Genomic DNA, 115,343 nt, shown 5'->3' on the forward strand with positions numbered 1-115,343 from the left:
AGACAGCGCGGGCTGTCTCCCATTTGATTTATCCCAGCAGCAGTTTATGCAGGTCTTCCACGGTATCCGCGATGGCAGCGGCACCGGCGGATCGCAGTTCCTCGCGGGTGCCGTAGCCGTAGAAGGCGCCGATGCAGGGCAGGGCGTTTTTCTTCGCGCCGATGACATCGTGCTCACGGTCACCGACCATGACAACGCCGGTCTTATCGGTCAGGCCGATGGTGTCCAGCGCGTAGGCGATGACCTCGGCCTTGTCGGTGCGGGTCTCGTCCAAAGTCGCACCGCAGATAGCGGTAAAGTACTGCGCCAGATCAAAATGCTCCATGATGCGGCGGGCGTACTCCTCGGGCTTGCTGGTGGCCAGCACCAGCTGGCAGCCGCGGGCGTGCAGGTCGGCCAGCAGCGCGGGGATGCCGGGGTAGACCTCATTCTCAAACAGGCCCTTGTCTGGGAAATACTCCCGGAAGGCCGCCACGGCGCAGTCGGTGTCGGCATCGTTCAAGCCGCAGAGATTGTGGAACGAATCGATCAGCGGCGGGCCGAGGAAACGGCGCAGGGTGGCTTCGTCGGGCACGGGGATGCCGATCCTGCGGCAGCCGTACCGCACCGAGTTGAGGATGCCGGGGGCGGAGTCAGTCAGGGTGCCGTCGAGATCAAATAGAATTGTTTTGTACTGCATGGGCACCCCTTAGTTGAACTTGAACAGCTTCTGGGCAATGCGGTAGCCGCCGATGCTGAGCTTGCAGCCCAGCCAGCCAGGCAGGTTGCAGGCTTCGGCTACCGAGAGGCGGCAGCGGCGGCAAAGGCGCGGATCATGGGCTTTCAGGTCGGCCCACAGCTGCTTACGCTTTTCCATGGCTTCGGGGCTGCCGTCCAGTGTCAGGAAGATGCTGGAGATGGCCATCATCATCGAGAAATAGTTGAGCATATAGGCCCGCAGTTTGTCCTGGGTGACAGGCAGGGCGTAGACATCCACGGCCTCCATCATAATGCGGGTGACGCGCAGCTGCTGGTCGACGCGCTTGATCATGTTCTTCTCGTTGACACTCTGGTCATCGCGGCCGATGAAGTAGCGGTAGAGGTCCAGGTTGAGGTAGTAGATGGTCTCGACCTCGGGCAGCGGCTGGTAGACGAAGATGTTATCCACATAGAAGGTGTGCTTGGGCAGCACCATGCCGGACTTACGCAGCACCTCGGTGCGGTAGATGACGCTGTGCATCAGGATGTTCTTGTTCGGCGGAAAGTGACCGATCTCGCTCCACTTAAAGACGCGGCCCTCGGGCAGGATGCCTGTATAATCCACGATATTGCGTGTGTTATCAGCCACATGCTCGTACACATAGTTGGCCATGACCAGATCGACCGGCTTTTCGGCGGCAGCCTGGGCGCGCAGCACATCCATAACCTTGGCCAGGGCGTCATCGTCCAGCCAGTCGTCAGAATCGACCACCTTAAAGTACATGCCGGTGGCGTTGCGGATGCCCTGGTTGACACCCTCGCCGTGGCCGCCGTTCTCCTGATGGATCACGCGGACGATGGTGGGGTACTTTTCGGCGTAGGCATCGGCGATCTTGCCGGTGTCATCCTTGGAGCCGTCATCCACCAAGATGATTTCGGCTTCCTCGCCGGCGGGCAGCAGTGTCTCGATGCAGTGGTCCATATAAGCGGCCGAATTGTAGCACGGCACGGTAAAGGTGATAAGTTTCATAAATAGTCTCCCCTTGTGTGGTTTGCCTGGGAGCAGTGCAGGCTTTTGTGCACCGCTGCGGCAAACTGCCGCGCCAGGTCATAAAAGGACAGTATATATCATACGCTCTTTAGGCCCAAAATGCAAGCGGAACGACAAAAAGCGCCCGGTGCCGAACATTTGCATGTCGGCACCGGGCGGCTGCTTGCTGGGAGGTCTTTTCTTACACCGCGGCCTTGGGGGAGACCGTGTTTTAAGAGGCTGCCTTACAATCCGTCATTATAACGGTTATAACGGTGGACGCCAGACGGCATCACGTCGTTATACATTTCCTCCGGCAGGCCGTACGGCGGGGCAGGCTCCAGAAAACCATACATCCACTCGGCTAACGTGTGCAGCTTCAACATACAACCCATCTCCTTTCCGATATTGGCGGGTCTTTTTGGGGGGCGATGCCGCTGCTGCGGGCTGTTCGCCTTGGCGGTATCGCTTTTCTTTTTCTGTCTTTATTATATGCGATAAGTCCGTCTTTTGCAAGTTGCATTTTGTACAAACTTACAAAAGTTATTTGTATATTTTAAACTATTTCGGCATGTTGTATATTTTTGGGTTGCATCTGTACGCATCACGCGGACAGTTCCTCCCATGCTTCCTGCATGGTATCGGCCGAGAAAAGGAACTCGCCGTACTCAGAATAGACCTCGATGTGGCCTGCTACGTAACGAAACTGCTGCGTCATGATGTGTACCGCCTTTCCTGTTTGGTTGAGCTTTGTTATGCTTCCATTATACAGGATGGCAAGTACCATAATTTGGACTTTAAGGCTCGGCAGCCCATTTCGTGATACGATAAAGCGGTCTTTTAGCCCAATTTTCGGCCCCGCGCAGCACCAGCAGCACCCAAAAGCAAAGCAAGAACCAGTAAAAGCTGTACAGCGGACAGACCAACCCGGCTACGTTGCCCCACAGGGCGCTGTAGTCCCACACGGCCAGGTGCAAAAGGTAGCGGCAGGCCAGGCCCACGCCCAGCTCTACCCCGCTGGCGGCTGCAGCGCCGCATAACGCCGCTGCCCCCAACGGCAGGCTGCGCCGCCGGGCCAATTGCTGCAAAAGGCAAAGGCATGCCCCGCCTGCGGCAAACATTGTCCAATGGGTGGTGCCCCGCCAGGCAAGCTCGATGGCCTGATACCCGGCCCCGCCCAGGGCAAACAATATGATCGGCTCTAACATAAAAACACCCCTCCCGCCATAGTATGTGCGGAAGGGGTGCGTTGTAACCAATTTGTAATGTTTTACTTGGACAGTTTCTTCAGCAGGGCGCTGCGGGTATCCCACAGCTTTTGGCTGAGGTCAACGTAGTAGCGGTGCGGATTCTCGAAGCGCTTGACCTCGTCCCACAGGGTGTTGACCTGGGCCTTGCAGAACTTCTTGATGTCGTTCAGACTCGGGGACTGGTAGACGCGCTTGCCGTTCTCATAAATCGGGGTGGACAGGCAGCGGGCAGTGCAGTTGACGTAGGTGCACTCTTTCCAGGTCTCGATGGGGTCAAACAGGGTGATGCCGTGCTGGGTCTCGACCTGCTCGTCAGCCGTCGTGATGAGGTCGGCCATGGCCTTGCCGTCCTGGTCGTAGATACGCCAGACTTTCTTCAGGCAGGGAATGGTCATCTTCTCAGCAGATTCAGACAGCTTCATCTTGGGGGTGTAGCTGCCGTCGTCCTCTTTCACAGCGGCCAGCTTGTACACGCCGCCAAAGACAGGGTCGCTCTTGGCGGTGATCATGTTCTCGCCGATGCCGAAGCTGTCCACGCGGGCACCCTGCAGGATCAGATCGCGGACAATGTACTCATCCAGGCTGTTGGAGGCGCAGATGGTGCAGTCGGGGTAACCGGCCTCATCCAGCATCTTGCGGGCCTTCTTGGACAGGTAGGCAATATCGCCGCTGTCGATGCGGATGCCCTTGGGGCGCTTGCCCATGGGCTTGAGGACCTCGTCGAACACCTTGATGGCATCGGGCACACCGTGGCGCAGCACGTTGTAGGTATCCACCAGCAGCACGCAGGCGTCGGGGTACATCTCGGCGTATTTCTTGAAGGCATCGTACTCGGTGGGGAACATCTGCACCCAGCTGTGGGCCATGGTGCCGGAGGCCGGGATGCCGAAGTCGCGGGCGGCCATCACGCAGGAGGTGGAGCCGCAGCCACCGATGTAGGAGGCGCGGGCGCCGAAGTAGGCGGCGTCATAGCCCTGGGCACGGCGGGCGCCGAACTCCATGACCGGGCGGCCGGCGGCAGAACGCACGATGCGGTTGGCTTTGGTGGCGATCAGGCACTGGTGGTTGAAGGTGACCAGCAGCAGGGTCTCCAGCAGCTGGCACTCAATGGCCGGGCCTTCCACGGTAACGATAGGCTCCTGCGGGAAGATAGGCATGCCTTCCTCGATGGCCCAGATGTTGCAGTGCAGCTTGAAGTTGGCCAGGTAGTTCAGGAATTTCTCATTGAATGCGCCGGTGGTGCGCAGATAGTCGATGTCCTCCTGGGTGAATTTCAGGTGGTCCACGGCGTCGATGAACTGCTGCAGACCAGCCATAATGGCGTAGCCGCCGCCATCGGGCACGCGGCGGAAGAACATATCAAAGACGGCGATCTTGTCCACATACCCCTCATCCAGGTAGCCGGCCGACATGGTCAACTCGTAGAAATCTGTCATGGTCGTAAGGTTGCGCTTTACGTCTAACATGGATAACCCCTCCTGAGGTTTTTACTTATTTGTACGCTTTTTCGATGATTTTTCAATTGGCTTCAGCACGCCCAATGCTGCCAGAACGAACAGGAAGGCGTACACAGCCACGACGATCATCGTAAGCATAACAACAACTTTAAAATAGGTGCTGGAGAAGAACTCGCCCACGCGGGCGATGGTGTACAGCACCTGGTTGCGGGCCACATCGCTGCCGGCGATCAGGTCCGTCGTACCGATGACTTCGCCCTCAATGGTCAGCGTAACGGTGCCGACCACATCCCCCTGCCTGACGGGGGCCGCGATGCTTTTGGGCAGGTTGAAGGTCTGCTCGGTCAGAGCAGCGCCGCCCTCCTTGGGCAGCAGGGTCATCATATTGTCCGTGGGGTAAAGCATGACCGTATCGGACTGGGTGGCGTAATCCACCGGGATCTCGGTGATGGGCTGGGTGGGGTCCAGCGCCGCCGCGATGGTAAAGGAATCGAAGATGACGTCCATCAGCTGGGCGGTCTCGTACAGAGCCGGGCGGGCCTGATCGGGGTCGGCCTCATAGGGCACGTTGAGCACCACGCTGATGTAGCTGATGCCGTCCTGGGTGTGCCAGCCCGCGAAGTTCTGCCACTCGCCCAGGCTGCCGGTCTTGCCGCCGCGCACATAGCTGCGGTAGTAGGCGCTGCCTTCGTTCAGCATTTTGTCCGTGTTCTGGATCACATAGGTCCCGGGGGTAGTGTAGCGGTCGTTGGTGCCCATATCGTAGCTGGGGGTGGACACGACCGTGGCAAAGATGTCGTAGGATGTCAGTGCCCGCAGGATCAGGTAGGCATCGCGGGCAGTGGTGACGTTGTTGGTATCCAGACCGCAGGGGTCGGCAAAGGTAGTGCCGGTGCAGCCGATGCGGGCGGCTTCCTCGTTCATCATCGCCACAAAGTTATCAATGCTGCCGCCGCCCATATAGTCGGCCACAATGTAGGCAGCCTCGTTGGCGCTGGGCAGCATCATGGCGTACAGCAGGTTGCGCAGGGTCTGGGTCTCACCCTTACGGATGTCCGCCGTGGAGGCGTTGGTCGTCTTCTCCCAGATCAGGTCGTAGATATAACTGGGGGCTGTCACGCTGATGGTGTCCAGCTGGTCCTGATAGTTCTCCAGCAGCAGCAGGGTGGTCATCATCTTGGTCAGGCTGGCGGCCTGCAGCGGGGTCTCGCTGTTTTTCTCGTAGACCACGATATTGGTATCCAGGTTGACCACGTAGGCCGCAGGGGCCATGATGTCGGGCGCAATATCCGCCGCCGAGCCGTTGATCCCCTCAGCCGCCACCGGCAGCCCCAGCACGATCACCAGCACAAAGGCGCACAGCACCGCGCAGAATCTTTTCATAGGCATGGTTTCCTTTTGGTTGATATACGGTATTAGTATAGCAAATTGAAAGGGAAAATAAAAGGGTGTGAACTGGGATTTTTACAATCAGTTCATCGCACCGGCGGTGGCAAACAGGCGGTCCACCTCATCGGACAGGGCGCGGTGCTGCGGCATGGCGAGATTTGGGTCAACAGCCAGCAGGGCCTTGGCTTCCTCCTGGGCCACTTTCAGCGTGCGGGTATCCTGCACCAGGTCCGCCACCCGCAGCGTGGGCAGACCGTGCTGGGCCGAGCCGAAGAAATCACCGGGGCCGCGGTTTTCGAGATCATATTTTGCCACGGCAAAACCGTCTGACGTGTGGCACAGGAAGCGCAGCCGCTCTTTAACGGCGTCGTTCTCGTTGTCGGAAATCAGGATGCAGCAGGAATCCGCCGCTCCGCGCCCGACACGTCCGCGGAGCTGATGCAGCGCCGACAAACCGAACCGCTCGGCGTTTTCGATGACCATAACTGTAGCGTTGGGCACATCGACGCCGACCTCGATAACAGTGGTGGAGACCAGCACGTCCAGTTCCCCCGCCTTAAATTTCAGCATCACTTCGTCTTTTTCTTTGGGCTTCATCTTGCCGTGCAGCAGGCCGATGCGCCGGTTGGGCAGCAGCGGGCAGACGGTCTCGGTGTAATATTTTTTGACGGCCTGCATATCTGCGGCCATCTCGTTTTCCTCGATGGCCGGGCAGACCACGTAGGCCTGATGCCCCGCGGCAAGCTGCTTTTCAATAAAGCCGTACATGTCCCGCCGCTTTTTGCCGGTGATGAACCAGGTCTTGATGGGCTTGCGGCCGGGCGGCAGTTCGTCCAGCACCGAGATGTCCAAATCGCCGTACATCAGCAGGCCCAGCGTGCGCGGGATGGGCGTGGCGCTCATCACCAGCAGGTGGGGGCTTTGCGCCTTGCCTGCCAGCAGGCCGCGCTGCCGCACGCCGAAGCGGTGCTGCTCGTCCACGATGGCCAGGCCCAGGTTTTTGAACTCGACCGAATCGGTCAGCACCGCGTGGGTGCCTACCACCAGCCCGGCGCGGCCGTCGGCAATGGCTTCCAGCGCGACCTTTTTCTCTTTGGCTTTCATGCCGCCCACCAGCAGCGTGACGTTGACGCCGAAGGGTTCCAGCCGGTCGGCCAGTGTAGCGGCATGCTGCCGGGCCAAGATTTCGGTGGGGGCCAGCATGGCGCTCTGCCAGCCGTTTTGCGCGGCAAACCAGATGGCCGCCGCAGCCACCAGCGTTTTGCCGCTGCCGACATCACCCTGCAGCAGGCGGTTCATCGGCACCTCGCCGCACAGGTCGTGCACAATTTCCTCGGTAGAGCGCTTTTGTGCGCCGGTGGGCGCATAGGGCAGGCTGCCCCAGAACGGGGCAAGGTCCATCTCGTGCATTGGTGCGCTGGTCTTGCGCCGACCGTGGCTGCGCAGCAAAAAGATGCCGATCTGGAGCATGTACAGCTCTTCAAAGATCAGGCGGCGGCGCGCCCCGGCCAGGTCCTCGGCGCTTTGCGGGGCGTGGATACTGCGCACGGCCTGGGCCTTGGTGGGCATGCGGTAGCGGGTCAGCAGCTCCGGCGGCAGCGGGTCGGCCAGCTCGTCCACGTATTGCAGCGCCGCGTAGGCGCAGGCGGCTTGCCGTGCGGCGGGCAGGCCCTCGGTGCCGGGGTAGACGGCCACAAAGGGGCTGGCAGCCACTTGCGCCTCGGTGCGCACCAGCGGGTGCAGCAGTTCACGGCGGGTCATGGTGCCGCCGATGCGGCCCTCGAAGTAGTAGGTCTGGCCGATGATGAGTTTATCGGCCACGTAGGGCGTGTTGAACCAGGACAGCCCCAGTACGCCAGAGTCATCCGCGGCCAGCACCCGCACCAGCGCCCGCCCGCCCTTGATGCGGCGGACCGGTTCTTTTTGCAGCACGGTGGCGCGGACACAGCTGTCCACGTCGTAAGGTGCGCTGACTACGGTGTAGGGCTTGGTGTAGTCAATGTATTTGCGGGGGTAGCACAAAAGCAGATCCCGGATGGTGGTAACGCCGAGCTTTTCAAACTTTTTAGCAAACGCCGGGCCGACGCCCTTTAAATATTGGATAGAACTGTCGATCATCGCCATACGGGACCTCCTTTCTTCCCGCTTTCTTGAAAGAAAGCGGGGCAAAGAACTTTTAATCAAAATCGGATTTTTACTTTTTTTGCTCCATTCGCCTTTTCATTCACCTTTTCCTCACAACTTCCGATTTTCGAAACACAAGTTTATTTTTCTTCCATTTTGTCTAAAAGCAGATTGATTTTTTTGAGAATCAAGTATGTGCAGGAAATAATGAGAGAGATTAACAGTGTGACTGCTGTATAAAGTGGGTAAAAATAAGAGTTTATAAAGTCATCTCCACTAGGAATCAGTGACCCAACAAGTCCACCGAATAGAAGATTTCCATATAAGAAAACAAAAAAGCTGATACATCCAATCATGACTGCTTTAGATGATGGTTTCATATTGAAAATACTTCCTATTCCAGATAAAACACCCCATCGGGGTTATAACTCGTTCCGTCCGCAGTGATTTCAATGCCGTAGTGGTCGTAAACATTTCCCTCAGTATCCATATCGATCCAGCGGTTGTTCAAATCCTGCTCACTCATCATGCAATAGCCAACGCACGCCGGATCGTTAAAGTAAAATACATAACCCAGCTCCTGCTTCTGGTAGCCGACACAGATGACCCAGTGCCCCTCGGCCAAATAGGTGTCCGCATCATCGGAATTTTGGGTGTTGTAGCCATCCTCTGCCGCGGCCCATGCCTGAATGCAGAGCAGCACAGGGTGCCCCTGGTACAGAGCCGAAGCCAGTTCTGGCGTGGTTCGGTTCTCTTTTGCCGTGACGGTTACGCTGTTTTCCTCAAAAAAGCTGACAATGCTGCCTGGCGGGGTTCCGGCTTCCTCGTTGGTGCCAAGTTCTTCCTCATAGGCGGCAAGGTTCCAATCGGCCTGGTATGGGTCCAGCCAGTTCATCACCATCTGCACGCAGGTGGTCCCGCAGGTGTAGCCGCCATACTGGCGCAGGTTCGGCATGTCGATAAAGACATCGGCATCCTGGGTCTGCCCGTCATAGGGTGGCTGAACGGATGACTGTTCCGCAGCTGGCCCTGCGCAGTCGGATAACAGGAAACATGCGGCACAGGCAAAAGTGCCAAGTATCAAGATGCCGTATCGCTTTTCCATTCGGCTTGCTCCTTACTATTTGATACATAGGACCAACGATTTTCTGTGGATTGCTTTTTGAAAAATGAAAACCGCAGCAGTCGCCGCCGGTACTTAGGGGCAAGCAGCCCCTAAGCCGGGCCTCCCGCGCTATCGGAAGTAGCGGGGACCTTTTCGGTTCCTTTTGGGTCTCCAAAAGGAACACATAAAGGCAACACGCCGTTAAAGCGCGTGAAGTGCCGCAGGGTGGCACGGAACGGCAGCCGCAAGCAAAAATCAATAACAAAGATATACCAAAAAAGGCGAACTCGGTCTCATCCCAAATTCGCCTTTTTCCAATGTTATAACGTCAATTACTCCACACTGATCATGTAGTAGTAAACCGGCTGGCCGCCGCTGATATGGCTGACCTCGACACTGCTGCCGCACTTGGTGCGCACCATCTCGGTGGTCTTTTCGGCGTCCTCGTCGCTGACATCGCAGCCGGAGATCACGGTGATGAACTGGCTGTCCTTCTTCTTCATCGAACGGGCCAGACGATAGGTCATCTTGACGATGTCGGTGCCGGTGGCCACGATCTTGCCGTTCTCCAGCGCCATGATCTCACCCTTCTTGATGGGCTTGCCGTCAAACTCGCTGTCACGGGCGGCATAGGTAATCAGGCCGGTGCTCACATGGTCAGCAGCCTGCATCATGCCAACGGCGTTCTCCTCGGGCTTCAGCTCGGGGTCAAAGTTCAGCATGGCGGTCATGCCCTGGGGCACGGTGCGGGTGGGCAGCACGATGACCTTGCGGTCGGCCAGCTTCTGCGCCTGCTCGGACGCCATGATGATATTCTTGTTGTTGGGCAGGACCAGCACAGTCTTGGCCGGTACGCTCTGGATCGCCGCCAGGATGTCCTCGGTGGAGGGGTTCATCGTCTGGCCGCCGCTGACGACAGCGTCAACGCCCAGGTCGGCAAACACATTCTTCAGGCCCTCGCCGGCGGCCACAGCCACAAAGCCGTACTCGCGCTCGGGGTCAACGGCAGCGTAGGTGAACTCACTGTCCTTCTTTTCTTCGGCCTCGGCCTGCTTCTCCAAGCCCTTGGCCTGCTTCTGGCGGGCCAGGAACTGCTCGTGCATGTTCTCGATCTTGAAGTTGGTCAGGTAGCCATACTTGATAGCCTCGCTCAGCATCATACCGGGGTCGGAGGTATGCACATGGCAGTTGGCCACGTCGTCATCCTCGATGACCACAACGGAATCGCCGTTGGATTCCAGGAAAGCGCGCAGGCGGGTCACGCTGGCGCCGGGATCCTTATGCAGCAGGAACTGGGTGCAGTAACCGTTCTTGATGTCCTCAACCTTCATCAGGTCGTCGGTGAAGACGCCCTTGCCGGCAGCCTCGCTGGAGACCTTCGGCTTAGCGGCCACTTCGGCACCGGCAACGATCTCGCCGCCGTCAAAGACCTGCTTCATGCCCTCAAAGATGAACATGATGCCCTGACCGCCGGCATCCACGACGCCAGCCTTTTTCAGCACGGGCAGCAGGTTGGGGGTATCCTCCAGCGCAGCCTGACCGGCGGCGAGGGTGGCGTCCCACATGGCGGGGATCTCCATCTCGGTGCACTCGGCGGCCTTCTCGGCAGCCAGACGGGAGACGGTCAGAATGGTGCCCTCGGTGGGCTTCATAACGGCTTTGTAAGCAGCCTCAACACCCATCTTCAGGGCGTTGGCCAGGTCTTCGGCGCTGGCCTCATCCTTGCCCTTCAGGGCCTTGGAGAAGCCGCGGAACAGCAGGCTGGTGATAACGCCGGAGTTGCCGCGGGCGCCGCGCAGCATGGCGGAAGCAGCGGTCTTGCTGGCTTCGGCCACGGTGCAGGTGTCGGGCAGAGCCTCCAGCTCGCCGCGGGCGGCGCCGATGGTCATGCTCATGTTTGTGCCGGTGTCGCCATCGGGCACAGGGAAAACGTTCAGCTCGTCCACACGGACACGCTGGTTAGCAATGTTGTTGGCGCCGGAAAGAATGGCGTCGCGCAGGGTCTGGCCAGTAATCATGTTTTTATTACACCTCATGTTTTCTGTTAAACGCCCATCAGTCAGCGATAATGTCGTCGACAAACACGTCAATGCGTGCCACTTTCAGGCCGGTGGCATGTTCCACTTCGTCCTTTACGCGGTGGGTAATGCTTTGGGTGATGGTGGAAATGTTCAGACCATACCCAACTTTGATATGCAGTGCGATGACCAGACGGCCTTCCTCCTGCGTCACGGTAACGCCTTTGGGGGGCAGGCTGCCGGTGCGCAGGGCATTGCGCACCACGCTTTCGGCCGGGGCCTGGCCCATGGCTGCAATGCCGTAGCACTGCTTGGCGGCCTGTTCCACTAAGCCGGAGAAATAATCGTTGGTCAGAGAAATATGTCCGTAAGGATTGACCTTGGTGATCATCTGCGATCCTCCTTTGTGGGCTATACCACGTTAATCATTGTAATTATACACCTTTTTTACCCGCTTGAACAGTGGCTTTGCGATAAAATTGTGCCGTTACGCTTTTTTAACAAACGCTTCACAATTTTTGCTTTGCAAGCGTATATACTAAAAGTAAGACAATTCGGTTACTGATTTCCCATCACACAAGAAAAGGAGTGCCATTTTCGCATGAACCTTTTGTTTTTCCTTACTCCCAAACAGGATGTTTTGTACATTTACGAGGATTTCACCCTGCGTCAAACGCTGGAAAAATGGGCGAACCAACGCTTTGCCACCATCCCCGTGCTGAAACGCAACGGCGAGTATGTGGGCACCATCACCGAGGGGGACATTCTGTGGGGCATCAAGAACCTGCACGGCCTTGACCTGGAGGCCAGCGAGGACGTGCCCATCTCCAGTTTCCCCCGCCGCCGCGACTACAAGGCCGTCACCGTCACCACCGACATGCCCAGTCTGCTGCAGGCCGCCATCGACCAGAACTTTGTCCCGGTGGTAGACGACCGCAATGTCTTCATCGGCATGGTCCGCCGTACCGTAATTTTACGCGATGTTTATAATAAGTATGGTGCCAAGCTGGATAAGCCCCGCCAGAATACATATACCCACGCATAATTGTATGGTAAGCCGCCCGCAGGGGCGGCTTTTTTGCTGCTATTTTATAATAGCAAAAGCGCCTTACCCCTTGCGGGATAAGGCGCTTTGCTTAAAAGAGAAGTCGGCATCTACCTATTTTCACAGGCCGTCTCCAGCCAACTATCTTCGGCACGAGTGAGCTTAACTTCTGTGTTCGGAATGGGAACAGGTGGAACCTCACCGTCATCGACACCGACCGTCTCTTTTTTCTGAGGATGTACCCTCAAAACTGAATATCGAACTGCTTTAGCAAATAGAGTATCTCATAAAGATGGGGTCAAGCCCTCGACCTATTAGTACACACTAGCTGAACGGATCACTCCGCTTACACTCTGTGCCTATCAACCTTGTAGTCTTCAAGGGGTCTTACCTGATTGACTCAGTGGGATATCTTATCTTAAGGCCGGCTTCACGCTTAGATGCTTTCAGCGTTTATCCGATCCGAACATAGCTGCCCAGCTGTGCCACTGGCGTGACAACTGGTGCACCAGAGGTTCGTCCATCCCGGTCCTCTCGTACTAGGGACAGCGCCTCTCAAATATCCTGCGCCCACGACAGATAGGGACCGAACTGTCTCACGACGTTCTGAACCCAGCTCGCGTACCGCTTTAATTGGCGAACAGCCAAACCCTTGGGACCGAATTCAGCCCCAGGATGCGATGAGCCGACATCGAGGTGCCAAACCTCCCCGTCGATGTGGACTCTTGGGGGAGATCAGCCTGTTATCCCCAGGGTAACTTTTATCCGTTGAGCGATGGCATTTCCACTCACATACCACCGGATCACTAACTCCGACTTTCGTCTCTGCTCGACCCGTCAGTCTCGCAGTCAGGCTCGCTTTTGCGTTTGCACTCTCTAGCTTGGTTTCCGTCCAAGCTGAGCGAACCTTTGAACGCCTCCGCTACTTTTTAGGAGGCGACCGCCCCAGTCAAACTGCCCACCTGACAATGTCCCCCGCCTCGATTCAGAGGCGCAGGTTAGAATTCCAATGTCGCAAGGATGGTATCCCAACGTCCGCTCCAGAATCGCCAAAGCGACTCTTTCCCAGCGTCCCATCTATCCTGTGCATGCAACACCGAAACCCAATATCAGGCTACAGTAAAGCTCCATGGGGTCTTTCCGTCTTGTCGCGGGTAACCGGCATCTTCACCGGTACTACAATTTCGCCGGGCGGGCTGTTGAGACAGTGCCCAGATCATTACGCCTTTCATGCGGGTCAGAACTTACCTGACAAGGAATTTCGCTACCTTAGGACCGTTATAGTTACGGCCGCCGTTCACTGGGGCTTCAATTCAATGCTTGCACATCTCCTTTTAACCTTCCAGCACCGGGCAGGCGTCAGCTCGTATACGTCATCTTTCGATTTAGCACAAACCTGTGTTTTTGGTAAACAGTTGCCTGGGCCTATTCTCTGCGGCTCACTCTCGTGAGCACCCCTTATTCCGAAGTTACGGGGTCAACTTGCCGAGTTCCTTAACAACCCTTCTCCCGTTGGCCTTAGAATCTTCTTCCTACCTACCTGTGTCGGTTTGCGGTACGGGCACCTTAAACATACACACAGCTTTTCTCGCCTCTCTTCCAGCCGGACTTCGGTACTATATTTCCCTCGATCACTACCAGAACCAACACCTGGCTCCGACCTTCTGAAAGTGTCCCTGTGCTTAAGTCTTTCGGTGGGGACGGAATCTCTACCGTCTGTGCATCGGCTACGCCTTTCGGCCTTACCTTAGCTCCCGCCTAACTTGGAGCGGACGAACCTTCCTCCAAAAACCTGAGGTTTCCGGCCATGTGGATTCTCACCACATTCGCGCTACTCATTCCGGCATTCTCACTTCTGTAAACTCCACAGCCGCTTACGCTACTGTTTCTCCGCTTACACAACGCTCCCCTACCCCGCAACTTTCGTTGCAGCCTAAGCTTCGGTTTGTATCTTAGCCCCGTTAAATTTTCCGCGCAGAGACGCTCGACCAGTGAGCTATTACGCACTCTTTAAATGAGTGGCTGCTTCTGAGCCAACATCCTGGTTGTCTGCGTATTTCCACATCGTTTTCCACTTAGATACAATTTGGGACCTTAGCTGTAGATCTGGGCTGTTTCCCTTTTGACAATGAGATTTATCTCACACTGTCTGACTCCCATACATCAATACTCCGGCATTCTTAGTTTGATAGGCTTCGCTACCCTCTCGGGCGCTAGGCCATTCAGTGCTTTACCTCCGGGTATCTAATATGAGGCTAGCCCTAAAGCTATTTCGGGGAGAACCAGCTATCTCCGAGTTCGATTGGAATTTCTCCGCTACCCACAATTCATCCGCCGCCTTTTCAACGGAGGTCGGTTCGGCCCTCCATGAAATTTTACTTTCACTTCAGCCTGATCATGGGTAGGTCACCCGGTTTCGGGCCCATTGCATGCTACTGAACGCCCTATTCAGACTCGCTCTCGCTACGCCTCCACACCTTAAGTGCTTAAGCTCGCAACATACAATCGCTCGCCGGACCGTTCTACAAAAAGTACCATATCACACGTTGATGTGCTCTATGTGCTTGTAGGCACAAGGTTTCAGGTTCTCTTTCACTCCCCTCCCGGGGTCCTTTTCACCTTTCCTTCACAGTACTATACGCTATCGGTCACTGGGTAGTATTTAGGGTTGGAGGGTGGTCCCCCCATCTTCCGACCAGGTTTCACGTGTCTGGCCGTACTCTGGAACTCGCGCAGCTCTCGTCGCTTTCGCTTACGTGTCTCTCACACTCTTTGGATGGCCTTCCCATGCCATTCAGCTAGCAACTTAAGTCCTAAAAGCGGTCCATACCCCGGAAGGATTTCTCCTTCCGGTTTGCCCTCTTCCGCGTTCGCTCGCCACTACTAACGGAATCTCGTTTGATGTCTCTTCCTCGCCCTACTTAGATGTTTCAGTTCAGGCGGTTCCCCCCACACACCTATGGATTCAGTGTGCAGTACCGAAGTATGAGCTTCGGTGAGTTTCCTCATTCAGAAATCCCTGGATCAATGGATATTTGCTCCTCCCCAAGGCTTATCGCAGCTTATCACGTCTTTCATCGGCTCCCAGTGCCAAGGCATTCTCCTTGCGCCCTTTGTAGCTTGACCGTTGTTTCGCTTTCGCAAAACATATCTTTATTTCAGATTCTCCATTTGCCAACGAGATTTTACCATTTTACTGTCGCTTATTACTAAGCTTCAGTTCCGCTTGGTGAAATTATAGATTTTAATTTAAAATCAGGAATTTTACATAGCTAATAAAATCTCATTTCGCAGTTCTATATTCAGTTTTCAAGGTACATCGCATAAGGCTTTGGGTAACCCAGCGCACTGGATTACCAGTGGTGGGCTGAAATGGACTCGAACCATCGACCTCTCGGTTATCAGCCGAGTGCTCTAACCAGCTGAGCTATCAGCCCAAATGGTGGAGATAAAGGGATTCGAACCCTTGACCCCCTGCTTGCAAAGCAGGTGCTCTCCCAACTGAGCTATACCCCCGCGTTTTCACGTTTCGGGTTTCGCTGTGTCCCTTATGCTTTGAGGTTCCGTTTGCACGGCCCTCAAAATTGAACAATACTGAAACTTGCTTTCCTGTCCGTTCAGCCAAAGACCTGCTTTAGCTGAACGTCTGACTCCCTAGAAAGGAGGTGATCCAGCCGCACCTTCCGATACGGCTACCTTGTTACGACTTCACCCCAATCACCAGTTTTACCTTCGGCGGCGTCCTCCTTACGGTTAGACTACCGACTTCGGGTCCCCCCGGCTCTCATGGTGTGACGGGCGGTGTGTACAAGGCCCGGGAACGTATTCACCGCGGCATGCTGATCCGCGATTACTAGCAATTCCGACTTCATGCAGGCGAGTTGCAGCCTGCAATCTGAACTGAGACATTGTTTCTGAGTTTTGCTCCACCTCGCGGTCTTGCTTCTCTTTGTTAAACGCCATTGTAGTACGTGTGTAGCCCAGGTCATAAAGGGCATGATGATTTGACGTCATCCCCACCTTCCTCCGTTTTGTCAACGGCAGTCTCGCCAGAGTCCTCTTGCGTAGTAACTGGCAATAAGGGTTGCGCTCGTTGCGGGACTTAACCCAACATCTCACGACACGAGCTGACGACAACCATGCACCACCTGTCTCGATGTCCCGAAGGACTTCATGCATCTCTGCACTATGCATCGGATGTCAAGACCTGGTAAGGTTCTTCGCGTTGCTTCGAATTAAACCACATACTCCACTGCTTGTGCGGGCCCCCGTCAATTCCTTTGAGTTTCAACCTTGCGGTCGTACTCCCCAGGTGGATTACTTATTGTGTTAACTGCGGCACTGAAGGGGTCAATCCTCCAACACCTAGTAATCATCGTTTACGGCATGGACTACCAGGGTATCTAATCCTGTTTGCTACCCATGCTTTCGAGCCTCAGCGTCAGTTGGTGCCCAGTAGGTCGCCTTCGCCACTGGTGTTCCTCCCGATATCTACGCATTCCACCGCTACACCGGGAATTCCACCTACCTCTGCACTACTCAAGGCCAGCAGTTTTGAAAGCAATTCACGGGTTGAGCCCATGGATTTCACTTCCAACTTGCCGGTCCGCCTGCGCTCCCTTTACACCCAGTAATTCCGGACAACGCTTGCACCCTACGTTTTACCGCGGCTGCTGGCACGTAGTTAGCCGGTGCTTTCTTGTTAGGTACCGTCATTATCGTCCCTAACGACAGGAGTTTACAATCCGAAAACCTTCTTCCTCCACGCGGCGTCGCTGCATCAGGGTTTCCCCCATTGTGCAATATCCCCCACTGCTGCCTCCCGTAGGAGTCTGGGCCGTGTCTCAGTCCCAATGTGGCCGTTCAACCTCTCAGTCCGGCTACCAATCGTCGCCTTGGTGGGCCGTTACCTCACCAACTAGCTAATTGGACGCGAGTCCATCCTGAAGCGAATAAATCCTTTTCCCTCAGTATCATGCGATACCGTGGGCTTATGCGGTATTAGCAGTCGTTTCCAACTGTTGTCCCCCACTCCAGGGCAGGTTACTCACGCGTTACTCACCCGTTCGCCACTAAGCTAAGAAAAGCAAGCTCCTCTCAGCTCCGTTCGACTTGCATGTGTTAGGCGCGCCGCCAGCGTTCGTCCTGAGCCAGGATCAAACTCTTTATAAATGGTATTTAATCGCCATTCAAAAGCGTTAAATCTCTGTAATCACTCAGACACAATCGCTTGCGTCCTGTATGAATTACTTGTAAATTTGGAATTGATTATCGTGGGTTTCCAAACCCACGTTCAAGGTTCCACAAGTTTCAGTTTTGTTCAATTTTCAAGGTCCTGCTGCGCTCTCCTTACGGGGTGTCCCGCCGGACAGCTTGTATATAATACCATCGCCGTAAGCGTTTGTCAACACCTTTTTTCAGATTTTTTTACAAATTTCCCGCCCTGCGGGGAGTCGCCACTCTAGGGCAGCCTTAGTTCTGCAATTGTTTTCGTTCTTCCTCGGTCAGTTCCCGGTACTCGCCGGGGGCAAGGGCCTCATCCAATGCAACGCCGCCGATGGAAAGGCGGTGGAGGGTGTTGACGCCGGCATCGTAGACGCCGAACATGCGCTTGATCTGGTGGTAGACGCCCTGGTGCAGGGTGACGCGCACGGTGCAGGGGTCATCCTCGGCCGGTTCGGCCTCGGCGGGGGCCAGGTGTTCGCCGTCGGCCAGGGTGACGCCCGCCGCAAAGCCGCGGCGCATCTCCTCGGTCAGCGGAGTGTCCAGCGTAACCAAATACTGCTTGTCCACATGGTGGGCCGGGGCCAGGATGTCATGGGCCAGGGCACCGTCATCGGTCAGCAGTACAAAGCCGGTGCTGGTCTTATCCAGGCGGCCCGCCGGGAACAGCTCCCGCCGGGGGTAGTCCGCGGCCACCAGGTCCACCACAGTGGTATCCCGCTTGTCGCGGCTGGCGCTGACGACGCCCTCCGGCTTATTGAGCATGATATACACATACTTTTTATATTCGCCTGCCAACGGCGCGCCGTCCAGCGCGATCTGCGCGGCGGTCTCGTCCAACTGGGTATCCGCCTTGCGGCAGATCTTGCCCGCGACCATCACGCGCCCCTTGGTGATGGCCTTGCGGCTTTCGCTGCGGGTCATGCCGGTGCGCTCGGCCAGGTACTTATCCAGCCGCATCATGCCTGGTGCTCCTGGGTGATGGCCGCCGTTTTGCCGCGGGTCACCTTGATAAGATCAGCAGGGGCGCACTCCACCTGGGTGCCGATGCGGCCGCCGGAGACCATGATGGTGGGCTGGGCCAGACAGCTTTCATCGTAGACGGTGACGAACTGCTTTTTCATGCCCACAGGGCTGCAGCCGCCGCGGATATAACCGGTGACTTTATTGATGTCGGCCACGTGGATCATGGCCACGCTTTTGACGCCCGCGGCCTTGGCGGCCTTTTTCAGGTCCAGCTCGGCCAGCACGGGCACGACAAACACATAATAGTTATGGTCTGCCCCCTGGGTGACCAGCGTTTTAAAAACGCGGGCCGGGTCCTGGCCGGTCAGGCGGGCGACGTTGGCGCCGTCAACGGCCTGGCCTTCCTCGTGGGGGTATTCGTGGGCGGTATAGTTGACCTTGGCGCGCTCCAGCATGCGCATGGCGTTGGTTTTTGCTTCTTTTGCCATTTGAGATGACCTCTTTTATTATATAGTATAGGGTGCGGGCCGATGCAAGCATTGCGGGGTCGCGCAGCGATCAATGCCCCTGCGGGGCATTGAACCGCACGAGCGGACCAGCTTTGCTGGCTGGCGGCCTTCGTTTTGGCCGTCAAGCGGGCCCCTACAAAGGTTTGTGCTTTTCCCTTTATATAAGGCAACACCGCACAATTCCCGTCTAACGGCTTAAGCACCGCTCCGGCGGCTGCGGCACGGCATCTGCGTTGCCAAAATGCTCGATAAGACATCCAGTATTATCTGCGCTTTTGGCTTAGCAGCTGCCGCACCTCGCTCGCCGTATCGGCACTTAGAATTATGCGGTATTGCCTTAAGATATGTCCATTATACGTCCCCTGCAAAATTTTGGCAAGAGGGGTTGACTTTAGCGATTTAAAGTGTTAGACTGTCATCATTCGATAAAAAACACGAACGCCGGCGACGATTGCGCCAGGAATCCAAAAGTTTAAATGGGAGACACATTATGATCATCGTATTAAAACAGCACGCCCCGGCCGAGCAGGTCGACTCCTTCTGCCACGAGCTGGAGGATATGGGCTACCAGATCAACGATTCCGTGGGCAGCGATACCCACATCCTGGGCCTGATCGGCGACACCAAGTCCCTGGCCGAAAGCTGGGTGCTGGCCAACCCGGTGGTGGAGACCTGCCGCCGCGTGACCGAGCCGTACAAGAAAGCCAACCGCAAGTTCCACCCGGACGACACCATCGTGGACGTGGGCGGGCACAAGATCGGCGGCGGGTACTTTGCCGTGATGTCCGGTCCCTGCAGCGTGGAAAGCAAGGAGCAGATCACCTATGTAGCCCAGCGCGTACAGGCCGCGGGTGCCAGCATCCTGCGCGGCGGCGCGTTCAAGCCCCGCACCAGCCCGTACAGCTTTCAGGGTTTGCGTGCCGAGGGCCTGGAGCTTTTGCAGGAGGCCCGCGCTGTGACCGGCCAGCCCATCGTGACCGAGCTGATGAACAACGAGCACATCCACCTGTTTGAGGATGCCCACGTGGACATGATCCAGATCGGCGCACGCAATATGCAGAACTTTGAGCTGCTGAAAGCCGTGGGCCGCCTGAAGACCCCTGTGCTGCTGAAGCGCGGCCTGTCCTCCACCCTGGAGGAGCTGGTGATGAGCGCCGAGTACATCATGGCCGAGGGCAACCCCAACGTGGTGCTGTGCGAGCGCGGCATCCGCACCTTTGAGACCAGCATGCGCAACACGCTGGACATTTCCGCCGTGCCGATGCTGAAAAAGATGACCCATCTGCCTGTGGTCATCGACCCCAGCCACGCTGCCGGCATCGCCTTTATGGTGCCCGCGCTGGCCCAGGCTGCCGTGGCCGTGGGCGCGGACGGCCTGATGATCGAGACGCACAACAACCCGGCCAAGGCCAAGAGCGACGGCGCCCAGAGCCTGACGCCCGACCAGTTCGACGCCCTGATGAAGGTCATCAAGCCGGAGCTGGAATTCTTTGGGAAGAAGTTAAACTGATTATAGGTAAAAAGGCTCCCTCTGCGAGGGAGCTGGCTGCGCGAAGCGCAGACTGAGGGAGAGACAAGCAAATTAACTGCTACCAAATCTCAGGCTCTCTCCCCCACCCGCTTCGCGGGAGCCCCCTCCCAGAGGGGGCCATCCAGGAGGTGTCCCAGCGAGTGGGATGCCAGCTTATTTATAAAGTATATAAGGTCAGCAGCAGGGTCGGGAAAGCCCTGCTGCTTTTTTGCTGCCGATAGGGGTGCCGCAGCGCATGGATTTTGCGGCAGTCAAAGAACTACTTCCGGGTATTTCCGCCCGGTATATATACTGCGGAACTCCGGAAGTACCCTGGTGTTTCCAACTACTTCCGGAGTTATGGAAGTAGTTATAATTAACATATCTATGTAATTTATATAAGTACTTCCGTAGTTCCGCAGTTTTGATAAAGGGGTGGCTGTTTTTGCCAGAAACCACCGTCGCAAAAAAGATGCGCCCCGCCGGGCGTGGCGAAGCGCATGCTTATTGGCTTTATTGGCCCGGTTCGTCTTTGGCGGGCTTGGTGCTTTGGGGCGTGCTGATGCCGGTCTCCCGGGCCGTTTGGATCGCCGAGGCGGCAGCCTCTTTGGCGGTCTGGGCCGCAGACTGCGCGGCATTGGCAGCCGTTTCTTTTGCCGTCTGGGCGGCGGCGGCAGCTGTACCCACGGCGGTCTGCGCGGTCTCCTTAGCGGTCTGGGCCATCTCTTTGGCAGCGGTCCTGGCGGCAGCGGCCAGCTCGTTCAGGCGGCGGACGCCGGCGCGGGTGGAGGCCAGCGTCTCGGCGTAGGTAAGGCTCTTCATATCCGGGAAGGCCCGCAGCAAGCGGCGGGTGCCTATCTTATCCACGCTGATGTCACGCAGCTTGGCGCGCATTTCGTTGGCACGCAGCAGCATTTCCAGCTTCAACTCGGCGGCGTTCTCGCGGCCTTCCAGCTTGGCCAGGGCCAGCTGCAGCTTTTGCTCGTCTAAAATGGTATCGGCGGTCATGGCGCTGACGCCCAGCACCGTGGTCAGCTTGTCGCTGGTCACACGCAGGCGGGCGCGCACCTCGTCGATCTCCTTCAGCTTTTTGTTCAGACCGGTGGCGGCGGCTGCAGAGACGATGAGGTCGACCACAAACAGCGCCAGCACGGCGGCTTCGGCAGGCACCAGCACCTTCATGGACAGCGGGCTGCTGGCCTTGGCCAGCGCCGGGTGCACCACCTTGACCATGATGACACTGCCCAGGCCCCACAGCAGCGAGAACTGCGGGCAGATGTAGCCGCCGATGTTGAACTTCATGTTGGAGTAGTCCCACCAACGGATGTGGTAAATTTTGAACAGCGTCCAGCCGCCCACCAGCTCGATGGCGGTGGTGAGCACCATGCCCACAAAGAACACCGCCACGGTGCTGACGCTTTTCCCCTCGCCGGAGGGGGCCAGCGCGGCCACCGTCCAGTTCAGCACCACCATGCCGCAGCCGTAAATGGGGCAGATGGGGCCGCAGAGGAACCCGCGGTTGACGAGCCGCCGCTCCTTGATGGCGGCGTAGACGACCTCGACACCCCAGCCGATACAGCCGTAGAGGAAGAACCAATACAGCGTTTGTACGACAAATGAAAAGATTTCTGTCTGGGTCATTCGGCGTCCTCCTGCGGGGCGGGTGCTTCGGCGGCTTCCTCCTCTTCCTCGGCTTCCAGCTCTTTGGCCAGGGTCTTGGGCTCCACCCAGGTCACGGTGCTGTCGGGACCTTTGCGGGCGATCAACGCCTTGATGGGGATGCCCATCTCGGTAAACATACCCTCGTGTTCGGTGCGCAGGTTCCAATCCGGCTCGTTGGCGTGCAGGTCAAAGGTCTGCCAGGTGATCTCAAAGCCTGCCGCCGGGAAGTAATGCAAACTGTCCCGGAACAGGTCATCGTCGTCGGTCTTGAACCAGATCTCCGCGCCCTCATCCATCAGCTGGCGGTATTGCAGCAATTGGCGGGGATGGGTCAGGCGGTGCTTGTTGCTGCCCGCGTTTTTGCTCCACGGATTACAGAAGTTGATGTAGATGCGGTCCACCCGGTCGGCAGGGGTGAAGGCATTGCTCAGGCGCTCGATGTCGATGCTGGCGATCTTGACGTTATCAGGGGTCATGCCGCGCTCGGCATAGGCGGCCTCGACCTTGCGCTTGGCCAGGATCAGCACCTTGTCGGTGATGTCGATGCCCAGGTAGTTGATGTCCGGGTGCCGGGGGGCCAGCTGCGCCAGGAAACCGCCCTTGCCACAGCCCAGCTCCAGGTGCCAGGGCTGGTCGGGGCGGGCGTAGGTCTCGTGCCAGTGGCCGCCGTGGGTCAGCGGCTCGTGCACATGGAAGTCGCAGGCCAGCAGTTCGGGGCGGGCATAGGGTTTAAAACGCATTCTCATGGGAGTGTCTCCTGTTATAATAATGTAGAAAGTTTCTCGCGGACGACATCGGGCGTAAGGCCTGGTTGAGCCAGGCTGCCCTGGCAGAAGGCAGGCTTGCCGCCGCCCCGGCCTGCAAAGGCTTCGTTCAGTGCCCTGCCCAGGGCGCGGGCATCGGTGCCATCGGGGGCGGCCAGCGCGTAGGATAGGCCCTGCCCGCCGGGGGCGAGGGCGCAGGCGACCTGATTTGTGCCCGCGCAGACCGCCATGGCAATGCGGCGCAGGCCGTCGCCGTCGGCTCCCTCGGCCCACAGCACGGCGGGCCGGTCGGGCGCTGCAGCCTGCACGTAGGCATCCGCCAGGGCGTTTTGCAGCGCGGCAATGCGCTGCTTTAGGACAGCTTCGCCGTTCTGGCGGTTCTCCACCGACGGGGTCAGGCTGCCCGCGGGGGCAGAGAGCACGCGCCCCGCGGCCTCGGCGTCGGCACAGATGGCGGCCACGGCGTCATAGGCGCGCTGCCCGCAGGCCACAGCCAGCCGCATGCCGGTCTTGTAGTGCTGGGCAGAGATGATTTTGATCAGCCCCACCTCGCCGGTGCGGGCCAGATGGGTGCCGCAGCAGGCGCAGCAGTCGCCGCCGGCTTCCACCAGCCGCACGGGGCCGTCCAGCTCCTTTTTGCTGCGGTACTCGGTGGCGGCCAGGGTGGCGGCGTCGGGGATGTAGCAGTTCACGGGGGTGTCGGCCCGCACGGCGGCGTTGGCTTCGGCTTCGGCCCGGGCCAGCTGGGCGGCGGAAAGCGGGATGCTGGTGTCCATCCGCACGTAGGGGGTGCCGATGTGGAAGCCCACATTCTCGGCCCCGAACAGGCGGTGGAGGGTGCCGCTGAGGATATGCTCGCCGGTGTGCTGCTGCATGGCATCCAGGCGGCGGGGCCAATCGATGCGACCGGTCACAGCGGTGCCCGGCTCCAGCGGAGCGTCCGTGGTATGGGTGATGGTGGCGCCGTCGGTATGCACGTCGGTCACCTTCGCGGTGCCCAGCGTGCCCAGGTCACAGGGCTGGCCGCCGCCCTCAGGGAAGAAGGCAGTCCTGTCCAGCACGACCGCATAGCCGCCCTTGGCCGGGGTGCAGGAGAGCACGGCTGCAGCAAATTCCTGCACATAAGCGTCTGTTTCGTATAACTTTTGCGTCACAGAAAGGAGACTCCTTTCAAAAAAATCAGATTTTTCTTATTATAACACAAAACAGGTGTGGAAAAAACCTTTCATTTCCTATATAATAAGAAATATATGGGCTGAAATTTAGGAGGGCTCGCCCTCTGTAGGGGCGGATGCTTGCATCCGCCCGCGGGTCGATGCAAGCATCGCCCCCTACAAGTAGGTCACTTCCCTGTTGTGCCCATCATTTCCTACCAGGAGAACTTCAAACCTATGCAAAAACAAATCACCCCGGCGGCGCTGGCGTTATCGGCGCTGCTGCTTACCGCCTGCGCGGCGGCCCCGGTGGAAAGCGTTGCCACGGTGGAGACGGCCCCCGAGCCTGCTCCTCAGGTGCTTACCGCCTATGCCGCTGACGGGCTGGCCCCCGCCCTGCAGGCTTATGCCGATGCCCAGGGCGTGGCCCTGAACTGGACGGACGATGCCAGCACCGCCAGCCTGCTGGCGCTGGACCACCAGCCGGACGGCACCACCCTGGATGTGACCAGCGATCCCCTGCTGGCCGCAGCCGCCGCCCGCGCCAATATTACCGGGAGTGCCGCCTCCCTGCCCGCAGGCCGCAGCCTGTACGGTTACTGGGTCAGCGGCAGTCTGCTGAACAGCCTGCTGGGTGATGGCGCTGCCGAAGCCCTGCAGAATGCCAGCTGGGACGAGTGGAGCGACTTTGTGGAGACCCTGCAGGACTGGCTGGCCGAGCCGAAAGCCGCCACCGTCACCTTAAACGGCGCCGACCGCACCCTGCCGGAGGCCCGGCCCGAAGCCCTGACCGCCACCGGCGTATTTGCCCCGCCGCTGGACCGCACCAGCGGCTACACTGTGGCCGTGCTGGCGGCGGACGGCCAGTATACGGCCGACGCCCTGACCGGCCCGCTGAACGGCATCTACAGCGCCGTCTCGCTGGAATGGGACGCCATGGCCGACAGTGCCGAGGGCGGGTTGTTCCGCCGGGCCAGGCTGACCGACCTGCTGGCCGCCTACGGGGCCGACGCCTGCCAGGATTTGGTTTTGATCCCCTTCAAAACCAACCTGGAGGACAGCGATCTGACCACCGAGGAGTACAACCTCACCGGCCTGCTGGACTACCCCATCCTGGCCAATGCGGGCTGCTTCGCCCTTCAGGACACCGGCGATGCCGCCGCACTGAAATCCGCCGAGAGCGCCGTGCTCTGGCTGTACTCCAGCGGCGATGGCGAAAAAGCCCTGACCAACACGCTGGGCGTCATCACCCCGTGGAACACCGCGTCCGACACCACCACGCTGGGCGCGATGCAGGTGGAGCAGGTCAACACCGCCATCCTGCCGGGCATCGACCTGCCCACGGCGGCAGCGGCCCAGGCCCTTACGGCCAACGAGGAGGCCCTGCAGGGCGGCACACGCGGCAAGGCCGAGCGCACTGCCTTTACCCAGGCCGCTTTGGCAGCCCTGGGTGCAGAATAAAGAGTACATTAAAAACACTAGCGAAAGAGAAGAAGGATAGCAAATGGGTTTTGCACGTTGCAGCGGTATTCTTATGCCGCTTTCCAGCCTGCCGGGCGGTTATGGCATCGGCAGCATGGGCGCACCCGCCCGTAAGTTTGTGGATTTCCTGGCTGTCGCCGGGCAGACGATCTGGCAGATCCTGCCGGTCGGCCCCACCGGTTATGCCGACAGTCCCTACCAGAGCTGCTCCGCCTTTGCGGGCAACCCCTACTTTATTGATCTGGATCAGCTGGTCAAGGATGGCCTGCTGACCCGCCGGGATTTTGCCAAGATCCACTGGGGCGGCGACGCGGCCCACATCGACTACGGCACCCTGTACGAGAAGCGCTTCGACGTGCTGCGCAAGGCCTACGCCAACTTTTTAAAGCAGCGCCCCGTGCCCGGCTACGACACCCCCTACCCCGATGACTGGTACCGCTTCCAGTTTTTGAGCTGCGAGTGGCTGCCCGACTACTGCCTGTACATGGCCATCAAGCGGGACAACGGCATGGTGGATTGGCAGCAGTGGCCCGAGGCCCTGCGCCTGCGCGACCCCGCCGCCCTGGCTGCTTTTAAAGAGGAACACGCCGAGGAGGTCGGCTTCTGGGCGTTTGTCCAGTACGAGTTCGACCGCCAGTGGCGCGCCCTGCACGCCTATGCCAAGAGCAAAGGCGTATCCATCATGGGTGATATTCCCATCTACGTTGCCGCCGACTCCGCCGATGCCTGGGCGGGCCGCGAACTGTTTGAGACCGACGCCGACGGCAAGCCCCGCCGCGTGGCAGGCTGCCCGCCGGACTACTTTGCCGCCGACGGCCAGCTGTGGGGCAACCCCCTGTATGATTGGGACTACCACCGCCGCACCGGCTACGCCTGGTGGATCCGCCGCATCCGCCACGCCCTGTTCATCTACGACATCCTGCGCATCGACCACTTCCGCGGCTTCGACACCTACTGGGCTATCCCGGCTGGGGAAAGCACCGCCCGCAACGGCCGCTGGGAGAACGGCCCCGGCATGGACCTGTTCCGCACCCTGCACAACGCCCTGGGCGAGCTGCCCATCGTGGCCGAAGATCTGGGCGAGATGTTTGACTCGGTCCGCCAGCTGCTGGCCGACAGCGGTTTCCCCGGCATGAAGGTGCTGCAGTTTGCCTTTACCGGCGAGGACAGCGTCGACCTGCCCCACAACTACCCCCGCAACTGCGTGGCCTACCCCGGCACCCACGATAACAATACGCTGGCCGGCTGGTTTGGCGAGGAGCTGACCCCCGAATACCGCCAGCAGGCCCGTGAATACTTTGCCCTGAACAAGGCCGAAGGCGAACTGCGCGGCATGCTGCGCGGCGTGATGGCCAGCACCGCCGCCCTGGCCATCATCCCGATGGCCGACTGGCTGGAGGAGCCGTCTGCCTCCCGCATGAACACCCCCGGCGTGGCCCAGGGCAACTGGCAGTGGCGCGTGGATGAGAAGAAGCTCACCCCCGCCCTGGCCAGGGAGATCAAGGCCATGACCGTGCGGTACTTCCGCGCACCGGCCACCCGGAAATAATCGCATAACAGCCCCGCATGGTCCCCGCGTATCCAGCCAGGGACCGTGCGGGGTGTTTTCTATAACGCAGCATCTGCTTTTTTTGTGAACCTAAACAATGTTTTGCGCTGTGGTGCGCAAATTCTTTGTGCAAGGCAGAACTATCCAGCAATCGTATTTTGTGATACAATAGTTTGGTACTTGAAAGTTATTTTCCTAATAGGGATCTTTTGTTTTAAAAATGAGGAACTGACATGAAATTTGAGTATACCCTCGCTGAACTGTCCACCGCGATCACCGCGCTGGAGCAGGTCTACGGCAAGGTCAGTGTACTGGACCCCTACCTGGGCACCGTGCTGGACCCCGCCACCCTGCAGCCCACCGATAAAGCCGAGGAACTGACCGCGCTGGATGAGACCGGCCGCGGCGTGCAGCTGGCCCAGGCCGATGACGGCCCGGAGCTGGTGCTGTACCAGGGCATCCAGGCGGACGCCCGCCCCTGCGTGTTGGCTTTCCACTGCTGCATGCCCCACAATCTGCAATCCTCTGCCGGGGCCGAGAATTCCTTTAACCGCGTGCTGGCCCAGATGCAGGAGGAGCTGCGCCGCGATTACCTGACCGGCGTGTACAATGCCCGCTATCTGGACACCGAGTACCGCCGCTACGCCGAGCCCCAGGCCCAGGCCGGCAAGCCCGTGGGCGTGGTGATGGCCCGCGTGAACGAGTATTGGAGCCTGCGCCAGAACGAGTCCGCCAATGCGGCCGACTGCTGCCTGAACACGGCCGCCGGTATCCTGCAGCTGTCTGTCGGCACCGACGACAAGGCCGCCGTGCTGGCCCGTTTGGAAGACGGCCTGTTCGCCGTGGTAACGGTGGGTACCCCCGCCGCCCAGGTAGCCCGCAAACTGCAGGACGCGCTGGACAACTCCCGCCGGGAGTTCAGCATCAGCCTGTCCCGCCGCGGCAGCTTTACCGTGCAGCTGGCCAGCGCCGAATGGGGCGAGACCCCGGCCTGGGACATGATGTTCTCTCTGGCCCAGCAGCGCCTGTGATCTTTGCATAAAAACATCCCCCTTGTGTACATACTATGGTTGACCGACCACCACGTACACAAGGGGGATTTTGTTATGCAAACCGATAATGAAAAAATGCTCCAGGAGATCGTGCAGAACACCGAGATGGGCAAAAACACGTTGGACGAGCTGATGGGCCTGACCCACGACCAGCGGTTGAAAGACGAGATGATGCGCCAGAAGCGGGAGTATCGGCGCATCAACCAGGCGGCCCACACCGCACTGGATGCCATCGGGGCCGAGGCCCAGGGCCAGAGCGCTGCCGCCCGCATGAGCGTGAGCATGGGCATCCGCACCCGCACCATGATGGACAAGTCCACCCGCAACCTGGCCACCATGCTGGCCGAAGGCAGCGGCCAGGGCGTGCTGGACTGCAAACGGGCCGAAAAAGATTATCCCGCCGCCAGCCCCGGTGCGAGGAAGCTTTGCCAGGAACTGGGCGAATTCCAATCGTCGGCCGAGGAGACCTGGCGGGAGTTTGTTTGAAGTTTGTTTGGATCATGTGCTGCCACCCCGGCCCTGCCCACCCTGCGGCAGGGCCTTTTTATTACGGCATCCTGTCATTATAAAAGGGCGTCACCGCATGGTGGTGACGCCCGCAAGGCAGACCCTTAAAATAAAATCAAGAATTCAAACAAACAGCTCAATCACAAACACCAAAACGCAGCAAAGAACCGAAACCGGAAACAGCCCTGCTCCCAGCCAGGCGGCCACAATGCCCGCCGCCAGGGCCACTGCGCCGGAGATCGGCGTCTGGGTGGCGTGGATGATGGCCGGGAAGGTCATGACCGCCAGCGTCACGTAGGGCACGTAATACAAAAACGACTGGATGAACCGGTTGCGGATCGGCTTGCGGATCAGCGTCAAAGGCAGGATGCGGATGGTGTAGCTGACTAAGGCCATCACGGCAATGTAGATATAATTATTCATCGCTGCCGCCCTCCTCTGCCAGCTGGTCCTTCACCGGGAACAGCACCGCCGCAGCTGCCGAAATGACCACCGTCAGCAGGATCGTGCGGGTACCGTCAGACATGGCTGAAATCCCCGGCAGATAATTACAGGCAAGGCTCAGCGCGAAACTCAGCGCCACCAGCCCGGCAATGATGTGGTTCTTCCGCGCCGGTGGGATGATGATCGCCAAAAACATGCCGTACAGCGCCACGCTCAGCGCGCTGACCACCCGCAGCGGCAGTGCATTGCCCGCCATAATGCCCAGCGCCGTACCCACAGCCCATCCGGGCGCTGCCAGCAAAATCGCGCCGTAGGTGTAATAGGGGTTTAAATGGCCGGGCCGGGCGATGGTGATGCCGAACAGCTCGTCCGTTACGTCATACCCAATGACCAGCCGGTGCCAGAACGGCGTACCCGGCGCAAACCGCTGGGCCAGGGCACAGCTCATCAGCAGGTAGCGTGCGTTGGCGATCAGCGTGATGACCGCCACCTCCCAGTAAGTGGCCTTGGCCGCAATCAGCGTAAAGGCGGCGTACTCCCCTGCCGACGCGTTGTTCAGCAGGCTGGCCCAAAAGCCCTGCATCGGGGTAAAGCCCGCGTGCCGCGCGGCAATGCCCAGCGAGAACGCCACCGCGAAATATCCCAGTGCAATGGGGAACCCGTCCCGCATGCCGTCACAAAACACCCTGCGGCTGAACGCCCAGGGCTTGTTCTTTTCCTGTTCCATTTTTCAGTTTCCTTTTGCTGTTATTTCACACCGTCATCCATTATAGTACACCCCACCGCAAAAAGAAAGCACCCCGCCACATAAAAGCCGCCAAAATGCTTGACGCACCCCGCCGCCGGTATTATAATAAGAGAGCTGGGTTCGCCCCGGCATACACACCGAGGTGTTGCGCAGTTGGTAGCGCGCGTGGTTTGGGACCACGAGGCCGCAGGTTCGAGTCCTGTCACCTCGACCAGCAAAATGCCGTAGATTCGTTAGAATCTACGGCATTTTCTTTTTCAAGTACACTTTAGTACACACTTGCCCATTTTCTCTGCAAGCTGTGTACTAAATCATTATACGCATCAGGCCGCGCTTCTTTCAGCGCATCCGTAAGGTCTACATTTGACACTGCCCGTAAAAAGTCACTGCCGCCAACAGCAGCCCTCACAGGAGGCTCTGCGGCTTCGTAGTAGCGCACAGGATCTTGTTCCATATTTTCGTGGTCCGTAAACTCCTTTCTAAACCGTTCGCACCTCTTGACGCGCGGGGGCAATTATAGCATACTGGAAGGGAAAAGCAGCTAAGGCAACACCGCACAATTCCCGCTTTACAGCTTAAGCACCGCTGCTGCGGCTGCGAAGCACAATCTGCGTCGCAAAAATGCTCGATAATACATCCAGTATTATCTGCGCTTTTTGCTTAGCAGCTTGTACTTCTCGCTCGCCGCATCGGCACTTAGAATTGTACGGTATTGCCCTAAGCGGGGAAACAGCGGGTTGCTTTTCCTCTGCCCGCCTTTCCGCTATAATAAAAGCAACGGAGGTGACCCTGATGGAAACAAAAGATGTGATTTTACAGCTGCGCACCCAAAAAGGCTTGTCCCAGGACGAACTGGCCGAGCGCATCCTGGTGACCCGGCAGGCGGTATCCCGCTGGGAAAACGGAGAGACCGTGCCCAACACCGAAACGCTGAAGCTCCTATCCAAAGAGTTCGATGTATCGATCAACACGCTGCTGGGCACACCGCGGCAGCTGGTGTGCCAGTGTTGCGGCATGCCGTTGGAGGATGCCATCATCAGCCACAACAAGGATGGCTCCCCCAACGAGGACTACTGCAAATGGTGCTACGCCGACGGCACCTACACCTACAGCAGCATGGACGATTTGATCGACGCATGCGTCCGGCACATGACCAACGAACACTTCACCGAGGAACAGGCCCGCGCCTACATGCGGGACCTGCTGCCTACGCTGGACTACTGGAAACGCTACGACGAGCTGAGCGACAACGGTCAGTTTGAGGCGTTCAAGCGCCAGCTGATACAGGAGATCAACGACCTGCACGTGGAGGGCCTGCCCAAAGTGGAAAAGCTGAACGCGCTGGTGGGGCGGTATGTGAACCTGGCCTATCCGCTGCCCAGCGGTGCGGCGGTAAATTTTTTGAACGACCAGACAACCTATCTGGGCACCCAGCTGGAATCGGAGTTCGGCGGTGAGCGCTGCTTTGGCGTGCTGGCCGGGATGGATTTTATCCTGATCTCCACCTACGGTCCCGAGGGCGAAGCCCCGGAACTGGTGCTGTACAAGAAGCGTTAAGACGCCTGCGTGCCGCTTGATAAAATCACGAAAACATGAGGACTTTAAGCGATGAAAGAGAAAATCAAAGTGCTTTTTATCTGCCATGGAAGGACTTTGATAAATGCCTCAAATCAGAGATAAATGCGGCAAACTGGTGCTTCCTGCGGCAGAGCAAAAGCAATGATCATACTGTTCGTATACGTTTCGGACGATTAAAAAAGAAAAATGTACAAGTGCCCGGATGAAAAGCCGGGTCTTTTTATAGGTGGGTGCAAACTTTATAACGATAATACCGTTAAAAAGTATTGCCGCATATCGAGAGAATTAAGTTGACTTCTGCCCAGAGTAGAGCGTTAATGTCAGTACCATAAAACCCAAGGAGCTGATTGCTGTATGGCAGAGAAATTAAACATCAATGAAAAGTATATGCTGCGGATACTGGAGGCATCTGAGTATTACGGCATTGGAATCAAGAAAATGCGGCGAATCGCAGAAGACGGCGAGAACATCTTTGCTGTGAGGAATGATAACCGGTGGATGATCCATAGAGAGAAATTTAATGAGTATCTTGAGGAACACTATTTTTCCGGGAAGAAACCAGAGGAGGATATTCCGGTTAAGGTGTTCTGATATCAACCAAGAGGTAGGATAATATTTGTTTTTGATGTGAAGTTTACGGTCTAATCACAAAAATCTCCGAGGCAAGTGCTGCCCCGGAGAATCTTTTTCTTATACGTTGTACAGTTTCAGGAGTGCATCCAACAGGCGATATGCTTCAGCGCGATAATACTCGTTGTGTTTGGACTGCTTCACATGAAGTCCATCCAAGTTAATATTTGCAAGACCTGCTTTCAGAAAGTTTTCAGACTGCTTGCGGACGGTGTTCGCCGCATCGTGTCCAAGATGCATTTTTTCGTGAAATTCTGCACCTTTGACATCGGTGAGCAGAAGCAGTGCTGCGAGACCGTGCTTCGGTGAACGATCGATGAGGTGATGAACAAGGTCTGCAAACATCGCAGCAGTTTCTGCTTTGCTTTCACACTCCATCATAATATCCTCCGGGGACGGAACGCTTGCAAGGTCGAGGTCGTAGTCATCAGTCAGCTGGTCAATGGATACGGAATTTGGTACCGCGTAATGTCCGAGCTGTTCGTTCAGTGCCAAATCAAAGGAGCTACGAGCAGCTTTGGCAACGGACTCAGGAACTGCCATATACAGCACCTTGAAGTTTCTACCTGCAACATTGATGCTCTTGATGCAGTCAGGGTTTGTACAATGTGCCTTGGCAAAAGCGGCATCGTACATGGTTGGAACCAGAACCTCGCCCGGTTTCAGTGGTTCGTTGTTGTAATTGCGTGTGATTGAATTTACTCTGCTTGCCATGAAAAATACCTCCATTCGGTGTGGGGAATGGAGGTATCCATGACAAATCAGCGAAAAGGCAATAAAAATCCGTACCGCAGTCCGCATGGAGATATTCTCCATCCCAGATTGCAGCTCCTCTGCTCATCGATTCGCTGTTCGTATTCAGTTGTCCGTCAAGTGATATGAGCCATCTGTGATCAAATAGATGCGTCAAATGCCGGTTTTATATCATAGCTTTTTCACAAAAATTCAAATGTTACAATGAAAATAATTTTGCGAACGCTAAATAACATTGAATTTTGCAAAGGCTTATGATACAATACGTAGTGAGAACCTTGTGTATTTGTGATGCTTTCTCGGCCTTGCTACATATATAATTTTAAGAGGAATAGGTCGAAAAGTATTTAACGTGGAATTAGAGTGAAATTCGAGAAAAATTCGAGTTGGAGAGGAGAAATAGCGTTGACGGAACTTTGTTTTGCAGAATTTGCGAAGTGCATACAAGGCGCTATGCAGCCGCCCAATGATGATAAAGATGTCGTTGAACTTTTGTTGGGGTGGATTACGGATATGCCTAATGTTGTGGATAAAAGAGGAAATCCGGTTAATCTCGCGCCATCGTTGATTAGCGATCTCTTAAAGAGAAAAGTGGATGTGCCGAAGGCTATCAAGAGTTCCTGCTCAACTCGAAAAATAATTAAAGATGCTATAAAGCATTGTGCGGATAAGCTGATTCCGTATTTGAATCCTATAGTAAGCGATGACATGTTCGAGGCTATCGAAAAATGTGTTGATGCTGACAGCATCATTGCATCAAAAAAGAAAAAGGAACTGGCAGCTTTTTTCGAAGATGGGAAAGAAGCTGAGTTCCTTGGGACACTATTGATTTATGTAATTAACAGAGAGAATAGGCTGTCTAATACACCTGTTTTGAGCGAAGATATACCGCTATTGGCAGAAGTTGGCTATGAATGTCCAATATGTCACGTGCCACTCGTAGAATATATTAAAAGTACTCCCGTAAAAAAATATGAGGTAGTAAGTATTTTCCCCAATAATATAAGCCTTGATGGATCGGAGTTTGCTTCGATTCCAAGACCTAAGCGTATAGATGCTCCATCCAATAGAATTGCTTTGTGCAGAGATCATGCCGAAGAGTATGAAATTGAGCCTACAGTGGAAGAGTATACAACGCTATTCGAGATTAAAAAGCGCGCATCCGATACATATGCTCTTCGCATCGATATAAATGATTCAGCGCTCGAAGAAGAAATACAAGATGTTTTGTATGGACTGGCCGGAATAACGGACGATACGCAATTGAAAGAACTTCCGTTAGATGCTTTGCGGTTAGACCAAAAAATCCTTCCAGAGAATCATCTCCTGAAAAATGACGAGATGACACGGGTATTACGATATTACAATTATATTGATGAGCTGTTTTCTGCGATGAATCGTGATGGAACCGGAGACTTCGATTTGATTGCATCCGAAATAGAGACTACATATAAAAGATTAGATAATGGCCAGCTTTCACAGGATGAAGTTGTCAATGAGTTGGCTGAATGGATAAAAAATAAATCTGGAGTGGGAAATAAAAATATGCGGGCATGCCATATTGTGGTTGCATATTTTATACAGAATTGTGAGGTGTTTCATGAGATTTCCGAGTAAGGTAACACCGTATCAGGCAAGTATACTGGCCAAATTTCCTGTGGTCTTAAGTTGCTTGGAAAACGAAGATATGAGACCTGATATTCTCTACAAAAAAGTGAAATCCAAGATGACTGATATAGGTGAGTTTTTAGAAATATTGGATTGTCTTTATGCTTTAGGCAAGATTGAATTATATGAGGAAGGAGGTATGTTGCATTATGTTGGTTGAGATTATGTGTGATAAATTCAAAGATCACGGAAATCCACGCGGACGGATTGCACTGCATCCTGGGCTTAATACAGTTATGGGAAGCACAACGGGCTCTAATTCTATCGGTAAATCTACATTTCTTATGATTGTCGATTTTGTCTTTGGTGGGGACGATTATGTCGAAAAATTGACGGATGTGCAGACTGAGGTCGGCGAACACAGAATCTGCTTTGCATATAAATTCCTTGATGGCATGCATTATTTCTGGCGGTCAAACATCGATTATAAGAATGTTCAAAAATGTGATGAAGAGTATCATCCCCTGCCAGACGGATTAATGTCCATAAACCAGTTTCTGTCGTTTTTGCAGTCCCACTACGATATGGACTTGCCTGGTTTGACATTCAGAAATGCTATTGGTCGATCTATGCGTGTGTATAAGCGTGAAACACTCGATGAAGAACATCCGCTTCATCAAGCAAAACAGGAAAAGGCAGCCGCAGCAATTGAAGGCTTGCTGAAGTTGACGGATTTATACTCTGGTATTGAGGCACAGTCCAAAACTACAGCAGAGGCAAAGGATCAGCTTTCAACATTTAAGAAGGCTCAGAAATATAGATATATTCCGTCTGTGGGGAAACAAAAGGAATATGATGCAAACGAAGAACGAATTGCGGAGTTGAATGCACAGGCGGAAGAATTGGCAAAGAAGAGTTCAAATGGGCTTCTTGATCTGGATTCTATGCAGGCAGAAAAGCTTTCTGTTCTACAGGGGAAACTGTCAAACTTTAAGAGGCAAAGGTCGCGTTTGCGCTCCCAATTGAGAGCAATTCGTGTAGATAGGGATTTGGGAAAGAAAGGCTTCAAACGAAACTATGATGACTTGCTTAAATTTTTCCCGGATGTAGACCTTCAAAGAATAGAAGACATTGAGAGCTTTCATAAACAGTTGGCAGGAATATTAAAAAAAGAGTTTATCGAAACAGAACAAAATTTACAGGCAGCACTTGCTCTTGTAGAAGAGGAAATTACAAAAATTGAGGCGGAAATTTCGCAGATAGCCAGAGTAACCAATTTGTCAAAAGCGGTGCTGGAGCAGTATGCGGAAATCGACAAAGAATTAAAAACACTGCGTTCTGCAAATGAGAACTATGTTAAAACGACAGAACTTTCAAATACAGCAAAGGCATATGAGGCTGAATTGAATCGTTTAGTTGTAGAACAGATTGCAATTATGCAGCAGAAGATTAACTCTGAGATGTTTGACATTAACAATGAAATTTACGGCGGTAGAAAGACCGCCCCAACACTTACTATCACAGATGCTTCGCACTATACATTTTTTACTCCGCGTGATGGCGGAACGGGGGCACAGTATAAGGGACTGGTTGTATTTGATTTGGCGATGCTTACATTAACTAAATTGCCTGTTATTGCTCATGATTCCGTCATGCTAAAGCAGATTGAAGATGATGCGATTGAAAAGATATTGGGACTTTATGAAGGAACGGCAAAGCAAGTTTTTATAGCAATGGATAAAGAAGGCTCTTATACGAAACGATCGCAGGAAATCATGGAAAGCAGCAAGGTCTTACAGCTTAGTCCGGGTGAGGGTGCGTTGTTCGGACGCACTTGGAATGATATAGAGGAACAGCAGTAACTGGTGCAAATAGACAGGAGGCAGTTATGAGGTTCAGTTATAACAAACTTTTTAAATTATTGATTGATAGAAATATAAAGAAAAAAGAACTGTGTGAAATGGCAGAAATCAGTGCCACATCGATTGCGAAGCTCGGACATGGAGGAAATGTAAATTCCAAGGTTTTGCTTCAGATATGTAATGCATTGAATTGCGATGTCGGAGATATCATGGAATTTGTTCGAGATGATCCTGAAATAGGCACTGAGGAAAACGAAGAACGAAAATAAGAAAAGTGAGGCATATACAAATGGCGGACAAAACAAATGCCAACATTGGCTTTGAAAAACAGCTGTGGGATGCAACTTGTGTATTGTGGGGACATATCCCGGCAGCATAATACAGAAAGGTTAACAAACAATAGCAACAGAAAATAAAGACACAAATTTGCAAATGCAAAGAGTTTTGCCGCCGTATGCCAGAGCTTGTTCAACTTAGCTTTTAAATTGGCGAAGAAGACAATCTCATAGAAATTTGCGATGAACTAAATTGTTATGTGGTTGATATCACGAATCCTGTTAGAAGGTTGCAGAGGAAGAAATTGGAGAGATAGAAAGGATGACACCAACGATGAATAGAATTGATGGTGCCAAGCCAAGAGGAGCGGATGATTTAATAGCATCTGCAATCCGGCTTGTTTATTCATATATATGTAGTCGATATTCTAACAAGGATGTCGCAGAAATCTGTAATGAGTTAAGAATCATTGCAAAAATTAAAGATTTTGACTTTTATACAGATGAAAAAAACGAAAGCAGGTATACATATGCTCAGGTTCAGGAAAATCTTTCTAAAATTAACGAGAAGGAAACCATAAGAAAAAACAAGGGGGTTTATTACACACCAAACGATGTTGTACGGTTTATCTTAGTCAATAGCGTAAAATCTTTATTTGGAAAGCTTACTAAAGATAATATATCTGATATGGATTTGTGTAGCATTCCATATAAATCTTTTTGCTACAAAAAGACAGTTTTCGATCCAACTTGTGGTGCAGGAGAGTATTTGCTTGCCACTCTTGAAATGAAATTGGCGTTGCTGAAACAGAACAAACAAGTATTGTCAAATACTGATATTACAAAGATTGTTTCAACTATATATGGAAACGATGTTAATTGTGACTCAGTGACGATCACAAAATTAAGATTATTACTTGGTGTTGCGGAATTCTGCGGGATAGAATATTGCTATGGTTTGGGGAAGATTATGAATCGCCGATTTACAACATACGATTTTGTAGGAACCAAGGTACAGAAGCAGATTAAGCATCATATCATAGTAGGCAATCCTCCATATGTTGAGGATTCAAAAAGTGGTTTATCTCCAAATAAGCGATATGGAAATATTTATGCAAATGTGCTTATCAATGCCTCTGAACACTTGGAGAAGAACGGGGCAATGGGCTTTATCATTCCATTGTCATATACATCAACTCCGCGCATGAAACAGCTTCGAGAAGATTTGACTGCACTACTTCCAGAACAATATATTATGAGTTTTGCAGACAGACCAGACTGTTTGTTTGATTCTGTGCATCAGAAATTATGCATTTTTATTGGTAAGGACAAGCGTATACCGATAACCTTGTATACCGGAAATTATCAATATTGGTACAAGAATGAAAGGAAATTTCTTTTTCAAAATTTGCAGGTGATAAGAAATACTCACCAATGTGATGATTTTATCCCTAAATTGGGCAATCAGATGGATGTTGATATTTTTGAGAAGGTCACTAATCCTACAATTACTACACCTATTTATGAAGCTTCACGGAATGGAAATGAATCGGTATATTTGAATCGCCGAGAGGCATTTTGGATGAAGGCATATCGAACAAAAGTTGATGACCCAGAATATAAGGTGTTTAGTTTTGCAACCGCCAAAGAGGCTGATTTTTGTTATTGCATAATAAACTCATCGCTTTTTTGGTGGTATTGGATTTGTGTTTCAGATTGTTGGCACGTGAGCAAGACACTTAACAACTTCAGAATGCCTGTAATACAAAAAGTTGATAACGCTACCAATTTAGCAACAGCACTGATAGATAGACTTGAGGCAACCAAAGTATATGTAGGAACAAAACAAACTCAGTATGAATACAAACATCGCAATTGCCTGGAAGAAATTCATGCGATAGATGATTTTGTAAATGCCGCATATGGACTAACTAAATCTGAAAGTGAATATATAAAGTCATTTGCTATCAGATACAGAACAAGTGGAGGGGTTGATGCGGATGAAAGTAATTGATTTATTTGCAGGATGCGGAGGTTTGTCACTTGGCTTTAGGCAAGCAGGATGTGATGTTGAACAGGCGGTGGAATTTGATCCAGTTATAGCAAACACATATCAACTTAACCATCCTGAAGTCAAAATGATTGTTGATGATATTAAGAATATAGATACTTCTGGAAACTTTGAAGGTGCAGATGCTGATATCATCATTGGGGGACCGCCGTGCCAGGGATTTTCTATGGCTGGTGCAAGAATCAGACATGGATTCATTGATGATCCACGTAATTACCTTTTTAAGCACTATTTTAATGTGGTGAAGGAAGTTATGCCAAAGATATTTATTATGGAGAATGTAAAAGGTATAGCTACCATGCAAGATGGGAAAATATTTGAAGAAATTCAGAGAGTATTTCAAGACTCAGAAGCATTGGGTGGTAAGCCTTATCATATATACCATAGGATAATTAATGCTGCTGATTTTGGAGTTCCTCAGCGTAGAGAAAGAATGATAATTCTTGGCACGCTTATTGAAGATGTCGACATTGACGCATTGTGGGAAAAAACAAAGAATGATATTTTGCTTGAAATCCCAACCTATTTTGATGCTGTCACGGTATGGGATGCTATTGGAAATTTGCCAATGACAACCTCAGACGGAGTTATTCGGAACCCTATTCCTGAAACAGAGTATGAAAAATATCTTTCTTGTGAGACAGAAACAATAACAAATCACATCAAATCTAAGCACTCAAGGGTTGCCGTTGAAAGAATGAAACAAATAAAAAATGGTGAAAATTACACGGTTCTTAATGAACGAATTAATTCGATTCATAGCGGTTCGTATGGCAGACTATGTTGGGATGAGCAAGCTCCGACTATAACTACAAGATTTGATACTCCAGCTGGAGGAAGATTTATCCACCCTGATGAGAATAGGACATTAACGCCAAGAGAAGCAGCAAGGATTCAGAGCTTCCCGGACAGTTACACTTTTTATGGAGACAAGCGATCAATAAGTCGGCAGATTGGTAATGCTGTGCCGCCGAAGGTATCTTATTTCCTTGCCAGATTGGTTTTGAATATATTGACCACAGATAATATTGGAGAATAATTATATATGAAAAATTTACTGTTTACAGGTAATCCTGCTACAGGAAAAACTTTTCTTGCAAGAGCAGCGGCCTATTACCTGTGCCATGAAAAATTAAATATAAATAGTCTCCAATCGAAGAACATCTATGAGGATTTGGATAAGATTGAGACTTTCATAAACAGTAGCAAATGTGAATTTATTCAGGTTCATCCGAGCATGACATATGAAGATATCGTTTATGGTATCGACATAAAAGCCACAGGTTCAATGACTGTAGACTATGTGGAGAAACGAATAAAAAAACTATGTGATAGAGCAAGGCTGTCAGAAGAATATTATGCAGTGATATTTGATGATATTTCAAGGCTTGACGCAGGTGCATTATTGGGTAATCTTATCTATGCTATGGAATTCCGTAATGAATCTGTTCCACTTGCTGACGGCTCAAATTTATGCATTCCAAACAATGTTGTTCTAATATTCACAGAATGTAGAGAATTCCATTTTGGCCATTTAGATTATGCATTGCGTAGGAGAATGGATTATGTTGCCGAACTAAAAGCTGATAGAGGAATAATCGAAAGATATTATGATGCAGTTAATGCAAATGCGGGTAGGATTATTACAGATATCTTCGATAGTATAAGGGAATTTTTGTCCTCTAATGCGGCACCCGGAGTTCTTGATGTTGCCGAAAAATATATGCCAGGACATGGAATGTTTATGGTTGATCGCACAGGGACTTCCTATTTTGTGTTGGACAAGTTTAAACAGAAATTGGTGTATCAGATATTCCCTTTTCTGAACTATCTTTCTTCAATGGGGATTATTAGTGGCAATGTAGAGTCTTTTGAGCAAGCACTTTCCTCAAAATTGAATACAGGCGTATCAGGGCTGAATCGTATTTCAGACATACGGAAGGTTATGGTCAATTCGGGAGATAGGGTTGCCCCTTACTCTTTGGAGGATACAATCAACTATTATGAAAGAGAAATCATCCCGAATCACTGTTCTGATTATAAAGGTTTGTTAGAAAGTGTAATTGATGCAGTTATATTAAATGGGGTGTTTCCAAGTGATATAGCAACAGAATCTCTCTTGTTTAACATAGAGGTTGCATCTGTACCAAGCAAATCTGTGCCAGTAGCATATGCCTCTTATTTGGTAAAAGCGCAGGATGCTCCGAGCTACTATTATGAAACTGCTGTAAAAGGAAAAAATAGGCGTAATCCTCATGCATATTATTCTACTCGGCCGGGTAATGTGGGAAGATGGGCTGAACGGTCAGATGTTGCAGCATATGAGATTTCATATACAGATGGTTCACCGAGCGACACCTACCTTCCTTTGAATGGACTAAGACTACATACTTTTACGACAAATAATGTATGCAAAGATAATAACCCAGCAGAAATATATGGATCTTTATATCGACTCTTGCTGTACTATTTGAAGGTATATGAGATGAACGTATCACTGATAAAGGGACACGATGAGTCTTATATGGATTTAGATGAATTGATTTCATTGGAAATAAAGTATCTATCTTCCCTGCATGATACATTAAGAAATGTTAATGCAGCTTCACAAACAGAACGAGAAAAAGCACGCATTGATTATTTCGGCACAAGAATGAGACAATTGCGAACTCTGTGGACACAGCAAGGAAAAACAGTCAAAGTCGATAAGCAGAAATATGAAAATCTAATTTCGGGTTTGACACCCTTTAGCGTTGGGGCATATGAAGATATTTATAACATCACAAATGGTGAAGAAAAAGGCATAGAAATAAAAGGAGTGGTAAAAATGACTGACTTAAAGGATTATCAGCAGATTATGGAAAATATCGGGGTTCGTCAGATGATATTCCAGGGACCTCCTGGCACATCAAAAACCTTTGAGAGTAAAAGATTTGTGCTTAAACAGTTGAATCCGGATTCGGAAGTTTTAGCAAAACGTTTTGTGAGTCAGGAAGATATTTCTTCTGCACTTGATACTTATAAGTTATCAGAAGAAGACTATTCGAATCCGGAGAATTCAGAGAAATTGCTCACAGGTGGATGGGATTTAGTACAGTTTCATCCATCATACAGTTATGAAGACTTCATAAGAGGCATTGAGGTGAAGGCTGATGGAGGACTTCCATCGTATAACAGTGTGAATAGAATTCTTGGCAAGATTGCTGAATTTGCAAAACTTGCTGAAAAGAAAAAGCCAGATGTACCTCCGAAGTTTTATCTCGTTATTGATGAGATTAATAGAGCAAATATTGCTACAGTATTTGGGGAATTGATTTATGGTCTCGAATATCGTGACAGCAAAGTATCTACACCTTATGAGGTCGAGGACAAGGTAACTGATTCCGTGTCAAGAACTAAGGACATTGTTCTTGGAAAGAATCTATTTATTATTGGCACAATGAATACCGCTGATAAATCTATTGATTCAATTGATTACGCTATTCGTAGGCGTTTCCTTTTTGTTGATAGCCCTGCAGATCGTAATGTCGTTATCAGCTGCTATAAAAATGCTTCTGAAAATGATGATGAGAATTCTATTGAACTGTTGGTGTTTGATGCAGTACAAGCAATTTTTGATAATGAAAGCTACTTTAATGATGAGTATCAAAAAAGCGATGTTCGTCTTGGGCATACCTATTTTCTCAGAAAAAGAAAAGAAGGATACGAGGAGGATTTCGTTGAACGCTTCGTTTTTCAAATTATTCCTATTTTAAGGGAATACGTAAAAGATGGGATTTTAGATACCATTGAGGACTTGAAAGCTATTGAGCACACTCCTTCGGAAATTCGTGATGCTGCAGACCGTGGTGAAAGAGTTCGCTTTATCAGTGATAATATAATGTTGTATGCTAAAGAGTTTGGGAACATGACAAGGTCTGGAAAGTGCATTGACAATGAATATGTGGGGACTTTTATTGAAGAGGTGCGCACAAAAATAGGATATTAATAGGAAAGTGATGTTATGGTACGAGATGTAATAATTCATCAAGTAAATGATTGGTCTGTGCTAAATAGCAAAGATGAGGTATGGACAAAGGTAGATCTCTCCGCACCGGAGGTCAACTTTGGCATACATAGATTTCAGGGAAAACTATGGAGCAGTGGATATGTGGGAGTGGGAAGGTTGTATGATAAAAATGGGCATTATCTTCAGACAGGAGGAAAGGAACATATTATTGCTGTTACATCACAGTATGGAATGAATCCTTGGCAGATGCTTGAAACGGTAATGACGGATGATGAATATGATGACTATATTGCGGAAATGGATGCCGAGGGAAAGGCTCTGTTTCATGTGTTTTATGATCAGCCGTTGATTAAGCTATCTCAAGATACAGAACAAGACGGAGAATTATTATATGCCCTAAGCTTTATCACTTCATGCTATAGCCTTTGCAGAAAAGGCTTAAAGAAAACGATGTTCCATCAAGAAGAAAATTATGCTTCAAAGGTCCGAGGGAAAATTGAGATTAAGAAAAACATTCGTATGAATACTTGCAGAGGGAGAAGTGATCGTGTTTATTGCAAATATATTGACTTTACTGAAGATAATGTCGAAAACCGAATCCTCAAGGGAACTTTATTGAGATGTAAAGACATAATAGGCAGAAAATTTCCTCCGACTTCAGAAGTGTCAAAACGAATAGCATATTGTCAGAATGCATTTCGGCGTGTAAAGTTTGTTCAAATTAAAGCGAGCGATTTTAATGATGCGGATGCATCGGGGCTTTATATGTATTATAAGCCTCTTTTGCAACAAGCCCGGTGTATTTATGGGCAAAAATACTACGCTGTTAAGAACGAGGAAGGGCAATCAGTAGCCAAAAGCGTATTCACGATTCCATATATGATAAACATGGAATCGCTGTTTGAATTTTATGCAAGAATTGTCTTGAAGCGAACAATGAATACGGAAAAGTATTCATTGGATCGTTATTCTAAGAGACTTTATATACAGCGCGATGTTAATGAAATTGCGGAGGCAGAGCGTGGCATTCACCTAATGCCGTACTGCATTCCCGATATTATTATTCGAGATATTGAAAGCCAAAAACCGGTTGCTGTTATTGATGCGAAATACAAACCTAATACTCGAAGTGCGAGATCAGATACTCATCAACTGTTATCTTATGTCCTATTGACAGATGTTAAACGATGTGGTTTTGTCTTTCCGGGTGTCAACAGTTGTGCCAAGATTATGGATGCGACAGAAACTGTTTCACTTCCGTTAGCTGTTGATTCTTTGGACTACTATGAACTAATTTTAGGCAATGATCTTGACGGGGCTTCTGAAGCACTAAGACAAGTTCTTCCGTAAAACGGTTTGCTATGAGAATTCTCATGAGTACTTGCTGATGAACTTAAGACAGAATAACAGGAAAAGTATAAATATAAAAAAGCGGCAGCAGTACCGACCAAACTTAGGTCAGCACTGCTGCCGTTTTTTACTGTTTCTGATAAAAGTTACATTCGTAGCCGTCTGCCCGGAGCAGCAAGCCACTAATCCACGGAGGGGTTCTGCCCATCTGTTCACACACTGCAGATAGCGATACATCAGGACTGCATTCGATGATAAGTTCATCGTGGACATGACCGCAGATGAAGCAGTGCGAGAGGGTTTTCATTGCATAAGCGAGAATGTCCCTGCTGACCGCCTGAACGATGTTCTCCACAAATTTGGGACCGTAGCTTTCGATTCTCGTCCACTTGCCTGTGTTGATGCCCTCGTAGGTAACAGAGTCAGAACCGAACTGGTTTGTACCCATACGGGGTTTTACATACACAAGCCGTCTGCCGGACGGAAGGTCAATAAAAAGCATACCGCTTTTATAATAAATCCTGAAACCGTGTGACTGTACAGAGGTTTTATACATCACAGCTTTTTTGACCGCTGCATCAATATCCCACCATAGCTGTGTGATGTGAGGATTGGAAGAACGCCAGGCATTCACCAGTGGCTGCAGCTCGTCCTCAGAAAGTCCCATGTCCAAAGCACCCATTGCCTTTAATGCACCGACAGAGCCGCCGTAACCAAGCGCCAATTCTGCGATTTTGCCTTTTTGTCGGAGATGACCGTTGATGCCATTTTTCACGACAGGCACGCCAAACATCTGTGATGCCGATTCGCAGTAGATGTCTTTTCCTGCCTTGAATACATCAACGCGCCATTGCTCCCCGGCAAGGAAAGAAAGCACACGCGCCTCAATCGCACTGAAATCGGAAACGATGTACTTGTATCCCGGTTTGGGGATAAAAGCAGTGCGGATCAGCTCCGACAGTACATTTGGAATGTTATCATAGAGCATTTCCAATGCAGAAAAGTTGCCGTCACGGACAAGGTTTCGTGCTTCTTCCAGATCATCCATATGATTTTGCGGAAGATTCTGCAGCTGAATCAGCCTGCCTGCCCAGCGCCCGGAACGGTTGGCACCATAGAACTGGAACATGCCCCTTGCCCTGCCATCGGCGCAGACAGCGTTCTGCATGGCGGTGTATTTGCTGACGGAGGATTTGGCGAGCTGCTGTCGGTAGGATAGCACATCAGCGATACGGTCTTCGCTGTCGGAGATCAGCTCTTTTACAGCTTTCTTATCCAAAGATTCTGCCTGCACGCCGTTATCTGAAAGCCAGCCTTTCATCTGCACCACACTGTTGGGATTTTCAAGTCCTGTCTGCTCCTGCATTTTGCTGCGGAGATAAACCTTGGTCTGTGCATCTACTGCAATGGCCTGTTCTACAAAATGCATATCCAGCAAAATGCCCCGGTCGTTGATTTCCTGATCGAGATGATACTCGTCCCATACGAAATCTGGCACAGGAAATTTTGCCAGCTTTTCTTTGATGGCAAGCTCCACCTCAACATCGCACTTATTATATTTTTTGAACAGTGTCCATTTGTCGGGGTCATGCATCGGCAGATTCCGAGTGCGACCACCGTTCTTCTTAGTGGGACGGCATGGCTTACAGAAGTATTTGATAAGGTCAGAGCCTTCCTCCATCTTCTGTTCGTCAAGTTTCAGGACAGCACCAATACCCTTCAAGGATAATGGAAGCCCCATATAGGCACCCCAGATGCGGGAGCATTTCCACGAAGTCGGGTTAAGATAGTTTCCGACTGAGTCCTCCGCAATGCTGTAGCTGCTGAAATACTGAGGATAATTTCTCCTCAGCCAGTAAGACAGGCATACACGCTCGAACTGGCAGTTATATGCCCATTTGGTAACCGTATCATCGGTCAGTGCCTGCAAAATTTCATCGGGGACTTCTTCCCCGCAGGCAATATCCACGACCTGCACCTCGCCTTCATTTACCGCATAAGCGAACAGAAGAATCTCAAAATCCGAGCTTTCCGCATAGGGATATACACCCGATTTCTTCAAGTCTACACTGCTGTAGGTCTCAAGGTCGATACTCAGGGATTGTATTTTTTCTCTCATGATTGCCTCCAGTCTAATAGAATAAGGGCAGCAGCTTTTTTTGCTGCCGCCCCGTGTGGATTACTGCTTGTCAGATTTGTTTTTACGGAAGTTGGGGCAGAGCCAGTGGAAGAACCTCTTTGCAAGTCCGAAGAGCCATTTCCATACTGCAATCAGAGCGCAGCCCCAGAAAAACATCGTGATTCCAAGAAGTGTCCCCCGGATGGCTGCGTCAATCAGGGTGTTTACAAGTTCCATTGTCATAGGTTGTCACCTTACCTTTCTGATAGTGGACGGCAGGTTTCCATGCCGCCCGGATTGTCATAGTTGCGATTGCTATTAGTTGAGGAAATCCTCATCGTCCGCAGTTGCAAAGTCATCTTCTGCACGGGACTTGCCGCCGAGAGGAGTGCCGTCTGCAATCTTCTGGAGATTGTTCAGACCGCAGGCAATGCCCTTGTTGCCGTTGGAGTTGAATGCGTAGAGGTTGATAGAAGCACGACCCTTGACACCGGAGTACATCTCCGAACGGTCAATGATCTGGTTGCGGTCAGCATCTACGATGCCGGGAGCAGTAGCGGAGTTGGCGTTGATGAAGTAGCTGTTTCTGTAGACCTCATCATCGGGACGCTCTGCATCGCCGTCACGAAGCGGGGTCTTGAGGACAGAGAGAGCAGGCACGCTCTTGCCGTTACCCTTCAGCTTTGCCTGGCCTTCCTCATAGGCTGCCTGGATTGCCGCCTTGATTTTTTCGATGGTCTTGGTATCGGACTTCGGGATAATCAGCGAAACGCTGAACTTGGGGGTGCCGCCGTTAATCGACTTCGGGTCCCAGCAGTTAAGGTAGCTGAAGATGCAGATGCCGGTTACGACTTTAGTGGGGTTAGTGAAAGTTTTCATAATCGTGGTCTCCTTTACTCTTTGAAATCATTTTCTGCTGTATTTTTCATTGGCGGACGCTTGTCCGCCTTAGAAACTAAGGTTGGTTTGCCCGGCGGTTTATAAGTAAAACTGCTAAGCAGTTCCTCAAACTTCTTCTTACCGAGAAGCGAGGTCATTGCCGTAATGCCCAAGAGCTTTTTCTCGTATGGGTCATATCCGGCTTTTTGGACTGCCGATGCAACATCAGCGTCACTTACATATTTTCGATTGCTGCGGCCTTCGACCACCTTAAAGTGACCGTAGTCCGTACCGAGCAGAGCCTGGTTTAATGCATATTCCTTTACATCAGCCGCCCAAGAAATGAACTGGCCGATTCTCATAAGGATTGCATCGATTTCGTAATCCTCAAGTTCTGCAGGCATCGCAAAGTCGTATTTCGCAAGTTCCAGATTGTATTCGGCACGCTTGCGGCAGGTTGCTTTTGCCTTGCAGAACTGACAGTGACTTCCGGCTTTGAAATCTCCCTTGCCCTTTAAGGCAAGCTGTGCAGTAGGTGCAAGCACCTCATCTGCAAAACGGAGAAGTTCCGCCTTTGTCATTGTGTGGATAATCTTCCTTTTTGATGTCGCTGAGTTTGCTTGCCCCGTATTTGGTGATGAGAGCCTTGACCTGTTCGGTGTATCCTTCATGGGACTTTGCCGAGAATGCTTTTCGCACATCGGTGAATTCATAGGTCTTGGCTGGCGGTTCGGCTGCCGGTTCAGCAGGCTTGTCCGTCTTTACCGCCGGAGCAGCTGTAGTTTCTTCTGTAGGAGAAGAAAAGATGTCTTTCAGGGCATTTGCTGCCTTGATCATGTTCTCGCCGCAGGTAATCATGTCATCGAGTACCAACGACAGTTCGCTCATTTTACTCATGGTCATTACTCCTTGTCGTTTTCTGCTTTGGTTTTCAGTTTTTCTGCCAGCCTCTTGGCTACCACGCTGATGGTGATAAGAACATCAATGAGTTCATCATCAACTGCGTCCGGCTCAAGCGGCTGTGTGTTTTCTCGCATCGCATCCTGCATTTTGCAGCACCTCCATTTCCGAAAGGCTTATCCCTTTCTGACAGCTATGTATTTGGGAAAGCTGTTTTTCCGTTTTGTGAGTAGATTCCTGAAAAATATTTTTCGCTCTTCCCTCGACAGCAGATATGTATTGAAGTTCGCTGATTTTCCGATTTACAGAAAAAGTCCCGTTCACAGGCACACGACCTGCGGACGGGACTTCCTTTTATATAGGAAAAAATATAGCGGAAATTTTTATATAGACGTGGCTCACAAAACGGAAAAAGGCAGAATCGCAATACATAACTGCCAGAGGGAGAAGTCTATCCCTACTAATCGGAAAGGAGGGATGCTCCGGAGCAGATTGGAGGAATTCTTGATGAAATTCAATCCGCATGAATCGATCATCAGCTGCAACGCGATTCAAAAAGACAGTATCATATCTTTTCCACCAAGACCAATGCCGGAACGAGAAAAATTCCTATGACGGAGGAAGTGTATCAGATGTTCAGAGCCATTCTGGAGGACAGGCCAACCGATCTTCCTGAGAAAATGGTGGATGGATATATTGGATTCCTTTTCAGAGACAAAGACGGAATGCCGCTGGTGGCCATGCACTGGGAACACCGGTTCAACAGTATGGTAGGCCGATACAATAATATTTACCGGGTTCAGATGCCAAACATTACACCGCACGTTTGCAGGCATACCTACTGCAGCAATATGGCCCGTGCGGGGATGAATCCGAAAACGCTGCAGTATCTGATGGGTCATAGCGATATCAGCGTTACCATGAACACTTATACGCATCTTGGACTGGATGATGCAAAGGACGAGATGATTCGCCTGCAGGAGTTGGAAGATGCCCGCAAAGAAGTCGAAAAGACAACAGAGAAACCGAAAGCAGTGACTCAGAGTATGTTCCGAGCCGTCTAAAATAGAATAAGATATATCGCAAGCACACCTGGAGCAGTCCGGGTGTGCTTTTTTTAGGGATTGATGTCAGCGGCAGTTTGCCATATAATAATAGGAAACATTATTATCAAATCTTTTGCAGGAATCGCTTGTTTTAACCCGTTTATTTATTTAGCAAACAGAAAAAATCAATCGTTAGAACGTATGCACCCACTATTGGGGAGTGTGCATACATTTTAACGATTGCTCAGGCAGAAAAAGGGTATACGGACAGGCCGTATCCGACTACTACACGACTACGTTTGAGTGCTGTGAATTGCCGCATTCTGCCGCAATTTGCGATATAGTGTAGGAACAATAAAAATCACAATCGTTATAAGGTTCGCAAAACGTGCCTGTTTACGGCAGTTTGCGGCATTTCAGGAGGAAAATTTTATGCTTAGAGTGCTTTTTGTTTGCCACGGTAACATCTGCCGCAGCCCAATGGCCGAGTTTGTGATGAAGGACATGGCGGCGAAAGCCGGGCAGGCAGAACGATTTGAGATCGCGTCTGCGGCGACGAGCACCGAGGAGATCGGCAACCCGGTCTACCCGCCTGCACGGCGCAAGCTGGCCGAGCACGGCATAGGCTGCGCGGGAAAAACCGCCCGCCAGATGACGCAGCAGGACTACGAGCACTACGATCATCTCATCGCCATGGACCGCAGCAACCTGCGCAACATGCAGCGGTTTGTGGGCAGCGATCCAGCGGGAAAGGTGAGCCTGTTGATGGACCACACCGCCCGCCCCGGCGATGTGGCCGACCCGTGGTACACCGGCGATTTTGATGCCACCTGGCGGGATGTGACCGAAGGGTGCGCAGCGCTGCTGGAAGAATTAAAGAACAAAATATAACGCAAAGGGAGCTGCCCCGGCAGGGCAGCTCCCTTTACTATGTTTAGGCAACACCGCACAATTCCCGCCTTACGGCTTAAGCACCGCTTCGGCGGCTGCGGCACGGCATCAGCGTTGCCAAAATGCTCGATAATACACAAAGTATTATCTGCGCTTTTGGCTTAGCAGATGCCGCACCTCGCTCGCCGTATCGGCACTTAGAATTGTGCGGTATTGCCTTTATGAAAATCAGGAATCCGAATCCAGCTTCAGTACGGCGGTGAAGGCCTCGCTGGGCAGGGTCACGCTGCCCAGCTGGCGCATCTTCTTTTTGCCTTCCTTCTGCTTTTCCAGCAGCTTCTTCTTGCGGGTAATGTCGCCGCCGTAGCACTTGGCCAGCACGTCCTTGCGCATGGCCTTGACGGTCTCGCGGGCAATGACCTTGCCGCCCACGGCCGCCTGGATGGGGATCTCAAACAGCGCGCGGGGGATGTTCTCCTTCAGCTTCTCGCAGATGCGGCGGCCCTTGGCGTAGGCGTTGTCAGCGAAAACGATCATGGACAGCGCGTCCACCACCTCGCCGTTGAGCAAAAAGTCCAGACGAACCAGCTTACTCTCGTGCCAGTCCTCCCACTCATAGTCGTAGCTGGCGTAGCCGCGGCTGCGGGACTTGATGGCGTCAAAGAAGTCGTAGACGATCTCGCCCAAAGGTATCTGGTAATGCAGGTCCACGCGCGTTTCATCCATATACTTCATGTCAATGAGCACGCCGCGCTTGGCCTGGCAGAGGTCCATCAGCGGGCCGACGTAATCGTTGGGGGTGTAGATGTGGGCATTGACGAATGGCTCCTCAGACTTGACGATGCGGGTCGGGTCGGGGTAGGCCGAGGGGTTATCGATGACCTCTATCGTGCCGTCGGTCAGGGTCAGGCGGTACTGGACGCCCGGCGTCGTGGTGATAAGATCGAGGTCAAACTCACGCTCCAACCGCTCGGTGATGATCTCCATGTGCAGCAGGCCCAGGAAACCGCAGCGGAAGCCAAAGCCCAGGGCGGCACTGGTTTCCGGCTCAAAACTCAGCGATGCATCGTTGAGCTGCAGTTTTTCCAGTGCGTCCTTCAGGTCTGGGTAGTCGGCGCCGTCTGCCGGGTAGATGCCGCAGAACACCATCGGGGTGACGGTGCGGAAACCGGGCATCGGCTCCGGCGTGGGGTTATTGGCCAGCGTAACAGTATCGCCCACACGGGTATCCCGCACGGTCTTGATGCTGGCGGTCAGGTAGCCGACCTCGCCAGCCTCCAGCTTCTCACAGGGGCTCAGCTGAGTGGCACCCATGCGGCCGACTTCCACCAGCTGGAACTCCGCGCCGGTGCTCATCAGACGGATGGTATCGCCGGGCTTGACGGTGCCATCAAAGACGCGCACGTAGACGATAACGCCCTTGTAGCTGTCATAGATGGAATCGAAGATCAGTGCTTTCAGTGGCTTGTCGGGGTCGCCGGTGGGGCCGGGAATATCGCGGACCACACATTCCAGCACGTCCTTAACGCCGATGCCCAGCTTGGCCGAAACGCGGGGTGCTTCCATGCAGGGCAGACCGATGACGTCCTCAACCTCTTTTGCCACGGCGTCGGGGTCGGCGCTGGGCAGGTCGATCTTGTTCAGGATGGGCACCACTTCCAGGTCGTGGTCCAGCGCCAGGTAGCAGTTGGCCAGCGTCTGTGCCTCCACGCCCTGGCTGGCGTCCACCACCAGCACCGCGCCTTCGCAGGCGGCCAGGCTGCGGCTGACCTCGTACTGGAAGTCCACATGGCCCGGGGTGTCGATCAGGTTGAACTCATAGGTCTCGCCGTCGTCGGCCTTATAGCGCATAGTCACGGCGCGGGCCTTGATGGTGATGCCGCGCTCCTTTTCCAGCTCCATGTTGTCCAGCACCTGGTCCGTCATGGTGCGCTTGTCGACGCTGTCGGTCAACTCCAGCATGCGGTCAGACAAGGTGGATTTGCCGTGGTCAATGTGGGCAACAATGCAGAAATTTCGGATATTTTTGCGGGCCATCAGGTTTCCTCCAAATCGTTCCAGATCTTACAGACGGTGCCGTTTTCTTTATATACGCGGGGCACGCGGCGTGCCAGGCCGCATACGATCTCATAGTTGATGGTGTTGGTCTTTTTCGCGATGGTGTCGGCGGTATCCCCTGCACCGGAGCCAAATACCACCACTTCATCCCCCATTTTTACCTCCGGGATGTTGGTAACGTCCACCAGCGTTTGATCCATGCAGACACGGCCCACCACGGGGGCGGGACGGCCGTGGATGCACATAACGCCCTGGCCCTGCCCACCGGACAGGGCGCGGGGATAGCCGTCAGCATAGCCGACACAAACCGTTGCCACCCGCATGGGGTGGTCCGCCGTGAAGGTCCGGCCGTAGCTCACACATTGGCCGGGCTGCAGCTCTTTCACAAAAGTGACGATACAATGCAGAGAAAGGGCAGGCTGCAGCTCCGGGAAGTGGGCATCCTCGCTGGGGTCCAGCCCATACAGGATAATGCCTGCGCGGGTCATATCCCGCCGCCATTCCGGGTGGCGCAGCTGCGCGGCCGAATTGGCGCAGTGCACCGTGCCGGTGGCATAGCCATCCGCCTGCAGGCGGTCCACCACGCGGGTAAACAGGTCATACTGTTCCTCCGTATAGGCCAGGTCATCCGGTGCATCGCTGTCTGCCACGGCAAAATGCTGGAAGATGCCGCAGATCGTAAGGCCCGGCAAAGCATACAGCGCCTCGACCTCACGGATGGTCTCTTCGAAACCCGAGCGTACCGCAAAGCCGATGCGGCCCATACCGGTGTCGATTTTAATATGAACCTTTACCCGCACCCCGGCCTGCACAGCAGCGGCCGAAAGCGCCTGGGCGTACTCCGTAGAGAAGCAGGCGGTGGCAATATCATCCTCCGCCAGCGTTGCAGCGTGGGCAGGGTCTGCATAACCCAGGATCAGGATGGGTATCGTAATGCCATGGTGGCGCAGATGATGCCCCTCGCCCAAGCTGCTTACCGCAAAACCGGCAACGCCTGCCTGCTGTACCGCCTTGGCGGTGGCTACGTCACCGTGGCCGTAGGCATCGGCCTTGACAACGGCGCAGACCGGCCCGCCGACCGCCTGCCTGATGTATGCGAAATTGTGGCGCAGTGCATCCAGATCGATCTCAGCCCAGCAATGTTTTTCAAACTTCATATCCATTCACCCCTTTATAGCCTATTCTCCCTGTCCTACCCTTTAAAAATTTATTATATCACACTTTCCCTGGCTGTACAATGACAGAAAATCAGTTTTCCGCGTCGGAATCGGTCTCCGACCATTTGCCGTGGACGCGCTGCACGCCCACCACACGCAGTTTGGAGTGGAGGAAGTGCTGCTCGCGATACAGGCTGAAGTAGCTGGACATCATGTAGGAGACGGCACAGGCCAGGGCGAACAGCTCAATGTTCTGCCCGCCGAACACCTCGATGGCCAGGCAGATGGACGCCAGCGGGCTGTTGGTACAGCCGCAGAACAGTGCCACCATGCCCAGCGCCGCGCCCAGGCCGGGGGCCAGCCCCAGCAGCGGGGCCACCGCGCAGCCAAAGGTCGCGCCGGTGAAGAAGATGGGTACGATCTCGCCGCCCTTGAACCCGGCCCCCAGTGTGATGCTGGTGAACAGCATCTTGAGCAGGAAAGCATACGGCACCGCCTGCCCGGCGATGGCGGCTGCAATAACATTGGCGCCCGCGCCGTTGTAATCGGTGGTGCCCAGCAGGGTGGTCAGCGCGATGATAAGCGCACCGCCGACCACCACCCGCAGATAGGCATTGGGGAACAGCTTTTTATACAGCTTCGGCGCGGCGTGGATCACCTCACAGAAAGCAATGCTCAACGCGGCCAGCAGCAGGCCCAGCAGCAATACACGGATCAGGTTGCCCGGCGTAGGGGCGGCATAGTCGGCCACCGCAAAGGCGGTGGGGGCCAGCCCCATACCGCTGCTGATCCACACGCCGATCAGCGCCGAGATCAGGCAGGGCAGCAGCGCTGCGTACTGCATGGAGCCGACGTCGACGACTTCCAGCGTAAATACGGTAGCGGCCAGCGGCGTACCAAATACAGCGGAAAACGCCCCCGCCATGCCGCACATGGTCATCAGGCGGCAGTCCCGGGCCTCCAGCTGCAGTCTCCTGCCGATCTGCCCGGACAGTGAACCCCCCAGCAGCAAGGCAGCGCCCTCACGGCCGCTGGAACCGCCGAACAAATGGGTGATGACGGTAGTTACAAAGATGAGCGGGGCGGTACGAAGGGAAAGTGGCTTATGCTCCCGCACCGCGACAAAAATTTGGTTGGTGGAGCCGCCGCCATCAGGGTCAAAATGCTGGTACAGGAACACGATGACCAGGCCGCCCAGCGGCAGCAGATAGATCAACCGCGGGTCAGCCGTGCGCAGGGCGGTCACTTTGTTGAGCGCCAGCCCAAACATTGCGCCAAACGGCCCCACTACACAGCCCACCAGCGCAGCCAGGATCACCCATTTAAAACAGACATACAGGTACCCCAGGCTGCTGCGCAGATACCGCAAGATTTTTTTCATAGACGACCTCCCCAAGGCAACAAAATACACCCACTGATTATACTCCCGCCGGGGGAAAAAGACAACATCTGCCAAAACAGGACTGGCGTTGCCTGTGCGATGCCAGCCCTGTTTGACTTGTTTACAATATGCGTTGTTACGCCGTCACCGGCTGCTGATTGAAAATTTTCATCGATTGTTTGTAGCAGTGGATGAAGTAGATAATTTCGGCAAAGCCCGTCAACGCCCAGGAGCAGGGGTAGAGCAGATACAGCGCCGGAATGGTGTGGAAGCAGGCGAAGATCGTGTAGACCCACGCCACGCGGAAGACGCAGGACCCCATAATAACGATGATGGTCGGTACCACGGTTTTGCCAAGGCCCCGGGAGGCGGCGATGGTGCAGTCCATAAAGGCAGAGATGCAGTAGGCCAGGCCCATGACCATGATGCGCTTCATGCCGGCGTCGATGACGTCCGGCTCGGTGGTGAAAAGCGCGAGGAACTGCCGCCCGAAGAGCAGCAGCCCGCCGCCCAGCACCAGGCCCACACCGAAGCCGTAGGCCAGGCTGATGAAGTAACTTTTCTTCACGCGGTCGACCTTGCCCGCGCCGTAGTTCTGGCTCATGAAGCTGGCACAGGCCATGTAGAAGGCGGCCATAGCGTCGTAGATCATGGCGTCGGCATTGGCAGCGGCCGAGTTGCCCTTGACCATCAGCGAGTCAAAGGAGTTGACGCCCGCCTGGATGAACAGGTTGGCGATGGCAAAAACTGCGTTCTGGAACCCGGCAGGCACACCCAGCAGCAGGATGCGCTTGGTCATACCCAGGTCCAGCTTGATAGCGTGCAGGTCCAGTGCGTAGCAATCCTGCACTTTGGTCAGTGCGCGCAGAATCAGCCCGGCAGACACGCACTGGGAGATGGCACTGGCCAGCGCCACGCCCATGACGTTGAGCTGGCAGACGATAACGAAAAACAAGTTGAGGCCGATGTTCAGCGCACCGGCGATAGACAGGTAGACCAGCGGCTTTTTCGTGTCACCGATGGCACTGAACACCGCGTTGCCGAAGTTATACAGCGCCAGGGCGGGCATACCCAAAAAGTACACGCGCAGGTACAAAATAGCACCGGGCAGCAGGTCCGGCTTGGTGTTGAGCAGTTCCAGCAGCGCAGGCGACCCCAGCAGGCCGACAAACAGCAGAATGACACCCGCAATAAAGCTGATGATGAGTGCCGAATGGACGGTCTTTTTGACATCGCCCGGGTGCTTGGCGCCGTAAAAGCGGGCCACCAGCACATTGATGCCGTTGCTCAGGCCGATCAAAAAGCCGGTGAACAGCGTGACAAAGATACTGGTGGACCCCACCGCGCCCAGCGCCGTAGACCCAGCAAACCGCCCGACGACCGCCACGTCTGACATGTTGAACAGCACCTGCAGCAGGTTGGACAGGGCCAGCGGCAGGCTGACGAGGAGGATCTGCTTCGCCAGCGGTCCCTCGGTCAGGGTTTTTGCATTTTTCATGGTTCCGATTTCCTCAATTTTTCCTTACACAACACCCCCGCATTGGGGCGAACATTCCTGATTATAGCAAGTTTTTATGCCTTTGGAAAGAGGTTTTTGCCAGATTTTGGCGGTTTTTAAAAAACAGCAAAAAAAGAACCGCCCGGCGCAAAATCGGGCGGTCTTTTTATCTGCAAAATCAGGGAAAATCAGGCTTCTTCAGCCTGTTTTTCTTTTTGGGCCTTGATGACTTTCAGGCGGCTGAATTCTTCGCGTTCGCGCTCGCCCAGCACCTCGTCGATGGACTTGATGGTCTTTTGCATCTGGGGGATCTGGACGTTGCCCAGGGCGTTAGCACGCTTCTGGGTCTTTTGGATGGCCTCGGCCAGGCGGATGACGCTGGTCTCCACTTCGGTCAGCTCCACCGTCAGGGTCTTGACCTCGTTGAATTTGAGGTAGGCCACATCCAGCGTGCCGTTGGTGGACTCCAGATCATAATAAATGCCCAAAGGCGAGGTCGTCTGCAGCGAGAGGGTGGGCAGTTCCACGCCCATGACGCTGCGGGTGCTCAGCCGCAGGCCGTATTCTACGGGCACGCCGCCGGCGTACTCCCCCACCGAGCCCAGCATGATGTTGGCTTTCTGCAGGGCGTCATACGCCTCGGCGTAGGCAGCCGAGATGCGGTCCTGGATGCCTGCGGCGCGGTCGATGAGCTGCATCATTTCGCGCACAAGGATGTTGCGCTTGCGGTCCATCAGGTCATAGCCCTGCTCCGCCAGCGCCAGGCTGCGCTTGGTAGCCATCAGGTTTGATTTTGTGGGGAAAACCTGCTGTGCCATGGTAAACTCCTTTTATTGCTTTGCGTGCTTGGCAATGCGGGCCTTGGCAGGCTCGTAGTACTTGTCCAGCGTAGCATCATCGCAGCGGTCCAGCGCGGCGCGGGGCAGTGCAGCCAACAGCTCCCAGCCCAGGTCCAGCGTTTGCTCCATGGTGCGGTCGGTGTTGCCCTGGCCGATGAACTCCTGCTCAAAGGCACGGCCAAAGGCCATCAGCTGCTTGTCGGACTCGGAAAGTTCTTCCTCGCCGATAACGCTGGCCAAAGCCTTAGCATCCTGCACCTTAGCGTAGCAGGCAAACAGCTGGTTGGACAGGGTGACGTGATCCTCGCGGGTGTAACCGGCGCCGATGCCGTCCTTCATCAGACGGGACAGGCTGGGCAGCACGGAGACCGGCGGATACAGGCCGGTGGCGTCCATACCACGGTCCAGCACGATCTGGCCCTCGGTAATATAACCGGTCAGGTCGGGGATGGGGTGGGTGATGTCGTCGCCGGGCATGGTCAAAATGGGGATCTGGGTGACAGAACCCTTGCTGCCCTTGATGATACCGGCGCGCTCGTACAGGCTGGCCAGGTCAGAATACAGGTAGCCGGGGAAACCCTTACGGCCGGGGATCTCGCCCTTGGAGGAGGAGAACTCGCGCAGAGCCTCGCAATAGCTGGTCATATCGGTCAAGATGACCAGCACGTTCTTGTTCAGGTCAAAGGCCAGATACTCGGCCACCGTCAGGGCGGCGCGCGGGGTGATGATACGCTCGATGATGGGGTCGTTGGCCAGGTTCAGCAGCATGACCACGCGCTCCATCGCGCCGCAGCTCTCGAAAGACTCCCGAAAGTAGGCGGCAACGTCGTTTTTGACGCCCATAGCGGCAAAGACGATGGCGAAGTCCGAGCCATCGGCCACGCTGGCCTGACGGACGATCTGGACGGCCAGCTCGTTGTGCTTCATGCCGGAGCCGGAGAAGATGGGCAGCTTCTGGCCGCGGATCAGCGTGGCCAGGCAGTCGATGGAAGAAATGCCGGTGTGGATGTAGTTACGCGGATACACACGGCTGACGGGGTTGATAGGTGCGCCGTTGACATCGCGGCGGGCGGTGGGGTAAATGTCGCCCAGACCGTCGATGGGGCGGCCCAGGCCGTCCAGCACACGGCCGGGCAGCTCGGGGCTGAGGTCCATCATCATGGGATGGCCGGTCAGCACCGTGCGGTTGTTGACCAGGCTTAAGCCGCGGGTGCCCTCGAACACCTGGATGATGCAGCGGTCGCCTTCGACCTCAACCACACGGCCCACGCGGGTGGAGCCGTCATCCAGATGCAGCTCGGCCATTTCGTCATACTGCACGCCTTTTACGCCGTCCAGCACGACCAGACTGCCGTTGATTTGGGAAAGTCCGATATGTTCCAGAATCATGTTATTCCCTCCTCATCAGCCCTGGGCCACAGCGGCCAGTTTGGCATCGATGTCTTTCTGCATGGCGTCCAGCTTCGAGAAGTCGTCGTTGGGCACCTCATACTTCATTTTGACCAGCTCATCAAACAGGCCGGTGGCCAGCAGACGGCTGACCGGCACCTGCTTGGCGACCAGCGCTGCACACTTATCGTACAGGTACAGGATGGTCTCCATCATCTTCAGCTGCTTTTCCAGCGGCACGTAGGTATCCACGGCGTGGAAAGCGTTCTGCTGCAGGAAGCCGACGCGGATAACACGAGCGATCTCGATGGTCAATTTCTGGTCGTCGGGCAGCACGTCCGAGCCGATCAGCTTGACGATCTGCATCAGGTTATTTTCCTGCAGCAGCAGGTTGGCGACGCGCTCACGGCAGGACATAAAGTCATGGCCGACGTTATCGTAGTACCAGCTGCCCAGATCGCCCAGGTATTCACTGTAAGAATCGTTCCAGTTGATGGCCGGATAGTGGCGGGCGTAAGCCAGGGACTTATCCAGTGCCCAGAAGCAGCGGGTGAAACGCTTGGTGTTCTGGGTGACAGGCTCGGAGAAATCGTTGCCCTGGGGGCTGACAGCGCCGATGACGGAGACGGAACCTTCGGCACCGTTCAGCGTCTTGACATAACCGGCACGCTCGTAGAACTCTGCCAGACGGCTGGGCAGGTAGGCGGGGTAGCCTTCATCGGCGGGCATCTCCTCCAAACGGCCGCTGATCTCACGCAGAGCCTCGGCCCAACGGGAGGTGGAGTCAGCCATCATGGCGGTGTGGTAGCCCATGTCGCGGTAGTACTCGGCCAGCGTGATACCGGTGTAGATAGAAGCCTCACGGGCGGCAACAGGCATGTTGGACGTGTTGGCGATCAGCACGGTACGGTCCATCAGGCTCTTGCCGGTGCGGGGGTCCACCAGTTCGCTGAACTCCTGCAAGGCCTGGGTCATCTCGTTGCCGCGTTCGCCGCAGCCGACGTAGATGATGATGTCGGCATCGCACCACTTTGCGATCTGGTGCTGGGTCATGGTCTTGCCGGTACCGAAACCGCCGGGGATGGCAGCGGCGCCGCCCTTGGCCAGCGGGAACATAGTATCAATAACACGCTGACCGGTGATCAGCGGGCGGGGCGAGGTCATACGCTCGGCCGCCGGGCGCGGGGTACGGATAGGCCACTTCTGGCACAGGGTCAGGGTGTGTTCCCTGCCCTTGGCGTCGGTCAGCTTGACGATGGGGTCGTTGACGGTGTAGCTGCCGTTCTCGGCAGCCCAGGTCACGGTACCGCAAACCTCCGGCGGGACCATGCAGCGGTGCTGGATGGCCGGGGTCTCGGGGCAGGTGGCGTAGATCTGGCCGCCGGTCAGGGTATCCCCTGCTTTAACGTTGACGGTCACATCCCACTTGGCGGCGGTATCCAGAGAAGGCTCGTGTGCACCGCGCTCGATAAAGCTGCCCATATGGCTCTCGATGGCGGGCAGCGGGCGCTGGATGCCATCGTAGATATTGCGCAGGATGCCGGGGCCCAGCGTAACGGACAGCGGGCCGCCGGTGCTTTCGACAGGCTCGCCGGCTTTCAGGCCGCCGGTCTCCTCGTAAACCTGGATGGTGGTCTCTTTATCGTTCATGCGGATGACCTCGCCTACCAGGCGGGATTTGCCCACATAGACCATTTCCATCATAGCCAGGTCGGTTTTGCCCTTGATGGTAACAACGGGGCCGTTGATGCTGTAAATTTTATTTTCCATAGCTTTGCCCCTCAAATCGTGATCTCCAGCCCTGCGTTCTGCAGGAACCAGTCGTGCTGGGCGTCCAGGCGGGCTTCCAGCGTATCATCGGCAGCCAGGCCGGTGGCGGGGTTGGCAGCGCGCAGGCCGCCCAGGGTGATGGTGTCATCGGCAGTCAGGGCCACACCGGCGGGCAGCTTGCCTTGCAGCAGGGGCAGGTCGGCGGTGCGGGCGTACAGGGTGCCGCTCTCGCCCATGGTCTCGGCCAGGGCGGTAGCACTCTTGACCAGCCAGGCGGCATAGTCCTTGCCGGCGGCAAAGGCAGCCAGCTGGGTGCGGGCGGCGGCGAAGGTATCGGCCGCAATCTGCTGGCGCTGAGCGGCCAGCTTGGCGCGGGCCTGCATGCGGGCGGCGCTCAACTCACGGTTGGCGCGGGTGCGGGCACGCTCTGTCTCAAAGTGGAGCGTATGCTCGGCCTTGGCCTGCTGGGCCTGGCGTGCCTCGTCCAGCTGGCGGTCGATCTCGGCATCGGTCTCGGTGCGGATGGCGGCGCAGGCGGCTTCGCCCTCGGCGCGGATCGATTCCAGGAACCGCTCGGCGCGGGTATCTAATTCATTCATGGTCACACCTCTTAGATTTTAACACCGATGGCCTCGCGGATATAGCGGGTCAGGCGGTCCTTACCGGCAGCACCGCCGCCGGTGGAAGGCACAGTGATGAGCAGCGGCGTACCTTTGGCACGGGCGCTGTCCAACACCTCAGTGTAGGTCTCGGCGATCTTTTCGGTCACCAGCAGCACAGCGATGTCGGGCTGCTTGGCGGCGTTTTCCAGCGCCTGGCGCAGGTCGGCTTCGCTGCGGGCCACGGTGCCCTCGATACCGGCCAGACGCAGACCGTTCATGGCGTCAGAGTTATCGCTGATGAGAAAGAACCGCATGGCCTTACACCAGCTTGCTCAGGATCATGATGGAGATGACCAGGCCGTACAGGGCGATGGATTCACCCAGGGCCACGAAGATCAGGCTCTTACCGAAGGTCTTTTCGTTCTCGCTGTTGGCAGCGATAGCAGCGGGGGCAGCGGAAGCAACAGCCATGCCGCCGCCGATACCGGCCAGACCGGTTGCCAAAGCAGCAGCCACCAGGCCGATGCTCAGGGAGGAGTTGTGGTCGTTGTCGGTGTTGGTTTCGGTGGTCTCGGTAGTGGAAGCGGCGGCAGCGGCCTCGTCGGTGTTGTCAGCAGCCAGGACGCCGAAAGCGCCGCAGCAGGTCACAGCCACAACCAGCAGAATGGTAACGAACAGCTTGTTGAATTTGCTTTTCATAAGAATACCCTCCATGATTTTTATTTTGTGAAATTCCCTCTATATAGGGATCGATGCTCGCATCGACCCGCGGGCGGATGCAAGCACCCGCCCCTACAGACAAATGCGGATATTTACGCCTTTTTGATATTAAACGCGGTAAACTTGCGACCGCCGCCTTTGTAGCAACGGCTGAACATCTCGTAGAACTCCAGACGGATGCCCTGGATGGCGGAGAGCAGCGCTTCGAGGCAGATGACCACGAGGTTGCCCAGGATGACCACCAGTATATTGTTAGGCGTGCCGGCCAGCGTAAAGACGACCATCATCATGCTGGCATGCACGATGACAAACGCACCCACACGCAGGAAGGAGATCGTGTTGGACAGGTAACTCAGCACCGTCTCCAACAGTTCAAACACGCTTTGCATCAGGTAGTTGCCCATGCCGCCGACAGGTTTCCAGGGCTTGCCATCCACCATGGGGGCCAGCAGCTCAGCGAACAGCAGCAGGACCAGGCCCGCTACCATGCCGATGGCAGCCAACACCTGCGGCAGGAAGGTGAACGCGCCCATGTAAGCGCTGGCCAGATCCACACCGCACAGGTAGGTGATGACACCCACCAGACCGTTGGGGGAGAAGATGAACTCACCCCACTCCTTGTGGCGGGCGTGGGTGTACATGTTCAGTACCATGGCCGCCAGCACCAGGACAACGCCGATGTAAACGGCGACCATCAGGATGCCGGTGATGGAATCCATGACCGAAACGGGCTTGCCTGCCATGCCAATGGCGTGGTAGAGCGGGTCCAGGGCATCCTCATAGCCGAAGAAGGAACCATAGACCAGGCCGAAGATCGTACTGGAGATGCCGCAGGGGATCATCAGATGGAACAGGTCGTTGTGCTTGACCTTCCACATAAAGGTGCTGAACAGCGCCAGCACGATGCCCTGCCCGACATCACCAAACATCATGCCAAACAGCACGGTGAAGGTGAGCGCTACGAAGCCGGTGACATCTGTCTCGCCATAGGCGGGCAGACCGTACATCTCGACGAAAAACTCAAAAGGGCGGCTCCACCAGGGGTTCTTCAGTTTGGTGGGGGGCGTCATCTTACCGGCGGCCTCGGGGCCGTCCACGGTAACGCGCAGGTCTTTAACTGCCCGCGCCTTGCCGGCGATCTCCTCCACATCCGGCGCCGGGACCCAGCCGACGCAGAAGAAATGGGAACCTTTCACGGCAGCCATGCGGCGCAGGTCGTACATAGCGGCGTAGTAGCGCACCGTGTCGTACAGCATCTGCACCTTGGCTTCGTGGTCATGCCACAAAGCCGCGATGCGGGCGTTGACATCATCCACCGACTTTTTGACAACTTCCAGGTTCTCTTTAAAATGCTCGATGATCTCGGCAGGGGAACCGGCCGCACCGGGCACACGCACCGGCTCGAAATACAGCATCGAGAAGATGCCGTCGGTCTCCAGCGCTTTCTCGCGGGGGGTCAGGTAGATGCCCCAGTAGCCGGTCTTGGTCTGGGTGCACTCTACAAACAGGATATAGGGATCATCGGCGTAGTTGCTCATCAGCTTGTTGTAGCCTTCGGTGGGCAGGAAGCCGAACCGCACCTTGACGTGCTGGCAATCCAGGATCTCATCCACATTTACTTTCAGGTTCAGGAAGTGGCTGTACTGGGCGATGCCGTCCTCGCAGAGCTTCTGCTGGTCCAGCAGGCCCTGGCGCTCGGCACACAGGTCATCGATCTGCTCCAGCAGGTCGCTCAAATAGGCTTTGGCTTCCTCGTCCGGCGGGTCGGTGTGGCGCTGCTCTTTATGCAGTTCCATGCCAGCCTCTTTCGCCATAGTCTCGATCTGGTCGCGGGTGGCGGGATAGGGGTTTTCCTCGTTGAGGGCGGCGTATCCCAGCGAATCCGACATATAACGGGTGGCAGGTTCCAGGTCAAACCGGCCGTCCATACAGCAGGCATCCAGGAAATCGTTCAGCTGGGGCAGGGTGCCTTGTACCCGCACCAGCTTCATCTTTTCAACCAATCCGTTCACACTCCTTGTATTATAAAATAGTAGTTTTTAAAGTCCCTCTCCAAGGACTGTGCTACACTGTAAGGGATGCTGTAGATTGGTTATCAGCTCCTACCGCAAGACGGTTCTTGAAAGGCTCCAACCACAGCTCTTTACAGTATTGTTGATCAGTTAGATACCGCCAGACGGTTTATGTAGAACAAGGTTACAAGAGTAAAGTGTTCTGTGGAATCAGCATCAAATAAACACAGCGGAGGTATTCTCATGGTTTGCGTTGGAATTGACGTTGCAAAGGACAAGCACGATTGCTTCATCCTCAGTTCAGAGGGCGAAGTTCTAGCGGATGTATTCACCATCCAGAACAATGCAGAGGGCTTCAACACACTCTTGCAGACGATTAGTTGCTGTACCAACCCAAAGGATAAAATAAAAGTAGGACTTGAGGCTACCGGACACTACAGCTACAACATCCTCGGATTTCTGCTTGATAAAGGCCTGCCAACCTATGTCATCAATCCGCTGCACACCAACCTCTACCGGAAAAGCCTGAGCCTTCGCAAAACCAAGACTGACCGTGTCGATGCGCGAACCATTGCAGCTATGCTCTTGTCTGATGTGGACCTCAAGTCCTACACAGACACAGCATACCACAACGAGGAGTTAAAGTCACTCACAAGATACCGGTTTGACAAAGTCCGCGAGAGAGCGAAGCTGAAGCAGTCCGTTTCTCGGTTGGTCACAATTCTGTTCCCAGAGCTTGAAAAGTTGGTGCCGACATTGCACATGGCGTCAGTTTACGCACTTCTCAGCGAGTTTCCTGGCGCCAAACAGGTTGCCGAAGCGCACCTGACGCATTTGAAAGCCGTCTTACACGACGCCTCCAAAGGCCGCTACGGGCGAGACATGGCAGTAACACTTCGGGATGCCGCCAGATGTTCTGTCGGCTCTGTCATGCCGGCCAAGTCCCTAGAACTGCGGCATACGATTCGCCTGATCCGCGAACTGGATTCCGAAATTCAGGACATTGAAGCTGCCATCCAGACGATGATAGAGGAAATCGCTTCTCCCATTACTACCATTCCGGGCATCGGCGTTCGGATGGGCGCAATGATTCTGGCTGAGATTGGGGACTTCTCCCGGTTCGATTCACCGGACAAAATCCTTGCCTACGCCGGGATGTCGCCATCTACCTACCAATCTGGGCAGATGTCACTCACAGGCGCATATTCCCACATGGAAAAACGAGGTTCCCGATACCTGCGCTACGCTCTTTACAATGCCACGAAATACGTCTGCCATTGGGACCCAATCTTCTCTGCCTATCTTGCCAAGAAGCGGGCTGAGGGCAAGCACTACAATGTTGCGCTCTCCCATGCGGCCAAGAAGTTGGTTCGGTTGATTTATGCCTTAGAGAAGTCCAGGCTACCCTACAGCAGCGCTGCATAAGTCCTTTATTCTCATAGGCTCAAGCAGGCGTCCAACAGGGCGTCAGCTTTGTTATACTCTTTTTTGACCGCCTACATTTTCCTCACCTTTCCACTCATTTCGGCTTGACTTTTAATAGTTAGTCTTTCAATCGTGTTCGTCGTAGCCGATCAGCAGGGCTAGGACTTCTTCGGCGGGCAGCTTGTAATGCACGCCCTCGATGATGTGGTTCAGGTTCCACACCTCGCACTGGGCCAGCCAGATGTAGCACATCATGACCAGCGTGGGCTCGGTGGAGAACCGCAGCCACTTGCGGCACCAATCGGTGCGGTAGCGGAAGAAGCCTTCCTTCAGCACGGTGTAATCGTGGTGAGCCAACAGCGGGCCGTAACTGGTTTGGGCAAACCGCTGCTTGAAAGCAGGCAGATCCGGCGAGGCCAGCAGGTAGTCCCACTCGGCGGCCGTCAGGGCGCTGCAATCTCGGCGGCAGGCGTTGCGCACCGTGGTGGCAGGCGCCCCTACGCGGATGAGCCGCGCGGCGTTGGACACCGCCGAGGTATCGCACTCCAGCTCGATCAGCTCCCGCAGGCCGGGCTGCTCGCCCTGCTTGGCGGGCTTGGGTGCCATAGCGACCAGCGCCCGGTGGCGGTACTCCTGCATCAGAGGTTCCGCCTGGGCGGTCAGGCCGCGGTCCGGCTTAGCGTTGGCCAGCGGGGCCAGTACCTTAGCCCAGGGCGTACCCTGTACCGCAGCCAAAAGGCTTTGCAGATCGGTGGCTTTGGCCAGCGCGTACAGATCAATGCTGCAGCGCTGTTCCAAAAAGTCCGGCAGGCGGTACAGGTAATCGCCGGGGCGGCCTGCATCCAGGCACCGCAGGGCGGCGGTCAGCTCGTCGACCTCGCAGCAAAGCGTTAAGTACTGGTACACGCTGCTGCCTGCGCTGCGGTCATACCGGCACAGGCTGTCGAAGCGTTCGTACTGGCTTTGCCGCAGCAGGTTCTCCAGCTGGGCGCGGCGGGCGTAGGTGGGGTTTACCTCGGCCAGCGTGTTGGCGTACAGCGGCAGAGCTTTCAACTCGTTGGCCAGCTCTGTCATTGTATGGCAATCCGTTAAGCGGCGGTAATCCTCGGCGCGCAGGCGGCGGCCATACAGGGCGCGGGCCTTTGCCAGCACAGCATTGCTGGCTTTGCCGCTCGCGTGGTTCATTGTGCAGCCTCCTGGGCCAGGGCGCGGCGTACCAGTTCTGCCGTCCACTCGGCCTCATGCTGTTTGGCGGCGGCCGTCATGGCGGCGGCAGCCTGTTCACATTCTTTGTCTAAGGCGGCGCGGGCCTCGGCGTTGGCGGCGTCGGCTGCTTTGGCGGCAGCTTCGGCATCCGTCTGGGCTTTGGCGTCGCACTCGGCAGCGATCGCCTGCTTGCGGGCATCCAGGGCGGCCAGCCGCGCCGTGCGCTCGGCCTTGGCTTTCTCACTGGCCTTACGCTGGGCGGCGTCCATCTCCAGGATTGCCTGCATCAGATCGTTCACATCTTTCATCCCATGCACCTCATTTCTGGAATTGGGATTTTTCCGGGTTTCGTCCCGTATTATAGCACTTTCACCAAAGATGGCAAGTCTCTTTTGTGCAGTTTTATTAGTACAAATTTAACAATGTGTCTCTGCGTTTCACTTTTTCTTGATGCAGCGCAATCCTGCGCCAAACACCGTGCGCACCAGCGGGCCGGCAGCTGCCAGCTGCCACAGGAACGCAGCGGGGTAGTTCAGCATGGTGGTCTGCACCCAGATGGCCACAAAGTTGGCGTTGTGGCTGTCCTTGAACAGTAGCGTGGCGAAAAAGCTCATCAGCGGGCACATCATCCAGGCCGACAGGCAGGAGATGGCCATGATCAGAAACACCTGCTTATCCTTGCCGGGGGTGAACCAGCCCGTAGCAATGCGCATGGCTACGGGGCCCACCAGAAATGTATCCAGCAAAAAGGCAATTGCCCCCATGATGGGCAGTTCACTGAAAGCAGCCAGAAAGATAAAGTTCTGCATCCCGCCCACATCCAAAGCGATATTGTAGCAGACCATGCCATAGACCATGACACAGACCATCATGACGGTGTAGACGATTTCCTGTTTTTTCGTTTGCGGCATACTTGATTACTCCTCTATTATAAAAAGTAGATACGGTTTTTCCAAAAGCAAAACAGCCGCCGGGGTGTCGCTCAACTCGTTGCGACGCCCTGGCGGCTGTTGTCTCACTGCGTTGGAAAGTGAAGCAAGTATACCGCAAATGTACGCGCCGTGTAATACCCTTTTTCAGGATTCTGCGTTTTGTACAAAAGTTATCGCCGTCTGTTGACAAGTGGTTGGGCAGTTCCCTGCCTTCCGTTTATTTTTTGGTACAGCTTGTGTATTTTGTTTTTTGCGGCTTTACACTGCGCGGCCGCCGCGCTATAATGGGCAGCGTACCTGTTGTATATATAAAAGGGTAAGAGGGGTTATCCATGGCACACAAAGTATGGCATCACCACGGGCAGATGAGCGAAGCTTTCCGCACCGTGATGTTTCTTTCCGCATCCGGCGGCTTACAGGATGCCTACACCTATATCGGGCGCGGCAAAGTGTTTGCCAACGCCCAGACCGGCAACATTGTGCTGATGAGCCAGGCTGCCTTTGACGGGGACCTGGCGCGGGTGCTGCACTATCTGGTGCCGCTGCTCTCCTTTGCGCTGGGCGTAGCAGCGGCCGAGGCCATCCATATCCGCTACCGCGAGGCCAAGCGCCTGCACTGGCGGCAGCTGGTGCTGGTGGTGGAAATTCTGCTGCTGTTCGGGGTAGGGTTCCTGCCCAACACGCTGGATCTGGCCGCCAACGCGCTGGTTTCGTTTGCCTGTGCCATGCAGGTACAGGCCTTCCGCAAGGTGCACGGCTACCCGTTTGCCAGCACCATGTGCATCGGCAATATGCGCAGCGGCATGGAATCGCTGGTGGTGTACTTCCACCTGCACGACCGCAAGATCCTGTACAAGGCACTGCACTACTTCGGCGTGATTCTGCTGTTTGCCGTCGGGGCCGGGCTGGGTGCCCAGGCCGTAGCGGTGTTCGGCAACCGGACCATCTGGTTCAGCTGCGCACTACTGCTGGTAAGTCTCTGCTTCATGTTCATCCAGGATGAAAAAGAAGCCTTGAAAGAAAAAGCATAAAATCTGCGCATAAAACGGCCCCCGCCGGGATAGATTCCTGGCGGGGGCCGTTTGCTATACGGGCTTGTATGTACTACATCTTGTGGTCTGCGAAGATTGGATCATCCTGCCACAGCACCACATGACCGGCAGCGCGGGTGCGGTTCATATCAATGATGCGCTGATTGCTGGAGCCGCGGAACCGCAGGCTGATGTCGTACTTGTCCTGCACGAAGTCGCCGTCCACGAGCACATCTATATATTGTAGGAACTCGTCGGTCACCTCGCAGCGGCCGCAGCCGGGCCGCAAAATTTCCTGCTCAAAATGGTTGCCGGTATAGCACCATATTGTCTTGTTGGGGTACAGCGCCTTGACGTTTTTGACGAAGGGCAGCAGTTCCCGCTGGTTTTCCGGCTCGAACGGCTCGCCGCCCAGCAGCGACAGGCCGTTGATGTAGCCCGGAGCCAGGCTTTCTAAAATTTTGTTGCGGACCTCTTTGGTAAAAGGCTCGCCATAGTTAAAATCCCACGCCACAGCGTTAAAGCAATTGGGGCAGTGGCGGCGGCAGCCCGAAACAAACAGGCTGGTGCGCACCCCCTCGCCGTTGGCGATGTCACAGTATTTGATGGTTGCATAGTTCATGGGGCAAGGCTCTCCTTATAAACGGCACATGCAGTATCGTCTCAACATCTTGTGTTTTTGTGCCAGGGTGATTCAATATCTGCTAACAGTATACCAGCTTATGCCGCCCACTGCAAGCCCCGCCCTGACGCAGAGCACGCGATATTTCGCGCTGCATCGACTCAAATCCTGTCAATTGGCAACATCTCCCCAAAATAGCCAAAAAAACAAGCTTATTTTCTACGCGGTTGTAGCCGCGGCATTTTCATCGTTGGAACGTTCGAAATGCAATATTTTGTCGTGTCGAAATTTAGTACCACTATATATAGTGGTTTTCTCCCTTGACTTTTTTCCCCCGCTGCGATAAGATAGATTTGCTCGCCAAACGGAGTTTGTACGTTTGGAACTTGTATACAGTTTGTATATTTCAGATAGATCAGTGTTAGGAGTGTCAGCATGAAAATCATCAAACGCAACGGCAGTGAGGCCGTCTTCGACATTACAAAAATTATTGCAGCCATTACCAAGGCCAACCATGTCGTGCCGGAAAGCCAGCGTTTGACCAAAGAGCAGATCATCGAGATCAGCGACCATGTGCAGACCAGCTGCCTGTCCCGCGGCCACGCCATGAACGTGGAGGAGATCCAGGACCTGGTCGAGGACGAGATCATGCAGACCGGCGCCTTTGAGGTTGCCCGTAAATATATCACCTACCGCTATGTGCAGAGCCTGAAGCGCACCCACAACACGACGGACGACAAGATCCTCTCCCTCATCGAGTGCAATAACGAGGAAGTCAAGCAGGAGAACTCCAACAAGAACCCCACCGTCAACAGCGTGCAGCGCGACTACATGGCCGGCGAAGTCAGCAAGGACTTGACCATGCGTATGCTGCTGCCCCCGGAGATCGTCAAGGCCCATGAGGAAGGCATCATCCACTTCCACGATGCCGACTACTACGCCCAGCACATGCACAACTGCGACCTGGTCAATCTGGACGACATGCTGCAGAACGGCACCGTCATCAGCGGCACGCTGATTGAGAAGCCCCATTCCTTCTCCACCGCCTGCAACATTGCCACCCAGATCATCGCCCAGGTAGCGTCCAGCCAGTACGGCGGTCAGAGCATCAGCCTGACCCACCTGGCCCCCTTCGTGGACGTCAGCCGCAAGAAGATCCGCCGCGATGTCGAGGCCGAGATGCGCGATCTGGGTATCGATCCCGGCGAGGAGAAAATTTCTGAGATCGTGGAAAAGCGCCTGCGTGAGGAGATCAAGCGCGGCGTGCAGACCATCCAGTATCAGGTCGTCACCCTGATGACCACCAACGGCCAGGCTCCGTTCATCACCGTGTTCATGTACCTGAACGAGGCCGGCGACAACCAGCGCCTGAAGTCCGACCTGGCCATCGTCATTGAGGAAATGCTGCGCCAGCGTTACCAGGGCGTCAAGAACGAGGCCGGCGTCTGGATCACCCCCGCCTTCCCCAAGCTGATCTACGTGCTGGAGGATGACAATATCTACGAGGGCCAGCCCTACTACTACCTGACCAAGCTGGCTGCCAAGTGCACCGCCAAGCGCATGGTACCTGACTACATCAGCGAAAAGAAGATGCTGGAGTACAAGGTGGACAGAAACGGCGAGGGCCATTGCTTCACCTGCATGGGCTGCCGCAGCTTCCTGACCCCCTACGTGGACGAGAACGGCAAGCCCAAGTATTACGGCCGCTTCAACCAGGGCGTTGTCACCATCAACCTGGTGGATGTGGCCCTGTCCAGCGGCGGCGACTTTGATAAGTTCTGGAAGATCTTTGACGAGCGCCTGGAGCTGTGCCACAAGGCCCTGATGTGCCGCCACAACCGCCTGAAGGGCACCCTGAGCGACGCCGCCCCCATCCTGTGGCAGTACGGCGCCCTGGCCCGCCTGAAGAAGGGCGAACCCATCGACAAGCTGCTGTACGGCGGTTACTCCACCATCAGCCTGGGTTACGCAGGCCTGTATGAGTGCTGCAAATATATGACTGGCAAAAGCCACACCGACCCCGCCGCCAAGCCCTTTGCCCTGCACGTAATGCAGCACATGAACGATGCCTGCACCAAGTGGAAAGAGCAGCACAACATCGATTTCAGCCTGTACGGCACGCCGCTGGAGTCCACCACCTACAAGTTTGCCAAGTGCCTGCAGAAGCGCTTCGGCCTGGTGCCCGGTATCACCGACCGCAACTATATCACCAACTCCTACCACGTCCATGTGACCGAGCCGATCGACGCTTTCACCAAGCTGAAGTTCGAGAGCGAGTTCCAGCGCCTGTCCCCGGGCGGTGCCATCAGCTACGTGGAAGTGCCCAACATGCAGGATAACCTTGAGGCTGTCATCAAGGTGATGCAGTTCATCTACGAGAACATCATGTACGCCGAGCTGAACACCAAGAGCGACTACTGCCAGGTGTGCGGCTACGACGGCGAGATCAGCATCGTGCAGGAGGACGGCAAGCTGGTTTGGGAGTGCCCCAAGTGCCACAACCGCGACCAGAACAAGCTGAACGTTGCCCGCCGCACCTGCGGCTACATCGGCACCCAGTTCTGGAACCAGGGCCGCACCGCTGAGATCAAGGACCGCGTGCTGCATCTGTAATTTTCAAATTTATAAGCAAAACATAGGAAGGAGATTACAACAAATGAAAAACGGTGATGACCTTTATAACGCAGATCAAGCTGTACGCAATTTTTGCGACAGCCATCCTGGTGACTTGAGTGAAGCTGAACATGAAGAACTCCGTACTCTTCTTCAGGAGCGCGCAAGTGCCATGTCCGATGTTTTGGGTACTACAATTCATTCTGTTGGCGAAGATTAACTAGCATTCCCTGCATTATTGCATATTCTACTTTTTGAGTTCAAAAGAAGGAGCCGTTGTGTCATCTAACGCATGACACAACGGCTCTTTTGCAATATTCACAATTTTAGTTTCTTGCAGGTGTAGAAATAGTACGGGATCTCGAAGCAGAGCATGACGCACCAACCGAAGGCACAGGCATAGGCGATACCGGGCAGGCCGATGCGGGGGGCCAGCAGAGCAGCTCCGAGGGCGCGCAGGCCGGCCTGCAGGCAGGTGCCGATGAGGGTAGTGGTCATCTTGCCCATACCGCGGTAGAAGCCCTGGAAGCCATTGGTCAGCGCAGGCAGGGCGTAGAACAGCGCCATATAGCCTAGGTATTGGCTGCCCAGGGTCACGATCTCGGCGGCACCCTCCCCTGCCACAAACAGGCTGACGACAGGCGCACGCAGCAGCCAGGTCAGGCTGCCCACCAGCAGCCAGTAGCACAACTCCAACCGGATGCCCACGCGGAAGCCGGGGCGGATGCGCTCCTTTTGGTTGGCGCCGCGGTTCTGGGCAATGTAAGTGGTAATGGCGGTGGCAATACTTTGCTGCGGGGTAAAGGCGAAGTCATCCACACGGGTGACAGCGTTGAACGCGGCGATGGCCTGCACACCCAGCGCGTTGACCTGTCCCTGGATCAGCACCTTGCAGACAGGCTGTACCGCCTGCTGTAAGGCTGTGACAGCGCCATACTGCAAAATGCGCCCCAGCAGCGCCGGGCGGATGCGCCACTGGCTGTGCGCCGGGCAAAGCTGCGGCACATGGCGCATCATGTACCAAGCGGCCATGATGGCGCTGGCGGCCTCGGCCACCACGGTGGTGACGGCGCTGCAAACGATACCAAACCCCAGTCCGCCGATAAGCACGATGTCCAGCACGGCGTTGAGCACGGCGGAAAACGCCAGAAATTTGAGCGGCGTTTTGGAGTCACCCACACTTTTCAGGCCCGCCGCCAGCGCGTTATAGAAAAACGTAAACGGCGCGCCCAAAAACGTGATGCGCAGATAAATGCCGGTACTATGCAAAATTTCATCGGGCACCGCCAGGCTGTGCAAAATCAGCGGCGCGGCGGCCATGCCCAGCAGTGCCACGGCACAGCAGAGCACTGCGCCGAACAGCAGGGTCGTAGCCAACGTTTCCTTTAGGCGTTCCTCATTTTTCGCGCCGAAGGCCTCGCTCATCAGCACACCGGCGCCGATGCATAGCCCGCTGACGGCCAGGATGACCAGGTTCATCACCGGGCCGGCAATGCCCTCGGCCGCCAGGGCGTCCTGCCCGATGAAGCGGCCCGCGATGATGGAATCCACCGCATTATAGGCCAGCTGCAGCCAGTTGCCCAGCAGCAGCGGCACCGCATAAAAGAACAGGTGCCCCAGCGGGGCACCCTTTGTCATATCACGCATAGGCGTTATTGATCTTCCTCGGTCTCGGCCACAATATAGATGGGGCGGTGCTTGACTTCCAGGTAAGTCTTGGCCAGGTACTCGCCCACGATGCCGGTGCAGAACAGCTGTACACCGCTGCACAGCAGGATGATGCAGACCATGCTGGGCCAGCCGGAGGTTGGGTCACCAAACATCAGCGCACGGACAATTACAAAAATAATGCCGATGAACGCCAGGATGCAGAACAGCACGCCCACTCCGGCGGCGATGAGCAGCGGCGTGGTGGAGAAGCCGACGATGCCCTCGATGGAGTATTTAAAGAGTCCCCAGAAGTTCCACTTGGTGGTGCCGGCCACGCGCTCGATGTTCTCGTAATCGAACCACTTGGTTTTGAAGCCGACCCAGCTGAAAATACCCTTGCTGAAGCGGTTATACTCGGCCATGCTGAGTACGGCGTCGGTCATTTTGCGGCTCATCAGGCGGAAATCACGCGCGCCGTCGACAATTTCCGTGTCCGACATCTTGTTGATGATCTGGTAGAACTTGCGGGCGAACCAGCTGCGCAGCGGCGGCTCGCCCTTGCGGGTGGTGCGGCGGGTGGCGGCACAATCGTAGTCGCCGGTCAGCAGCGTATCCAGCATCTGGGGCAGCAGCGCAGGCGGGTCCTGCAAATCGGCATCCATAGTGGCAATGTAGTCACCCTTAGCGGCTTTCAGGCCCGCGTAGATGCCAGCCTCCTTGCCAAAATTGCGGCTGAACGAAACGTACCGCACGCGGTCATCCTGGGCGTGCAGCTCGCGGGCTACGCGCAGGGTACCATCGCGGGAGCCGTCATCCACAAAGATGAACTCGAAATCCGCGCCGTGGCTGGTTTTCATCTCGGCCGCCACACGGCTGGCCTCTTTATAAAACAGAGGCATCGCCTCTTCCTCATTATAACAAGGTACGATCAGACTGATGAGCATGGTTTGTGACCTGCTTTCGTGACAAATTTGTATCTTTTATTATATCGTACTTTTCTCCTTTTGTAAACAATGGAAATATAGGTCGATACCCCACGGGCCGATGCAAGCAGCGGCCCCTACAAAGCATAACAAAAAGGCAGGACCATTGCGTCCTGCCTTTGATTAAAGTTTCTTTGGTTCTTTCTTTTCAAAGAAAGAACAGAGTCTTAGCCTTTCACGGCGATGTTGACCAGCTTGCCCTTAACGTAGATCTCCTTGGCGATGGTCTTGCCGGCGATGGCTTCGGACACAGCGGGCTCAGCCTTGGCCTGGGCAATGGCATCGGCACTCTCGATGGCGGCGGGCACGTGGATACGGGCCTTGACCTTGCCGTTGACCTGGACAGCGATCTCGATGGTCTGCTCAGTGCACTTGGCCTCATCGTAGGTGGGCCATGCGTGGTAGGCCAGCTGCTCGGTGTGGCCCAGCTGCTGCCACAGTTCCTCGGTCATGTGGGGGGCAAACGGGTTCAGCAGTTCCAACAAAACCTCGTACTCGTCCTTGGTGGCGCCGCCCTTGTCACTGAGGGCGTTGACGTAGATCATCAGCTGGGCGATGGCGGTGTTGGCCTTCAGGGCGTCGATGTCCTCGCCGACCTTCTTGATGGTGCGGTTGGCCACAGCCTCCAGCTCGGGGCGGATGCCGTCGCCGTCCGCCAACTTCTCGCTCATGGACCAGATCTTATCCAAGAAACGCTTGCAACCCTTAATGGAGGAGGTGTTCCAAGGGGCGGCTTTCTCGAAGTCTCCGATGAACATCTCGTACAGGCGCAGGGTGTCGGCACCGTACTCGTTCACCACGTCATCGGGGTTGACAACGTTGCCCAGGGACTTGGACATCTTGACGATGGGATGCTCAGCCATCTCGCCGTACTTCTCGACCAGGGCCTTGCGGGCGCCCTTCTCGTCGCCGTAATCGGCCAGCAGGCGCTTGCGCTCGGCATCGGGCTGGTTCTCGAAGGCATGGGGGTTCAGGCCCAGGATCATGCCGTGGGAGGTGCGCTTCTGGTAGGGCTCCTTAGTGGGCACTACGCCGATGTCGTACAGGAATTTATGCCAGAAACGGCTGTACAGCAGGTGCAGGGTGGTGTGCTCCATGCCGCCGTTGTACCAATCCACGGGGCTCCAGTACTCCAGGGCCTCCTTGCTGGCGATAGCATCGTGGTTGTGGGGATCGCAGTAACGCAGGAAATACCAGCTGGAACCGGCCCACTGGGGCATAGTGTCGGTCTCGCGCTTGGCGGGGGCACCGCAGCAGGGGCAGGTGGTGTTGACCCACTCGGTGTGGCGGGCCAGCGGGCTTTCGCCGTTCTCGCCCGGCTCAAAGTCCTTGATCTCGGGCAAACGCAGGGGCAGCTCGCTCTCAGGCAGGGGCACCCAGCCGCACTTGTCGCAGTAGACCATGGGGATAGGCTCGCCCCAGTAACGCTGGCGGCTGAAGACCCAGTCACGCAGCTTGAAGTTGACCTGCTTGTGGCCCTTGCCGTTCTCTTCCAGCCAGGCGTACATCTTGTTCTTGGCATCCTCGACAGACAGGCCGTCCAGGAAGCCGGAGTTGACCAGCGTGCCGGTAGCAACATCGGTGAAAGCTTCCTTGTCCAGGTCGCTCTCGGTGGTGCCCTTAACGACCTCGATGATGGGCATGCCGAACTTCTTGGCAAACTCCCAGTCGCGGGTATCGTGGGCCGGGACAGCCATGATGGCGCCGGTGCCGTAGGTAGCCAGAACGTAGTCAGACACGAAGATAGGCACCTGCTTGCCGCTGACGGGGTTGATGGCCTGCACGCCCTCGATGACAACACCGGTCTTTTCCTTGTTCAGCTCGGTGCGCTCGAAGTCAGACTTGCGGGCAGCTTCCTCCTGATAAGCGGAGACAGCGTCGGCATTCTTGATGAGGCCGGCGTCGGTCCACTTTTTGATGAAGGCATGCTCGGGGCTGATGACCATGTAGGTGCAGCCGAAGAGCGTATCGGCGCGGGTGGTGTAGACGGTCAGGGTGTCGCCGGCGGTGGTGTCGAAGTTGATCTCGGCACCATGGCTGCGGCCGATCCAGTTACGCTGCTGGGTCTTGACGCGGTCGATGTAGTCCACATCGTCCAGGTCGTCGATCAAGCGGTCCGCGTAAGCGGTGATCTTGAGCATCCACTGGCTCTTGTTTTTCTGCACAACAGGGCTGCCGCAGCGCTCGCAAACGCCGTTGACGACTTCCTCGTTGGCCAGCACGACCTTGCAGCCGGTGCAGTAGTTGACGGTGGTCTCTTTCTTATAAGCCAGGCCCTTTTTGAAGAGCTGGATAAAGATCCACTGGGTCCACTTGTAGTACTCGGGGTCAGTGGTGTTGATCTCACGATCCCAATCGAAGGACAGGCCCAAGGCTTTCAGCTGGCTCTTGAAGCGGGCCACGTTCTGGGCGGTGACGATTTCGGGGTTGATGTGGTTCTTCAGGGCGTAGTTCTCGGTGGGCAGGCCGAAAGCGTCCCAGCCCATGGGGTACAGGACGTTGTAGCCGCACTGGCGCTTTTTGCGGGCTACGATGTCCAGTGCAGTGTAGCTGCGCGGATGGCCGACGTGCAGGCCAGCGGCCGAGGGATACGGGAACTCGACCAGGGCGTAGAATTTGGGCTTGGAATGGTCGATGTCAGCGTGGAAGGTATCTTCATCCTCCCAGACCTTCTGCCATTTGGCCTCAACGGTTTTGAAATCGTACTTCATACTCTATCTTTTCTCCCCACGTTGATAATTTAAATGGGTTTTTCTGTAAGGTTATTCGGCCGGGGTCTCGGCTTCTTCCGGCATCCACTCGCTGGCGGGCACGGGCTTGGCATCGGCCCACAGGTGCTCCAGGTCGTAGTAGTCATGGGCTTCCTGGGTAAAGACGTGAACGATGACGCTGCCGTAATCCAGCAGCACCCAGCGCTTGCCGTCGTGGCCCTCGGTGCGCAGCACCTGGACGCCCTCGCGGCCCAGCTGGAACTCGGCCTCATCGGCCAGGGCACCTACATGGGTGGTGGAGTTACCGGTGGCGATGACGAAATACTCGGTAACGGTGGTCAGGTCCTCAACCTCCAGGATATGGATGTTGAAAGCCTTTTTGGCGTCCAGCGCACGGGCCAGACGGATGGCAAGTTCTCTGCTTTCCATAGGTTCTCCTTTTATTTAGGCGGCCGGTTCACTGGTGGATTCGGATTCCGATGTCGCAGTCGCCGAATCATTTTCCATAACGTCCGTAACCTGGTTGGAACCGTCGCGGTTATTGTTCTTCTGGGCATCGTCGGCCTCGCTCATCAGACCGCCCATCACCTGGATGTTGGGGTCGGTGGCCGAGTAGCCGGACAGGTCAACGACGTTATCGCACAGGTTCAGCTGGCTGGCGTCCACAGGGCCGGTATTCTCTCGGAAATACTGGTTCAGCAGGTCGGCGTCCTCCTGCCGTGCCGGGTAAAGCAGCGCCTGGCCCTGATACTTCGGACCGCTGATGACCGGCATCTGGGCGATCATGATCTTGTTGGAATCGATCTTGAGCATGCTGACCGCGAAGCTGATGAGGGTGGAGGCGTTGAGGTCGGTCTCCATATAGTTCAGCACGGCGGGGGTCAGCCTAGCAACGTCCCAGATGTTGCCGATGCTCTTGAGCTTGCGGAACAGAGCGGCGTAGAACTGGCGCTGCATGTTCAGACGGCCGATGTCGCCGTCCGGGTAGACCTTACGGGCACGCAGCAGGAACTCCATAGCCGCGCCGTCCAACGTCTGGTAACCGGCGTGGATAACGCTGGCGCCCTGGCCGATGGCCGAGTAATCCACGTCCACAGGGACGTTGATCTCGACACCGCCGAACAGGTCGACAAGTTCAGTCAGCATTTCCAGGCGGATGGTGATATAACCATCGATGTGGATCTTGTACTGGTCGGCGACCAGCTCGCACAGGGCGGCCATATTGTTGTTGTTATCGCTGCCCTGGGTCTTGGCCACGCCGTTGATGCGGTAGTTGCCGGAGACGCTGGCGTCGGTGGTGACCATCGTGTCACGGGGGATCTGCAGCATCTTCAATTCGCCCGTTTCGTTGTTGAAATGGACGTACAGGATCATATCGGTCATGCCGTCGTTGACGTTGGAGTCGTTGGCGGCACCGGCGGACAGGTCGCCGGTGGAGGAACGATCCACGCCGGTGACAAGGACATTCAGCTCTTTATCCTGGAATTCCTTGGGGGTGTTGACCAGCTGGTTCAGCTTGATGCTGCCGCCCTTGGGGGCGATAGCGCCCATGATGAGCGCATACGCGCCGCCGAAGATCAGCACGATCACCAGCAGGGTGATGAGCAGGATCTTCCACCAGGTGCCTTTCTTTTTCTTCTTTTTGCCGCCGTTGCCCTTGCCGCTTTTTTTGCCGTGAGGCTTGGGGTCGGCGGGGGCACCGTCACGCGGGGGCTTGCGGCCGCCGCCGTTGGCGCGATGGGTGCGGGGGGCGGCTTCGTCCTTATGGTGGGCCTTGTGGGTGCGGGGCGTTTCTTCCATCTGGATGCCTCCGGCGGCGGGGTCTGCCTCGTCATAATTAAAGGCGGGGCGGCTGCCCTGCACCTTGTTCACATCCAGCTGCTGCACCTGCGCACGCGGGCGGCGGGTCTGGGCGGCACCATCACGGTGGATGGTGCGCTGCTGGGACGGCTGCGCGGGCCGGCTGGGGCGGCGGGTCTGGATCTCCCGCGTGGGGAACTGCACGGTGTTGCCGTACTTGCGTTCGGCTGCAGCGCGGTAGGCCATGGCCTGGCGCTGGGCGTGGGTCAGCTCACGAGGTGTCTCCTGCACGGAGGCCTGCTGGATCGGCTGCGGGGCTTCCTGCACCGGTTCCTGTACGGGGGCCTGCTGGCGGATCTGCCGGGCCTGCTGCTGGGTGCGCATGGGCTGCTGGATGATACGGCGGCGGGCGTTCTGGTTGGCCTGCTCCTGGGCGCGGCGGCGGGCAGCCTCGTACTGGGACTGGTCAAATCCGCCGGACGCGCTGCCGGTATTGAGCTTACGCGGTTCGCTCATTATGTTTCCTCCCTGTTTTTGGAGTTGGCGGGAACAGCCACAAAACAACATACCGCAGATACGGCAGCAGCACTTTGGCTTCCCTTACGGTTCTTGCAAATGCTCTTTTGCATACTCGTATGCGGCCATGCTTTCAGGGTCCAGCGTGCCGCCCTTTTCTTCTACAAAATCAATGCTGCGCTTCAAAGCGTCGCACAATGCCCGATCCAGGTCCTGCATTTCCAATTTGCGCAGGTCTTCCACGCCGGGCCAGTCACGCTCAGCGCTGGTCATATCGGCCAAATAGATGATCTTGTCCAGTTTGGTCATGTTCAGCTTGCCGGTAGTGTGGCAGCGGATGGCGGACAAGATCTCAGGATCGGTAACGCCCCATTGGGTCTCGGCCAGGATGGCCGCGGCGATGCCATGCCACACGGGCGATGGGCGCGCAGGGGCATTTTCTGCTATTATAGCATTATCGGCAAAAATCTGCAACAACTCCGATTTGGGTAGTTCTTTGGCAGAATCATGCAAAATTGCCGCCACAGCGGCTTTTTCCGAGTCTGCACCCCACTGTTTTGCCAGTTTTACCGCCATTTTTTTTACATTTTTGGTGTGTGTCCAGCGTTTTTCGCTCAGACGCGGCTTCACGATCTTCTTGGCTTCTTCGCAGGTCATGGTATCAAACCTCTTTTTCTGCGCTGTATAAATGGTTTTCCTGCACCACGCACAATGTTTCCGGCGGCAAAACCTCCGGCCATTGTTCCGGCGGGATCTTGCCGCTGCGGATGTCGCTGGAGGCACAGGGGTAAGCCTCGGCCCTGGCAAACAGCACCCTGCCGCCCTGGGCGGTCAGGTCGGCAGCGGCCGCCTGCAAAGCGGGTTCGTCCCCCGCTTCGCGGCTTTCCACCACCAGCGCGGCCATGGCCAGCATATCCTGCCAGCGGTACCACTGGGTAAAGGTCAGCAGCATGTCGCTGCCAACACAAAGGTACAGCTCTGCGCCGGGGTAGGCATCACGCAGCATTTCCAGCGTGTGTACCGTGTAGCTGCGCCCGCCCTGGGCGATCTCCCAATCGCTGACTTCCACCGCCGGGCTAAGCGCCGTAAAGCATTGGCACATGGCCAGCCGCACTTTGCCGGGGGTGGTGCTGGCCTTTTTGTGGGGCGGGATGCCCGCAGGCATCACGATGGCCTTATCCGGCCGCACCAGTTCCAGCGCGGCCCGCAGGTTGTTCATGTGGCCGTTGTGGGGCGGGTCAAACGTGCCGCCGTACAACAAAACCTTTTGCACCGTGCCCATTATTTTGCAAAAACAGCGTCGAAGGCGCTTTCTTTCTTCTTTTTCTTGAACAGCACGAACTTACGGCCGATGACCTGCACGCACTCGCAGTCCAGCGCTTCGCAGAGGGTGTCGGCGGCTTCGCGGGCGGAATACTCGCTGTTTTCCAGCACCTTGATTTTGATCAGTTCGCGGGCGGCGATGCAATCGGCCAGGCCCTGGATCAGGGTATCGTCGATCTCGCCCTTGCCGATCTGGAAAACGGGGTCAATGGTATTGGCGGCGCTGCGCAGGGCGGCGCGCTGTTTGCTGGTTAAAGCCATAATGGTCTCCTTTTTATAAATAGGTTACTGTAAAAACGCAGACATTCATTTTAAAAACACCGGAAGCTCCCGGGCCAATTTTTCCATGGCGCGGCCGCGGTGGCTGATAGCGTCCTTCTCGGCGTCGGTCAGTTCGGCATAGCTGCGGCAGGCGGTGTTCTCGGTGGTGGTGCCGTCGGGCAGGCCCACACGGGCGGGCACAAACAGCGGGTCGTAGCCAAAGCCGTTGGAGCCGGTCTCGGCGAAGCTGATGGAGCCGGGGCATTCCCCTGCCACTTCCAGTGCGCGGCCATCGGGCAGCATAAAACAGATGGCCGAGACAAACTTGGCGGCGCGCTGCCCTGCCGGGACGTCGGCCATCTCGTGCAGCAGCTTAGCGTTATTGGCGGCGTCATCGCCGTGGTGCCCGGCATAGCGGGCGCTGTACACACCGGGGGCACCGTGCAGGGCGTCGACACACAGGCCGGAGTCATCCGCCACGGTGGGCAGGCCGCTAGCCTTGCAGAACGCTTCGGCCTTGATGCGGGCATTCTCGGCAAAGGTAGTGCCGGTCTCCTCGGGGTCGAGGTCTATACATAAGTCACGCAGGCTCTTGACCTCGTGGCCCATCTGCTCCAAAATGCGGCGCAGTTCTTTCAGTTTGCCGGCGTTGTTGCTGGCGGCACATACGATCATGCCTGTTCCTCCCCGGAAGTTTCCTCTTTTTCTTCTTCCTCTTTCTGCAGTGCTTCCTCGGGCAGCAGGGTCTCCACGAAGGTCTGGGCGTCGAATTCCATCAGATCATCGATCTTTTCGCCCACACCGATAAAGCGGATGGGCAGACCCAGGTTCTCCCACACAGAGACCGCACAGCCGCCGCGGGGGGTGCCGTCCAGCTTGGTCAGCACGATACCGGTGGCACCGGCGGCGCGGCAGAACTCCTCGGCCTGACTGATGGCATTCTGGCCGGTGATGGCATCCAGCACCAGCAGCACTTCCAGGCTGGCTTCGGGGCTGGCCTTTTTGACGCTGCGGGAAATTTTGGCCAGCTCGTCCATCAGTCCCTTTTTGTTGTGCAGGCGGCCTGCGGTATCGGCAATGACCATGTCGTAGCCCTTGGCGGTGGCGCTCTTCACCGCGTCAAAGATGACGGCGGCGGGGTCGGCACCCTGACCGGCCTGCACCAGCGGCACACCGGCGCGGTCGGCCCACAGTTCCAGCTGCTCGCTGGCAGCGGCGCGGAAGGTATCGCCCGCGGCCAGCATCACACGCTTGCCTTTCTCCTTATACAGGTGGGCCAGCTTGGCGATGGTGGTGGTCTTGCCCACGCCGTTGACGCCGATGACCAAAATCACGGCAGGTTTACCGTCCAGCTCCATCTGGTAGCGGGGGGTCAATTCCTGGCAGATGATCTGGCGCAGTTCGTCCAATGCCTGCTGGCCGTTCTTGAGGTGCTTTTCCTCCACGGCATCCCGCAGCTCGTCCACCAGGCGCACAGCGCACATGGGACCGACATCGGCCAAAATCAGCTGTTCTTCCAGTGTGTCATACAGGTCGTCGTCGATCTGGGCGTGGGTCAACGTGTTGACAATGTTCTGGAAAAAGCCCGTGCGGGTCTTTTCCAGGCCGTACTTCATTTTCTGCTGCTCCTGGAACTCCTGCTCCGAGATGTTGCGCTTGAAAAAGTTGAAAAATCCCATGGGAAGCCTCCCTTATATATCAGGTAATGAGGTCTGCGCTGACCTTGTCCAGGTCAAGGCGCAGGATCTTGGAAACGCCGTCCTCCTGCATGGTGACGCCGTACAGCACGTCGGCGGCCTCCATCGTGCCGCGGCGGTGGGTGATGACGATGAACTGGGTGTGGTCGGTCATGCGGCGCAGATATTGCGCATAGCGGGCCACGTTGACGTCGTCCAGCGCAGCTTCGATCTCATCCAGGAAGCAGAAGGGCGCGGGATTGACGTTGAGGATGGCGAAGTAGATCGAGATGGCGACCAGCGCCTGCTCGCCGCCGGAAAGGGCGCTCAGGTTCTTGATGACCTTGCCCGGGGGCGATACTTCGATCTCGATGCCGGATTCCAGCACGTTGCTTTCGTCTGAGAGGTACAGGCGTGCGTGGCCGCCGCCGAACAGCTCTTTGAAAATCTGCTGGAAGTGGGTGTTGATCTGCTTGAAGCTCGTCGTAAACAGCTCTTCCATCTCGCTGCACAGCTCGGCGATCATACGGGTCAGCTCGCTCTTGGCCTTTTCCACGTCGGTGACCTGGGCTTTCAGGAAGTCGTAGCGTTCCTTTACCTCCTTATATTCCTCGATGGCGCCGACGTTGACGTTGCCCAAGCCGCGAATTTTGCCGCGCACCTCGGCCACGCTGCGGCGCAGCTCGGTCAGGGACTCAAACTCAACGCAGAGCTCCTTTGCCTCGCCGGCGGTGAGCTGGTACTCCTCCCACAGTTTGGTGTTGGTGTCGTTCAGCTCGTTTTCGGCGGCAGTGCGGCGTTCGGCCAGGCGGGCCATCTCGCCGCTCATCCGCTCGCGCTCATCGGTCAGGGCGCGGTTTTCCTGTCCTAAGCGGGCCACGGCGACTTCCTTTTCCATGCGGGCGGCGTTGGCCGTGCGGATGGTCTCCTCGGCGGCGGCGATCTTCTCTTTGTTCTCGCCGCGGGTGCGCTCGATCGCGGCGATCTTTAAGGCGTTGGCTTCGATCTTAGCCTTGGCGGCCTCGATGGCGGCGTTCAGCTCGCGGGCGCGGGCTTCGGCCTCGCCGGTGCGGCTTTGCAGGCCTTCCAAAGCGGCCTCATGCAGGCCGATGTCCTTCTCGTTGGCCAGGCGCTGCATCTGGTTTTCGCTCAATTCGTTGGTGATGCGCTCCCGCTCGGCGGTCAGACTGCCTGTGCTCTCGCCCAATTCGGCCAGTTCGGCATTGTAGGTGTTCAGCTCGGCCTCGGCCTTGCCCTGGGTGGCTTCGGCTTCGGCGCAGGCGGTCTCGTTCTGGGTCACGGCGGCCTGCTGGGCCTCAATTTCGGCGGTCAGACTGCGGGTATTTTCCTCATGCTGGGCTACGGCGGCGGTCAGTCGATCGAGCTCCAGCGAGGCGCGCAGCCGTTCGGAGGAAGCATTCATGCCCTCGGCCTCGGCGCCGGAGAGCTGGGCGGTAAGGTTATCCACCTCGGCCTTGCGGGCTTCCAGCTCTTTTTCAGCATCGGCACGCTTTTTCTCCAGCTTGACCAGACGGGTGCGCAGTTCATCCAGCTCCTGCTTGCGGCTGAACACACCCACGCTACGGGCGGTGGAGCCGCCGGTAAACGAACCGCCGGCGTTGATGACCTGGCCGTCCAACGTGACGATGCGGTTGCGGTAGCCCAGGTTTTTGGCCACAGTGGAGGCTTCGGACAGATCCTCGACCACGATGATGCGGCCGAGCAGGTTATCGATGATGTGCTGGTAGCGCGGGTCGCACTTAACCAGATCGGCGGCGACCTCGGCGGTGCCGGTGAGGCGGCCGGTGAAGCGGGAGCCTTGCACGGTATCCAGCGGCAGGAAGGTGGCGCGGCCTGCGCGCTCGTCCTTCAAAAAGCCGATGGCCGCACGGGCGCAGCCCTGGTCCTCGACCACGATGTTCTGCAAAGCAAAGCCGAGGGCCGTCTCGATGGCGGTCTCATAGCCTTTTTCGACGGTGAGGATGCCCGCCACAGGGCCGATGATGCCCCGCAGACGACGGCCCGCAGCGGCGCGCATGACGGCCTTGACGCTTTGCTGGTAGCCGTCCATGTTGCGCTCCAGGTCTTCCAGAATGTGGATGCGCTGGGAGGTGTTGGACCGCTCTTTGTCGGCCTTTTGCAGCGCGTCGGCAGCTTCAGCCTGCTGGCGGCGGCGGCTTTCCAGTTTCAGCTTTAGGCCCGCCTTGATGTTATCGTTGCGGGTGACGGCCTCCTCGGCATCCTTCAGGCGGCGCTCGGCGCGGCGCTTTTCTTCCTCGGCAGCGGCGGCGGAGTTTTCCAGCTCTACGGCCTGCTGCTTTGCTTCATCCAAACGCTGGGCGGCGGCTTCTTTTGCCGATTGGGCCGAGGCGGCGCGCACTTTCGCGGCAGTGGCGGTGTCCTGCAGGCGGGCAATAGCGGCGTCGATAACGTCCCGGCGCTGGCCGCTGGCGGCAGCTTTTTCTTCCAGCGCACGGAGTTCGGCGCGCAGTTCTGCCACGCGGGCGTCCAGCGCAGCGACCTCGCCGTGCAGTTTTTCGATGGCGGCTTTGTGGCCGGCGGCCTCGGTCTCGATGGACTGGCGGCCCTGCCCGGCGCGCTCCAACTCGCCGGTGGCTTCGTCGATGCGGAAGCGGCTGTGCTCGCTCTCGTTTTTCAAAACGGCGATCTCACTCTCACTGCCCGCGTTGGCCTCGGTCACGGCGCGGATGTCGGCGTTGGCCTGCTCGACCTGCAGGACAAGCTGCTGGGCTTCCTCCCGCAGGGCGGCGCTTTTTTCGTCGAACTCGTCCAACTGGCGGCTCAGGCGTTCGTAATCTGCCTGGGCGGCTTCAAACTTGCGCTGCTGGTCGCGCACGGTATCGTTGGCGCGGCGGATGGCATCGACCCAGAGAGTGACTTCCAGGCTCTTGCGGCGCTCGGAGAGTTCCAAAAACTGCTGGGCCTTTTCACTGTCCCGCTTCAGGGGGCCGACACGCTTTTCCAGTTCGCCCAAAATATCCCGCAGGCGTTCGAGGTTTCCCTCGGCGGCTTCGAGACGGCGTTCCGCCTCGTTTTTGCGGTAGCGGTACTTGGCGATGCCGGAGGCTTCCTCGAAAATTTCGCGGCGCTCGGCGGACTTGGCGCCGACGATCTCGGCAATGCGGCCCTGGCCGACGATGGCGTAACCGTCGCGGCCGATGCCGGTGTCCAGCAGCAGTTCGTAGACATCCTTCAAACGGACGTTCTGGCCGTTGATAGAGTACTCGCTCTCACCGCTGCGGTAGTAGCGGCGGCCGATGGTGACCTCGTCGGCATCCATGTCCAGGCCGTGGTCGCTGTTATCGATGGTCAGCGCGACCGAGGCAAAGCCCATGGCGCCGCGGCTTTGGGTGCCGCCGAAGATAACGTCCTCCATCTTGCCGGAGCCGCGCAGCTGCTTGGAGCTGGTCTCGCCCAAAACCCAGCGGATCGAGTCCGAAATATTCGATTTGCCGGAGCCGTTCGGCCCGACCACGCCGGTGATACCCTCGCCGATGGTGATCTTGGTCTTATCGGGGAAGGATTTGAAACCTTGGATTTCCAGTTCTTTCAGGCGCATGTATGGTTAAAACCTTTCGCGTAGGTTGGTTGAATTCGTATTTTACCGCAGTTTCTCCAATGCCAATTTAGCGGCGTGCTGCTCGGCGGCTTTTTTGCTGCGGCCGGGGGCTTCGGCCAGCTTTTCGCCGTTGCGCCATACGCAAACGGTAAACTTCTTGGCGTGGTCGGGGCCGCTCTCGCCGGTGACCTCATAGCGCAGCACGGCGCTGGGGTCCTGCTGGACCACCTCCTGCAGCTGGGTCTTGTAGTCTTCCTCGGCGGTCTTGCCCTCGGTGATAAAGGGCAGGATGAAGTTGCGGGCGGCCTCCATGCCGCCGTCCAGATACAGCGCAGCGATGACGGCCTCAAACGCATCGGACACCACGCTGGGGCGGTTGCGGCCGCCGCCCAGGTCCTCGCCGTGGCCCAGGCGCAGGTACTCGCCCAGGTGGATCTCCTGGGCAAACTGGAACAGCGCATCCTCACTGACGAGGCTGGCGCGCATGCGGGTCAGCTCGCCCTCGGGCCGGCCGGACTGGTGGAACAGGTAGTCCGCCACCACAACGGACAGCACGCTGTCGCCCAAAAACTCCAGGCGCTCGTTGTGGGTGGTGGCGACCTTGCTCTCGTTGGCAAAGCTGGTGTGGGTCAATGCAATGCGCAGCAGCGCGGGATTTTTAAAGGTATAATGCAGTACTTGCTGCAGTTCTTCCGGTTTTTTTGCCATCTGTCTCATGCCTTTCTTAAAACAACAGTACGATAGCGTTTACTCTTTTACAGGCTCGGCTTTCTCGGCTTCGGCCTTTTCGGCCACAGCGGCCAGGGCGGTCTGCATGGTGCCGCACAGGTCGTTGGCGACGCACAGCTTGGCCTGGCGGATGGCGTTTTTGATGCCTTTAGCGTGACTGGAACCGTGGGCCTTGATGACCGGCTTGGCAGCGCCCAGCAGCGGTGCACCGCCCACTTCCTCAGAGTCCATCATCCGTTTCAGCTCGCCCAGGCCGCCTTTGATGCCCAGGTAGCTGAGCTTGGTGATGAGGTTTTGCAGGAAAATTTTCTTCAGCATGCCCAGCAGCGTTTTGGCGACGCCCTCGGTCAGCTTGAGGACCACGTTGCCGACGAAACCGTCGCAGACGACGACGTCCACCTCGCCATCCATGATGTAGCGCGGCTCGATGTTGCCGGCGAAATGGATACAGGGGTTAGCTTTGAGCAGCTGGTGGGCCTCGCGGTAGATGGGCGTGCCCTTGGTCTCCTCGGCGCCGTTATTGACCAGCGCGACTTTGGGGGCGGTGCGGCCCATGACCTTCTCGGCGTAGACGCTGCCCATGGTGCCGAAGGCGTTCAGCATTTCGGAGCGGCACTCGACGTTGGCGCCGCAATCCAGCAGCAGAAAGTTCTGCTTCGCGCCGGGCATCGGGGTAGCCAGCGCCGGGCGCTTGACACCTTTGATCGTCCGCACGATCAGGCTGGTGCCCACATGCAGTGCACCGGTGGAACCGGCGCTGACAAAGGCGTCCGCCTCGTCGTTTTTCAGCATCGTCAGGCCCTTGACCAGGCTGGAATCCTTTTTGTGGCGCACAGCCTTGACGGGGTCGTCGTGCATGTCGATATTCTCGGTGCAGTTGATAATGGTGAATGGTGCCAGGTCAATCTTGTTCTGGGCGGCGCAATCCTTGATAGCGTCTTCTTCGCCCAGCAGCACCAGCTCCATGCTGTCGCCAAACTCGGCCGCAGCCTGAGAAGCGCCCTGCAAAACGCACAGCGGGGCGTTATCGCCGCCCATGGCATCTACTAAAATTTTCATTTGTATTCCTCCACCCATGCGTGCATGGCGTTTTGTGCGTTCTGCGAAAGAGCGGCGTAGCGCTCGCGCTTATCGCGGATGGTGTTGATTTCTTCGGTGCGGGGCAAGATGCCCATGTTCGCGCCCATGGGCTGGAAGTCCTTGTTGGGCGTGGTGATATAATCCAGCAGCGCACCACACATCGTGCTGGCGGGCGGCGGGGGCAGCTCACGGCCCTGCAGGCGGGCCAAGATCTGGCGGGCAGCCAGCAAGCCGCTGGCGGCGCTTTCCATATAGCCCTCAAAGCCGGTGATCTGGCCCGCAAAAAACACGTTGGGGTGTTCTTTCAGAAATTGCTGCCCGGTCAGCACGCTGGGGCTTTCCAAAAATGTGTTGCGGTGCATGACGCCGTAACGCACGAACTCGGCATGCTCGAGGCCCGGGATCATACTGAACACCCGCTTCTGCTCACCCCATTTGAGGTTCGTCTGGAAGCCGACGAGGTTGTACAGCGTGCGGGCGGTGTTCTCGGCGCGCAGCTGCACAGCCGCCCAGGGGCGGTGCCCGGTGCGGGGGTCCCGCAGGCCCACCGGGCGCAGCGGGCCAAAGCGGATCGTATCAGCCCCGCGGGCAGCCATGACCTCGATGGGCATGCAGCCCTCGTAGACGGTGAGATCGCCGTCAAAATCGTGGAGCGGCGCGCGCTCGGCGGCGATCAGCTCGGCGTGGAAAGCCTCGTACTCTTCCTTGTTAAAGGGGCAGTTAAGGTAATCGGCCTCGCCGCGGCCATAGCGGGAAGCAGCGAAGACCTTCTCGTAGTCCAGGCTTTCGGCGGTAACGATGGGCGCTACCGCGTCAAAAAAGCTCAGGCGGTGGTCACCGGTCAGGCCGGCCACGGCGTCCGCCAGGGCTCCCTCGGTCAGCGGGCCGGAGGCTACCAGCACGGGGGCGCTTTCGTCGAGAGCGGTCACTTCCTCACGATGCACTGTGATATTCGGGTGCTTTTCCACCATCTCAGTAACGGCGGCGGAGAAGACATCCCGGTCCACTGCCAGCGCACCGCCGGCCGCCACGCGGGCGGTCTCGGCCGCCTTCAGCAGGTGGCTTCCCATCATCTTCATTTCCAGCTTGAGCAGGCCGGAGGCAGAGTCCGGGCGCTCGGCTTTCAGCGAATTGGAGCAGATCAGCTCGGCAAAGCCGGCACTTTTATGGGCGGGCGAAAACTTGCCCGGTTTTTGTTCGTACAGGTCTACCTGCACACCGGCGTCCGCCAGCCACAGCGCGGCTTCGCACCCCGCCAGACCGGCACCGATCACGTTTACTTGCATAGTCACTCCGTTATGGTTTCGGCGTTATTCCGCCATTTTTTACTTCTTTTCGATAGGCTTCGTAAAGCCGCAGCCCTCTTTGGCGCAGTAGAGCTGGCCTTTTTTCTTAAACAGGGTCTGGCCGCACTGGGGGCATTTTTCAGGCACAGGCTCGTCCCAGGTCATAAAGTTGCACTTGGGGTAGTTGCTGCAGCCGTAATAAATGCGCCCTTTCGCGCTTTTGCGCACCAGCATGTGGCCGCCGCACTCCGGGCAGATGCCGCCGGTATCTTTGACCAGCGGGTGGGCGTTGCGGCACTCCGGGAAGCCGGAGCAAGCCACGAACTTGCCGTACCGGCCGGATTTGATGACCATGGGGCGGCCGCACTTTTCGCAGATCTCGTCGGTGGGGATGTCCTCGACCTTGACGCGCTTGCCCTCCATGTTCTTCTCGGCGTCCTCCAGGCTCTTGGCAAAGCCTTTGTAGAAGTCATCGATGGTCTGGACCCAGTCAGCCTTGCCAGCCTCGATAATATCCAGCTTTTTCTCCATATCTGCGCTGAATTTCACATCTACAATGTTGGGGAACTGCTCCATCATCACAGTGTTGACGGCCTGACCCAGCGGGGTGGTTTTCAGCTTTTTCTGGTCTTTTTCCACATAGCCGCGGTCAACGATGGTGGTGATGATGGGCGCGTAGGTGGAAGGGCGGCCGATGCCGTTTTCTTCCAGTGCGTGGATCAGCGTGGCTTCGGTGTAGAGCGGCGGCGGCTGGGTGAACTTCTGGTCTGCCGTCAGGCTGCGCAGTTTGAGGGTCTGGCCCTCCTCCAGCGGGGGCAGGGCGGTCTCCTTTTTCTGCTTGTCGTCGGTGGATTCCTCGTACAGGGCGGTGAAGCCGTCAAAAGACACGCGGAAGCCAGATGCACGGAAGAGGTAATCCCCTGCCGTGATGGACACCGAGACGGTATCCTGGATGCAGTCGGCCATCTGGCTGGCCATAAAGCGGCTCCAGATCAGGCGGTACAGTTTGGCGGTGTCGCCGCTGATGCTCTGCTCCACTTCATCGGGGGTCAGTTCCGGCATAGACGGGCGGATCGCTTCGTGGGCGTCCTGGGCGGCCGTGGCCGAGCGGGACTTCCACTTGCGCTGGGTGTTGCAGACGTAGTTGTCGCCCCAGCGGCCCGCGATGAACTGTTTGGCGGCGGCGCTGGCCTCGGCGGCGATGCGCAGCGAGTCGGTACGCATGTAGGTGATCAGACCCACGGTGCCGTGGCCTGCAATGTCCATGCCTTCGTACAATGTCTGGGCAGCGCGCATTGTGCGGGTGGCCGAGAAGCCAAAGGCACGGCTGGCGTCCTGCTGCAGGGTGGAAGTGATAAAGGGCGGCGCGGGCTGGCGGCGGCGCTTGCCTTTTTCCAGTTTGGAGATGGTGTAGCTTTTACCATCCAGCGCGGCCACGATGGTATCGGCCTGCTCTTTGTTGGTGACGGTCAGCTTTTTGCCGTCAGCGGTAGCGGCCAGGCGGGCCGTAAAGCCGTTTTTGCTGTTGCTCTGGGGGTACAGCGCGGCGTCGATGTTCCAATATTCATCGGGCTTGAAGTTTTCAATTTCCAGCTCGCGGTCGCGGATCAGGCGCACCGCCACGCTCTGCACACGGCCGGCGGAGAGGCCGCGGCGGACCTTGCGCCACAGGAACGGGCTGAGCTTGTAGCCCACCAGGCGGTCCAGTTCGCGCCGGGCCTGCTGGGCGTTGAACAGATCAATGTTGATGGCACGGGGATGGGCCATACCCTCCTTGACGCCCTTTTTGGTGATCTCGTCAAAGGTCACGCGGTTGGGGGCGGCGGGGTCCAGGCCCAAAATGTTGGCCAGATGCCAGCTGATGGCTTCGCCTTCGCGGTCCGGGTCGGTTGCAAGCAGGACGCCGTCGCACTTTTTAGCCTCGGCTTTCAGCTCTTTGACCAGTTTCTGCTTGCCCTTGATGGTGATATACTTCGGCGCAAAGCCGTTGTCCACATCAATGCCCAGCTGGCTGGCGGGCAGGTCACGCACGTGGCCCATGCTGGCCGTAACTTTATAGCCCCGGCCCAGGTATTTGCTGATGGTCTTTGCTTTGGCGGGGGACTCCACTATGACTAATTTCGGCATAGGTTACCTCAACTTAACTCTATATTTTACAGGGCGACATAGCGCCGTCCCGGCTGACTTTGTGCACCGCCGTACAACTCCAATTCGGTACAGGCGGCCAGCACCCGGCTGGCGGACAGGCCGGTGGCAGCGGCCAACTCGTCCACGCCTTTGGGCGTGGGGCCCAGTGCCGCATAGACGGCCTGGGCGTCGGGGCTGGTTTGTTCCACCGCAAAGGCCGATTGCTCCGGCGCGGCGCTTTCACTTTCCACGCCCATACAGGCCAGCACATCCGCTGCCTGGCACAGCACCCCGGCCCGGCCGGAGCGCAGCAGCTCGTTGGTTCCCTGGCTTTGGGCGCTGTAAATACTGCCCGGCACGGCCAGCACCGGGCGGCCCAGGCTTTCGGCGTGGGACACGGTGTTCAGCGTGCCGCTGCGGATGCGAGCCTCGGCCACACAAAGCACCTCCGACAGGCCGGCGATCAGCCGGTTGCGGGCCAGAAAGGTGCCCTTTTGCTTACCCTGGTAGCCGGGCGGGTACTCGCTGCAGACGGCGCCGCCGCCTTTCTCGATGCGCTGGCGCAATTTGACATTGGCGGCGGGGTAGGTCGTATCGATGGCCGTTCCGAGGAACGCCACGGTGGGTGTGCCAGCTTCCACCGCCGCGCGATGGCCCTCACTGTCGAGACCGTCCGCCAGACCGCTGACAATGACGGCTCCCTGTTTGGCCATCTCCAGCGAAAGGTCAAACGCCGCCTGCCGCCCGTAAGCGCTGGGGCGGCGGGTGCCCACCATGCCCACATAGCGGTGGCCGTTCAGGCAGGCGGACTCGCCGGTGACGTACAGCACCAGCGGCATATCCGGCAGGTCCCGCAAGCGATCCGGGTAGGCGGCATCATCGGGAGTGATGATCTCCACACCGGTCAGCAGACAGTGATCCAGCCGCTCCTCATAATCAAAGGGGGTGGTGTCGCACAGCTGGGCGACGGCGTGGTCGCTCAAAAAGTAGGGCGGTGCTTCCCGCCCGGCGCACAGGGCTTCGTATAAAGCTTCTAGGTCGGGGTAGAGCGCCAGCAGATCGCGGGCGTTCTGGCAGGCAGAACCAACGGCATCCGCCAGCCAAAGCCAGGCCAGTGTCTTATCCACGCGCGTCTCCCCTTCCCTTATTATACTATGTTTTTACACATTGCGGAACTGCCACAGCAGCACGCTGCCGGCCACACCGGCGTTCAGGCTTTCCACCTGGTCTGTCATCGGGATACGCACAGCCAGGTCACAGGCGGCCACGGTGGCATCCGTCAGGCCCTGTCCCTCGCTGCCAATGACTACGCAGAGTCCCTGCGGGAACTCCTGCCCGGCTTCACCCAGCGGGCGGGAGTTGTACAGAGCGGTGGCCAGGCAGGCTACACCCCGGGCGCGCAGGCCTTGCAGGGTGGCGGGCAGGTCGTCCACATGCAGTACCGGCAGCCGCCCGGCCGCGCCCATCGAGGAGCGCAGTGTTTTGGGCGAAAACGGTGCGGCGCACCCCGGTCCCAACAGGACCAGGTCGTACCCAAAGGCCGCGGCGCTGCGCAGCAGGGTGCCCACATTGCCGGGGTCCTGCACGCCTTCCAGCGCCAGGATGTGGGTGGCGGTGTCCAGCTGCTCTACCGGGGGCGCGGGCTGTTCAAACAGCACAAACACGCCCTGGCTCGTCTTGGTGCCCGCCAGCTTTTCGGCCACGTGAGGCGCGATCAGCGTGGGGCGCAAGCTTTCCAACGCGGGCGTCTTTTCCATAGCCGCCTCGGTGGCATAAGCCGTGCGCGGGGTGCAGCTTTTGGCCAGTTCCAGGCAAAGCTTCGGCCCCTCGGCAAAAAACAGCCCCTCTGCCGCGCGCTGCTTCTCACTATCGCGCAGTGTGCAGGCATACTTTACGCCTGCGTTGTCGCGGCTGGTGATTATATCCATTTTAGCGCCCCTCTCCCGTAAAATCAATGTTGTTTTATGAACGATAGGGATTCCCTATGCAGGAAAGCTACCCACAGTAAGCCGTAAAACGGCTGTGCTATAGCTTTCCCCTTTAAACACAAAAGGACTCACGCGTGCGCGTGAGTCTTTTTGCAAGAATTATTACAGAGCCTTCTTGGCGGTCTCGACCAGAGCGTTGAAGCTGGCGGGATCGTGGATAGCCATTTCAGACAGCATCTTGCGGTTCAGCTCGACGCCAGCCTTCTTCAGGCCGTTCATGAAGCTGGAGTAGTTCATGCCCTGAGCGCGAACAGCGTTGTTGATGCGGGTGATCCACAGGTTGCGGAACTGACGCTTCTTCTGCTTACGGCCAACGAAAGCGTAGTTGCCGGACTTCATGACGGCCTGCTTGGCCATGCGGAAGTGCTTGGACTTAGCACCGTAGTAGCCCTTTGCGAGTTTGAGAGTTTTAGCACGACGCTTGTGCGTCATGGTAGCGCCTTTAATACGAGCCATGGTTTATATCTCCTTTATACACTCTTAAGTTAACTGACCTTGCCGCGGGGCGATTAGCCGCCGTAGGGCATCATTTTCTTGACAGCAGCCTCGTTGGTCTTGTCGACATACTTGGGCATGCGCAGGCCGCGGGTGAGCTTGGTGGTCTTCTTGGTCAGGATGTGGCGGCGCTTGGTCGCATTGCGCTTGATCTTACCGGAAGCAGTCATCTTGAAGCGCTTCTTTGCGCCGGAAAGGGTCTTGAGCTTCATTTTAGCCATTGTTGTTTCCTCCTAAAGAGTTACTTCTTACTTGTTGGGTGCGGGGGACATGAACATCATCATGCTGCGGCCCTCAAGCTTGGGCTGCTTGTCGATGACGGCCTTGCCTGCCAACGCATCGGCAAACCGCTTGTGCACTTCCAGACCCAGGCTGGTATGTGCCATTTCACGGCCGCGGAACCGGATGCTCACCTTGAGCTTGTGACCCTGCTGCAGGAATTTGGCAGCCTGGTTCACCTTGGTGTTGAAGTCGTTGGTGTCGATATTCAGGGAAAGGCGGATCTCCTTGAGTTCAACCACTTTCTGGTTCTTCTTGGCTTCCTTTTCCTTTTTCTGCATCTCGAAACGGTACTTGCCGTAATCCAGGATCTTGCACACCGGCGGCTTGGCCTGCGGCGCAACCTTGACCAGGTCAAGATCTTTGTCGATAGCCATACGCAGTGCGTCGCGCGGGCTCATAATGCCCATCTGCGCGCCGTCCGCCCCGATCAGGCGGATCTCTTTATCGCGGATCTGCTCATTGATTTCCAGTTCCTTGGAATTGCTGTTGCTGGCGATTGGAACACACCTCCCACAAGTGTATGATAAATGATAAAAGCGGCTGCCATAAAAGCAGCCGCCGAACATACGTAGTTGCGCACCAAGTGCGTATCTGGTATGACCCGGGGCTTTGCGCCCGCAAGGTGAGCCGACGGCCTACTGCCGGTTGCTGCTTTTTTTACAGGCAATAGTTTACCATAGAAACCGTGCCTTGTCAAGGGATTTTTTCACACTTTTACATCGTTTCCGGCACGCTGACTTTGAACATGGTCAGGATGTTGCGGATGACGCCGCGCACGGCGAGACACAGGGCAATGCGGCCCTGCTGGACAGCACCCTCGGTGCCCATGATGCGGCAGGCGTTATAGAAGCGGTGGTAAGCCGAGGCCACATCGATGCAGTAGCGGGTGATGCGGGCGGGGTCGTACTTATCGGCCGCGGCCACGATCTCTGCCGGGAAGGCGGCCAGCAGGCGGATCAGGGCCTGCTCGGCGGGGTCGGTCAGCACGGAGGCATCAACACCGTCCACGCCGTTGAAGGTGATGCCCTCGCTCTCCAGCTTTTTCAGCACGGAGCAGATGCGGGCGTGGGCATACTGCACATAGTAGACGGGGTTTTCACTGTCGTTGCGCACGGCCAGGTCGAGGTCAAAGTCCAGGGTGGAGGAGCTTTCGCGCTGATTGAAGAAGAAACGGGCGGAATCGATAGGCACCTCGTCCAGCAGGTCGGTCAGGGTGATGGCCTTGCCGGTACGCTTGCTCATACGCACGGGCTTGCCGTCGCGCATCAGGTTGACCATCTGCATCAGCACGATGTCCAGGCGATTGCCGTCCAGGCCGATGGCATCCATAGCACCCTTCATGCGAGCCACGTGGCCGTGGTGGTCGGCGCCCCAGACGTCGATGGCCTTGTCAAAGCCGCGGACGGCCAGCTTATTATAATGGTAGGCGATGTCGGCGGCGAAGTAGGTGGGGATGCCGTTGGCACGGACGAGGACCTCGTCCTTAGCCTCTTCCTCGCTGCCGTCGTCAGCCTTTTTCTTGTTGACGACGCCGTACTTGGCGGCGTACTGGGCGCTGCGGTACATGATAGCGCCGTCCTCGGCCTTGTAGCAGGCACCGATCTCCAGCAGCTTATCCACAACCGCCTGGACCGCACCGGACTTGTGCAGGTCGCTCTCGTGGAACCAGACATCATAATCGATACGATACTTGCCCAGGTCGCGCTGCAGGCCGGCAATGTTCTTGGGCAGGGCGTCGGCAATGAGAGCCTCTTTCAGCTCCTCGAAGTCGGCATTGACATAGCTGTCGCCATGGACCTCAGCAAACTCCTTGGCGCGCTGAATGATGTCAGCGCCCTGGTAGCACTCCTCGGGCAGCGGGCAGGCTTCCTCGCCCTTGTACAGCTGCAGGTAGCGGATGGCCAGGCTCTTGCCGAACTTCTGGATCTGGTTGCCGGCGTCGTTGATATAGAACTCGCGGGTGACATCGCAGCCGGCCCAATCCAGGCAGGCGGCCAGACCGTCACCCAGGGCACCGCCGCGGGCGTTACCCATGTGCATGGGGCCGGTGGGGTTGGCGGAAACGAACTCCACGTTATACTTTTTGCCGGCACCGGCGTCGGTGCGGCCGTATTCCGGGTTGGCGCAGGCGGCGCGGACAACGCTGGTGAACCAATCCTGACCCAGGAACAGGTTGATGAAGCCGGGGCCTGCAATGTCCACGCCGGAGAACAGCGTGCCGTTCAGGTCCAGCTTGGCGGTGATGGCCTCAGCGATCTGGCGGGGTGCCTTATGGAAAGCACGGGCACCGGCCATGGCAATGTTGGATGCTACGTCACCGTTTTTGACATCCGCCGGGATCTCGACGATGAAATCGGGCAGTTCTGCGGCGGGCAGGGCGCCATCGGCCACGGCGGCCTTGGCGGCATCGGTCAGCAGGGCGCGGGCTTCGGTCAGCGCGGCCTGGCGGGGGTTGTAGTTTTTATAGTCCATAGGTTACCTCCTGTGGGAGTTTTGCTTTTGTACGACTTAGGGCAGCACCGCACAATTCCCGCCTTACGGCTTAAGCACCGCTCCGGCGGCTGCGGCACGGCAACTGCGTTGCCAAAATGCTCGATAATACACAAAGTATTATCTGCGCTTTTGGCTTAGCAGCTGCCGCACCTCGCTCGCCGTATCGGCACTTAGAATTATGCGGTATTGCCTTAGTTTTCGGCGTTTTTGGGCAGGGCTTCCACCGTGATGTCCACGAGGTTGCGGCTGATGAAATTCTCGGCGCCGGAATCCAGCGTATAGCTGAATTTCAGCTTGCCACCCTCCTCGGTCAGTTCATGCTCGATGACATCGGCGGCGACGCCCAGGCTGATGGCACCGTAGCCGGTCTCGTAATGGCAGAGATGGCGGGTGCCTTTCTCAATGATAAGCTGGCTGGGCACCTTGCCGTAACGCAGCATTGATACTTTACGGGCATCTTCGGCCACCTTGACGGTGGTGGTGCATCCTTCGTAGCCGGTGGCTTCGGTTTCTTTATAAACGATATAATAGGCACCCTCTTTGTGGACGAGTGAGCCGCGGGTCATCAGTTCGACGGTGTCGCTGTCGCCGCGCTGCTCCATGGTGCCTTTGATGGTGATGAGAAAATTTTCCTGCATGGTTTTTCCTTATACAAATATAAGTTTGTGCTTAAGGGTAGGCTCTCTCCCCTACCCGCTTCGCGGGGCCGCTTACGCGGCCGGACCCCTCTGTCGCTACGCGACGTCTCCCCACGCTGTGGGGAGTCACCCTCCCAGAGGGGGCCTTTTGGCAGAAGATGCTTATTTAGGGCAATACCGCATAATTCTAAGTGCCGATACGGCGAGCGAGGTGCGGCAGATGCTAAGCCAAAAGCGCAGATAATACTTTGTGCTGCAAAGGTGAGCGCCGCCAGTGGCGGATACAGCGAACCGAAGCAGGGGCAGCGGTCGCAGAGTGCGAGGGGCTTTTGTCCCCGAAGCACGATGCGGGTACCGCAACCCGACATTATCGAGCATTTTGGCAACGCAGATGCCGTGCCGCACACCGAGCCGCAGCGAGGCGCTTCGGAGCGCAACCGCCGCTTGCGGCGGCTCTTGGCGCGGAGATCCGCCGGAGCGGTGCTTAAGCCGTTAGGCGGGAATTGTGCGGTGTTGCCTTAGTAAGTTTCAATCGCGATCTGCTCAACAGGGCCGCCGGCGTATTCGCCTAGGAAGCGATGTTCCAGTTCGTCGAAGTTATCCGGCGTGTCGCTGACGTAGTAATGGGCGTTGCCGCCCTCGGTGCGGCCGTTCAGCAGGCCCAGATCCGCCAGCGCCGCCGCGGCCGCCTGGGCCGTGACCTTTCCGGAATCGATCAGGGTGACATCGCTGCCCATGAAATCGCCGATCATCTTTTTCAACAGCGGATAGTGGGTGCAGCCCAGGATCAGGGTGTCGACCCCGGCATCCTTTACCTCCTGCAGATACTCGGCGATGATGAGCTTGGTGACGGGGTTGCCGTCGTTCACATAGCCGTTTTCCACCAGCGGCACGAACATGGGGCAGGCGCGGGCGACGATCTCCGTCTCCGGCTTCATGTCCTTGATGACCGCCGCGTAGGAACCGCTGCGCACCGTGGCCGCCGTGCCGATGATGCCCACCTTGCCGTTGCGGGTGGCATCCACCGCCGCACGGGCCGTAGCACCCACCACGCCGGTAAAAGGCACCGGCAGACGGGCGGCTTCCTCGGGCGGGTAGGTGGAGGACACTGTGCCGCAGGCAGCAATAATGAACTTTACATCGTGGGAAAGCAGAAAGCGGATGTCCTGCCGGGCATACTGGCGGATGATCTCCCGCCCGCGGGAGCCGTAGGGCACGCGGCCGGTATCACCAAAATAAATGATGTCCTCGCCGGGCAGCACGCGGCGCAGCTGGCGCACGGCGGTCAAGCCGCCCAGACCGCTGTCAAACACTCCGATAGGGCGGGTGTCCATCAGTATGCCCCCTTCCGACGGTGCAGGGCCAGCTGCAGCAGGCGGTCCACCAGCTGGGCGTAGCTCAAGCCCTCGTGCTCCATCAGTTTCGGGTACATGCTGATGGAGGTAAAGCCCGGCAGGGTGTTCAGCTCGTTGCAAAGCACACGGCCGGTGCCGCGCTCCACAAAGAAGTCGCAGCGGGACAGGCCGGCGCAGCCCAGGGCCAGGTACGCGCGGCGGGCCTCTGTGCGGACTTCGTCCAACTTTTCCTCGCTCAGATGGGCGGGGATGACAGTCTGAGAGACACCGTTTTTGTACTTGTCATCGTAGGTGTAGAACTCCGCACCGGCCAGAATTTCGCCGGGGCGGGTGGTGGAGACGGTGGCGGGGTCGTCGGGGTTGCCGATGGCGGCGCACTCGACCTCCTGGCCGTCGATGAACTCCTCAAAGACGACCTTGTCATCCTCTTTCAGGGCGGTCACGACGGCCTGCTCCAGCACAGCACGGTCGGTAGCTTTGGTAATACCAACGCTGGAACCGGCGTTGGCGGGTTTGACGAAGATGGGGTAGCCCAGGCGCTGTTCAATGCTGTCCAGCAGGGTCTTGTGGTCGCCCTCCAGCTCGGCGCGGATGGCACTGGCCCACTTGCAGTGGGGCACACTGGCGGCATCCATGATGGTGTTGGCAACGGCTTTGTCCATGCAGACAGCGCTGCCCAGCACGCCGCAACCCACGTAAGGGATGCGGGCCAGTTCAAACAGGCCCTGGATGGTGCCATCCTCGCCGTTTTTGCCGTGCATGACGGGAGCGCAGATGTCGATGTGGACCAGCTCGGCTTTGCCGTCCTTCAGCAGCCAGATGCCGTGGTCGGTGCGGTCGGGGCTGAGGACGCAAGGGGTGCAGTCGACACCCTTCTCCCAGCTGCCGTCGGCCATGGCCTCGGGCGTGGGACTGCAGGCCAGCCAGCGGCCCTGCTTGGTGATGCCCACGGGGAACACCTCGTATCGATCGGCACAGGGGGCCTGTGCCAGGGCGCGCAGCCAGGTCGAGGCCGAAACACAGCTGACCTCGTGCTCACTGGATACGCCGCCGAAAAACAGCGCAACGCGCAGTTTTTTAGTTTCGTTCATAGTAGAAAGACTCCTCAACAATTATATACAGACACACTACAAGTCTTCAGTTTATTATAATACCATATTATGCAGGGGTTTGCCATAGCATTTGCAAAAACTTTTTGTAGAATTGGCGCAAGCTGCGCGATTCCACAGAAAAGGCTCCCTCTGTGAGGGAGCCTTTTCCGTGTTGCCGCCTATTTGCAGGGGCATATTACTTTTTCTGTTTTTTCGTCTCGATCAAATGCCGTATCGCCAGGACGGGGTGGTGGAAGATCATCCGCGGGCCGCTCCAGCGCATGACCTGGCGGATGGCCTCCCGCATCTGGGGCTTGTAGCAATGAGTCTTGCAGGCACTGCAGAAGGTCTTGGTCTCCATGTGCGGGCAGTGGTCCACCCGGGCATCGGCATAGCTGCGCAAAGCCTCACAGTCCGGGCAGAGGGCATGCCCCCTGGTACCGTGGTGGCCATGGCAGTACAGCTCGATCATCAGGCCCATGGTCTGTTTTTCCTGCTCGCGCTTTTGGGCGGGTGTTTTGGCGACCATCAGCTCATCCTCCCGTTCTCTACCGAGTAGGTGCGGTCCGCAATGCGCATGGTGGAGGCGCGGTGACTGACCAGCACCACCGTCTTGTCCTTGCGCTCCTCGGCCAGGCTCTTTAGAATTACCGCTTCGTTCAGACTGTCCAGGTTGCTGGTGGGTTCATCCAGCAGGATATACGGCGCATCGTGCAAAAAAGCCCGTGCCACGCCCAAACGCTGGCGCTCGCCGCCCGAAAGGGTACTGCCCAGCTCCCCTACCGGCGTATCGTAGCCCTGGGGCAGGGTCATGATAAAATCGTGGATGGACGCTTTTTGGCAAGCCCCCACCACCTGCTCGTGGGTGGCGTTCTGGTTGGCTATGCGCAGATTTTTCTCAATGCTGTCGTGGAACAGCACGGTGTCCTGCTCGACGAAGCTCTCGGCGCTGCGCAGGCTGGCGGTGTTGATCTTTTTAATGTTCACACCGGACAGTTCGACTTTGCCCAGATCCGTATCCCAGAAGCGCATCATCAGCTTGAGCAGCGTGGATTTGCCGCTGCCGCTGCGGCCGGTGATGCCGATGACGGAGTTCTGCGGCACTTCCAGCGATACGTCGTTCAAAATCACGTCACTGCCATAGCCAAAGGTCACACGGCGGCAGGCAGCGCCGGTAAAGGCGATGTCCTCGCCGCCGGTCACTTCCCGCACGGTAGGTTGCTCGTCCAGCACGTCCAGCACACGGTTGCCCGCGGCAAAGGTGTTTTGCAGCCCGGTGCCCAGGTTGGCCAGGGCGATGACCGGGCCGAAGCTGCTCATCAGCGCCACCACGGCGATCAGGCAGCCGTCAAAGCCGATGGTGCCGCTTTGGGCAAGGCCCGCCGCCAGCGCCAGCATGCCAGCGTCCAGCAGCAAAATGATGCCGCCGGTGACAGCCTGGGCCGTGCCGCCCGCCAGCTTTAAGCGGCGCTCCTGCGACGAAAGTTCATCAGTGCGGGCGTTGATCTGAGCCAGACGATGGGGGCCGTCGCCATACTGCAGACTTTCCCTCACGCCGCGCAGACTGTCCAGCACAAAGCCGTTCAGCGCGCCGAAGGACGCGCGGAATTCCTCGCCGCTGCGGCGGGCGGACTTGGCCGCCGCCACCGGCACCAGCAGGCCGATGACCAGGTAGGCCCCCAGGGCATACAGCCCAAGCAGCCAGTGGTAACCCGCCAAAAAGGCCGCCATAATGGCGCTGACGATGACCGCGATGCAGATGGGTGAAATGGTGTGAGCGTAGAACACTTCCAGCAGCTCGATGTCCGCCGTCAGCACGGCGATCAGGTCGCCGCGGTCGCGGCCCTCCAGTTTAGCCGGGGCCAGCTGGCGCAGCGCGCCGAAGACCTTATCCCGGATGAGGGCCAGCAGCTTAAAGGCGATAAAATGATTGCAGCCCTGCTCGGCATAGTGCAGCACGCCGCGGGCGATGGCCAGCACCGGCAGCAGCAGGCAAACGGTGCCAAGGCTGATGGGCATGCCGGGCAGGATGCTGTCCAGCAGCGCGTAGGCGCCCAGCACGGTGATAAAAATGGCGCAGAGGAAGCCTGCCACGCCCAGCAGCACGGCGGCCATCATCACGGGGGCCAGCGGCTTGACCAGCCCTACCAGACGCCCCATAACGGCCAGATTGCCGCGGGTCTTTTTCTTATTCTCAGGCATGGGATGCTTCCTCCTTTCCGTAATTTTCCAGTTCTTGCTGCTGGGTCCACAGGCGGGCGTAGGTGCCGCCCGCCGCCAGCAGGGCTTCGTGGGTACCCTGTTCCGCCAGGCTGCCATGGTCCAGCACGTAGATGTTGTCCGCCGCCGTAACGTTGGCCAGGCGGTGGGAGATCAGGATGACAGTCTTTTTGCCTGCCAATGCCTGGATCTGGGCCATGATGTCGTTCTCGCTCTCCACGTCGATATTGGACGTAGCTTCATCAAAGATATAGACCGGGCTGTCATGCAGCAAGGCGCGGGCCAGGGCCAGGCGCTGCCGCTGGCCGCCGGAAAGATTGCTGCCGCCCTCGTTCAGCTGGGTGTCCAGCCCGTTTTCGCTGCGCAGGAAGTCCGCCAGCCGCACCTGCTTCAGCACAGCCCACAGGGTGTTGTCGTCCGCCATGGGCGCGGCCATGCGCAGGTTCTCGGCCACCGTGCCTTTGAACAAGTGGCTGCCCAGGCTGACCAGCGTTACATTTCTGAGCAGGGCGGATTCCTTCACGGCGGAAAGCTCCTGCCCGCCCAGGGTCACGCTGCCGGTGTAGCCCGCGGCGCGGCCGGTCAGCACGGCGGCGATGGTAGATTTGCCGCAGCCGCTCTCGCCCACCAGGGCGGTGAAACTGCCGCGGGAGAAGTCGAGATTCAGGCCGTGCAGCGTCTCTTTTTCGGCAGCATAGCCAAAGTGCAGGTCACGGCAGTGGATGGCACAATCGGCATCCGGCTCGGCGGTCTTGCCGGCGGCTTCGGGCAGATCCAGCAGCTTAAAGATCTTATCGCTGGCGGCCATGCCGTTCATGGCCACATGGAAGTAGGACCCCAGCGCGCGCATGGGCAGGAAGAAATCCGCCGACAGCAGCAGGATGCAGAGTGCGCCGCTCAGGCTGACATGACCGACCGCCAGCTCCCGCGCAGCGATACCGATGCCCAGCGCCGCACCGCCGTAGGCGATGATGTCCATCACGATGATGGAGTTCAGCTGCATGGTCAGCACCTTCATCGTCACTTTGCGGAAGTGCTCGGCCTCGCGGTTCATGGCCTGGTGGCGAGCTTCGTCGGCCTGGTAGATCTTCAGGGTGGTCAGGCCCTGCAGGTTTTCAAGGAAGCTATCGCCCAGGGCGGCATACTGGCCCCAGTATTTGCCCAGCAGCCGCTTGGCAAATTTCTGCACAGCCACGATGGAAACCGGGATCAGCGGCACGCAGATCATCAGGATAACCGCTGCCTTTACGCTGACCGGGGCCAGCACCACAAACAGGGTGACAGGCGCCAGCATGGCGTAGAAAAACTGCGGCAGGTACGCGCCAAAGTAGGTCTCCAGCTGTTCGACGCCTTCGCCTGCCAGCTGCAATACCTCGGCGGTGGGCACAGCCTGGGTGTAGCTGCCGCCCAGGCGCAGCAGTTTTTCGTAAATCGCACTGCGCAGCGTCTTTTTTACAGTGCGGCTGGCGTTGTAGCTGGCCGCAGCCGCGCCGCGGGTGCAGGCGGCACGCACCAGCAGCGCCGCCGCCACGATGCCCAGCGTCAAGGGCAGGTTGGGGGCACCGGCCATCGTGTCGCCGATGGTCAGCTGGTCGTACAAGGCTCCTAAATAACGGCTGACCGCAAAGATCATGGCCACATTGGCGGCCAGAGCCAGCCATTGCAGCGCCACGTTTTTGGCGATGTACCGTTTCGAGTCTCCCATCATCCCGATGAGGCGTTTGTCGATCATCATAAGCAGTTCCTTTTATCGTAAACACAAAAATGCCGCCATCGTTTTCGGCGGCGGCGCAGGTACAATGTTGCAGCCTTACACTTTGCTGGTGGTGCGCAGCGGCAGGTAACCGGCATCGCGGATGGCCTGGCGGATGGCGTCCTCGTCAGCCTCGTCCTTGGTCAGAATGGTGACGTTCTGGGCGGCCAGGTCCACGGCGGCCCAGGTGCCGGGCATCACGTTCAGCGCGTTTTCCACATGGCGCTGGCAGTTCTGGCAGGTCATGCCGTCCACGCCCATCACAAGGGTGTGGGGGTAGTGGGCCTTGTTGTGGTCCTCGACCTTGACCTTTTTAGCGGCGGCGTCACGCTCGCCGCAGCAGCCGCCGCCGTGGGTCAGGTGATGTACATAACTGTAAATGCCATAGCCGACCAGGGCAACCAAAATCAATACAATAATAATATTTGCCATAGGTATACTTCCCTCCAAGTTAGCACTTGCTAATTCTGTGTTTAGAATACACTAACCTCATGGTTTTGTCAAGCAGGCACTTTGGGGATACCGCCCACTCCCCTGCCCCGCCACAACAAAACCGGCGCGCTGCTGCCACAGTGCGCCGGTTTTGTATATAGGATCAATGTTCAGGAGAAAGGCAATGGTTGGAAAATTTAAACTTGAGGCAATACCGCGCAATTTTAAGTGCCGATACGGCGAGCGAGGTGCGGCGGCTGCTAAGCAAAAAGCGCAGATAATACTTTGTGCTGCAAAGGTGAGCGCCGCCGGTGGCGGATACAGCGAACCGAAGCAGGGGCAGCGGTCGCAGAGTGCGAGGGGCTTTTGTCCCCGAAGCACGATGCGGGTACCGCAACCCGACATTCTCGAGCATTTTTGCAACGCAGACGGTGCGCCGCAGCCGCTGGAGCGGTGCTTAAGCCGTCAGGCGGAAATTGTGCGGTGTTGCCTCGGCTGCTTTGCGTATCAGGCGTTGGCCAGGGCAGTGCCCAGGGCGTTGCAGGCATCAGTGGCATCGCCATCGGGTGCGCCGTTGGCCATAACGGGGTCAGCCACCAGCCGGGCGCCGGCAGCCTGAGCATCCTCAGCCCAAGTGCGGATCCACTCGCCGTCGCCCCAGCCGTAGCTGCCGAACAGGCCGACCGGCTTGCCGGACAGGGAGCCGCGCAGATCCTGATACATCGGCTCGAACTCGCTCTCCTCGAGCTGCTCAGCGCCCATAGCGGGGCAGCCCAGGGCGAAGCCGTCATAATTAGCAGCGTCAGCCGCATTGAACTCAGCGCTGGTCATCTTGTCCACAGTTGCACCTGCGGACTGTGCAGCGTTTGCCACCAGGTCAGCCATAGCCTCGGTATTGCCGGTGCCGCTCCAATAAACTACTGCGATCTTGCTCATAATCGTTTCTTCCTTTCGTTGCTACTATAAGTATGTCTAATAGTATGTCCACGTTCAGGCAGCCACAGTCAGCTGCCGGATCGGGGTGCCGTTGTAATAACAGCGGGCGTAGATCCGCTCGCACTTTTTATAGCGGTCAAAGGCTTTTTGGGCGGCGGCGGGGTCGGTGTAGACCTTCCAGTAGCCGCAGGCCGTAAAGTTTTTGCCGCGATTCTGAATGAAGCCGATGACATCTGCCAGCGGGTAGCCCAGGAACACGCCGATCTCGTGGGGAAAGTCCTCCTCACAGCAAAGCCGCTGGGAGAGCTGTGCCAGCATCGATTCAGCATTGCCGGGGGTGTAGCCCTCGCTTTGCAGAAAGTCCTGCACGTCGCCGCGCTGCAAGATGGCAGCCACCTGGGTGGGGCGGTACACATAGACCAGCACCGCGCCGGTTACGGGACAGGCTTTCAGCACACGGACGGTCACACCGCGGGGTGCCAGCAGGGCGTGCCAGGCCACCGCCATAGCCGTACCATCCTGGCCGGAGGCCGGCTGGTAACGGAAGAGGCTGGCGGGCTTGAGGCCTGCCAGGGTAGGCGCGCAGATCGTAGCAAGATCGCAGGCAAAGCTGCGGGGGCTGACCGTGACGTGAGTGGGGGCAGGCATAGGCTCGGCTCCTTTAAAGCGCATTAGTTAGTTTTTACTAACTACAACCCCCATAAAACCGCACAGCACGGGGAGAGAGCCGCACTGTGCGGGCTATGGTTGCAGGAGATTCATTGTAAGGGGGTCATAGGTTAGTTTTAACTAACGATGATACTATACCATGCCGCTAGGGTTTTGTCAACAGGTTTGGGAAAGATTTTTTCCGCATTTTTTGCAGCATAAAAACAGGAAAGAGGAACCTTTCAGCAGGCTCCTCTTTTGCTCTAAGTTCGATTAAAATTCTTTTCGCTTACCTTTTCTCATAAGAAAAGGTAAGTTATTCGATGACCAGCCCAAACCCGTTCAGCAGTGCGATCACATCCGGGAAGCTGAACCGCGCACCTTTCATCTGGTTGTCACTGGGGTCGATGCGGTAGCCGGTGGCCTCGCGGAAATCCGCCTTTTGCAGGTCGCATCGGCTGAACGCTGTGCTGCTCAGGGCCACGCCGCGGAAATCCGCGCCCGCCAGTTTGCAATCGTCAAACACGCAGTCGCCAAAGGTACATTTACTGAAATCAAACTGCTTCAGCGCCATGCCGGAAAACTCATTGTAGCGGAACTCGCACTGCTCGGCCCTGCCAAAGGGCTGCACCAGGGCACTGCGTCCCTGCAGGCCGCCCCAAGCAATGGACCGGAAGGCACAGTGCAGCAGCCAGGCGTCGCTCATCTGGCAAAAGCTGAACACCACGTCGCTCCAGGCACAGCGGTCGAAGGTGCAGCCGAGAAAGCTGCACGCCGTAATGCGCGCACCGCTCCAGCGGCAGTTGATAAACGTGCAGTCGTTGAACTCGGCATCATGCAGAAAATCCGGCGCTACATTGTCAAAGGTTTCGCCCTGGTAATACTGCTTAGCCACGGCGCACCGCCTTTTTCAGGCGGACCCACACCGCGTAAGCCAGCAGCGGCAGCGCAAGGCCGGCCGCCGTGTAGGCCACCCACCAGGCCCCGCCGGTAAAGTAGATGGGGAATGCCGCCAGCAGATAGCTCTCGCCGCCAGTGGCCAGCAGGCCCAGCCAGGTGACGGGCTTGAACGCCAGGAAATGCAAGATCACAATGGGCATCGTGGCGCGCCCCAGTGCGCTGAAAGCGCCGCTCACTGCGGGCACGCGCGCCAGCAGGTGGGCACCCTCATACACCAGCATCCAGCCCGCCAGGCTGGCCGCCAGCAGGTAGAGCGGGCCGGGGTAGCTGTTGCCCGCCAGGCCTACGCTGCCGAACTGCCCCAGCACCAGCAGCACCACAAAGGCCCCGGCGCAGCACAGCGCTCCGCGCGCCGGGCCATGGGGATGCTGCACCTGGTGTAGTACAACACCCAAGTAAAACAGGCAGTAGCAGCTGGCCGCAATGCCCAGGCCCCAGACGTTCCAGCCAATGCGCTGGGCCTGCCAGCCGAGCCAGAGCAGCACGCCGGCAAGCAGCCCTTGCGGGATCAGCGTATCGCCGCTGCGCAGCAGTTTTTTCAACAAAAACTCTACGCCCGCATACAATAGAGATATCTGGAACAGCGCCTGAATGAACCACATAGCGCCGCCCAGCTGGGTGCCGCCGTCAAAAACGCTCCAGTGGGCTGTGCGGCCGATAATGTCCTTGATGGTCACCGGCGTGGTGATAAGGTTGCCGGGCAGATCGAGGATACGCTCGTCCCCTGTCAGGATGTTTACTTTTAAAAACAGGTTGGTCAGCAGGGTGTACACCGTGTTGGCCGCCACAAAGGGCAGCCACAGCGTGACCACCTTGCGCTTGGCAAAGCGGGCCAGCCGATGGGCGCTTTCGCCCGTGTGGGGAGAGAAAAACCACCCGCTGAGCATAAAAAAGAGCGCCATGTGGAATAAATAGATAAAGCTGGAACCGGGGAACCCCGCGTGCCCCAGCACCATCAGCACAATGCCGATGCCGCGCATACTGTCCAGCACAGGGTCGCGCTGTTTGGCCATAGCAAAGCCTTCTTTCTTGTTATTCATCCGCAGGCTTGGCCGCGCGGCACTTGGGGCACAGGTAGTGGATGGTCAATGTATAGCCGCGCACCTCGGTGCCGATGGCCGCCTCCACCTCCCGCATCAGGCCCACTACCGGCAGGTCCGCCAGGTGGCCGCAGCCGTCGCACAGCAGGTGGCCGTGGGGGCTGGGGTTGTAATCGTACCGGTCGGGGCCGCCGGGCATTTCCAGGTGGCCGATCTCACCGTCCAGCTCCATCATCTTTAAGTTGCGGTACACCGTGCCACGGGCAATGTGGGGCATCCGCAGCCGGGCCTCATTAAACAGCTCGTCCGCCGTCAGGTGCTGGGGGCTTTTCTCGCGCATGATGTCTAAGATCAGGGCGCGTTGACGGGTCATGGAAAGCACTCCTTTCAAATTAAGATTTCATCTTAAATATACAATACACGAAAGCCGCGCCGCTGTCAAGCTTTGTGCAAAGCAACCAATAATTATTCCTGAAATTTGGCTTGACAAGCCCCGAAAATTCGGTATAATAGAAGCAAATCAAGACAAATTCCTAAAAATTAAAAAATATTATAAACGGAGGCAATACTATGGAACTGAGAGGCAGCAAGACAGAGAAAAACCTGTGGGAGGCTTTCGCTGGTGAAAGCCAGGCCCGCAACAAGTACACCTTCTTCGCATCCAAGGCAAAAAAAGAGGGCTATGAGCAGCTGGCCGCGATTTTTACCGAAACCGCCAACAACGAGAAAGAGCACGCCAAGATCTGGTTCAAACTGCTGATGGAAAACGGCGAGATTCCCGACACCCTGACCTGCCTGAAGATGGCCGCCGCCGGCGAGAACGAGGAGCATACCTCGATGTACCCGCGCATGGCCGCCGAAGCCAAGGAAGAGGGCTTTACCCAGATCGCCGCGCTGTTCACGATGGTGGCCGCTATCGAGAAGGACCACGAGGAACGCTACAAGCAGTTGGCCGCCAATATCGAGGCCGGCAAGGTCTACGCCCGCGAGACCGAGCAGGTCTGGCAGTGCCGCAACTGCGGTTACACCTATATCGGCCAGCACGCCCCACTCAAGTGCCCGGTATGCGCCCATCCCCAGAGCTATTTTGAGCTGAAGAGCAAGAACTACTAAGCTATCCCCTGCCCGCAAACAGAAAGAGGAGCCTGACAGCAGGCTCCTCTTTTTTGCATGCAATGTTTCAGCGTTCCTCTCGGAAGTAAGGCAGACCCAGGTGTGCGGGGGGCTGGTCCTCTTTCTTTTTGCGCATGGAAACGGCGATCAGCACCAGCACGGTGACGACGTAGGGCAGCATCTGCACCAGGTCGGTCATGTAGCTGGCCAGCGTGATGCCCAGCAGCGTGGGCAGGAACTGATACAGCCAGTACAGCATGCCGAACAGGTAGGCACCCCAGATGGCGTTGAGCGGCTTCCAGGTAGTAAAGATGACCAGCGCCACGGCCAGCCAGCCCAAAGCTTCGATCTGGCCGGTGGTAGCCCAGATGCCCTGGTTGTAGTCCAGCACGTAGTACAGGCCGCCGATGCCGCAGATGCCTGCGCCGATACAGGTGGACAGATACTTGTACAGTGTAACGTTGATGCCGGCGGCGTCCGCGGTGGCGGGGTTCTCGCCCACAGCGCGCAGGTTCAGACCCGCGCGGGTGCGGGTGAGGAACCAGTGCATGGCCACCGCCAGCACGATGGCGGCGTACACCAGAAAGCCGTAGGAGAAGATGACCTGCCCCACGGTGCCCAGACCCGACAGCACCGGGATCTTGGCGGCGAAGGCCTTGTTGGCAACAGGGGCAGCAGAGTAGCTGGCACCGTCCAGGATAAAGACACCGAAGAAGTTGGCCACGCCCTTGCCGAAAGTGGTCAGCGCCAGGCCGGTGACGTTCTGGTTGGCGCGCAGGGAGATGGTCAGGAAGGCGTAGATCAGGCCGCCCAGCATCGAGGCTGCAATGGCGCAGAGCGTGGCGATCAGGATGCTGACCAGCCCGTTAGGGTTGGCGGCGGTGTTCTCATAGGCCCAGGCGCTGGCAAAACCGGCAAAGCCGCCCAAGTACATAATGCCGGGCACGCCCAGATTCAGGTTGCCGGATTTCTCGGTCACGGTCTCGCCCAATGCGCCGTACATAATGATGGTGCCAAAGGGGATAGCGCGCATGATCCATGCAATTAAACTGCTGTGCATATCACTTGCCCTCCTTATGTGCGCCGCGCAGGATGAGGCGGTAGTTGATGAAGAATTCACTGCCCAAAATGAAGAACAGGATGATGCCGGTGATGATGTCGGCGGCATACTCATTCAGCGAGTAGGCCGAAGCGATCTCGGATGCGCCGCGCTCCAAAAAGACGAGCAGGAAGGAGATCAGCGCCATATAGAAGGTGTTGAACTTGGCCAGCCAGGCCACGATGATGGCCGTAAAGCCGCGGCCGCCTGCCGAGGTGGTGGCAATGGTCTGGTCCTTACCGGCGACGATGAGGAAGCCGCACAGGCCGCAGACCGCGCCGGAGATGAGCATGGTGCGCACCGTAACGCGGCGGACATTGATGCCGGCATAGCGGGCCGTATTCTCGCTTTCGCCCACAACGCTGATCTCATAGCCCTGCTTGGAGAACTTGAGGTAGGCATACATGGCAAAGGTCAGCACGATGACGACGATGATGTTGATGGTGTAGCGCTGGCCCATAATGATGGGGAACCAGCCTGCCTTGGTAGCCTTGTTCAGGGTGCCCAGGCTGGAGGCCTGGCCGCGCATGATGTTGGTCATGCAGGCAACAATGCTCGTGGCAACGTAGTTCATCATCAGGGTGAACAGCGTCTCGTTGGTACCCCAGCGGGACTTGAACCAGGCGGGCACAAAGCCCCACAGCGCACCGGCGGCCATACTGCCGATGGCCATAGTCGCAAACAACACCGGAGTGGGCAGGTTGTTGCCCTGGTAGACCATGACCAGCGCGGCGATCAGGCCGCCGATCAGGATCTGACCTTCGCCGCCGCAGTTCCAAAAGCGCATCTTAAAGGCAGGCGCCAGCGCGATGCCGACGCACAGCAGGATGGACAGGTCGCGCAGCATCCAGCTGAAGCGGGTCATGTTGGCAAAGGTGCCGCCCCACATAACGCCGTAGACGGCCAGCGGGTTCAGACCGGTGACGAAGTAGATAAACAGCGCATCTACGACCAATGCCAGCAAAATGGCAATGGCACGCACCGCGATCTTCTGGGGCATCGTAGTGCCCTCGCGCTTGGCAATACGCAGCAGCGGTTCACGCACTGCGGTACTGGACTGACTCATGCCTTAACCTCCTTTACCAGATTGGTCATGCGGTTGCCGACTTCCTCCTTGGTGGTCTTGCGGCCATCCAGGATGCCGTTGACCTTGCCGCCGCAAAGCACGACGATGCGGTCGCACAGCTCCAGCAGCACGTCCAGGTCCTCGCCCACATAGATGACGGCGACGCCTTTTTTCTTCTGCTCGTTCAGCAGGTGGTAGATCGTGTAGGAGGTGTTGATGTCCAGGCCGCGCACGGCGTAGGCGGTCATCAGCACAATGGGGTCGGCGGCCAGTTCACGGCCGACCAGCACCTTCTGCACGTTGCCGCCGGACAGGCGGGAGACCGGGGTGTTCAAATCCGGCGTTACAACGTTCAGCTCTTTTTTAATAGTCTCGGCCAGGTCGTGGGGAGCCTTACGGTCCACGATGGGCGAATGGCCCTTGCCGTAACTTTTCAGCATCATGTTATCGGTCATGCCCATGGAGCCGACCAGACCCATGCCCAAGCGGTCCTCCGGCACGAAGGACAGGTGGATGCCTGCCTCCCGGATGGCCTTGGGGCTTTTGCCGATGAGCTGCACCGGGGCGGAAGCGTCGGGAGCGTAATACTCCACGCTGGCGCCGCGCTGGGTGGGCTGCAATCCGGCGATGGCCTCCAGCAGTTCCTTCTGGCCGTTGCCGGAGATACCGGCGATGCCCAAGATTTCGCCGCCGTACACATCAAAGCTGGCGTCGTCCAGCACGGTGATGCCGTCGGCGCTGCGGACGGTCAGGTGCTGGATGTCCAGGCGCTTGACCGGGTTCACGGGTTCGGGGCGCTCGATGTTCAGTTCCACTTTTTCACCCACCATCATGGCGGTCAGGGTGGCTTCGTCAGCGTCCCTGGTGGCAATATCTCCCACATACTCACCCTTGCGCAGGATGGCCACGCGGTCGCTGATGGCCAGCACCTCGTGCAGTTTGTGGGTGATGATGATGACGGCCTTGCCGTCGGCTTTCATGTTGCGGATGACCGTGAAGAGGCGCTCGGTCTCCTGGGGGGTCAGCACGGCGGTGGGCTCGTCCAGGATCAGGATGTCCGCACCGCGGTACAGCACCTTGACGATCTCCAGCGTCTGCTTCTGGCTGACGCTCATCTCGTAGACTTTCTGGTCCAGATCCAGGGCAAACTGGTATTTTTCGCAGATGGCGCGGGCTTTTTCGTGGACCTTTTTCAGGTCGAACCTGCCGCCGCCCATGGAAAGGGCGATGTTTTCGGTGGCGGTAAACACATCCACCAGTTTGAAGTGCTGGTGGATCATGCCGATGCCCAGATCCAGCGCATCGCGGGGGGATCGGATGGTAACAGCCTTGTCCCCCACGTAGATCTCGCCCTCATCGGGGTAGTAGATGCCGGCGATCATGTTCATCAGGGTCGTCTTGCCGCTGCCGTTTTCCCCCAGCAGGGCCAGGATCTCGCCCCGGCGCACGCTCAGCGAGACATCCTTGTTAGCCACCACAGGGCCAAAGGTCTTGGTGACGTGCTGCAAACGCACGGCGTATTCGGTCTGCGCCATTCTGCAGGCTCCTCTCACAGGTTATTTTTTCAGAGTTATTTGAGTTATTTAAAGGAAGAAACATTTTATAAAACCACCAAAAGGGAAGGCTGCGGATTTGCCGCAGTCTTCCCTCTTGGGTACCTGTCAGCGATCAGGCAACAGGGTCAGCATCTTCGATGATGCCGTCAATGCGCAGGGAGAAAGTGGGGGCTGCGCGCAGCTCGCCCTCATGGAAGTAACCGTCGGAGATAGCCTCCTTGGTCTCGCCCTGGTAGACAGCAACGGGAGAACCGGTGCTGTAATCATAGTAGGTCAGGTCAACAGGAGCGGTGGTAACAGTCTCGCCGCCAACGGTGAACTTGCTGGTGTCGAAGACATGCAGGCTGCCGTCTTTCAGAGCAGCCTCGACCTCAGCGACCTTCTCGGCGGTGCCGTCAGCGCACTCGGGGCCAAGGTCGGTGATGGCAACAGCGCCATCCTCGTAGCCCTTGCACCAATCCTGCGGGATGCTGCCAGCCTGGGCGCCCTCGAACAGTTCTTTGTAGTAGACCTTCCAGACGTTGGTGGCGGAGGTCAGGGCAGCGGTGGGAGCGGTTGCCAGCATATCGATGTTGTAACCGATGGAGTAGCAGATCTTGCCGGAATCCTTCAGCTTCTGGGTAGCGGCGGGAGCACCGGTGGAGTCTGCGTGCTGGCCGATGATGACAGCGCCGTTGGCGATCAGAGCCTCAGCGGCAGCGCCCTCCTTGTCGATGTCGAACCAGGAGTTGGTGTACATGACTTCCATCTCAACATCGGGGTAAACGCTCTGGACACCCAGGAAGAAAGCGGTGTAGCCGGAGACAACCTCGGCGTAGTTGTAAGCGCCGACGTAGCCGATCTTGACCTTGCCGTCAGCGGTGAAGCTGTCGGGCTGGGTCTCGGGGGTCAGGGTGCCGGACTCGACCAGCTCCTTAACCTTCATGCCAGCGACAACGCCGGAGACATAGCGGCTCTGGTAAACAGCGGTGAACGCATTGTAGAAGTTATCGAGGTCGGAGTTGGCGGCGAAGTCGCCGGTCATGGCCACGAAGTTGACATCGGGGTACTTCTCGGCTTCCTCGACCATGTAGGTCTGGTGGCCGTAGGAGTTGGAGATGATCAGGTTGCAGCCCTGGCCGACCAGGTCCTCGGCGGCGTCAGCAGTCTTGCCGCCCTCAGGGATCTTGTACTTCCAGACGATCTGGTCGTCGCTCATGCCCAGCTCAGCAGCGGCTTCCTTGATACCATTGATGTGCGCGGCGCTGTAGCCCTCGGTCTCATCGCCCAGGATGATGGCGCCGACTTTGACGTCGGGTGCCTGGTTATCGCTGCTGCCCTCAGCAGTAGCGGTGGTACCGGCGGCGCTGCTGGCAGCAGTGTCAGCGGTGGAACCACAGGCAGCCAGGCTGAACACCATAGAGGCGGCCAGCAGAATACCCATCAGTTTCTTCATGTGTGTTGTTCCTCCCTGTTATGTGTGCATAAAAACGGCAAAAATGCGTCGATTCTTCCTGACTTTTGCCGGGGAGTGACGCATTTCGTTACTTTGCAAGACCCATTGTAACCACTTTACAAACGCTTTGCAATGATTTTTAAATTTTTGTAAAAACTTTGGCGAAAGGCGTAAATGTTTTACCCACACGCACACGCCAATAGGCAGGACGCACAAACAAAAAAAGCAAAAGTCATACTTTACTTGTGTAAAAAGTATGACTTTTACCGTTTGCTTGCAGTTTGATCTTTTGCTTTGTTTTGCGGCTGCTCCGGGGCCGGGTGTGCTGCTTAGCGTTTGTGGATGTACTTGCGGTCCAGCCCGTAGTTGACGGCGGCGTTGAGCACCGCCCACATCAAAAAGACTTCCACCGGCAGCATCAGCGTGTTTTTGATGGCGCCGGAGGTCAGGTAGTAGAGATAGCCCTTGCCGTAGAGCATGGCCTTCCACACGCTGCCCAACAGCACGTTGCTGCCGTAATTGATAATAAGCCGCACCACAATAATGCGCAGCAGCGTTGGTTTGCGCTTGTACAGCAGCACGCCGTAGATGAAGCCCGACAGCACCGCCGTGACGAGGTAGCCGGGGAAATACGGCTCGCCGTAGCTGGAGAGCAGAAACCCTACCGAGTCGATGATGGCACCGGCCATCATGCCCACGCAGGGGCCGTAGCACATGCAGCCCAGACCGACCACCAGAAAGCTGAAGTAAATTTTAAGGCTTGGCCCCAGCAGGTAGATGGGCAGACCCTCCAGCACGATGGCCATGGCGCAGACCAGGCCCGCAAAAGCCAGCACGCGGACGTTGCGGAACTCCGCCCGGGCGGTGCGCCAGTAGGCTGGTGAAAAGACGGACAATTTTGCTTCCTGCATACAAAAAACCTCCTTGCGTATGCGGATGCCGCACAAGCAAGGAGGCAATAATAAGGTGTGCCAGGCACACCCGCCGTTGCACACCTTTTATGCAGCAGTGGGATGCGGGACCCGCACCGCAGGCCGCTTTGGCCTTTCGTCCTGCCACAACTCCCCGTTGGTCAGGCACTTTACGCGCGTGTCCCTACTCTGCGAAAAAATATTGGGTTACAAGCCTATTATACACGGGATGGATAGAAATGCAAGCACACCTTTGCAAAAACAGGCTGCACGGGCGCTGCCCTACCCCTGTAGGGGAGCATTCTATATGCTCCCGCGGGCGGATGCAAGCATCCGCCCCTACGCATTCCCCATAGGTTCGCATTGCTCGCCCCTACCCTTTCTTTACACGCCGCTGGCACCGTAGTTGGACAGCACGCGGGCGCTGGGGTCATCGACGTTGCAGCCGGGCCAGGCCTTGTTGGGCATCCAGTAATCCACGATCATCTCCGCCTGGCCGGGATAGTATTTTTCAAAAATTTCACGGTACAGCAGGCTTTCTTTGGTAAAGGGGCGGCAATAGGTATACTGGCCGCACTTCTCGGCAAATTCGCGGTCGGTATACACGGTCCCGGCGTATTCTTTCAGGTCGTCCACCATCGAGTGGCCCACAGCGTCGCTGAAGGCAGCCTTTTCACGCCAGAGGATGCTCTCGGGCAGCCAATCACCTTCAAAGGCCTTGCGCAGCAGGTACTTGCCCATGCCATAAATGTTCAGCTTCTTTTCGGGGTCGATGGCCATAACGTACTTGACGAAATCCAGGTCACCGAAGGGCACGCGGGCCTCCAGGCTGTTGACGCTGATGGAACGGTCGGCGCGCAGCACATCGTACATATACAGTTCGCGGATGCGCTTCTGGCTCTCGGTCTGGAAGGCGGCGGCGCTGGGGGCGAAGTCGGTGTACTTGTAGCCGAACAACTCGTCGGAGATCTCGCCGGTCAACAGCACGCGGATGTCGGTGTGCTCATGGATGTACTTGCAGACGAGGTACATACCCACCGAAGCGCGGATGGTGGTGATGTCCCAGGTGCCCAGCATGGCGATGACTTTTTCCAGCGCTTCAAGAACGATTTGCTTGTTGATGATGACCTCGGTGTGGTCGGCATGGAGGTAATCGGCCACCTGCTTGGCGTATTTCAGGTCGATGGCGTCCTCGCTCATGCCGATGGCGAAGGTGCG

101 protein-coding genes, 3 tRNA genes, 3 rRNA genes, 1 pseudogene and 1 riboswitch (1 of these 109 cut by a window edge) are annotated in these 115,343 nt (G+C 56.6%); of the genes and pseudogenes, 24 read left to right on the plus strand and 84 right to left on the minus strand.

The annotated features are described in order from the left end of the window. Positions 1 to 28: 28 nt before the first annotated feature. The 11 genes from OGM81_03405 to OGM81_03455 all read right to left on the minus strand — a co-directional run bounded on the left by OGM81_03405 (position 29) and on the right by OGM81_03455 (position 11,442). On the minus strand, positions 29 to 679 hold the full coding sequence (locus OGM81_03405; GenBank protein UYJ44197.1) for an HAD family hydrolase: 651 nt from the start codon (positions 677 to 679) through the stop codon (positions 29 to 31). Between the two features lie 9 nt (positions 680 to 688). After that, the gene (locus OGM81_03410; protein ID UYJ44198.1) at positions 689 to 1,708 is read right to left on the minus strand and encodes a glycosyltransferase family 2 protein; all 1,020 of its coding nucleotides are present in this window, start codon (positions 1,706 to 1,708) and stop codon (positions 689 to 691) included. A 245-nt stretch (positions 1,709 to 1,953) separates the two neighbouring features. Continuing rightward, complete coding sequence (locus OGM81_03415) at positions 1,954 to 2,094, minus strand: hypothetical protein (GenBank protein UYJ44199.1); 141 nt, start codon at positions 2,092 to 2,094, stop codon at positions 1,954 to 1,956. 411 nt (positions 2,095 to 2,505) lie between these two features. After that, the gene (locus OGM81_03420; GenBank protein ID UYJ44200.1) at positions 2,506 to 2,916 is read right to left on the minus strand and encodes a putative ABC transporter permease; all 411 of its coding nucleotides are present in this window, start codon (positions 2,914 to 2,916) and stop codon (positions 2,506 to 2,508) included. 62 nt (positions 2,917 to 2,978) lie between these two features. Further along, positions 2,979 to 4,424: a nicotinate phosphoribosyltransferase gene (locus OGM81_03425; protein UYJ44201.1), complete on the minus strand. Its 1,446-nt coding sequence runs from the start codon at positions 4,422 to 4,424 to the stop codon at positions 2,979 to 2,981. Between the two features lie 21 nt (positions 4,425 to 4,445). After that, positions 4,446 to 5,798, minus strand: a complete 1,353-nt coding sequence (locus tag OGM81_03430) for a serine hydrolase (protein UYJ44202.1) — start codon at positions 5,796 to 5,798, stop codon at positions 4,446 to 4,448. A gap of 87 nt (positions 5,799 to 5,885) precedes the next feature. Continuing rightward, positions 5,886 to 7,973 carry an ATP-dependent DNA helicase RecG gene (gene recG / locus OGM81_03435; GenBank protein ID UYJ44963.1) on the minus strand — a complete coding sequence of 696 codons (2,088 nt, stop codon included), beginning with the start codon at positions 7,971 to 7,973 and terminating at the stop codon, positions 5,886 to 5,888. A gap of 95 nt (positions 7,974 to 8,068) precedes the next feature. Beyond that, on the minus strand, positions 8,069 to 8,308 hold the full coding sequence (locus OGM81_03440) for a hypothetical protein (protein UYJ44203.1): 240 nt from the start codon (positions 8,306 to 8,308) through the stop codon (positions 8,069 to 8,071). Between the two features lie 14 nt (positions 8,309 to 8,322). Then, entirely contained in the window at positions 8,323 to 9,033 is a 711-nt protein-coding gene (locus OGM81_03445) for a C39 family peptidase (GenBank protein ID UYJ44204.1), read from the minus strand. Positions 9,034 to 9,365: 332 nt separating this feature from the next. Then, positions 9,366 to 11,051: a DAK2 domain-containing protein gene (locus OGM81_03450; GenBank protein UYJ44205.1), complete on the minus strand. Its 1,686-nt coding sequence runs from the start codon at positions 11,049 to 11,051 to the stop codon at positions 9,366 to 9,368. A gap of 37 nt (positions 11,052 to 11,088) precedes the next feature. Next, on the minus strand, positions 11,089 to 11,442 hold the full coding sequence (locus OGM81_03455; protein ID UYJ44206.1) for an Asp23/Gls24 family envelope stress response protein: 354 nt from the start codon (positions 11,440 to 11,442) through the stop codon (positions 11,089 to 11,091). A 210-nt stretch (positions 11,443 to 11,652) separates the two neighbouring features. Here OGM81_03455 and OGM81_03460 point away from each other — a divergent pair, with 210 nt between their 5' ends. Then, positions 11,653 to 12,096 carry a CBS domain-containing protein gene (locus OGM81_03460; protein ID UYJ44207.1) on the plus strand — a complete coding sequence of 148 codons (444 nt, stop codon included), beginning with the start codon at positions 11,653 to 11,655 and terminating at the stop codon, positions 12,094 to 12,096. A 101-nt stretch (positions 12,097 to 12,197) separates the two neighbouring features. Here the strand turns inward: OGM81_03460 and rrf are convergent. From rrf to ybaK, 7 genes are all read right to left on the minus strand, one after another. Beyond that, a 5S ribosomal RNA gene (gene rrf / locus OGM81_03465) occupies positions 12,198 to 12,314 on the minus strand. A gap of 76 nt (positions 12,315 to 12,390) precedes the next feature. After that, a 23S ribosomal RNA gene (locus tag OGM81_03470) occupies positions 12,391 to 15,222 on the minus strand. A 234-nt stretch (positions 15,223 to 15,456) separates the two neighbouring features. After that, a tRNA-Ile gene (locus tag OGM81_03475) sits at positions 15,457 to 15,533 on the minus strand. Between the two features lie 3 nt (positions 15,534 to 15,536). Continuing rightward, positions 15,537 to 15,612 (minus strand) — tRNA-Ala (locus OGM81_03480). 142 nt (positions 15,613 to 15,754) lie between these two features. Beyond that, positions 15,755 to 17,268, minus strand: a 16S ribosomal RNA gene (locus OGM81_03485). Together the 16S, 23S and 5S rRNA genes with 2 tRNA genes alongside form the textbook arrangement of a ribosomal RNA operon. A gap of 300 nt (positions 17,269 to 17,568) precedes the next feature. Further along, positions 17,569 to 18,279, minus strand: a complete 711-nt coding sequence (locus OGM81_03490) for an rRNA pseudouridine synthase (GenBank protein UYJ44964.1) — start codon at positions 18,277 to 18,279, stop codon at positions 17,569 to 17,571. Further along, entirely contained in the window at positions 18,279 to 18,773 is a 495-nt protein-coding gene (ybaK, locus tag OGM81_03495) for a Cys-tRNA(Pro) deacylase (GenBank protein ID UYJ44208.1), read from the minus strand. The genes OGM81_03490 and ybaK overlap by 1 nt, the downstream gene beginning before the upstream one ends. Before the next feature lie 511 nt (positions 18,774 to 19,284). On the opposite strand from ybaK, the gene aroF reads away from it, so the two are divergent. Then, positions 19,285 to 20,304 (plus strand): 3-deoxy-7-phosphoheptulonate synthase, encoded by a 1,020-nt coding sequence (gene aroF / locus OGM81_03500; protein UYJ44209.1) that lies wholly within the window; start codon positions 19,285 to 19,287, stop codon positions 20,302 to 20,304. 513 nt (positions 20,305 to 20,817) lie between these two features. Here aroF and OGM81_03505 read toward each other — a convergent pair. Genes OGM81_03505 through OGM81_03515 form a run of 3 tightly spaced genes read right to left on the minus strand, consistent with a single transcriptional unit; the run spans position 20,818 to position 23,884 of the window. After that, positions 20,818 to 21,945, minus strand: coding sequence for a putative ABC transporter permease (locus OGM81_03505; GenBank protein ID UYJ44210.1), 1,128 nt, complete (start codon positions 21,943 to 21,945; stop codon positions 20,818 to 20,820). Beyond that, the gene (gene trmB / locus OGM81_03510) at positions 21,942 to 22,712 is read right to left on the minus strand and encodes a tRNA (guanosine(46)-N7)-methyltransferase TrmB (GenBank protein UYJ44211.1); all 771 of its coding nucleotides are present in this window, start codon (positions 22,710 to 22,712) and stop codon (positions 21,942 to 21,944) included. The genes OGM81_03505 and trmB overlap by 4 nt, the downstream gene beginning before the upstream one ends. 14 nt (positions 22,713 to 22,726) lie before the next feature. Continuing rightward, positions 22,727 to 23,884, minus strand: coding sequence for an alanyl-tRNA editing protein (locus OGM81_03515; protein UYJ44212.1), 1,158 nt, complete (start codon positions 23,882 to 23,884; stop codon positions 22,727 to 22,729). A gap of 237 nt (positions 23,885 to 24,121) precedes the next feature. Between OGM81_03515 and OGM81_03520 the strand changes: the two genes are divergently transcribed. From OGM81_03520 to OGM81_03535, 4 genes are all read left to right on the plus strand, one after another. Next, positions 24,122 to 25,345 (plus strand): hypothetical protein, encoded by a 1,224-nt coding sequence (locus OGM81_03520; GenBank protein ID UYJ44213.1) that lies wholly within the window; start codon positions 24,122 to 24,124, stop codon positions 25,343 to 25,345. Positions 25,346 to 25,388: 43 nt separating this feature from the next. After that, the gene (gene malQ / locus OGM81_03525; protein ID UYJ44214.1) at positions 25,389 to 26,915 is read left to right on the plus strand and encodes a 4-alpha-glucanotransferase; all 1,527 of its coding nucleotides are present in this window, start codon (positions 25,389 to 25,391) and stop codon (positions 26,913 to 26,915) included. Positions 26,916 to 27,148: 233 nt separating this feature from the next. After that, positions 27,149 to 27,946 (plus strand): diguanylate cyclase, encoded by a 798-nt coding sequence (locus OGM81_03530; GenBank protein ID UYJ44215.1) that lies wholly within the window; start codon positions 27,149 to 27,151, stop codon positions 27,944 to 27,946. 75 nt (positions 27,947 to 28,021) lie between these two features. Continuing rightward, positions 28,022 to 28,453, plus strand: a complete 432-nt coding sequence (locus tag OGM81_03535; GenBank protein ID UYJ44216.1) for a hypothetical protein — start codon at positions 28,022 to 28,024, stop codon at positions 28,451 to 28,453. 144 nt (positions 28,454 to 28,597) lie between these two features. On the opposite strand, the gene OGM81_03540 is transcribed toward OGM81_03535, so the two are convergent. Both OGM81_03540 and OGM81_03545 read right to left on the minus strand, forming a co-directional pair. After that, positions 28,598 to 28,897 carry an AzlD domain-containing protein gene (locus OGM81_03540; protein ID UYJ44217.1) on the minus strand — a complete coding sequence of 100 codons (300 nt, stop codon included), beginning with the start codon at positions 28,895 to 28,897 and terminating at the stop codon, positions 28,598 to 28,600. Further along, positions 28,890 to 29,645, minus strand: coding sequence for an AzlC family ABC transporter permease (locus OGM81_03545; protein UYJ44218.1), 756 nt, complete (start codon positions 29,643 to 29,645; stop codon positions 28,890 to 28,892). Before OGM81_03545 ends, OGM81_03540 begins: the two co-directional genes overlap by 8 nt. A gap of 159 nt (positions 29,646 to 29,804) precedes the next feature. Between OGM81_03545 and OGM81_03550 the strand changes: the two genes are divergently transcribed. The 3 genes from OGM81_03550 to OGM81_03560 all read left to right on the plus strand — a co-directional run bounded on the left by OGM81_03550 (position 29,805) and on the right by OGM81_03560 (position 31,835). Beyond that, positions 29,805 to 29,880: transfer RNA gene (locus tag OGM81_03550), tRNA-Pro, on the plus strand. A gap of 578 nt (positions 29,881 to 30,458) precedes the next feature. Next, positions 30,459 to 31,223 carry a zinc ribbon domain-containing protein gene (locus OGM81_03555; GenBank protein ID UYJ44219.1) on the plus strand — a complete coding sequence of 255 codons (765 nt, stop codon included), beginning with the start codon at positions 30,459 to 30,461 and terminating at the stop codon, positions 31,221 to 31,223. A gap of 375 nt (positions 31,224 to 31,598) precedes the next feature. After that, positions 31,599 to 31,835 carry an excisionase gene (locus tag OGM81_03560; protein UYJ44220.1) on the plus strand — a complete coding sequence of 79 codons (237 nt, stop codon included), beginning with the start codon at positions 31,599 to 31,601 and terminating at the stop codon, positions 31,833 to 31,835. A 99-nt stretch (positions 31,836 to 31,934) separates the two neighbouring features. Here OGM81_03560 and OGM81_03565 read toward each other — a convergent pair whose 3' ends face one another. Next, positions 31,935 to 32,588 (minus strand): hypothetical protein, encoded by a 654-nt coding sequence (locus OGM81_03565; protein ID UYJ44221.1) that lies wholly within the window; start codon positions 32,586 to 32,588, stop codon positions 31,935 to 31,937. Between the two features lie 444 nt (positions 32,589 to 33,032). Here OGM81_03565 and OGM81_03570 point away from each other — a divergent pair, with 444 nt between their 5' ends. From OGM81_03570 to OGM81_03605, 8 genes are all read left to right on the plus strand, one after another. Beyond that, the gene (locus OGM81_03570) at positions 33,033 to 34,244 is read left to right on the plus strand and encodes a hypothetical protein (GenBank protein UYJ44222.1); all 1,212 of its coding nucleotides are present in this window, start codon (positions 33,033 to 33,035) and stop codon (positions 34,242 to 34,244) included. Beyond that, the gene (locus OGM81_03575; protein UYJ44223.1) at positions 34,228 to 34,455 is read left to right on the plus strand and encodes a hypothetical protein; all 228 of its coding nucleotides are present in this window, start codon (positions 34,228 to 34,230) and stop codon (positions 34,453 to 34,455) included. Before OGM81_03570 ends, OGM81_03575 begins: the two co-directional genes overlap by 17 nt. Continuing rightward, entirely contained in the window at positions 34,445 to 36,097 is a 1,653-nt protein-coding gene (locus OGM81_03580; protein UYJ44224.1) for a DUF2326 domain-containing protein, read from the plus strand. The genes OGM81_03575 and OGM81_03580 overlap by 11 nt, the downstream gene beginning before the upstream one ends. 26 nt (positions 36,098 to 36,123) lie before the next feature. Next, positions 36,124 to 36,366: a helix-turn-helix transcriptional regulator gene (locus tag OGM81_03585; GenBank protein UYJ44225.1), complete on the plus strand. Its 243-nt coding sequence runs from the start codon at positions 36,124 to 36,126 to the stop codon at positions 36,364 to 36,366. 340 nt (positions 36,367 to 36,706) lie between these two features. Then, a complete protein-coding gene (locus tag OGM81_03590; protein ID UYJ44226.1) occupies positions 36,707 to 38,386 on the plus strand; it encodes an SAM-dependent methyltransferase in 1,680 nt (559 codons plus the stop codon). Continuing rightward, positions 38,373 to 39,482: a DNA cytosine methyltransferase gene (locus OGM81_03595; protein UYJ44227.1), complete on the plus strand. Its 1,110-nt coding sequence runs from the start codon at positions 38,373 to 38,375 to the stop codon at positions 39,480 to 39,482. The genes OGM81_03590 and OGM81_03595 overlap by 14 nt, the downstream gene beginning before the upstream one ends. 6 nt (positions 39,483 to 39,488) lie before the next feature. After that, positions 39,489 to 42,431 (plus strand): AAA family ATPase, encoded by a 2,943-nt coding sequence (locus tag OGM81_03600; GenBank protein ID UYJ44228.1) that lies wholly within the window; start codon positions 39,489 to 39,491, stop codon positions 42,429 to 42,431. 15 nt (positions 42,432 to 42,446) lie between these two features. Beyond that, a complete protein-coding gene (locus tag OGM81_03605) occupies positions 42,447 to 43,802 on the plus strand; it encodes an McrC family protein (protein UYJ44229.1) in 1,356 nt (451 codons plus the stop codon). 127 nt (positions 43,803 to 43,929) lie between these two features. Here the strand turns inward: OGM81_03605 and OGM81_03610 are convergent, their stop codons facing one another. The 6 genes and pseudogenes from OGM81_03610 to OGM81_03635 form a co-directional block, all read right to left on the minus strand. Then, a complete protein-coding gene (locus tag OGM81_03610) occupies positions 43,930 to 45,921 on the minus strand; it encodes a DNA polymerase (GenBank protein ID UYJ44230.1) in 1,992 nt (663 codons plus the stop codon). 60 nt (positions 45,922 to 45,981) lie between these two features. Beyond that, a complete protein-coding gene (locus OGM81_03615; GenBank protein UYJ44231.1) occupies positions 45,982 to 46,164 on the minus strand; it encodes a hypothetical protein in 183 nt (60 codons plus the stop codon). Between the two features lie 75 nt (positions 46,165 to 46,239). After that, positions 46,240 to 46,800, minus strand: a complete 561-nt coding sequence (locus OGM81_03620) for a DUF2815 family protein (GenBank protein UYJ44232.1) — start codon at positions 46,798 to 46,800, stop codon at positions 46,240 to 46,242. 14 nt (positions 46,801 to 46,814) lie between these two features. After that, positions 46,815 to 47,384 (minus strand): annotated as a pseudogene (locus OGM81_03625) (DUF2800 domain-containing protein). Next, a complete protein-coding gene (locus OGM81_03630; GenBank protein ID UYJ44233.1) occupies positions 47,347 to 47,697 on the minus strand; it encodes a DNA ligase in 351 nt (116 codons plus the stop codon). Before OGM81_03630 ends, OGM81_03625 begins: the two are co-directional and overlap by 38 nt. Before the next feature lie 5 nt (positions 47,698 to 47,702). Beyond that, entirely contained in the window at positions 47,703 to 47,849 is a 147-nt protein-coding gene (locus OGM81_03635; GenBank protein ID UYJ44234.1) for a hypothetical protein, read from the minus strand. Between the two features lie 462 nt (positions 47,850 to 48,311). On the opposite strand from OGM81_03635, the gene OGM81_03640 reads away from it, so the two are divergent. Next, positions 48,312 to 48,764: a tyrosine-type recombinase/integrase gene (locus OGM81_03640; protein ID UYJ44235.1), complete on the plus strand. Its 453-nt coding sequence runs from the start codon at positions 48,312 to 48,314 to the stop codon at positions 48,762 to 48,764. 414 nt (positions 48,765 to 49,178) lie between these two features. Beyond that, the gene (locus OGM81_03645; GenBank protein ID UYJ44236.1) at positions 49,179 to 49,637 is read left to right on the plus strand and encodes a low molecular weight phosphotyrosine protein phosphatase; all 459 of its coding nucleotides are present in this window, start codon (positions 49,179 to 49,181) and stop codon (positions 49,635 to 49,637) included. Positions 49,638 to 49,865: 228 nt separating this feature from the next. Here the strand turns inward: OGM81_03645 and lepA are convergent, their stop codons facing one another. The 11 genes from lepA to OGM81_03700 all read right to left on the minus strand — a co-directional run bounded on the left by lepA (position 49,866) and on the right by OGM81_03700 (position 63,054). Next, positions 49,866 to 51,674, minus strand: coding sequence for a translation elongation factor 4 (gene lepA, locus OGM81_03650; protein UYJ44237.1), 1,809 nt, complete (start codon positions 51,672 to 51,674; stop codon positions 49,866 to 49,868). Continuing rightward, the gene (gene alr / locus OGM81_03655) at positions 51,674 to 52,852 is read right to left on the minus strand and encodes an alanine racemase (GenBank protein UYJ44238.1); all 1,179 of its coding nucleotides are present in this window, start codon (positions 52,850 to 52,852) and stop codon (positions 51,674 to 51,676) included. Before alr ends, lepA begins: the two co-directional genes overlap by 1 nt. 91 nt (positions 52,853 to 52,943) lie before the next feature. After that, the gene (locus tag OGM81_03660) at positions 52,944 to 54,233 is read right to left on the minus strand and encodes a chloride channel protein (protein ID UYJ44239.1); all 1,290 of its coding nucleotides are present in this window, start codon (positions 54,231 to 54,233) and stop codon (positions 52,944 to 52,946) included. 136 nt (positions 54,234 to 54,369) lie between these two features. After that, positions 54,370 to 55,731, minus strand: coding sequence for an MATE family efflux transporter (locus OGM81_03665; GenBank protein UYJ44240.1), 1,362 nt, complete (start codon positions 55,729 to 55,731; stop codon positions 54,370 to 54,372). Between the two features lie 188 nt (positions 55,732 to 55,919). Continuing rightward, on the minus strand, positions 55,920 to 56,549 hold the full coding sequence (locus tag OGM81_03670; protein ID UYJ44241.1) for a V-type ATP synthase subunit D: 630 nt from the start codon (positions 56,547 to 56,549) through the stop codon (positions 55,920 to 55,922). A 12-nt stretch (positions 56,550 to 56,561) separates the two neighbouring features. After that, positions 56,562 to 57,959: a V-type ATP synthase subunit B gene (locus OGM81_03675; GenBank protein UYJ44242.1), complete on the minus strand. Its 1,398-nt coding sequence runs from the start codon at positions 57,957 to 57,959 to the stop codon at positions 56,562 to 56,564. Positions 57,960 to 57,974: 15 nt separating this feature from the next. Further along, entirely contained in the window at positions 57,975 to 59,729 is a 1,755-nt protein-coding gene (locus OGM81_03680) for a V-type ATP synthase subunit A (protein UYJ44243.1), read from the minus strand. A gap of 11 nt (positions 59,730 to 59,740) precedes the next feature. Next, entirely contained in the window at positions 59,741 to 60,328 is a 588-nt protein-coding gene (locus tag OGM81_03685) for a V-type proton ATPase subunit E (GenBank protein ID UYJ44244.1), read from the minus strand. An 11-nt stretch (positions 60,329 to 60,339) separates the two neighbouring features. Next, positions 60,340 to 60,645, minus strand: a complete 306-nt coding sequence (locus OGM81_03690) for a V-type ATP synthase subunit F (GenBank protein ID UYJ44245.1) — start codon at positions 60,643 to 60,645, stop codon at positions 60,340 to 60,342. A 4-nt stretch (positions 60,646 to 60,649) separates the two neighbouring features. After that, complete coding sequence (locus OGM81_03695; GenBank protein ID UYJ44246.1) at positions 60,650 to 61,030, minus strand: ATP synthase subunit C; 381 nt, start codon at positions 61,028 to 61,030, stop codon at positions 60,650 to 60,652. A 113-nt stretch (positions 61,031 to 61,143) separates the two neighbouring features. After that, positions 61,144 to 63,054: a hypothetical protein gene (locus tag OGM81_03700; protein UYJ44247.1), complete on the minus strand. Its 1,911-nt coding sequence runs from the start codon at positions 63,052 to 63,054 to the stop codon at positions 61,144 to 61,146. A gap of 252 nt (positions 63,055 to 63,306) precedes the next feature. Here OGM81_03700 and OGM81_03705 point away from each other — a divergent pair, with 252 nt between their 5' ends. Continuing rightward, positions 63,307 to 64,488 carry an IS110 family transposase gene (locus OGM81_03705; GenBank protein UYJ44248.1) on the plus strand — a complete coding sequence of 394 codons (1,182 nt, stop codon included), beginning with the start codon at positions 63,307 to 63,309 and terminating at the stop codon, positions 64,486 to 64,488. A gap of 126 nt (positions 64,489 to 64,614) precedes the next feature. Here the strand turns inward: OGM81_03705 and OGM81_03710 are convergent, their stop codons facing one another. The 3 genes from OGM81_03710 to OGM81_03720 all read right to left on the minus strand — a co-directional run bounded on the left by OGM81_03710 (position 64,615) and on the right by OGM81_03720 (position 66,605). Then, complete coding sequence (locus OGM81_03710) at positions 64,615 to 65,673, minus strand: V-type ATPase subunit (protein UYJ44249.1); 1,059 nt, start codon at positions 65,671 to 65,673, stop codon at positions 64,615 to 64,617. Further along, complete coding sequence (locus OGM81_03715; GenBank protein ID UYJ44250.1) at positions 65,670 to 66,002, minus strand: hypothetical protein; 333 nt, start codon at positions 66,000 to 66,002, stop codon at positions 65,670 to 65,672. The genes OGM81_03710 and OGM81_03715 overlap by 4 nt, the downstream gene beginning before the upstream one ends. Before the next feature lie 129 nt (positions 66,003 to 66,131). Beyond that, complete coding sequence (locus OGM81_03720) at positions 66,132 to 66,605, minus strand: DUF2798 domain-containing protein (protein UYJ44251.1); 474 nt, start codon at positions 66,603 to 66,605, stop codon at positions 66,132 to 66,134. A gap of 353 nt (positions 66,606 to 66,958) precedes the next feature. On the opposite strand from OGM81_03720, the gene OGM81_03725 reads away from it, so the two are divergent. After that, the gene (locus tag OGM81_03725) at positions 66,959 to 67,657 is read left to right on the plus strand and encodes a DUF1275 domain-containing protein (protein UYJ44252.1); all 699 of its coding nucleotides are present in this window, start codon (positions 66,959 to 66,961) and stop codon (positions 67,655 to 67,657) included. Between the two features lie 73 nt (positions 67,658 to 67,730). Here the strand turns inward: OGM81_03725 and nrdG are convergent, their stop codons facing one another. Beyond that, on the minus strand, positions 67,731 to 68,279 hold the full coding sequence (nrdG, locus tag OGM81_03730) for an anaerobic ribonucleoside-triphosphate reductase activating protein (GenBank protein UYJ44253.1): 549 nt from the start codon (positions 68,277 to 68,279) through the stop codon (positions 67,731 to 67,733). A gap of 435 nt (positions 68,280 to 68,714) precedes the next feature. On the opposite strand from nrdG, the gene nrdD reads away from it, so the two are divergent. Further along, a complete protein-coding gene (gene nrdD / locus OGM81_03735) occupies positions 68,715 to 70,892 on the plus strand; it encodes an anaerobic ribonucleoside-triphosphate reductase (GenBank protein ID UYJ44254.1) in 2,178 nt (725 codons plus the stop codon). Positions 70,893 to 70,935: 43 nt separating this feature from the next. Further along, positions 70,936 to 71,112: a hypothetical protein gene (locus OGM81_03740; protein ID UYJ44255.1), complete on the plus strand. Its 177-nt coding sequence runs from the start codon at positions 70,936 to 70,938 to the stop codon at positions 71,110 to 71,112. A gap of 98 nt (positions 71,113 to 71,210) precedes the next feature. On the opposite strand, the gene OGM81_03745 is transcribed toward OGM81_03740, so the two are convergent. The 33 genes from OGM81_03745 to OGM81_03905 all read right to left on the minus strand — a co-directional run bounded on the left by OGM81_03745 (position 71,211) and on the right by OGM81_03905 (position 107,318). Further along, a complete protein-coding gene (locus OGM81_03745) occupies positions 71,211 to 72,539 on the minus strand; it encodes an MATE family efflux transporter (protein UYJ44256.1) in 1,329 nt (442 codons plus the stop codon). Between the two features lie 5 nt (positions 72,540 to 72,544). Continuing rightward, a complete protein-coding gene (locus OGM81_03750; GenBank protein ID UYJ44257.1) occupies positions 72,545 to 73,486 on the minus strand; it encodes a glycosyltransferase family 2 protein in 942 nt (313 codons plus the stop codon). Positions 73,487 to 73,692: 206 nt separating this feature from the next. Further along, positions 73,693 to 76,236, minus strand: coding sequence for a leucine--tRNA ligase (gene leuS, locus OGM81_03755; GenBank protein UYJ44258.1), 2,544 nt, complete (start codon positions 76,234 to 76,236; stop codon positions 73,693 to 73,695). A gap of 51 nt (positions 76,237 to 76,287) precedes the next feature. Beyond that, positions 76,288 to 76,665: a ribosome silencing factor gene (gene rsfS / locus OGM81_03760; GenBank protein ID UYJ44259.1), complete on the minus strand. Its 378-nt coding sequence runs from the start codon at positions 76,663 to 76,665 to the stop codon at positions 76,288 to 76,290. A 15-nt stretch (positions 76,666 to 76,680) separates the two neighbouring features. Further along, a complete protein-coding gene (locus OGM81_03765; protein ID UYJ44260.1) occupies positions 76,681 to 78,552 on the minus strand; it encodes an LCP family protein in 1,872 nt (623 codons plus the stop codon). An 84-nt stretch (positions 78,553 to 78,636) separates the two neighbouring features. Continuing rightward, a complete protein-coding gene (gene yqeK, locus OGM81_03770) occupies positions 78,637 to 79,209 on the minus strand; it encodes a bis(5'-nucleosyl)-tetraphosphatase (symmetrical) YqeK (GenBank protein UYJ44261.1) in 573 nt (190 codons plus the stop codon). Positions 79,210 to 79,213: 4 nt separating this feature from the next. Beyond that, a complete protein-coding gene (gene nadD, locus OGM81_03775) occupies positions 79,214 to 79,825 on the minus strand; it encodes a nicotinate (nicotinamide) nucleotide adenylyltransferase (protein UYJ44262.1) in 612 nt (203 codons plus the stop codon). 8 nt (positions 79,826 to 79,833) lie between these two features. Further along, positions 79,834 to 80,136 (minus strand): YhbY family RNA-binding protein, encoded by a 303-nt coding sequence (locus OGM81_03780; GenBank protein UYJ44263.1) that lies wholly within the window; start codon positions 80,134 to 80,136, stop codon positions 79,834 to 79,836. Between the two features lie 45 nt (positions 80,137 to 80,181). Then, positions 80,182 to 80,811 (minus strand): RdgB/HAM1 family non-canonical purine NTP pyrophosphatase, encoded by a 630-nt coding sequence (rdgB, locus tag OGM81_03785; GenBank protein UYJ44264.1) that lies wholly within the window; start codon positions 80,809 to 80,811, stop codon positions 80,182 to 80,184. Further along, entirely contained in the window at positions 80,808 to 81,815 is a 1,008-nt protein-coding gene (gene ftsY / locus OGM81_03790) for a signal recognition particle-docking protein FtsY (GenBank protein ID UYJ44265.1), read from the minus strand. Before ftsY ends, rdgB begins: the two co-directional genes overlap by 4 nt. Positions 81,816 to 81,834: 19 nt before the next feature. Then, positions 81,835 to 85,392 carry a chromosome segregation protein SMC gene (gene smc / locus OGM81_03795; protein ID UYJ44266.1) on the minus strand — a complete coding sequence of 1,186 codons (3,558 nt, stop codon included), beginning with the start codon at positions 85,390 to 85,392 and terminating at the stop codon, positions 81,835 to 81,837. Positions 85,393 to 85,434: 42 nt separating this feature from the next. Then, positions 85,435 to 86,100: a ribonuclease III gene (rnc, locus tag OGM81_03800; protein UYJ44267.1), complete on the minus strand. Its 666-nt coding sequence runs from the start codon at positions 86,098 to 86,100 to the stop codon at positions 85,435 to 85,437. 39 nt (positions 86,101 to 86,139) lie between these two features. Then, positions 86,140 to 87,180 carry a phosphate acyltransferase PlsX gene (gene plsX, locus OGM81_03805; protein ID UYJ44268.1) on the minus strand — a complete coding sequence of 347 codons (1,041 nt, stop codon included), beginning with the start codon at positions 87,178 to 87,180 and terminating at the stop codon, positions 86,140 to 86,142. Then, positions 87,177 to 88,487: a methylenetetrahydrofolate--tRNA-(uracil(54)-C(5))-methyltransferase (FADH(2)-oxidizing) TrmFO gene (gene trmFO, locus OGM81_03810; protein UYJ44269.1), complete on the minus strand. Its 1,311-nt coding sequence runs from the start codon at positions 88,485 to 88,487 to the stop codon at positions 87,177 to 87,179. The genes plsX and trmFO overlap by 4 nt, the downstream gene beginning before the upstream one ends. Before the next feature lie 39 nt (positions 88,488 to 88,526). After that, positions 88,527 to 90,614: a type I DNA topoisomerase gene (gene topA, locus OGM81_03815; protein UYJ44270.1), complete on the minus strand. Its 2,088-nt coding sequence runs from the start codon at positions 90,612 to 90,614 to the stop codon at positions 88,527 to 88,529. 26 nt (positions 90,615 to 90,640) lie between these two features. Continuing rightward, positions 90,641 to 91,741, minus strand: coding sequence for a DNA-processing protein DprA (dprA, locus tag OGM81_03820; GenBank protein UYJ44271.1), 1,101 nt, complete (start codon positions 91,739 to 91,741; stop codon positions 90,641 to 90,643). A gap of 33 nt (positions 91,742 to 91,774) precedes the next feature. Beyond that, on the minus strand, positions 91,775 to 92,542 hold the full coding sequence (locus OGM81_03825; GenBank protein ID UYJ44272.1) for an RNA methyltransferase: 768 nt from the start codon (positions 92,540 to 92,542) through the stop codon (positions 91,775 to 91,777). Between the two features lie 162 nt (positions 92,543 to 92,704). Then, positions 92,705 to 93,058 carry a 50S ribosomal protein L20 gene (rplT, locus tag OGM81_03830; protein UYJ44273.1) on the minus strand — a complete coding sequence of 118 codons (354 nt, stop codon included), beginning with the start codon at positions 93,056 to 93,058 and terminating at the stop codon, positions 92,705 to 92,707. A 53-nt stretch (positions 93,059 to 93,111) separates the two neighbouring features. Further along, positions 93,112 to 93,318 (minus strand): 50S ribosomal protein L35, encoded by a 207-nt coding sequence (gene rpmI / locus OGM81_03835; protein UYJ44274.1) that lies wholly within the window; start codon positions 93,316 to 93,318, stop codon positions 93,112 to 93,114. Between the two features lie 27 nt (positions 93,319 to 93,345). Further along, entirely contained in the window at positions 93,346 to 93,945 is a 600-nt protein-coding gene (gene infC, locus OGM81_03840; GenBank protein ID UYJ44275.1) for a translation initiation factor IF-3, read from the minus strand. A 148-nt stretch (positions 93,946 to 94,093) separates the two neighbouring features. Then, on the minus strand, positions 94,094 to 95,851 hold the full coding sequence (argS, locus tag OGM81_03845) for an arginine--tRNA ligase (GenBank protein ID UYJ44276.1): 1,758 nt from the start codon (positions 95,849 to 95,851) through the stop codon (positions 94,094 to 94,096). A gap of 212 nt (positions 95,852 to 96,063) precedes the next feature. Next, the gene (locus tag OGM81_03850) at positions 96,064 to 96,510 is read right to left on the minus strand and encodes a DUF1934 domain-containing protein (GenBank protein ID UYJ44277.1); all 447 of its coding nucleotides are present in this window, start codon (positions 96,508 to 96,510) and stop codon (positions 96,064 to 96,066) included. Between the two features lie 518 nt (positions 96,511 to 97,028). Further along, complete coding sequence (murI, locus tag OGM81_03855) at positions 97,029 to 97,844, minus strand: glutamate racemase (protein ID UYJ44278.1); 816 nt, start codon at positions 97,842 to 97,844, stop codon at positions 97,029 to 97,031. Then, positions 97,844 to 98,956, minus strand: a complete 1,113-nt coding sequence (locus OGM81_03860) for a D-alanine--D-alanine ligase (GenBank protein UYJ44279.1) — start codon at positions 98,954 to 98,956, stop codon at positions 97,844 to 97,846. Before OGM81_03860 ends, murI begins: the two co-directional genes overlap by 1 nt. A 196-nt stretch (positions 98,957 to 99,152) precedes the next feature. Continuing rightward, positions 99,153 to 99,485 carry a nitrous oxide-stimulated promoter family protein gene (locus OGM81_03865; protein ID UYJ44280.1) on the minus strand — a complete coding sequence of 111 codons (333 nt, stop codon included), beginning with the start codon at positions 99,483 to 99,485 and terminating at the stop codon, positions 99,153 to 99,155. After that, entirely contained in the window at positions 99,485 to 101,158 is a 1,674-nt protein-coding gene (locus tag OGM81_03870) for an ABC transporter ATP-binding protein/permease (protein ID UYJ44281.1), read from the minus strand. The genes OGM81_03865 and OGM81_03870 overlap by 1 nt, the downstream gene beginning before the upstream one ends. Then, entirely contained in the window at positions 101,151 to 102,911 is a 1,761-nt protein-coding gene (locus OGM81_03875; GenBank protein UYJ44282.1) for an ABC transporter ATP-binding protein/permease, read from the minus strand. Before OGM81_03875 ends, OGM81_03870 begins: the two co-directional genes overlap by 8 nt. Before the next feature lie 75 nt (positions 102,912 to 102,986). Further along, complete coding sequence (locus tag OGM81_03880; protein UYJ44283.1) at positions 102,987 to 103,361, minus strand: heavy-metal-associated domain-containing protein; 375 nt, start codon at positions 103,359 to 103,361, stop codon at positions 102,987 to 102,989. A 507-nt stretch (positions 103,362 to 103,868) separates the two neighbouring features. Next, the gene (locus OGM81_03885) at positions 103,869 to 104,297 is read right to left on the minus strand and encodes a flavodoxin (GenBank protein UYJ44284.1); all 429 of its coding nucleotides are present in this window, start codon (positions 104,295 to 104,297) and stop codon (positions 103,869 to 103,871) included. 54 nt (positions 104,298 to 104,351) lie between these two features. Then, the gene (locus OGM81_03890; protein ID UYJ44285.1) at positions 104,352 to 104,945 is read right to left on the minus strand and encodes a DUF3793 family protein; all 594 of its coding nucleotides are present in this window, start codon (positions 104,943 to 104,945) and stop codon (positions 104,352 to 104,354) included. A 316-nt stretch (positions 104,946 to 105,261) separates the two neighbouring features. After that, positions 105,262 to 105,840, minus strand: a complete 579-nt coding sequence (locus OGM81_03895) for a pentapeptide repeat-containing protein (GenBank protein ID UYJ44286.1) — start codon at positions 105,838 to 105,840, stop codon at positions 105,262 to 105,264. Continuing rightward, a complete protein-coding gene (locus tag OGM81_03900) occupies positions 105,833 to 106,918 on the minus strand; it encodes an acyltransferase family protein (protein UYJ44287.1) in 1,086 nt (361 codons plus the stop codon). Before OGM81_03900 ends, OGM81_03895 begins: the two co-directional genes overlap by 8 nt. A 19-nt stretch (positions 106,919 to 106,937) precedes the next feature. Next, positions 106,938 to 107,318 (minus strand): transcriptional repressor, encoded by a 381-nt coding sequence (locus OGM81_03905; GenBank protein UYJ44288.1) that lies wholly within the window; start codon positions 107,316 to 107,318, stop codon positions 106,938 to 106,940. Between the two features lie 197 nt (positions 107,319 to 107,515). On the opposite strand from OGM81_03905, the gene OGM81_03910 reads away from it, so the two are divergent. After that, a complete protein-coding gene (locus OGM81_03910) occupies positions 107,516 to 108,058 on the plus strand; it encodes a rubrerythrin family protein (GenBank protein ID UYJ44289.1) in 543 nt (180 codons plus the stop codon). Between the two features lie 67 nt (positions 108,059 to 108,125). Here the strand turns inward: OGM81_03910 and OGM81_03915 are convergent, their stop codons facing one another. From OGM81_03915 to asnB, 6 genes are all read right to left on the minus strand, one after another. Beyond that, positions 108,126 to 109,118, minus strand: a complete 993-nt coding sequence (locus tag OGM81_03915; GenBank protein UYJ44290.1) for an ABC transporter permease — start codon at positions 109,116 to 109,118, stop codon at positions 108,126 to 108,128. Between the two features lies 1 nt (position 109,119). Beyond that, complete coding sequence (locus OGM81_03920) at positions 109,120 to 110,223, minus strand: ABC transporter permease (GenBank protein ID UYJ44291.1); 1,104 nt, start codon at positions 110,221 to 110,223, stop codon at positions 109,120 to 109,122. Continuing rightward, positions 110,220 to 111,758, minus strand: a complete 1,539-nt coding sequence (locus OGM81_03925; GenBank protein UYJ44292.1) for an ABC transporter ATP-binding protein — start codon at positions 111,756 to 111,758, stop codon at positions 110,220 to 110,222. Before OGM81_03925 ends, OGM81_03920 begins: the two co-directional genes overlap by 4 nt. 133 nt (positions 111,759 to 111,891) lie before the next feature. Continuing rightward, entirely contained in the window at positions 111,892 to 113,214 is a 1,323-nt protein-coding gene (locus OGM81_03930; protein UYJ44293.1) for a BMP family ABC transporter substrate-binding protein, read from the minus strand. 329 nt (positions 113,215 to 113,543) lie between these two features. Beyond that, positions 113,544 to 114,125 (minus strand): folate family ECF transporter S component, encoded by a 582-nt coding sequence (locus OGM81_03935; protein UYJ44294.1) that lies wholly within the window; start codon positions 114,123 to 114,125, stop codon positions 113,544 to 113,546. Between the two features lie 93 nt (positions 114,126 to 114,218). Next, a riboswitch (THF riboswitch) is annotated at positions 114,219 to 114,319 on the minus strand. Positions 114,320 to 114,509: 190 nt separating this feature from the next. After that, positions 114,510 to 115,343 carry the 3' portion of an asparagine synthase B gene (asnB, locus tag OGM81_03940; protein UYJ44295.1) on the minus strand. Its footprint extends 747 nt past the window's final position, so only the last 834 of its 1,581 coding nucleotides appear in the window; the start codon falls outside the window, past its right edge — the gene reads right to left on this strand; it ends in the stop codon at positions 114,510 to 114,512.

This window comes from Oscillospiraceae bacterium (genome assembly GCA_025758045.1).
Taxonomy (GTDB): Bacteria; Bacillota; Clostridia; order Oscillospirales; family Ruminococcaceae; genus Gemmiger.

Excerpts from the sequence above, each read along its gene's own strand:
- OGM81_03420 (UYJ44200.1), bottom strand. The coding sequence starts at position 2,916 with ATGTTAGAGCCGATCATATTGTTTGCCCTGGGCGGGGCCGGGTATCAG.
- trmB (UYJ44211.1), bottom strand. The coding sequence starts at position 22,712 with ATGAGAATGCGTTTTAAACCCTATGCCCGCCCCGAACTGCTGGCCTGC.
- OGM81_03410 (UYJ44198.1), bottom strand. The coding sequence starts at position 1,708 with ATGAAACTTATCACCTTTACCGTGCCGTGCTACAATTCGGCCGCTTAT.
- OGM81_03900 (UYJ44287.1), bottom strand. The coding sequence starts at position 106,918 with ATGGCCAAACAGCGCGACCCTGTGCTGGACAGTATGCGCGGCATCGGC.
- OGM81_03580 (UYJ44224.1), top strand. The coding sequence starts at position 34,445 with ATGTTGGTTGAGATTATGTGTGATAAATTCAAAGATCACGGAAATCCA.
- OGM81_03880 (UYJ44283.1), bottom strand. The coding sequence starts at position 103,361 with ATGGCAAATATTATTATTGTATTGATTTTGGTTGCCCTGGTCGGCTAT.
- OGM81_03520 (UYJ44213.1), top strand. The coding sequence starts at position 24,122 with ATGCAAAAACAAATCACCCCGGCGGCGCTGGCGTTATCGGCGCTGCTG.
- OGM81_03645 (UYJ44236.1), top strand. The coding sequence starts at position 49,179 with ATGCTTAGAGTGCTTTTTGTTTGCCACGGTAACATCTGCCGCAGCCCA.
- OGM81_03780 (UYJ44263.1), bottom strand. The coding sequence starts at position 80,136 with ATGGCTTTAACCAGCAAACAGCGCGCCGCCCTGCGCAGCGCCGCCAAT.
- OGM81_03415 (UYJ44199.1), bottom strand. The coding sequence starts at position 2,094 with ATGTTGAAGCTGCACACGTTAGCCGAGTGGATGTATGGTTTTCTGGAG.
- OGM81_03890 (UYJ44285.1), bottom strand. The coding sequence starts at position 104,945 with ATGCCTGCCCCCACTCACGTCACGGTCAGCCCCCGCAGCTTTGCCTGC.
- rdgB (UYJ44264.1), bottom strand. The coding sequence starts at position 80,811 with ATGATCGTATGTGCCGCCAGCAACAACGCCGGCAAACTGAAAGAACTG.
- OGM81_03430 (UYJ44202.1), bottom strand. The coding sequence starts at position 5,798 with ATGAAAAGATTCTGCGCGGTGCTGTGCGCCTTTGTGCTGGTGATCGTG.
- OGM81_03695 (UYJ44246.1), bottom strand. The coding sequence starts at position 61,030 with ATGAAAAGCAAATTCAACAAGCTGTTCGTTACCATTCTGCTGGTTGTG.
- OGM81_03640 (UYJ44235.1), top strand. The coding sequence starts at position 48,312 with ATGACGGAGGAAGTGTATCAGATGTTCAGAGCCATTCTGGAGGACAGG.
- argS (UYJ44276.1), bottom strand. The coding sequence starts at position 95,851 with ATGGACTATAAAAACTACAACCCCCGCCAGGCCGCGCTGACCGAAGCC.
- OGM81_03680 (UYJ44243.1), bottom strand. The coding sequence starts at position 59,729 with ATGGAAAATAAAATTTACAGCATCAACGGCCCCGTTGTTACCATCAAG.
- OGM81_03670 (UYJ44241.1), bottom strand. The coding sequence starts at position 56,549 with ATGGCACAGCAGGTTTTCCCCACAAAATCAAACCTGATGGCTACCAAG.
- OGM81_03490 (UYJ44964.1), bottom strand. The coding sequence starts at position 18,279 with ATGCGGCTGGATAAGTACCTGGCCGAGCGCACCGGCATGACCCGCAGC.
- topA (UYJ44270.1), bottom strand. The coding sequence starts at position 90,614 with ATGCCGAAATTAGTCATAGTGGAGTCCCCCGCCAAAGCAAAGACCATC.
- OGM81_03720 (UYJ44251.1), bottom strand. The coding sequence starts at position 66,605 with ATGCCGCAAACGAAAAAACAGGAAATCGTCTACACCGTCATGATGGTC.
- murI (UYJ44278.1), bottom strand. The coding sequence starts at position 97,844 with ATGGACACCCGCCCTATCGGAGTGTTTGACAGCGGTCTGGGCGGCTTG.
- OGM81_03905 (UYJ44288.1), bottom strand. The coding sequence starts at position 107,318 with ATGACCCGTCAACGCGCCCTGATCTTAGACATCATGCGCGAGAAAAGC.
- OGM81_03750 (UYJ44257.1), bottom strand. The coding sequence starts at position 73,486 with ATGCTCATCAGTCTGATCGTACCTTGTTATAATGAGGAAGAGGCGATG.
- OGM81_03535 (UYJ44216.1), top strand. The coding sequence starts at position 28,022 with ATGCAAACCGATAATGAAAAAATGCTCCAGGAGATCGTGCAGAACACC.
- OGM81_03705 (UYJ44248.1), top strand. The coding sequence starts at position 63,307 with ATGGTTTGCGTTGGAATTGACGTTGCAAAGGACAAGCACGATTGCTTC.
- lepA (UYJ44237.1), bottom strand. The coding sequence starts at position 51,674 with ATGGCCCGCAAAAATATCCGAAATTTCTGCATTGTTGCCCACATTGAC.
- OGM81_03915 (UYJ44290.1), bottom strand. The coding sequence starts at position 109,118 with ATGCACAGCAGTTTAATTGCATGGATCATGCGCGCTATCCCCTTTGGC.
- OGM81_03740 (UYJ44255.1), top strand. The coding sequence starts at position 70,936 with ATGAAAAACGGTGATGACCTTTATAACGCAGATCAAGCTGTACGCAAT.
- plsX (UYJ44268.1), bottom strand. The coding sequence starts at position 87,180 with ATGAAAATTTTAGTAGATGCCATGGGCGGCGATAACGCCCCGCTGTGC.
- OGM81_03920 (UYJ44291.1), bottom strand. The coding sequence starts at position 110,223 with ATGAGTCAGTCCAGTACCGCAGTGCGTGAACCGCTGCTGCGTATTGCC.
- trmFO (UYJ44269.1), bottom strand. The coding sequence starts at position 88,487 with ATGCAAGTAAACGTGATCGGTGCCGGTCTGGCGGGGTGCGAAGCCGCG.
- OGM81_03450 (UYJ44205.1), bottom strand. The coding sequence starts at position 11,051 with ATGATTACTGGCCAGACCCTGCGCGACGCCATTCTTTCCGGCGCCAAC.
- OGM81_03585 (UYJ44225.1), top strand. The coding sequence starts at position 36,124 with ATGAGGTTCAGTTATAACAAACTTTTTAAATTATTGATTGATAGAAAT.
- OGM81_03575 (UYJ44223.1), top strand. The coding sequence starts at position 34,228 with ATGAGATTTCCGAGTAAGGTAACACCGTATCAGGCAAGTATACTGGCC.
- rsfS (UYJ44259.1), bottom strand. The coding sequence starts at position 76,665 with ATGGAAAGCAGAGAACTTGCCATCCGTCTGGCCCGTGCGCTGGACGCC.
- OGM81_03825 (UYJ44272.1), bottom strand. The coding sequence starts at position 92,542 with ATGGATATAATCACCAGCCGCGACAACGCAGGCGTAAAGTATGCCTGC.
- alr (UYJ44238.1), bottom strand. The coding sequence starts at position 52,852 with ATGAAGTTTGAAAAACATTGCTGGGCTGAGATCGATCTGGATGCACTG.
- OGM81_03600 (UYJ44228.1), top strand. The coding sequence starts at position 39,489 with ATGAAAAATTTACTGTTTACAGGTAATCCTGCTACAGGAAAAACTTTT.
- OGM81_03860 (UYJ44279.1), bottom strand. The coding sequence starts at position 98,956 with ATGAACGAAACTAAAAAACTGCGCGTTGCGCTGTTTTTCGGCGGCGTA.
- OGM81_03630 (UYJ44233.1), bottom strand. The coding sequence starts at position 47,697 with ATGAGTAAAATGAGCGAACTGTCGTTGGTACTCGATGACATGATTACC.
- OGM81_03545 (UYJ44218.1), bottom strand. The coding sequence starts at position 29,645 with ATGGAACAGGAAAAGAACAAGCCCTGGGCGTTCAGCCGCAGGGTGTTT.
- OGM81_03555 (UYJ44219.1), top strand. The coding sequence starts at position 30,459 with ATGGAAACAAAAGATGTGATTTTACAGCTGCGCACCCAAAAAGGCTTG.
- OGM81_03660 (UYJ44239.1), bottom strand. The coding sequence starts at position 54,233 with ATGAAAAAAATCTTGCGGTATCTGCGCAGCAGCCTGGGGTACCTGTAT.
- OGM81_03850 (UYJ44277.1), bottom strand. The coding sequence starts at position 96,510 with ATGCAGGAAAATTTTCTCATCACCATCAAAGGCACCATGGAGCAGCGC.
- OGM81_03885 (UYJ44284.1), bottom strand. The coding sequence starts at position 104,297 with ATGAGCAAGATCGCAGTAGTTTATTGGAGCGGCACCGGCAATACCGAG.
- rnc (UYJ44267.1), bottom strand. The coding sequence starts at position 86,100 with ATGGCAAAAAAACCGGAAGAACTGCAGCAAGTACTGCATTATACCTTT.
- OGM81_03725 (UYJ44252.1), top strand. The coding sequence starts at position 66,959 with ATGGCACACAAAGTATGGCATCACCACGGGCAGATGAGCGAAGCTTTC.
- OGM81_03910 (UYJ44289.1), top strand. The coding sequence starts at position 107,516 with ATGGAACTGAGAGGCAGCAAGACAGAGAAAAACCTGTGGGAGGCTTTC.
- OGM81_03445 (UYJ44204.1), bottom strand. The coding sequence starts at position 9,033 with ATGGAAAAGCGATACGGCATCTTGATACTTGGCACTTTTGCCTGTGCC.
- OGM81_03665 (UYJ44240.1), bottom strand. The coding sequence starts at position 55,731 with ATGAAAAATGCAAAAACCCTGACCGAGGGACCGCTGGCGAAGCAGATC.
- OGM81_03605 (UYJ44229.1), top strand. The coding sequence starts at position 42,447 with ATGGTACGAGATGTAATAATTCATCAAGTAAATGATTGGTCTGTGCTA.
- OGM81_03715 (UYJ44250.1), bottom strand. The coding sequence starts at position 66,002 with ATGAAAGATGTGAACGATCTGATGCAGGCAATCCTGGAGATGGACGCC.
- OGM81_03455 (UYJ44206.1), bottom strand. The coding sequence starts at position 11,442 with ATGATCACCAAGGTCAATCCTTACGGACATATTTCTCTGACCAACGAT.
- OGM81_03930 (UYJ44293.1), bottom strand. The coding sequence starts at position 113,214 with ATGAAGAAACTGATGGGTATTCTGCTGGCCGCCTCTATGGTGTTCAGC.
- OGM81_03425 (UYJ44201.1), bottom strand. The coding sequence starts at position 4,424 with ATGTTAGACGTAAAGCGCAACCTTACGACCATGACAGATTTCTACGAG.
- OGM81_03530 (UYJ44215.1), top strand. The coding sequence starts at position 27,149 with ATGAAATTTGAGTATACCCTCGCTGAACTGTCCACCGCGATCACCGCG.
- OGM81_03690 (UYJ44245.1), bottom strand. The coding sequence starts at position 60,645 with ATGCGGTTCTTTCTCATCAGCGATAACTCTGACGCCATGAACGGTCTG.
- OGM81_03620 (UYJ44232.1), bottom strand. The coding sequence starts at position 46,800 with ATGAAAACTTTCACTAACCCCACTAAAGTCGTAACCGGCATCTGCATC.
- aroF (UYJ44209.1), top strand. The coding sequence starts at position 19,285 with ATGATCATCGTATTAAAACAGCACGCCCCGGCCGAGCAGGTCGACTCC.
- OGM81_03685 (UYJ44244.1), bottom strand. The coding sequence starts at position 60,328 with ATGAATGAATTAGATACCCGCGCCGAGCGGTTCCTGGAATCGATCCGC.
- rplT (UYJ44273.1), bottom strand. The coding sequence starts at position 93,058 with ATGGCTCGTATTAAAGGCGCTACCATGACGCACAAGCGTCGTGCTAAA.
- OGM81_03635 (UYJ44234.1), bottom strand. The coding sequence starts at position 47,849 with ATGCAGGATGCGATGCGAGAAAACACACAGCCGCTTGAGCCGGACGCA.
- OGM81_03865 (UYJ44280.1), bottom strand. The coding sequence starts at position 99,485 with ATGGTCGCCAAAACACCCGCCCAAAAGCGCGAGCAGGAAAAACAGACC.
- yqeK (UYJ44261.1), bottom strand. The coding sequence starts at position 79,209 with ATGACCTGCGAAGAAGCCAAGAAGATCGTGAAGCCGCGTCTGAGCGAA.
- OGM81_03745 (UYJ44256.1), bottom strand. The coding sequence starts at position 72,539 with ATGCGTGATATGACAAAGGGTGCCCCGCTGGGGCACCTGTTCTTTTAT.
- OGM81_03590 (UYJ44226.1), top strand. The coding sequence starts at position 36,707 with ATGAATAGAATTGATGGTGCCAAGCCAAGAGGAGCGGATGATTTAATA.
- OGM81_03710 (UYJ44249.1), bottom strand. The coding sequence starts at position 65,673 with ATGAACCACGCGAGCGGCAAAGCCAGCAATGCTGTGCTGGCAAAGGCC.
- OGM81_03675 (UYJ44242.1), bottom strand. The coding sequence starts at position 57,959 with ATGATTCTGGAACATATCGGACTTTCCCAAATCAACGGCAGTCTGGTC.
- OGM81_03440 (UYJ44203.1), bottom strand. The coding sequence starts at position 8,308 with ATGAAACCATCATCTAAAGCAGTCATGATTGGATGTATCAGCTTTTTT.
- OGM81_03595 (UYJ44227.1), top strand. The coding sequence starts at position 38,373 with ATGAAAGTAATTGATTTATTTGCAGGATGCGGAGGTTTGTCACTTGGC.
- rpmI (UYJ44274.1), bottom strand. The coding sequence starts at position 93,318 with ATGGCTAAAATGAAGCTCAAGACCCTTTCCGGCGCAAAGAAGCGCTTC.
- OGM81_03505 (UYJ44210.1), bottom strand. The coding sequence starts at position 21,945 with ATGACCCAGACAGAAATCTTTTCATTTGTCGTACAAACGCTGTATTGG.
- ftsY (UYJ44265.1), bottom strand. The coding sequence starts at position 81,815 with ATGGGATTTTTCAACTTTTTCAAGCGCAACATCTCGGAGCAGGAGTTC.
- nrdD (UYJ44254.1), top strand. The coding sequence starts at position 68,715 with ATGAAAATCATCAAACGCAACGGCAGTGAGGCCGTCTTCGACATTACA.
- OGM81_03460 (UYJ44207.1), top strand. The coding sequence starts at position 11,653 with ATGAACCTTTTGTTTTTCCTTACTCCCAAACAGGATGTTTTGTACATT.
- smc (UYJ44266.1), bottom strand. The coding sequence starts at position 85,392 with ATGCGCCTGAAAGAACTGGAAATCCAAGGTTTCAAATCCTTCCCCGAT.
- OGM81_03405 (UYJ44197.1), bottom strand. The coding sequence starts at position 679 with ATGCAGTACAAAACAATTCTATTTGATCTCGACGGCACCCTGACTGAC.
- OGM81_03925 (UYJ44292.1), bottom strand. The coding sequence starts at position 111,758 with ATGGCGCAGACCGAATACGCCGTGCGTTTGCAGCACGTCACCAAGACC.
- infC (UYJ44275.1), bottom strand. The coding sequence starts at position 93,945 with ATGTTCGGCGGCTGCTTTTATGGCAGCCGCTTTTATCATTTATCATAC.
- OGM81_03875 (UYJ44282.1), bottom strand. The coding sequence starts at position 102,911 with ATGATGATCGACAAACGCCTCATCGGGATGATGGGAGACTCGAAACGG.
- malQ (UYJ44214.1), top strand. The coding sequence starts at position 25,389 with ATGGGTTTTGCACGTTGCAGCGGTATTCTTATGCCGCTTTCCAGCCTG.
- OGM81_03560 (UYJ44220.1), top strand. The coding sequence starts at position 31,599 with ATGGCAGAGAAATTAAACATCAATGAAAAGTATATGCTGCGGATACTG.
- OGM81_03540 (UYJ44217.1), bottom strand. The coding sequence starts at position 28,897 with ATGAATAATTATATCTACATTGCCGTGATGGCCTTAGTCAGCTACACC.
- OGM81_03765 (UYJ44260.1), bottom strand. The coding sequence starts at position 78,552 with ATGAGCGAACCGCGTAAGCTCAATACCGGCAGCGCGTCCGGCGGATTT.
- OGM81_03935 (UYJ44294.1), bottom strand. The coding sequence starts at position 114,125 with ATGCAGGAAGCAAAATTGTCCGTCTTTTCACCAGCCTACTGGCGCACC.
- nrdG (UYJ44253.1), bottom strand. The coding sequence starts at position 68,279 with ATGAACTATGCAACCATCAAATACTGTGACATCGCCAACGGCGAGGGG.
- OGM81_03870 (UYJ44281.1), bottom strand. The coding sequence starts at position 101,158 with ATGCCTGAGAATAAGAAAAAGACCCGCGGCAATCTGGCCGTTATGGGG.
- OGM81_03565 (UYJ44221.1), bottom strand. The coding sequence starts at position 32,588 with ATGGCAAGCAGAGTAAATTCAATCACACGCAATTACAACAACGAACCA.
- OGM81_03615 (UYJ44231.1), bottom strand. The coding sequence starts at position 46,164 with ATGACAATGGAACTTGTAAACACCCTGATTGACGCAGCCATCCGGGGG.
- ybaK (UYJ44208.1), bottom strand. The coding sequence starts at position 18,773 with ATGGCAAAAGAAGCAAAAACCAACGCCATGCGCATGCTGGAGCGCGCC.
- OGM81_03610 (UYJ44230.1), bottom strand. The coding sequence starts at position 45,921 with ATGAGAGAAAAAATACAATCCCTGAGTATCGACCTTGAGACCTACAGC.
- leuS (UYJ44258.1), bottom strand. The coding sequence starts at position 76,236 with ATGAAGTACGATTTCAAAACCGTTGAGGCCAAATGGCAGAAGGTCTGG.